Origin of the sequence: Pseudomonas sp. MF4836, assembly GCF_002018875.1 — a bacterium.
Taxonomy (GTDB): Bacteria; Pseudomonadota; Gammaproteobacteria; order Pseudomonadales; family Pseudomonadaceae; genus Aquipseudomonas.
Map to the genome: position 1 here is coordinate 167,279 of NZ_MVOL01000002.1, position 113,901 is coordinate 281,179.

Consider the following 113,901-nt stretch of genomic DNA (forward strand, 5'->3'; position numbering starts at 1 on the left):
GGAGGTGCTGGCGCCGGTGTCGATCTTGGCGCGCAGGCCGGCCACTCCCAAATCGGGAAGCGCCACCCACTCGCGCAAACCCACGACGGTCAAATGGTCAAATGTCTTCAAAATGGTAACCAGCGATTACGCTTTCCAGGCCTCGGGAGGAACCTCGGCCAATGCTTTGAATGCAGGCTTGGCGAACCAGTAGCCCTGCATCAGAAAAATTCCGCAGTCGGCGAGAAAGTCCCGTTCACCGGCACTTTCAATGCCTTCGGCGATGACTGTAATGCTCAATTCCGCACAGATTGTGACAATCCCTCGAACGATGGCCTGCCGGACGCGATCACGGTCGACATCGCGAATCAACGCCATGTCGAGTTTGATCAGGTCAGGTTGGAAATCGGCCAGCAGGTTCAGCCCTGAATAGCCGGAGCCGAAGTCGTCGATGGCGGTCTTGAAGCCGAATTCGCGGTATTCACGCAGAATATTGGTCAAATGGCGATAGTTATCTACGTGCTCACTTTCCAGGGTCTCGAAAATCAGCCGATCCAGCGGGAAGTTATGCTGGCGGGCGGCCTCCAGGGTGCTGCGAATACACAACTCGGGACGGTACACCGCGTTGGGCATGAAGTTGATCGACAGGTGACTCTGCATCCCCAGTTGTGCCGCGCCGGCAATTGCCTGGGTGCGGCAGCGCTGGTCGAATCGATAGCGATTGCTGTCGTTGACCTGGTTCAGCACCGTCAGCGCGCCTTCTCCATGGACCCCGCGTACCAGGGCTTCGTGGGCGAAAATCGAGCGGTCGCGCAGATCGACGATGGGTTGATAGGCGAAGGCAAAGTCAAAGTCCAGCGGCTGGCTTTGTTGGCAACCTTCGCAGCGGGTCTTGGGCGAGGTCAATGATGTGGGGAAATCAGTCACAAGGACTCCTCGCTGTTCAGGTGCAAACCTGGGGTATTTTAGGTGAGACACGGGGTTTATGCGCCCCTGCGATCAAGTAGTACAGTTGCGACATCTTTCAGAGAGGGGAATTCCAGTGGCTCAAAAGCAGGAAGAGGACGACAAGGTCCGTCTCGATAAATGGCTGTGGGCGGCGCGGTTCTTCAAGACTCGCGCTCTGGCCAAGGCGGCGATCGAGAGCGGCAAGGTGCATCACCGGGGGGAGCGTTGCAAGCCCGGTAAGGAGCCGCGAATCGGCGATGAATTTCAGATCCGCGCCGGTTTCGACGAGCGCACCGTGGTGGTTCTGGCGTTATCCATCGTGCGCCGTGGCGCGCCCGAGGCGCAGGCCCTGTACGCGGAAACCGAAGCCAGCATCGCCAAGCGCGAAGGCGCGGCCGCCCTGCGCAAGGCTGGCGCCCTGGGCGTCAGCACCGACGGCAAGCCGAGCAAAAAGCAGCGCCGCGACCTGTTCAAGTTTCACGGCAGCAGCCACGAATGATTGTCCAGCGTTCGCAACAGGGCGAGGGAGCTTGCTCCCTCGCCACTCCACCCGCCTGACGCCGTTACAGCCTCAGCGCAGCCGTACCACGCTCAGCCGCGACAGAAGCGGCATCCGCTCCAGCAGGTTGAACAGCGGCGCGGTCAGGCGCAGCAGCAGGTCCGAGGCCTTGGCCGCATATGGCGTGTAGTAGCCCCAGCCCAGGGCCCAGATCGCCAGCAGCACGCCGCCGATGTAATCGTCCTGCCCCCAATGGGCGCCCGCTACCAGGCGCGGCATCATGAACAGCAGGGCCAGGCCCCAGACCACCACGAACTGCCCCAGGCTGCGGCTGAACAACCCCATGAACATCGCCCAGATCAACAGCACCGAGGCATGATCGCCCGGGAAGCTCTGGCTGGAACGGTCCTTGAGTTCCCAGGTTCTTTCCAGCCCGGGGAAGTACTCGCTCATATGCACCGCGCCGTCGATCACCATCGACGGGCTTTGATGTTGCCAGCCCATGAAGGCGGCGAACTTTGAAAACAGCACGCGAATCACCAGCATCAGCACCAGGATCGAGACAAACCCGAAGAACGCCCGGCGCACGTCGCTGGCCTTGAACACCCAGTCACCGCGAATCAACAGGCTCAGCAGAATCACCCCGACCACCGCATCGAACGGACGCAGGCTGGCCACCGCCCAGATATGCAGCCAGGTCGAGTGCGTCGCCAAGGGGGAATTGAGCAGATGAAACAGCCATTCGTCGAACATCACACAGAGCATTTGCCCGGTCGGCCACAACCAGAAACCCAGCAGGGCCAAAGGGAGTAAATTACACACAGCCAATCTGCCGAGGTTCCACCTTGCTTGGAACAGACCCGGATTGTTCATAAAATGCCTCCAGCAAGCGAAAATACGCGCACCATAAAGGTGCGAAAAAACTGATTTTCGATGCTTGTACACATTTTGTCATCACTTCAGATACCCAGACCTATGACTGATTTGCCGGATACCGACTTCACCCAACGCTTCATCTTCGATGACAGCGACACCCGCGGCGAGCTCGTGGGCCTGGAACTCAGCTATGCCGAAGTCCTTGCCAAACACGCCTATCCCGAGCCTGTTGCACAGTTGCTTGGCGAGCTGATGGCCGCCGCCGCGCTGCTGGTCGGCACCTTGAAGTTCGACGGTTTGCTGATCCTGCAGGCACGCTCCGAGGGCCCGGTTCCGCTGCTGATGATCGAGTGCTCCAGCGACCGTGAAATCCGTGGCCTGGCTCGCTATGACGCGGCGCAGATCGCCCCTGACGCCACCCTGGCCGACCTGATGCCCAACGGCGTCCTGGCGCTGACGGTCGACCCGACCCAGGGCCAGCGCTACCAGGGCATCGTCGACCTGGACGGTGCGACCCTGTCGGAATGCTTCACCAACTATTTCGTGATGTCGCAGCAGGTTGGCACCCGTTTCTGGCTGTACGCCGACGGCCGCCGCGCCCGCGGCCTGCTGCTGCAGCAATTGCCCGCCGACCGCCTGCGTGACCAGGAAGAACGCGACGCCAGCTGGCAGCACATCACCGCCCTGGCCAGCACCCTGACCGCCGACGAGTTGCTCAGCCTGGATAACGAAACCGTGCTGCATCGCCTGTATCACGAAGAGGCCGTGCGCCTGTTCGACGTGCAGTCGCTGCGCTTTCGCTGCAGCTGCTCGCGCGAACGTTCGGGCAATGCACTGGTCAGTCTGGGTCTGGAAGATGCCAAGCAACTGGTCATCGAGCATGGTGGCCGCATCGAGATCGATTGCCAGTTCTGCAATGAACGCTACCTGTTCGATGCCACCGATATCGCTCAATTGTTTGCCGGAGCGGGTGTCGACACGCCGTCAGATACTCGTCACTAAAACGATTCAGCGCAGGTAAATCACCTGGCAAGTGCCGGAATAACGCCGTTCTGACGGGAGGGCCCTACTCTTTTTGGGCTTTTCTGGCATAATCCGGCCCACTTTTTTCGCGGTAGTAGTGCACGACTTTCTACTACAAAACGTTTGGAGCACTCGGCCACTGGCCGACGGGGAACCTCATGACGCAAGCCAATAACGCCGTGTACACCGATCTGAGTGTCGATGATCTGGTCAAAGAAGCCCTGAGTCGCGGTGAAGGCGAGCTTGCCGATACCGGCGCGCTGGTGGTTCGCACCGGTCACCGCACCGGCCGCTCGCCAGTCGATCGTTTCATCGTTGAAGAACCGTCCACCTCGGCTGCCATTGCCTGGGGCCCGATCAACCGCAAGTTCCCGGCCGACAAGTTCGATGCCCTGTGGAACCGCGTCGAGGCATTCAACAACGCGCAGGAACATTTTGTTTCCCATGTTCATGTAGGGGCGTCTGCCGATCACTACCTGGCCGTGAAAATGACCACCCAGACTGCCTGGCAGAACCTGTTCGGTCGTTGCCTGTTCATCAACCCGGCGCAGTACAACCCGGCTGGCCGTGACGAGTGGCAGGTGCTCAACGTTGCCAACTTCGAATGCGTTCCAGAGCGTGACGGCACCAACTCCGATGGTTGCGTGATCCTCAACTTCGCTCAGAAAAAAGTGCTGATTGCCGGCATGCGCTACGCCGGTGAAATGAAGAAAGCCATGTTCTCGGTGCAGAACTTCCTGCTGCCGGCCGCCGACGTGCTGCCAATGCACTGCGCTGCCAACATCGGTGAAGCGGGCGACGTGACCCTGTTCTTCGGTCTGTCCGGCACCGGCAAAACCACTCTGTCCGCCGACGAAAGCCGTTACCTGATCGGTGACGACGAACACGGTTGGGGCGAGGGCGTGGTGTTCAACATCGAAGGTGGTTGCTATGCCAAGTGCATCGACTTGTCCGAGAAGAACGAGCCGGTCATCTGGAAAGCCATCAAGCACGGCGCAGTCCTGGAAAACGTCGTTATCGATGACGCCAAGCACGCCGACTACGCCGATGTCAGCCTGACCCAGAACAGCCGCGCGGCCTATCCGCTGGAGCACGTTGCCAAGCGTTCCGAGAAAAACCTAGGTGGTGAGCCAAACGCGGTGATCTTCCTGACCTGCGACCTGACCGGCGTGCTGCCACCCGTGTCGATCCTCAGCGAAGAGCAAGCTGCCTACCACTTCCTGTCCGGCTACACCGCTCTGGTGGGCTCGACTGAAATGGGTTCGGGCACCGGCATCAAGTCGACCTTCTCCACCTGCTTCGGCGCACCGTTCTTCCCGCGTCCGGCTGGCGAATACGCTGAGCTTTTGATCAAGCGCATCCGTGGCTTCGGCTCCAAGGTCTACCTGGTCAACACCGGCTGGACCGGCGGTGGCTACGGCGTCGGCCAACGCTTCAACATCCCGACCACCCGTGGCGTGATCGCCGCGATCCAGAGCGGCGCGCTGATCGGTGCCGAGACCGAGCACCTGGACACCATCAACCTGGACGTGCCACTGGCCGTTCCAGGCGTCGAAACCGGCCTGCTCAACCCACGCAACACCTGGGCTGACAAAGCCGCCTACGACGAGGCTGCCAAAGCCCTGGCCGGCCTGTTCACCGAGAACTTCAAGAAGTTCGACGTAAGCGACGCGATCAAGGCTGCCGGCCCGAAGCTGTAAGCATCGGTTCAGTGGTTTGAGAAGCCGCCCTTCGGGGCGGCTTTTTTGTGGGCGCAAGGTTTGGGTTCAGTTGCCGCCGCCAGGCTTCGACGCCCAGCAGAACGGCGCTGGAAACGAGGCGCAGATCAACCCTGCAACAGGTCCGGGTTTTGCTCTGGTTCAGTGCTGGCGGCTTTCCAGCGTCTGTGTGTCCCAACGCTGTGCCTTGATGGCTCGGTACAGCATGCCGATGGTCAGCGGCAGTTTGTCGCCCCGGCCCTTGGCCCGGCGCTTGAGGAAAACGTCGAAGCCTTCGGGCTGGAAGTAGCGATAGGCGTCGTAGTCGACGAACTCGATGACGAACAGTTCTTCCAGCGCCAGCATCAGCTGTTCGGCATCCGCTCCGTCGCAACCCAGGTCGAAGTTGATGGCGGTATCGAGGCTGATGGTCTTGCGCTCGGGCAGGCCAAGTTCTTCGTGCAGCAACTGCATGAGCTGGCGCATGGCCGGGTCATCGGGGAAGTGCGGGGCCAGGTGCATGCCTAAGAGTCCTTGTGAGAAGAGCCGGTGGCCCGCTCATGGGCTTCTGACAGGTCCAGCAGCAGGTTGAGGCTGTCGATGGCACAACGGATGTCGTCCCGTTGTTCCTCATCGCCTTCGTCGGCCTCCAGGCTCATGGCCTTCAGCGAGTGGATGCGCTGTCTGACTTCTGCTCTTTCCGCCGCTCCACATTGGGTGGCAAGGGCTCGCCATTTTTCGTCGCTGATGGACTGCATGACGCTGAGCCCTTGCCTGGCTTCGGCGAACAGGTGTTGCAGCTTGCTCATGGGCATTGCTTACCAAGGTTGTGGTGCAGGGGTGTGATCACTGCAGGATTCGGTGAAGGAGGATGATGCCAGACTCGGGAGTAGGAAGTACCTGCCGCTGTGGCAGGAGAGGTTCCTCAAGCAGTGTGCGGATAATCTGTGTATCGTGCGCGCCAAATGGCCGGGGGCTGTCAGCCTATGGCGGTTAATACGTAAAGGGATGTGGGTATGCGCGGGTTTCGCATGGCGTGGTGGTTGTCGCTCTGGCTGGTGGCGTGTTCGGTGCAGGCATTGCCCTGGACGATTGAAGTGGTTGATGGCTTGGATCGCCAGCAGACGCTGGCCGAGGTCCAACTGCAGTTGCTTCCCGCACGGCAGCAGGTCGCTGGCGGGCTGACCGATGGCTCAGGCCGGTTCAGCCTCAACACCGAAATGGCGGACGATTCGAGCACCACCCTGACCCTGAAAAAGCATGGACTCGTGGTGATCGAGGCTCCTTGCCCGTGCAATGGCAAAACCTACGCCATGTTGCCGGTAAAGCAGAACTTCGATGGCCTGCGGATCGTGCTGACCTGGGAGGCCGATGGGCTGGACCTGGATGCGCGCCTGATCTATCCCGGCAAGAACCTGTACTTCGAGACCCTGAAGGGGCCCGACACTTTGCTGGAAGGGGCTGACAAACCGGGTCATGGCCCGGAAGTCATCACCCTGGAAAAAAAGCATGCCGGCGACAGTTACATCTATGCCGTGCATGACTTCACTCACGGCACTACCGCGCGCGCCCACCAGCTTTCCCTGAGTCAGGCCAAGGTGCAGCTGTACCTGGGCAAAACCCTGCTGCGCACCTACAAGGTGCCACGCCAGCGCGTCGGCAATCTGTGGACGGTGTTCCGCATTACCGGTAACAGCGAGCTGCAGGACATCAATCGCCTCGGCGAAGTGCGTGGCGAACCTGCCGACGCCATGAGCGAGGTCGAGGTGTTGCTGGACGACAAGGTCGCGGTGAGCAGCCTGGAGGTTGGAGCGGTGCCTCAGGGCGATGCGAAAACCCTGAATGAACAGGGCGAAGCGACCTACAAGGCCGGTGATGTGCTGCGCTCACGTGACTTCTTTCGCCAGGCCATCGAGCAGGACCCGGCTTACGCCCAGGCGTACAGCAACCTCGGGCTGACCCACCGCAAGCTCGGCGAGCTGTCCAGGGCCCTCGAGGCCGACAACCAGGCCATCGCCCTGGCCAGCGGCGCGACGGCGGCCACTGTACGTGCCAGCGCCTATTACAACTCGGCGTCTATCTATGAGGCCGCCGGACGGTTTGCCGATGCCCTGGCCCTGTATCAGAAGGCCCGTGAGCAGAAAGCCAGTCCGGTGTATGACCAAGCCATTGAACGGGTCAGAAAACTCTGAGCTCCCTGACGGAGTACTACCCACAACGCGCCTACCTTGGCGCGTTGTGTATTTAAAGAGGTTGTTATGGGGTTAAGACGTTTCCTTTTTCTGTCTGCGTTTTTTCTGGTTCCTGGTGTGGCTTGTGCTGCAGGTCCCTCGGTTTTTGCCACCATCGACCGCAGCGGCTGGCCAACTACCCTGAGCAGCGTTAACGGATTTGACACCGCCTCCCGGGCCGAGATTCTGATGTTCGCCAAGGCGCTATTGGCCAGCGAAGCACTGGATGAAAAGGCGCTGCAGCAACAGCTGGGGGTCAAGCGCATCGACCTGGCTGCGGTGAATCGGGTGCGTGAGCGTTTCTGGCAGCGGCTGCTGAACAACTTCCGCCTCGCCAGCCAGCAGTGTGAGGGTGAGGCGTTCTGCCTGAGGGTGCGCAACCTGGGGGAGTTCCGCCAACTGGTGGCCGGCTTCACCGGCCAGAGCAAAGCCACCTATGGTGCCTGGGCTGAGGCGAGCCTGGGTTTTCACCAGCTATACCTGCGTGAGCAACTGCGGCTGGCGGCGTTGTTCCCGATGGTCAGCAGTGAGATTGAACGCTTCTCCGAAGCTGAAATCCTTGGCGATGAACTGGGTGACCGCCAATTTCTGCTGACGTTTGACGATGGTCCGACGGCGCGGAGCGGGTCGACCGACCGCCTGTTGGATGTGGTGCGGGCCGAGGATGTGCATGCTTTTTTCTTCGTGTTGGGCGCGCCATTTCAGAAGCGTCTTGAGCAGTCATCGGCGGACGACATGCGCAATCTTTACAGCGATCAATGCGTTGGCCTACATGGCTGGGAGCACAAATCCCACAGCTCCTGGCGCGATTGGCAGGGCTCGATTACCCGATCGGCAGGCCTGGTCAGTGCCGCCTTGACCGAGGAGTACCAGCCGCTGTTTCGCCCGCCCTATGGCCAGCGTCGCAGCGACAGCGCTGCGTTCTTCAAGGCCCAGGGCGTGCAGTTGATGCTGTGGAACATTGACTCCCAGGACTGGAGCAAGGCCGTTGATAGCCGTGCGGCGAGCCAGCGGGTGCAGACCTTGATGCTGCTGTGGCGCAGCGGCGTGATCCTGTTTCACGACACCCATGACAAAGCCGCCAAGGCCTTGCCAGCGCTGTTCGACACCAATCGGGGCAATGGCGTGCAATGGGTGGATTGCCGCATGGGCCGCTGATTGTCGTCGCTGCCGAGCCTGCAAGGTTGCGCTGACCGGCTTGGGCGCCGGGAGGTGTCAGGTGAATCTTGGTCGTGGCCCAGGGCCAGCGCAGTCTGGCGGCAGCGGTCACGGCGGCGGCCACCGATTTGGCCGTGTGCCTGTATCATCCGGTATCCCTTTCCTCTCGACCTTTTCTCGACCTGCTGACGGGCCACGCTAGGCTTCAAGGCATGTCAGCGGTCAATGGAGTGACAGCTTATGCACAACACCCTCGAACAGGTCTTTGGTTATCCACAGTTTCGCCCGGGCCAGGAGGCGGCGGTCAGTGCGGTGCTGGGCGGGCGTTCGGCGGCGGCGATTTTCCCCACCGGTTCCGGCAAGTCCCTGTGTTATCAACTGCCGGCCCTGCTGCTGCCGCACCTGACCCTGGTGGTTTCGCCGTTGCTGGCGCTGATGCAGGATCAGCTCGCGTTCCTGCAACGCCACGGCATCGCCGCAGCCAGCATCGATTCCGCCCAGAGCCGCGACGACGCCAACGCCGTCATGGCCCGTGCGCGTTCCGGCGAGCTGAAGATTCTGATGATTTCCGTGGAGCGCCTGAAGAACGAGCGCTTCCGGAATTTCCTGCAACAGGTGCCGATCTCGTTGCTGGTGGTGGACGAGGCGCACTGCATCTCCGAATGGGGGCACAACTTCCGCCCGGACTACCTGAAGCTGCCGGACTACCAGCGTCAGTTCAACATCCCCCAGGCCTTGTTGCTGACCGCCACCGCGACCCCCAAGGTGATCGCCGACATGCAGGCCAAGTTCGCCATCGCCCCGCAGGATGTGGTCACCACCGGTTTCTACCGGCCCAACCTCAACCTGCTGGTAGAACCGGTGCGTGGGCAGGACAAACGCCGGCGCCTGGTGCAGTGGATGGGCGAACGCCCCGGGCAGCCGAGCATCGTCTACGTCACCCTGCAGAAAACCGCCGAGCAGATTGCCCAACACCTGAGCCAGCACGGCATCCAGGCCCAGGCGTATCACGCCGGCTTGCCCCATGAGCAGCGGGAGGCGATCCAGCGTCAGTTCATGGGCGGTCAGTCCAATTGCATCGTCGCCACCATCGCCTTCGGCATGGGTATCGACAAGAGCGACATCCGCAATGTGGTGCATTTCGACCTGCCCAAATCCATCGAGAACTACAGCCAGGAAATCGGCCGCGCCGGGCGTGACGGGCAGCCCTCGGATTGCCTGGTGCTGGCCAACCGCGACAGCCTCAATGTGCTGGAGAACTTCGTCTACGGCGACACCCCGGAACTGGATGGCATCCGCTGTGTGCTGGACGAACTCCAGGCCGCAGCGCCGGATGGGCAATGGGAGTTTCTGCTGGGGCCGCTGGCGGATCAGAGCAATATTCGCCAGCTGCCACTCAAGACCCTGTTGGTGCAACTGGAGCTGCGCGGCTTGATTGCGCCGCGTTATGCGTATTTTGCCGAGTACCGCTTCAAGTTCCTGCTGGAGCCGCAAGCCCTGCTGGCGCGTTTTGAGGGCGAACGGCGGGATTTCGTCGAGGCCATCATCCAGACCTCAAGCCGCGCCCGCACCTGGGCCACGGTCAATTTCGATGCGCTGTACCTGCAGCATCAGGCCGAGCGCAGCCGCGTGGTCAAGGCCCTGGATTATTTCCAGGAGCGCGGTTGGGTCGAGCTGGAAAGCAAGCAAATGACCGAGGTCTACAGCCTGCTGCAGACCGACTTCGACGCGGCAGAACTGAGTGCGCAATTGCACGGGTATTTCACCCGGCATGAGGGCGCCGAGATTGCGCGGATCCACGCCATGCTCGATCTGTTCGGCACCGAGCAGTGCCTGGGTTACCGCCTGGCGCAGTACTTTGGCGACGATAACGCGCCGCGTCGTTGCGGGCATTGTTCGGTGTGCCATGGCCAGGTGGCGCGTCTGCCGGCGCCGCCCGACCTGCCTGCGCTTGTGGATAAAAACTTTGCCCAGTTGTGCGAGCCCTTTATCCACAGGCATCAGCAGCACACCGAGCGCGTGCCGGGTGCCGAGCGCCTGACGCGGTTTTTGTGTGGCATCAGTGTGCCGCTGTTCACCAAGCTCAAGGCGCGGGCCATCCCCGGGTTTGCGGCGCTTGAGGATTACCCCTACGCCGAGGTGCGGGACTGGGCCGACAGCCATTTGCGCGCTTGAGGTTCGGGGGATTGCAGCGCTGCTGCATCCATCTGCTGAATGGCGCTCATCACAGGAATAAATTTCAAAAATACCCGGTGCCTGACTATGGTGTGGGCTGTCTTCGCATCGCCAACAAGAGAGCCAATATGAGCCAGACAGCCGTCGATATTCAGCACGCCGCCGTGATTGGCGCGGGCACCATGGGCCGCGGAATCGTAATGTGCCTGGCCAATGCCGGGGTGCGGGTGCAGTGGGTGGACAACAACCCGCAGATGCTGGAGCAGGCGCTGCTGGCCGTGGCCGAGACCTACGCGCACAACGTGCGCCAGGGGCGGATCGAGCAGGCCGAAGCCGACGCGCGTATCGCAAGGGTCAGCGCCGCTGCGGACTATCCGGCGATCCGTGAGGTCGACCTGGTGATCGAGGCGGTCTACGAGAACCTTGAGCTCAAGCAACAGATCTTTCGCCAACTCGATGCCCTGCTCAAGCCCGAAGCGATCCTGGCCAGCAACACGTCGGCCCTGGATATCGACGCCATCGCTGCCGTCACCCAGCGTCCGCAGCAGGTGCTGGGCCTGCACTTCTTCAGCCCGGCGCACATCATGAAGCTGCTCGAAGTGGTGCGCGGCGCGCGGACCGCGCCCGAGGTGCTCGAGGCGGCCCTGGCCCTGGGCCGGCGCATGGGTAAAGTCAGTGTGGTGGCGGGGAATTGTTTCGGTTTTATCGGCAACCGCATGCTCAATACCTACGTGCTGGAGGCGCGCAAGATGCTGCTCGAGGGCGCTTTCCCCTACCAGGTGGATGCGGCCCTGCAAGGCTTCGGTTTCGCCATGGGGCCGTTTCGCATGTACGACGTGGTGGGTATCGACCTGGGCTGGCGGGCCCGGCAACTGGACGGCGTCGGTCAGGATCAACCCGAGGTGCAGGTCGATAATCGTCTGTGCGAGCTGGGGCGCTTCGGCCAAAAGAGCGGGAACGGTTATTACCACTACGAGCCCGGCAGCCGTCAGGCGGAGCACGACCTGGAGGTGGATGCCCTGGTGCAGCAGGTCAGCGAAGGCCTGGGCTATCAGCGCCGGCCGATCGGCCCCGAGGAGATTCTTGAACGGTGCCTGCTGGCCCTGGTCAACGAGGGGGCGAAGATCCTCGAGGAAGGCATTGCCGAGTCGGCCCACGACATCGACCTGGTTTATCTCAATGGCTATGGCTTCCCCAAAGACCAGGGCGGTCCGATGAGCTGGGCCGATCGGCAAGGGCTGGCGGCTGTGCACCAGCGTCTGCTGCGGCTTGAGGCCGAGCTGGGCGAACACTGGCAGCCGGCACGCTTGCTCACTGAGCTGGCGCAAGCCGGTAAAGGGTTTGCCGAACGCTAGGCGCTGTTGATGTTTGCTGGCGGCCTTGTCTCTTTGGGCTGCGCGGCAAATTGTGCGAGGCTGCGCTGCGGGATCTGCCAGGGGAACAACCATTGGCGGCATCCCGCGCGATCAATGGATCGACCTCGCGGGCCAACCCGCACCTATCTGGATTGTGAGAGAGCCTTATGACCGAGCGGATGCCGCAACGCAGCGACTATCGCCACTTTCAGCCGATCATCACCCGTTGGCACGACAACGATGTGTATGGGCATGTGAATAACGTCACCTACTACAGCTTCTTCGACACGGCGGTAAACACCTACCTGATCGAAGAGGGTGGGCTGGATATCCATGACGGTGAAGTGGTGGGGTTTGTGGTGAGTTCCGCCTGCGACTACTTCGCCTCGATCGCCTTTCCCGAGCGTATTGAAATCGGCCTGCGGGTCGGCAAGTTGGGCAACAGTTCGGTGCAGTACGAGTTGGCGGTATTCAAGGCGGGGGAGGAGGATGCCTGTGCTGCCGGGCGCTTTGTGCATGTGTTTGTAGAGCGGGCGTCAAACCGGCCGGTGGCGCTGCCGGCCGGATTACGCGAAGCGTTGGAGCGTCTGGTGCTGGAGCCGATCCGCTAAGTCGCGGTCCAGGGCTCCGGCGAGGTGTGCAGAGCCTGCGTTCGGGCGCAGGCCTGAGCCGCGTTGATCAGTCGCGGTGATGGCGATGTTTGCGGTGGCCATATGCATGGCCGCGACCGCGGTGATCGTCACGGTAGTAGCGGCGGTTGTCGCGGCCACGGTACTCGCGATCGTCGCGCGCACTTTCATTGCCCATGTAGTTGCCCAGCGCGCCGCCGGCACCACCGCCTGCCGCTGCGCCGATCAGGCTGCCGGTGTTGCCACCCATGCTGCGCCCGACCACGTTGCCGCCCGCTGCGCCCAAGGCGCCACCAATGGCTGCCTGGCCACGGCTGCGTTTGTCGGCACCCACCGCACTGCCGCCCGCGCCGCCCAATGCTGCGCCGATGGCCGAGCCGGTATTGCCGCCGATCGACTGACCGACCACCGAGCCCAGAACCCCGCCCAATGCGCCGCCCACACCTGCTTCAGTGGTGCCTCCGGCAGAGGCGAAGCCGCTGACCAGGCCAAGGGACAACAAGAGAATCGAGGAAAACTTCATAGAGGAACCTCAAAGGGATGACGGCGCGATCCTGAGGCTGTGTCTGGAGGCTTACAATCAAAATCCGACGAATAGCACGAGTTGTACACAATCTCGTAAGTTATTGTTTTAGCTCGGGAACTTAAGTCGTTTTGACGGGTCTTTAGCTACTTCGGACAGGCCGCTTTTGCACAAAGGCGGCTTTTTTTTGCGCGCTGGAAAAGCCGGGCGAGAGCCCCGGCCCCATCGTGATGGGGCCGGGGCAGCCATCGATTTACGCCGACTTGGCCAGGATCAACCCGCTGTCACTGGCGGCTTCCAGGCGAATCGCCACGAACTTCGAGGTCGGCGTATGGCTGCCGTCGCCGGTGCTTTCCAGCGGCACCAGCGGGTTGACCTCCGGGTAGTAAGCCGCAGCCTGGCCAGCCGGAATATCGAAGGCCAGCAGGGTGAAGCCCTTGACCCGACGTTCGCGGCCGTCGTCCCAGATCGACACGATGTCGGCCTTCTGCCCCGGCTTGAAGCCCAGGCGGATGATGTCCGCTTCGTTGACGAACAGCACGTCGCGCTGGCCCTTGACCCCGCGATAGCGGTCGTCCAGGCCATAGATCGTGGTGTTGTACTGATCGTGGGAGCGCATGGACTGCATGATCAGGTCCGGTACCTGCCCGGTGGCTCGGGTGCGTTCGTGCACCAGGTCCTTGGGCAGCACGTTGGCGCGGAAGTTGGCGCGACCGGACGCAGTGCTCCAGCGCCGCGCGCCAGCCGAGTTGCCCAGGTAGAAGCCCCCCGGGTTTTGCAGGCGCTGGTTGAAGTCCTTGAAGCCTGGGATGGTGTCGGCGATCAGGTCGCGGATGCGCCCGTAGTCGGCCACCAGCCAGTTCCAGTCCACCGGGCGGCTGCCCAGGGCTGCGGCGGCGATGCCGGCGATGATCCACGGCTCCGAGCGCATCTGTTGCGACAGCGGCTGCAACTGGCCGTTGGAGGCGTGCACCATGCTGAACGAGTCTTCCACAGTCACTGCCTGCGGACCTTCGCTCTGCAGGTCGATGTCGGTACGACCCAGGCACGGCAGGATCAGGGCCTGTTTGCCATGGGCCAGGTGGCTGCGGTTGAGCTTGGTGCTGATCTGCACCGTGAGGTCGCAGTTGCTCAGGGCCTGGAAGGTCCGCGGGCTGTCCGGGGTGGCCTGGGCGAAGTTGCCGCCCAGGGCGATAAAGACCTTCGAGCGGCCTTCGGCCATGGCGTGGATCGCCTCGACCACGTTGTGCCCGTCGCTGCGTGGCACCTTGAACTGGAAGCGTCGCTCCAGGGCGTCGAGAAACGCCACCGGAGGCCGTTCGTTGATGCCCATGGTGCGGTCGCCCTGCACGTTACTGTGGCCGCGCACCGGGCACAGGCCGGCGCCTGGACGCCCGATATTGCCGCGCAGCAGCATCAGGTTGGCGATTTCCTGGATGGTCGCCACGGAATGGCGATGCTGGGTGATGCCCATGGCCCAGCACATGATCACGTTCTTGCCCTTGGCGTACATGCGCGCCGCTTGCTCGATCTCGACCAGGGTCAGGCCGGACTGCTCGACGATCTGCTCCCACGAGGTGTCATCGATCACCCCCAGGTACTCGAGCACGCTGGCGGTGTGTTCATTGAGGAAGTCGTGGTCGAACACCGACGGGCTGCCGGCTTTCTGCGCCTCGCGTTCCCACAGCAGCAGGAACTTGGCCATGCCGCGCACCACTGCCATGTCGCCACCCAGGGCCGGGCGGAAGTAGGCGGTGTTGGTGGGCTTGTCACCGTTGGTGAGCATTTCCAGCGGATGCTGCGGATGCTGGAAGCGTTCCAGGCCACGCTCTTTCAGCGGGTTGACGCACACCACCTGGGCACCGCGCTTCACCGCTTCACGCAGCGGTTCGAGCATGCGCGGGTGGTTGGTGCCGGGGTTCTGGCCCCAGACGAAAATCGCATCCGCATGCTCGAAATCGTCGAAGGTCACCGTGCCTTTGCCGACGCCGACGCTTTGCGCCAGGGCCACGCCGCTGGCTTCGTGGCACATGTTCGAGCAGTCGGGGAAGTTGTTGGTGCCATAGGCGCGCACAAACAGCTGGTACAGGTACGCCGCTTCGTTGCTGGCCCGGCCCGAGGTGTAGAACTCGGCCATGTCCGGGCTCGGCAGCGCCTGCAAATGCTTGCCGATCAAGGCGAACGCGGCTTCCCAGCTGATGGGTTGGTAGCGGTCGCTGGCAGCGTCGTAGCTCAGGGGTTCGGTGAGACGGCCCTGGTATTCGAGCCAGTAGTCGCTCTGTTCCAGCAGCGAGGTAACGCTGTGCTTGGCGAAGAATGCCCCATCCACGCGGCGTTTGGTGGCTTCCCAGTTGACCGCCTTGGCGCCGTTTTCGCAGAACTTGACCATGCCGCTTTCCGGCGAGTCGCCCCAGGCGCAGCCGGGGCAGTCGAAGCCGCCGTTCTGGTTGGTCTTGAGCATCATGCGCAGGTTCTTCAGCGCGTTGTCGCTGGTCAGCCAGGCCTGGGCCACGCTGATCAGCGCGCCCCAGCCGCCTGCTGCGCCTTTGTAAGGCTTGTAGCGCGGGGTTGGGGTCTGGTCGGCTTGGTTGTGGTTGCTCACGCTTGGTTCTCCATCGCGGGGCTATAGACCCGCGGCGCACTTTTCTGCGGCAGGTGGATGAGGTTGAGGTTGTGCCGGCGCGCCCATTGCACGGCCAGGCCGGTGGGAGCCGACAGGCTGACCAGGGTCTGGATGCCCGCGCGCAGGACTTTCTGGATCAGCTCCAGGCTGCAGCGGCTGGTGACAATGGCCACGCCGCCGGCCGTGGGGATGTCCTGGCGGATCAGTGCGCCGATCAGCTTGTCCAGGGCGTTGTGCCGGCCGATGTCTTCCCGGCCCAGCAGCAACTCCCCCTGGTGGTTCATGAACACCGCCGCGTGCACCGCGCCGCAATGCTGGCCCAGGGGCTGGAAGCTGCCGATTCGCTGGCGCAGGCCGTCAAGCCATGCCGCCGGTGGCAAAGGGGCGCCGGGCAATACCTTGAGGTCGGGCAGAGCCTGTTCCACGGCCTCGACACCGCACAGGCCGCAGCCGCTGGTGCCAGCCAACTGACGACGTTGCTGCTTGAGGTTCCAGAACGCGCGGTTGGCGATTTCCACTTGCGCGTACTGCGCCGAGCCCGAACCGCTCAGTTGCAGGTCATAGATCTCGGTCGCGTCGCTGATGATGCCGCTGCCCAGGCTGAAGCCGACGATAAAGTCTTCCAGGTTCGACGGGGTCACGAGCATCACCGCCTGGCTGATGCCGTTGTAGGCGATCGCCAGCGCGACTTCCTCGGCCAGCGCGGTGCTGTCCGATTCGCAGTGTTCAAGGTTGCTGTAGCTGTAGTTCTGACTGGCGGCGGGCGCGGGCGTTTCTAGGGCTGGCGTCGCGCGGGTCGGGCGCTTGGCGGTCATGGGGCAATACCAGCGGAGTATTCAACGCCAAGACTAAGCGCGGCAAAGTGTCACGTCTAATTGCTAGTACTGATGTGTTGATAGATGGCGTCGATCAAGAAGGTTTGGGCGATTTCTGGTAAAGCGCGAAACAGGCCTCGGCCAAGGCTGAGCGTGGCGCGCTGCGACGCATGATCAAACCCAGCCGCGCCAGGGTCTGGGCGCCTTCGATGGGTTGCAGGCGCAAGTGCTCGGTGAGGGTTTCCAGGCCGCCTTCCAACGGCATCACCGCGCAGCAGAAACCGCCATGGACCATTTGCACCAACTGATGAACTGCATCGGTCTGCAACAGCGGTTGCGGGCTGAGGCCTCGGCTGTGGAAGTTGTGGTCGATGGATTGGCGAAAATGCATGCCGCTGGTGAGCATGCCCAGGGGCAGTTCGATCAGCGCCTCCCAGCTCAGGGGCTGCTCGCCGAAACTGAAAAACCGTTGGTCGTAGAGCAAGCCCATGCGGGTCTCGCCCAGGGCCAGGGAATCGAAACGCTCGGTGTCCAGGCGCTCCAGGTAGGACACTCCGAGGTCCAGGCGGTTGCTCGCCAGTTGTTCGAGGATCTGCTCGGAACTCAAGGCCGAAAGCTCGAAACGCAAGTTCGGGTGCTGCTGGTGCAGGGCCTGCATCAAGTGCTGCGGGTCGAAGCTCGACAGCGGCACCACCCCCAGGCGCAGGGTGCCGACCAGGTTGCCGCGACAGGCGGCAGCTTCCGCCTGCAGCCCGTCGTAGGCCGCCAGCACGGTGCGTGCCCAAGCCAGCACCCGTTCACCCGGGGCAGTAAAACCTTCGAAGCGCTGGCCGCGATTGACCAGCGGCAGTTCCAGCTCCTCTTCCAGGCTGCGCAGGCGCATGGACAGGGTCGGCTGGGTGATATGGCAACGGGCGGCGGCCTGGCCGAAATGCCGGGTTTCATCGAGGGCGATGAGGAATTTCAGCTGCTTGATGTCCATCTTCGCTCCAGGGCGCCGGGAAGGTGCCGATTCTAGCCTGCTTGTGCGGCACTGGGTCACTGGTCGTTTTTGAACCTCATTTGCCGTGGCTGGTCTAGTCTTTCGCGTCTGGACCCCATAACCCAAGGAGTGTGCACCATGAGTATTTTTAGCTTTGTGAAAGAAGCAGGCGAAAAGCTTATTGATCTGTTGACGCCGGGTAACGCCAATGCGAGCGAGCAGTTGAAGGAACACATTGCCAAGGTCGGCCTGGGCAATCCGAATGTGCAGGCCAGCGTCGACGGCGACAAGGTCACGGTGACCGGTGAGGTCGCGAGCCAGGAAGAGAAAGAAAAAATCCTGCTGGCCGTGGGCAATATCGCCGGTGTAGGCAGTGTCGACGACCAGATCACCGTAACCGGGCCGGTGGCGGTGGCGGCGGTGTTTGTCACCGTGAAGAAGGGCGACACCCTGAGTGCGATTGCCAAGGTGCAGTACGGCGACGCGAACAAGTACAACAAGATCTTTGAGGCCAACAAGCCGCTGCTGTCCCATCCGGACAAGATCTATCCGGGTCAGGTACTGCGAATTCCCGAGTGATGGTGGGTGCCTGACAGGGCCAGCGCAGTCTGGGGCAGCGGCTACAGTGTCTCGCCGCTGATGCAGGCTGCGCTGGTCCTGACATCCACCACCTGATTCCGGGCCTCGCTAGAGCCCCTCGATCAAGTCTCGATAATCTCCCACCGCCGCGAATTCCGCGGTGTCTTTCGGCCCTTTGCGGCTGTCCGGTTCACGCACTGCCAACAGATGAGCCACACCGAAGTCCCGCGCGCTGCGCAGGATCGGCAGGGTGTCGTCGATAAACAGGCTGCGGCTCGGGTCAAACCCGATATCGGCCTGCAAGGCATCCCAGAACTGCGGGTTTTCCTTGGCGAAACCGTAGTCATGGGAACTGATCAGGCGTTCGAAGTAAGGCGCCAGTTCGATCCGCTCCAGCTTCAGCGACAGCGAGTCGCGGTGGGCGTTGGTGATCAGTACCACACGTTTGCCGGCCTGTTTGATGGCGGCCAGGAAGGTGTCGGCGTCAGGACGCAGGGCGATCAGGTGCGCGGTTTCCAGCTTCAGTTCGCGCACCGGCAGCTTCAGTTCGGCGCTCCAGAAGTCCAGGCAGTACCACTTCAACTGGCCGGCGTTGTTCTCGAACAGGGGCTGCAGCTCCATCTCGGCCATGGCCCGGCTGACTCCGTGCAGCTCGGCGTAGCGCTGGGGCAGGTGCTCCATCCAGAAGTGGTTGTCGTAATGCAGATCGAGCAGGGTGCCGTCCATATCCAGCAGAACGGTGTCGATATCGCGCCAGGGCAGTGAAGGCATGGGAAACGTCTCGAGCGGTAGAAAGATATCCGACACAAACTATCGGGAAAGCCGCGTTATAGTAGCGCGTTCACGCCAAGGAGCCCTTCATGCGCCAGAAACCCACTGTACTCGCCCGCGAGATCGTCGCCACCAGCCGTCTGTTTTGTGTCGAAGAAGTGCAGTTGCGCTTTTCCAATGGCGTGGAACGCACCTATGAACGCCTGGTGGGCAAAGGCGCCGGTTATGGCGCGGTGATGATCGTGGCGATGCTCGACGCCGAGCACGCGGTACTGGTGGAAGAATACTGCGGCGGTACCGACGCTTATGAACTGTCGTTGCCCAAGGGCCTGATCGAGCCGGGCGAGGATGTGCTGGCCGCGGCCGAGCGGGAACTCAAGGAGGAAGCTGGGTATGGCGCACGGCAGTTGGAGCACCTGACCGAGTTGTCCTTGTCGCCCGGTTACATGAGCCAGAAGATCCAGGTGGTGCTGGCCACCGACCTCTACGAAGAAAGCCTGGAAGGCGACGAGCCCGAGCCGATGGGCGTGGACAAGATCAACCTGCGTGAACTCTCTGGCCTGGCCCAGAACCCCAACTTCACCGAAGGCCGTGCCTTGGCGGCGCTGTACCTGGCCCGGGACCTGCTGACCCAGCGCGGAGTGTTTCCGGCATGAGTCAGGCGTCGATGACCTTTCCCCACCCGTTGCTGGCTCCGGTGATCGAGTTGGCCTTGCAGGCTGGCGAGGCAATCCTGCCGTTCTGGCGCGCCGATGTGGCGGTGACGCAAAAAACCGATGACTCACCGGTGACCGCCGCGGACCTGGCTGCGCACCATCTGATCCTGGCCGGCCTGACCGCGCTGGACCCGAGCATCCCGGTATTGTCCGAAGAGGACGCGAACATTCCGCAGGCGGTGCGCGCCGGTTGGCAGCGCTGGTGGCTGGTTGACCCGCTGGATGGCACCAAGGAATTCATTTCCGGCAGCGAAGAGTTCACCGTCAACATCGCCCTCATCGAACAGGGTCGCGTGGTGTTTGGCGTGGTCACGATGCCGACCAACGGTCGCAGCTACTGCGGCGGTGCCGGCCTGGGCGCCTGGCGCGCCGACCGTGGCCAGGCGCCGGTGCCGATCCAGGTGCGCGAAGCACCGGGTGCAGGCCAGGCCTTCACCGTGGTCGCCAGCCGGCGTCATTCCAGCCCGGAGCAGGAGCGCCTGCTGGCCGGGCTCAGCGCCAGCCTGGGCGAACTGCAACTGGCGAATATCGGCAGCTCGCTGAAATTCTGCCTGCTGGCCGAAGGCGCCGCCGATTGTTACCCCCGACTGGCCCCGACCTCGCAATGGGACACTGCCGCCGCCCAGGGCGTGCTTGAGGGTGCCGGTGGTGAAGTGCTGGACTTGAGTGGCGCACCGTTCTGCTACCCGGCGCGTGAATCGCTGCTCAACGAGTTTTTCCTGGCGTTGCCGGCCAAGGCGACCTGGCGCCAGAAGCTGCTGGAGTTGGCGCGCAGCTGATGGTCGCCGTTGCTGCGCTCAGCGGTGCAGCACGTACTGCCCGGTAAAGCGCACCGCGTCGGCATCGCTTCCCTCATTGATGATCCGCGTCTCCAGGCTCAGCCGCGCCCGCCCGTGACGTTCATAGGTGCGCAGGAATTTCGTCCACTGCGCATCGCTGGGCGCGGTGCAGATGGCCGTGGCGTCGCGGGTCACGGGCAGCGGATAACTGATCTGGCCTTCCTGGATCACGATGTGCCCGTCCTCGATCCCTTCTTCCTTGAGCCGCAGGTGCAGCCAGCCCCAGCCCACCAGCACCGCACCGCAATACAGGCTGCCGCCGAACATGGTGCTCTTGTGGTTGACGTTGGCCGCCAGCGGCAGTGACAGGCGCAGTTGCCGCGCCTGCCAGTCGAGCACCTTGAGCCCCATGTCCCGGGTGAGCGGGATGTCGTGATGGAGCACGGATTCCAGGTAACGACTGTCGCTGTTCATGCAGGGGCCCTCTGGCTTGAAAGGTGGGAAGGGGTGGGCGCTGCTCAATCGAGCTCGTCGCTGCCGGTGCTGGCGCCACTGTCGGCGAAGCTCAGGCCGTGTTTGCGCAGCTTGTCGTGCAGGGTCTTGCGCGGGATGCCCAAGGCCTCGGCCAGGCTGCGCACCGAGCTGTGAGCGCGGCTCATTTCGGCGGCGATCAGGCTCTTTTCGAAGTTCTCCACCTGCTCGCTCAACCCGCCTTCGACCAGGGTGGGGGCCGGCTGCGCACTGCCGTCCGGGGCGCTGTTGTCCAGGGCCAGTTCCAGGCCCAGGGCAAAGCGTTCGGCGGCGTTCTGCAGTTCGCGCACGTTGCCCGGCCAGGTGTGGCGCAGCAGCAACGCCCGTTGCCCGGGTTGCAGCTCATGAAGTGGCAGGCCGTGGCGGATGCTGGCTTCGTCGGCGAAATGCTGGAACAGCATCAGCGCATCTTCGCCCCGCTCGCGCAGCGGCGGAATGCGCAGCGGCGCGACGTTGAGCCGGTAGTACAGGTCGGCGCGAAAGCGCCCCTGATCGGCGGCCTGGCGCAAGTCTTCCTTGGTCGCGGCGATGATCCGGATGTCCAGCGGGATCAGCTGATTGCCCCCCAGGCGCTCCACCACCCGCTCCTGCAACATGCGCAGCAGCTTGACCTGTACATCCAGGCTCATGCTTTCGATTTCATCGAGAAACAGCGTGCCGCCATTGGCGAACTCGAACTTGCCGATGCGGCGCTTTTGCGCACCGGTGAAGGCCCCGGGTTCGTGGCCGAACAGTTCGCTTTCCACCACCGATTCCGCCAGGGCCCCGGCATTGATCGCCACGAACGGGCCGTTGCGCCGGTTCGACAGGTCGTGCAGTGCTCGCGCCACCACCTCCTTGCCCGCCCCGGTTTCCCCGAGGATCAGCACGTCGGCCCGGGTCGCCGCCAAGGCGCCGATCTGTTCGCGCAGGCGCAGCATCGGCGCCGAGTGCCCGACCAGGCGCGTGCTCAGTTGCTGGCGATCACTCAGGGCCAGGCGCAGGCTGCGGTTGTCCAGCACCAGCCGGCGCAAGGCCAGGGCGCGGCGCACGCTGTCGAGCAGGGCATCGCTGGCGAACGGTTTTTCCAGGAAGTCATAGGCCCCGGCGCGCATGGCCTGCACTGCCAGCGGCACATCGCCGTGACCGGTAATTAGCAGCACCGGCAGCTCCGGGTCCTGGCCATGGAGTTCGGCCAGCAGCTCCAGGCCATCCATGCCCGGCATGCGGATGTCGCTGACCACCACGCCCGGCCAGTCGCGCTCCAGGCGCGCGGCCAGCCCGCGGGCCTCGGCCAGCGGCAGGATCTGCAGCCCGGCCAGGTCCAGGGTCTGGCTCAAGGCCTGGCGCAGATGGGGATCGTCGTCGATCAACACCACCTGCACCTGGTGGTCGATGGGGGTACTCATACACTGCGGTCCTCGGACGGTTGCAGGCTCACACCCGGTGCGCCGGCGCGCAGTCGCAGGGTGATCAGGGCGCCGCCTTCGCGGTGGTTGGCGAACGACAGCTCACCGCCAAAGGCGCGCATCAGGGTGTCACAGATCGCCAGGCCCAGGCCAAGGCCCTGGGTCCGGGTCTTGGTGGTGTAGAACGGCTCGCCGGCGCGGCCCAGGGCTTCCATGCAAAAGCCCGGGCCATTGTCGCGAATGTACAGATTGACGCCGCTCTCGGTGGATTCGGCACTCAACCACAATTTGCGCGGCGGGCCTTTTTCGGTCAGGGCATCGAGGGCATTGGCCAGCAGGTTGCCCAGTACCTGGCGCAGGCGGGTCTCCCCGGCTTCGACCCACAGCGTGGCGGCCGGCAGGTCGCGAATCAGCTCGACCTCCATCGCTCTGCGGCGCTTGGCCAGCAAGGCCAGGGCATCGTCCAGCGCCGGTTGCAGGGCCACGCTTTCCGGTGCATGGCGGTCGCGGCGGGCAAAGGCTCGCAGGTGGGCGATGATCGAGGCCATGCGCCCGGTCAGCTCGCTGATCAACTTCAGGTTGCCGCGGGCGTCTTCGGTGCGCTGGTGATCGAGCAGCACCTCGGCGTTTTCCGCGTAGCTGCGGATCGCCGCCAGGGGTTGATTGAGCTCGTGGCTGATGCTCGCCGACATGGTACCCAGGGCCGAGAGCTTGCCGGCCTGGACCAGGTCGTCCTGGGCCCGCACCAATTCCTGCTGCGCGGTTTCCCGCTCCAGCACTTCCTGCTTGAGCCGGCGGTTGAGGCCTTCCAGATCACTGGTGCGCTCGGCTACGCGCATTTCCAGCTCGCGGCGCGCCTTGGCCTCGAAGGCAATGCGCTCCAGGTAGTGGCGGCGGCGCTGCATCATCAGCCCCAGCAGCAGCATCAACACCAGCAGCGCAGCACCGCCCACCGCCACCACCGTGCGTACCGGGCGCGCCACCAGGGTCTGCGGAGCGAGGATGCTCACGCTCCAGCCGGTTTCATCGATCTGCACGGTCTGGGTCAGCCAGGCATTGGCGTTGAGCTTCAGGGGCCTGGGTTCGCGAGTCGGGTAGGGCTGGATGGCGCTGATCGCCTGGCGCTCCGCATCGCTCAGGGGCCGGGTGGCACGGAAGCGCCACTCGGGGCGCGAGGTCAGGATCACCACACCGTTGTGGTCGGTCACCAGCAGTTGTTCCGGGGTTTTGCCCCACAGACTTTCGGTGTGGTCGAGATCGACCTTGATCACCAGCACGCCGATGATCCGCTCGCCGTCGTGCACCGCTGCGGCGAAGAAGTAACCACGCTTGGCCGAGGTGGTCCCAAGGCCGAAGAAACGCCCGAGGCGCCCGGCCATGGCTTCGCTGAAATACGGACGGAAGGAAAAATTGCGCCCGACAAAGCTGTCGTGCTTGTCCCAGTTGGAGGCGGCCAGGGTCTTGCCGTTGGTGTCCATCAAGTACATGACTTCGGCGCCGGTCTGGGCACTGATGTTTTTCAGCAGGCGGTTGGCATTGCCTTGGGTGACGCCATCATCCGGGGCATCGAGCACCGAGCGCAGGGCGGGCAGGTCGCCCAGGATCTGCGGCAGCACTTCGTAGCGATGCAGGGTGCCGAGCAGGTTGGCCACGTACAGATCGAGGGTCTGGCGGTTCTGTCCTACCAATTCACTGCGGTAATAGCGCTCGGCCAAATGCTCCAACGGCCACAGCAGCGGCGCCAGGCACAGGGCCAGCAACGCCAGGCTGCGCCAACGGGGTCTGCGGGGGAGGGGTGGAGTCATGAGGGTCGGCGCCTGTGGATACAGGCGCATTATGCCTAGCCCAGCTCGGCAAGACACTCGCGCAATGCAGCTTGCCAGTCGGGCTGGGTCACGCCCCATTCGCGTTCCAGGCGGCTGCAGTCCAGGCGCGAGTTCAGCGGCCGTGGTGCCGGAGTCGGGTAGTCGCTGGAGGGTATCGCCTCCAGTGCGGCGCAGGCCTTGCCTTGGTCCCGCAGGTGCGCGGCGATCGCCTCGGCAAAGCCGAACCACGAGGTGTGGCCTGCAGCGCTCAGGTGATAAGTGCCCCAGGCACCCGCCGTCCCGGCCTGCCAGCGCTCGATCAGCAGGCGGGTGCTGTGGGCGATGGTTCCGGCCCAGGTTGGCGCACCGATCTGATCGGCGACCACCCGCAGCAGGGGTTTTTCCTGCATCAGGCGCTGCATGGTCAGCAGGAAGTTCTTGCCGTGGCTGGAGTAGACCCAGCTGGTGCGCAGGATCAGGTGTTGGCCGCCGACTGCGCCGATCGCACGCTCCCCGGCCAGTTTGCTCTGGCCGTAGACCCCAAGCGGATTGGGCACGTCGTCCTCGGTATAGGGCGTGGCCTTGCCGCCATCGAACACATAATCGGTGGAGTAGTGAATCAGCGGGATGCCCAGGGCCCGGGCCTCTTCGGCGAAGATGCCGGGTGCCGTGGCGTTGATGGCAAAGGCCAGCTCGGGTTCGCTTTGCGCCTGGTCCACCGCGGTGTGGGCGGCAGCGTTGATGATCAGCTGCGGGGCGATGGCCTGGACCTGGCGGCGGATCTGCTCCGGGTGCGCCAGGTCGAGCTGGTCGCGACCGAGTACGATCAGCTCGCCCAAGCCCTTGAGGCGCTGCTGCAGCTCGCGGGACACCTGGCCATGCTGGCCGCTGATAAGGATCTTCATGGGCGTGCTCATGGAAACAGGTCGGCCTCGTTCAGGCGCTTGCCGGCCTGATCCTTGGCCGAGAGGGTCGGCGTGCCCGTGAGTTGCCAGTCGATGGCCAGGTCCGGGTCATCCCAGCGAATGCAGCGCTCGGCGGACGGGGTGTAGTAATCGGTGGTCTTGTAGAGGAACTCGGCGAAGTCGCTGAGGACGACGAAGCCGTGGGCGAAGCCTTCGGGTACCCATAGCTGGCGATGGTTATCGGCGGACAGCCGCACCGCTACCCACTGCCCGAAATGCGCCGAGCTGCGACGGATATCCACCGCCACATCGAGTACTTCACCCACGGTGACGCGCACCAGTTTGCCTTGGGTATTTTCCAGCTGGTAATGCAAGCCGCGCAGTACCCCTTGCTGTGAGCGGGAGTGATTGTCCTGCACGAACTGGGTATCCAGACCGGTGGCTTCCTGGAAGGCCCTGGCATTGAAGCTTTCGTAGAAGAAACCGCGCTCATCGCCAAAGACCTTGGGCTCAAGGATCAATACGCCAGGAAGGTCGGTAGGGATGACGTTCATCGTTCTTCTCCGGCAAGGGTGAAGAGGTATTGGCCGTAGCCGGTCTTGCCGAAGTATTGAGCTCGTTCGAGCAGTAGTGTGCGGTCAATCCAGCCTTGGTTGTAGGCAATTTCTTCGAGGCAGGCGACCTTTAGACCCTGTCGGTGTTCGATGGTCTGCACGTATTGCGACGCCTCGAGCAGGCTATCGTGAGTGCCAGTATCGAGCCAGGCAAACCCCCTGCCGAAACGTTCCACACGAAGATCACCCCGTTGCAGGTACGCATTATTGATGTCGGTAATTTCCAACTCGCCACGGGCCGAGGGTTGGATCGTTTTAGCTATCTGGATGACAGAGTTGTCGTAAAAGTACAGCCCGGTCACTGCGTAACTGGATTTGGGCGTTTCTGGTTTCTCTTCAATCGACAGCGCGTTGCCGTTCTCATCGAAATCGATAACACCAAAACGTTGTGGGTCCTTGACCCAATATCCAAATACGGTAGCTCCCAACGATTTTTCGGCTGCGGCCTGCAGTTTCTCGGTGAAATGCTGACCATGAAAAATGTTGTCACCCAAGATCAGGCACACCGGGTCCTTGCCAATAAACGCTTCGCCAATCAGAAAGGCCTGGGCCAGGCCGTCCGGCGAAGGCTGCTCGGCGTAGCTGAAGCGCACCCCGAACTGGCTGCCATCGCCCAGCAGGTTGCGGTATTGCGGCAGGTCCTGGGGGGTGGAGATCAGCAGGATGTCCTTGATCCCCGCGAGCATCAGCACCGAGATCGGGTAGTAGATCATCGGCTTGTCGTAGACCGGCAGCAGTTGCTTCGACACACCGAGGGTGATCGGGTGCAGGCGCGTGCCCGAGCCGCCTGCTAGAATAATTCCCTTCATCATGCAATCAGATCCTTGGTGTCGGTGAAGCCCAATCGTTGGCCCTGGTAGCTGCCGTCCTGGACGTGCTGGCACCATTCGAGGTTTGCCAGGTACCACTGCACAGTCTTGCGCAGGCCGCTGGCGAAGGTTTCCTCGGGAGCCCAACCCAGCTCGCGTTCGATCTTGCTGGCGTCGATGGCGTAGCGCAGGTCGTGTCCGGGGCGGTCCTGGACGAAGGTGATGAGGTCGGCGAACCGCTTGACCCCGGCCGGTTTGTGCGGCGCCAGCTCTTCGAGCAGGGCGCAGATGCCGCGCACCACGTCGATGTTGGTCTGTTCGTTATGGCCGCCGATGTTGTAGGTCTCGCCGACCACACCTTGGGTCACCACTTCGAACAGGGCGCGGGCGTGGTCTTCGACAAACAGCCAGTCGCGCACTTGCAGGCCGTTGCCGTACACCGGCAGCGGCTTGCCCGCGAGGGCATTGAGGATCACCAGTGGAATCAGCTTTTCCGGGAAGTGGAACGGGCCGTAGTTGTTCGAGCAATTGGTGATCAGCACCGGCAGGCCGTAGGTGCGCTGCCAGGCGCGGACCAAGTGGTCGGACGCAGCCTTGCTGGCGGAGTAGGGCGAGCTGGGGGCATAGGGCGTGGTTTCGGTGAACAGGTCATCGACCCCATGCAGGTCGCCGTAAACCTCATCGGTGGAGATATGGTGAAAACGAAAGGCGCTTTTCTCCGCCACCGGTAGGCCCTGCCAATAGGCGCGGCTGGCTTCCAGCAGGCTGTAGGTGCCGACGATATTGGTCTGGATAAAATCCGACGGGCCGTCAATGGAGCGGTCGACGTGGGATTCAGCAGCCAGGTGCATGATGGCATGGGGCTGGAAGCGTGCCAGGACGGCACTGACGGTGGCCTGGTCGATGATGTCGGCCTTGACGAATTCGTAGCGGCTGTTGCTGACAACACTGTGCAGCGACTCGAGATTGCCGGCGTAGGTCAGTTTGTCCAGGTTGAGCACTTCGTGTTCGGTGTGCTCGATCAAGTGGCGGACCAGCGCCGACCCAATAAAACCGGCTCCGCCGGTAACGAGAATGCGCATGTTGGGTGGCCTGTTTCCTTAAGTCGGTCGTTGATGCAAACGGAAGCAGCATAGCTTGTCGGCATAGCCCATGCGGTGCAAGGGCCATGGGCGGTCCAATTCAATCTTGATAAGGCTTTCAGACAATGCTCAACCCATAGTGGCGCTTGGCTTGTTCACTGACTGTCACACCTGGGGGGTTGCGTAACGTCGGGCGCGGTGGCGATATAAGCGCCTGATAATAATTGCCTGGGGTCGTTGTATGTTGCTCGCCACGTTGATTCACCGTGCCAGCCTGCCAAGTCCGCAGATTAGCGCGCAGCAGGCGCTGGAGTTGCTGGAAACCCACTACGGGCTGCGCGGCACGGTGCAGTCCCTGGGCAGCCAGCAGGACCTCAACTTTCGCGTCGACACCGATCAGGGTCGGTTTGTCCTGAAAATCTGCCATGGCGATTACGCCGCCCTGGAGTTGCAGGCCCAGCACGCCGGGCTGCGGCATCTGGGCCAGCATCCCGAGTGGCGAGTGCCGCGGGTGATCCCGTCCAACAACGGTGCCGACCTGCTTTCGCTGGAAATATCCGGACAAACGGTACATGTGCGCCTGCTCGATTTCATCGAAGGCCATTCCCTGACCCACCTGGATTACCTGGGGCCGCAACTGATGGCTGGCTTTGGCCGGTTGTGCGGACAGATGGACCTGGCCCTGGCCGATTTCCAGCATCCGGGCCTTGAGCGCACCTTGCAGTGGGACCCGCGCCACGCCAGCACTCTGATCAGCCATCTGTTGCCGGTGATTGCCGATGCGCACCAGCGCGGGTTGATTGCAGAGGCTGCCGAGCAGGCTGAGCGTCGCTTGCAGCCGCTGCTCGACGAACTCCCGGTGCAGGCGATCCATATGGACATCACCGATGACAACGTGGTCTGGCAGCGTGATTCGCAACGGCACTGGCAATTACAGGGCGTCATCGATTTTGGCGACTTGATCCGCACCTGGCGCATCACCGACCTTTCGGTCACCTGCGCCGCCCTGCTGCACCATGCTGAAGGCGATCCGTTGCGCATCCTACCGGCAGTTCGGGCCTATCACGCGGTCAACCCGTTGCAGCATGCCGAGTTGCGGGCGCTGTGGCCGCTGATCGTGGCGCGCGCGGCGGTGTTGGTGCTCAGTGGTGAGCAGCAGGTCAGCATCGACCCGGGTAATGCATACAGCCGCGCCAACCTGAGCCATGAATGGGAGATTTTCCGGGTCGCCACGGCCGTGCCCTTCGAGTTGATGGAGGCGGCGATTCTGACGGCGGTTGGCCAGTCCCTGCCGAGCATTGCCAGTGAGGGCTTTGCGCCGCTGTTGCCGAGCCTGGTGGGACGGGAGTTCGCCCTGATCGACCTGGGGGTGCTCAGCCCGCATTTTGAAGCCGGCAACTGGGAACAGCCCGGCATCGATCAGCGGCTGCTGGAAGAGGCAGCCGCCACCCATGGCCTGGCCGCCAGCCGCTATGGCCAGTACCGCTTATCCCGGACCCGCCCTGATAGCGCCGTAGAGCCGGACACCTGCCCGCTGCATGTGCAGTTGCAAGTGCCCAGCGGCACCCCGGTCGAAGCACCTTTTGCCGGTGTACTCAAGGTGGCCGTCGATGGCAGCCTGCGCCTCGACAGCGGGCAATTGAGTGTGCACCTGTGGGGCGTCAGGCCGTCTCTGGACTCGGGTGCGGCGCTGCTCAAGGGGCAGGTGCTGGGGGAGGTGACCCAGGGCTTGCAGGTACAGTTGTGCCGTGGCCTGGAGCTTGACCCGCCGCTGTTTTGCACGCCGGCCCGAGCGGCGGCCTGGCAGGCGTTGTGCCCGTCACCGGCGGCGCTACTGGGGCTGGCCTGTGATGCCGAGCCGGAGCTTGACTCCCAACTGCTGCTGGCACGGCGCGATGCCAGCTTTGCCCGCTCGCAAAAACACTATTACGTAGACCCGCCGCGTATCGAGCGCGGCTGGCGCAACCATCTGATCGATATGCAGGGCCGTTCCTACCTCGACATGCTCAACAACGTGGCGGTGCTGGGCCATGGCCACCCGCGCATGGCCGCTGAAGCGAGCCGCCAGTGGTCGTTGCTCAACACCAATTCGCGCTTTCACTACGCTGCGCTGGCGGAGTTTTCCGAACGCCTGCTGGCCCTGGCGCCGGACTCCATGGACCGGGTATTTCTGGTCAACAGCGGCACCGAGGCCAACGACCTGGCGATTCGCCTGGCCTGGGCCTACAGCGGCGGGCGCGACATGCTCAGTGTGCTTGAGGCCTATCACGGGTGGTCGGTGGCGGCGGACGCGGTGTCGACCTCGATCGCCGATAATCCCAAGGCCCTGAGCAGCCGACCGGACTGGGTGCACCCGGTCACCGCGCCCAATACCTACCGGGGCGAGTTCCGCGGTCAGGACAGCGCGCCGGACTACGTGCGCAGTGTCGAGCACAACCTGGCCAAGCTGGCCGCGCAACAACGGCAGTTGGCCGGTTTTATCTGCGAGCCGGTGTACGGCAATGCCGGCGGGATTTCCCTGCCGCCGGGTTATCTGCAGCAGGTCTATGGCCTGGTGCGGGCCCAGGGCGGTGTGTGCATTGCCGATGAGGTGCAGGTCGGCTACGGCCGCATGGGCTCCTTCTTCTGGGGCTTTGAAGAGCAGGGCGTGGTGCCGGACATCATCACCATGGCCAAGGGCATGGGCAACGGCCAGCCACTGGGGGCGGTGATCACCCGGCGCGAAATTGCCGAAGCGCTGGAGGCTGAGGGCTATTTCTTCTCGTCCTCGGGCGGCAGCCCGGTGAGCTGCCGGATCGGCATGGCGGTGTTGGATGTGATGGAGCAAGAACAGCTCTGGGAAAACGCCCAGGTGGTCGGCGGCCATTTCAAGCAACGCTTGCTGGCGCTGATGGATATTCATCCGTTGGTGGGGGCGGTGCATGGTTCCGGCTTCTATCTGGGGGTGGAGCTGGTGCGCGACCGCGAGACCCTGGAGCCGGCTACCGAAGAAACCACCCTGCTGTGTGAACGCCTGCGGGAGTTGGGCATCTTCATGCAGCCCACCGGTGACTACCTGAATATTCTCAAGATCAAGCCACCGATGGTCACCACTCGCCAAAGCGTGGATTTCTTTGTCGACATGCTATCCAAGGTGCTGGGCGAGGGGCTGTGAATAGGTAAACTTTAATCGATTGTTATCGGCTTTAGATGCGCTTTTTTCAATTTTATGAATTTATATCGCTTTTAAAGTCGATTTTTATCGGATATAAAGTCGGCGTTGCTGAAACGCCCGCGTGTTCGCACGTCGCCTTTTTCTGTCACGGGCCACTGTCACCATTGGCCCAACGCCCGCCAGCCCAGGAGATGCTCCATGAGTCGTATCGTTACCGTCGCCGCTACCCAGATGGCTTGTTCCTGGGATCTGGAAGCCAATATCGAGACCGCTGAAAAGCTGGTCCGCGAAGCCGCAGGCCAAGGCGCGCAGATCATCCTGATCCAGGAGCTGTTCGAGACCCCGTACTTCTGCCAGAAGCCGAATCCGGACTACCTGCAGTTGGCGACGACGGTTGAAGAAAACGTCGCGATCAAGCATTTCCAGAAGGTCGCCAAGGAGCTGCAAGTGGTGTTGCCCATCAGCTTCTTCGAGCTGGCCGGGCGCGCGCGGTTCAACAGCATCGCGATCATCGACGCCGATGGCAGCAACCTCGGGATTTATCGGAAAAGCCATATTCCGGATGGTCCCGGCTACCACGAAAAGTATTACTTCAACCCGGGCGATACCGGTTTCAAGGTGTGGAACACACGCTACGCAAAAATCGGCGTCGGTATCTGCTGGGACCAGTGGTTCCCGGAATGCGCGCGGAGCATGGCGCTGCAAGGGGCGGAAATCCTGTTCTACCCCACCGCCATCGGCAGCGAGCCCCATGACCAAAGCATTTCGTCCCGCGATCATTGGCAGCGCGTGCAGCAAGGTCATGCAGGTGCCAACCTGATGCCGCTGATCGCCAGCAACCGCATCGGCAACGAAGAGCAGGACGGCTACGACATTACCTTCTACGGCTCGTCGTTTATCGCCAATCAATTCGGCGAGAAGGTCCAGGAACTGAACCAGACCGAAGAAGGGGTACTGGTTCAGAGTTTTGACCTCGACCAGCTGGAACACATTCGCAGCGCCTGGGGTTCGTTTCGTGACCGTCGTCCGAACCTGTATGGTGCGATCAAAACACTCGACGGTTCCCTGGAGTCCTAAGCACCATGAGCATTTTGCACAGCACGCCTCGCGCCGACGGCTTTTACATGCCCGCCGAATGGGCAGCGCAGACCCAGACCTGGATGATCTGGCCCGAGCGCCCGGACAACTGGCGCCTGGGCGGCAAGCCGGCGCAGGCCGCGCATGCGGCGGTGGCCCGGGCCATCGCCCGTTTTGAACCGGTGACCGTGGCGGTATCGGCCGGCCAATATGAAAACGCCCGGGCGCGCCTCGACGTCCCCAATATCCGCCTGGTGGAAATGTCCAGCGATGACGCCTGGGTCCGTGATACCGGCCCGACCTTTGTCATCAACAACAGCGGCGAAGTCCGCGGCGTGCACTGGGGGTTCAACTCCTGGGGCGGTTTCGACGGCGGCCTGTATTCGCCGTGGAACCGTGACGAGCAGGTCGCGAGCAAGGTCCTGGAAATCGAACGCTGCCAGCGCTACCGCACTGAAGGTTTTGTGCTCGAAGGCGGCTCGATCCACGTCGATGGCGAAGGCACGGTCATCACCACCGAAGAATGCCTGCTCAACCGCAATCGCAACCCGCACCTGAAGCGCGATGAGATCGAAGCGCTGCTGGGCGAGCACCTGGCGGTGGACAAGGTCATCTGGCTGCCGGATGGCCTGTTCAACGATGAAACCGACGGTCATGTGGATAACTTCTGCTGCTACGTGCGCCCGGGTGAAGTGCTGCTGGCCTGGACCGATGATCCCGAGGACCCGAACTACCCGCGCTGCCAGGCGGCGATGAAAGTGCTGGAAAGCACCCGCGATGCCAAGGGCCGCACCTTCAAGGTGCATAAAATGCCGATCCCGGGACCGCTCTATGCGACCCAGGAAGAGTGCGACGGCGTCGATGCCGTGGAAGGAACCCAGGAGCGCAACCCGTCCGTGCGCCTGGCCGGCTCTTATGTGAACTTCCTGATCGTCAACGGCGGCATCATTGCCCCAAGTTTTGACGATCCCCTGGATGACCAGGCCCGGGAGATCCTCCAGGGGCTGTTCCCGCAGCATGAAGTGGTGATGGTGCCGGGGCGCGAACTGTTACTGGGGGGCGGCAATATCCATTGCCTTACCCAACAGCAGCCTGCACCGCACAAAGGTTGAGTGGGGTTGTAACAGCCCATGTCACCTGAGTACGGGATGGGATGATGAATTTAATCCTGTACTGAGCAGCAAGCCCGCAGCCCTTATGGACTGCGGGCTTTTTTGTATCCGCCAACCCACATTGCCGGCACATTGGCACAGCTCTTGTATCAGTTCAGAGGTGATTCTGAGACCGGTAGAACTGCGATGTTCTGTCATAAACCTTGGATAAGTTAGCCGCTCACGAACCAGGAGAGAGCGCTGGAATGAATATGATCAGCGAGCGGGCATCGCATCCCTTGGCAATGAATAACGAATCGCTTCAGGCTCTGGCCCTGTGGTTGAAATCCAATGGAACGCGCCAGATCAGAGAGCCTGATCCGCGCCGGATGATCACCGAGCGCTACCCTGCCGGCTTGCTCAGCGAGGCAGAACTGCAAGCGTTGTGGGATGTAATGGAAGGATAGTCAGCAACGGATTGATAAAAGCGCTGCCGGGATGGCAGCGCTTTTTTTTGCGTGGATTTTTTAGCGGGGGTTCAGCGTCTTCCGTGGGGGGCTTCAGAAGCTGTAGGTGCCGGTGACCACCAGGCTGCGTGGGTCGCCGAACTGGATCTGCCCGGCACTGGTGGCCGTGGAGTAGTAAGTGCGGTCGCTGATGTTGTTCAGCGAGGCCCGCAGGTTCCAGTCTTTCTGCCGGAAGCCGGCCAGGGCATCCCAACGGCCATAACCGGGCAGCACCACGGTATTGAGGTTGTCGGCGTAGCGATCGCCGACCAGGGTCAGGCCGGTTTCGGCGTACCAGCCCGCTTCTGGTTTCCAGGTGATGAACAGGCTGCCGTTGCGCTTGGCGACGTTGTTGACCCGGTTGCCTTCGTCGCCGTTGTTGCTCTTGACCACGGTCGCGTCCTGCAAGCCGATGCCGCCCCGCAGCGACCAGTTGCCGACGATCTTGCCGCTGGCGGTCAGCTCCACGCCACGTGAGCGTTGCAGGCCGGTGAGCAGGATGATGTTCGGATTGTCGACGCTCCGACTGCGGCGGTTGTACAGCTCCAGTTCATAGACCGCGAGGGTGGTGCTGAAACGGTCGTCGAGCCAGTCGCTCTTGACCCCGACTTCCTTCTGCCGGGTGCGCTCGGGGCTCAGGTCATTGGTGTTGCCGTTGGCGTTGGGGGTAATGCCGATCAAGCCGCCGCCCACCGGAGAAAAGCTCTTGCTCCACGAGGCATAGAACGAGTGGTGCTCCAGAGACGTCCAGACCACCCCCAGGCGCGGGCTGGTGCTGTGGCTGTCGCGGTCGTCCTTGCGGTGGGTGACCTGGTTGTCGGTCTCGATGCTGAAGTTGTCGTAACGCAGGCCGGCGAGCAGTTGCCATTGATCGTTCAGGCGCAATTGATCTTGCACATAGACGGCACGGCTTTCGACTTCGCTCCGGTTGTGGGTGGAAATCACCATTTTCCCGGTGTGCCGCAGGTCGCGGTTCGGGTTGAACGGGTCCAGTGCCGGTACGGCCTGGCCGCCAGCGCCGACTGTGGCCGCGGTGTACAGCTTGGGGTCGCGGGTCTGATTGCCCAGCTCAACGCCGGTCAGCAAGCGGTGCTCGAGACCGAAGGTGTCGAAGGTGCCTTCCAGCTCGGTGTTGTTGTAAAGGTTGCGAGTATTGAGGTCCTGCTGCCAGCGCTGGCGGGTCACGGTCCTGTTGGCAGGGTTATAGGTGGTGACGTAGGTGTTGTCGAAATCGCTGTCGAGCTTGAACACCCCCAGGGTGTTGCGCAGCTGCCAGTTGTCGCTGAGCTCGTAGCTGAGCTTGGAGCGCAGGGATTGGGATTTGTCGTTGATGTAGTCGCGCTTGTCACCATAGGTGGTATCGCGGCTGACATCGGCCGGGCGCCCGTTGATACCGGGAATCCCGCGGTCCGGCGTACGGTCATAACGGCTGTATTCGTATTGCACCAGCCAGTTCAGGTCCGGGGTCAGTTGCCAGCTCATCGACGGTGCGAACAGCTGGCGGTTGCCGCTGACGCCATCGCGGAAACTGTTTCTATCCTCGTTGCCCATGTTCAGGCGCAGGCTGATGTTCTCCGACGGATCGCTGCTGAGGTCGGCGTAGAGGCTGCGCAAATCCTCGCTGCCGCCCCTGAGCTCGACACTGGAGCGACGGCCGAACTGCGGCAGTTTGCTTACGCGGTTGATGATCCCGCCCTGGCTGCCGCGGCCGTAAAGCACGGCGGCAGGGCCCTTGAGCACCTCGATGCGCTCGATGTTGTGCAGGTCGCGCACGTACTGGCTGTCGTCGCGTATACCGTCGAGGTAGAAGTCGTTGCTGGCGTCGAAACCGCGGATGCGCACGCTGTCGAAACGCGTATCGGCGCTGTTGCTGACGTTGGGGATGCCGCTCAGCGCCGTGCCCAGGTCATTGATCCCGTAATCCATGACGTTGGCGGTCTTGATCGAGTCGATGGCCTGGGGCACGTAGCGCAATGGCGTGGCAGTGCGAGTCGCGGTGCTGCTTTCCCTGACCCGGGGATCGTCTTCATCGGCATTGGCTTCGGCGTTGATGGCGGTGACCGGCAGGGTGGTGGCGGCGTAGCTGAACCCGGAAGTCAGCAGGGCGCACAGGCCGATGGAAACGGGCGTGAGACGAGGGTGGGCAGGCATTTAAAGCGCATCCGAAGGGTGGGTGAGTCGAGGGTGCGAATGGTAATGCTTGCTATTTGCTTTCGTTAATTATTCCTGAAAAGTTCCCTTGGGTTTATGTTTCAAATTGTGTCTTTGTCGTAAGGGGCTGGATACACGGGCCGGGAGGCCCCATTCGACCGATTGGCGAAACAGACTGAATGCCATTCCGGGGTTTTTCCGCTACGGGCCTGGGCATAGGCTGCGGCATCGGTTTTTTTCAATCTTTTGCTGGAGCCCGTCATGTCTGCCGCGACCCTTCATTACATCTACGACCCTCTTTGCGGCTGGTGCTACGGCGCCAAGCCTCTGGTACAGGCTGCACAGGCGTTAGTGCCGGTGGTGCTCCATGGCGGCGGCATGATGACCGGCCATAACCGCCAGGCCGTCTCGCCACAGTTGCGCGACTACGTGATGCCCCACGACCGGCGCATTGCCGAGTACACCGGGCAGCCGTTTGGCGAGGCGTATTTTGAAGGCCTGCTGCGCGATCATTCGGCGGTCTTCGATTCGGCGCCGCCCATTGCCGCGGTGCTTGCTGCACAGGCGTTGAGCGGGCAGGGCCTGGCGCTGCTCGGGCGATTGCAGACGGCGCACTACCTTGAAGGCCGGCGCATCGCCGACAAGGATGTACTGCAGGAGCTTGCACAAGAGCTGGGGCTGGACGCCGACAGCTTCGACGCGGCGTTCGAGTTGGCCAGCGCGCAGCAGGTAACAGACCACATCAAGGACAGCCGTGCGTTGCTGGCCCAGGTCGGTGGCCAAGGGTTCCCGACCCTGGTGCTGGAGCTGGGTGGCCAGCGGCGGCTGCTGGATATTGGCCCCTGGCTGGGCAAGCCCGAAGCGTTCGCCACCTGGCTCAACGCGGCGCTGATCGGCGAATCCGCTGTACCCTCTTCCAGCGCCCCGGTCTGTGGCCTGGACGGTTGCACCCCTTGAATGTTCTTCCCCCTGTCGCGGAGTCACCCATGGATAACCTTGCGCTGATCAAAAGCACCTACGAAGGTGCCAATTCCCAGGAAAACGCGAAGAACACGGCCGCCGCCCTGGCCCCCGATGCTCGCTGGACCGAAGCGGCGGGTTTTCCCTATGCCGGCACCTATGTGGGTTTCGAGGCCATTGTCGAGAACGTTTTCAAGCGTCTGGCCACCGAATGGGAGGGGTTCGCCTTCAAGGTCGAGAACTATGTGGCCCAGGGCGGCCAGGTGGTTGCCTACGGTAATTACACCGGCGTCTACAAGGCCACCGGCTTGCCGATAAACGTCCGCGTGGTCCATTTATGGACCCTGAAAGACGGCAAGGTCAGCCACTTCGAGCAGTTCGTCGACAGCCACCCGGTGCAGTTGGCGATGCAAGGGGCTGCTGCTCCTTGATGAAGGGCCGCACATCCGTCGCGGCCTGTCACTCAAGCGCAATGGCCCCTGCGCAAATGAATTCTTAGAAGATTTTTGCCTATTTCCAGAAGATTCTCGAAATTGACACACTGTTCTGGGCGCGGATAGGATTCGCCCCAACGCCTGTGGCCAAGAGCCATAACTTCTTAAAATAATAAAGGCCCGCCACGTTTTCTCGTGGGGCGGGCCTTTTTATTTTCGGGTCGCAAAAGAGCGCTAAGACGCCATCCGGACCGGGTTCCACAGCGCGTAATCAACCCGTAATAAGGAAAATAAAAGAATGTTGAAACAACGGATCTGCCTGATTGCACTGGGGATTTTGGGCGCTACTCAAGCCATGGCTAACGACCAGGCTGAGTCCAAGGGCTTTGTTGAAGACGCCAGCCTGAAAGTGCTGCTGCGTAACGCTTATATCAATCGCGACAAGAAAGACGGTAATCACGATCAGCGCGAGTGGGGCCAAGCGGCTATCGGTACCTTCTCTTCCGGTTTCACCCAGGGCACGGTCGGTGTGGGCGTTGACGCCTTCGGCCTGTACGGCCTGCGTCTGGACCGTGGTAGCCACGCTGGCGGCGCCGGCATCGACTTCTTCAAGCAGAGCGAAAACGGCAACAAGACGCCGGCTGGCGACCTGGCCAAGGCCGGTGGTGCAGTCAAGTTCCGTGTTTCCAACACCACCCTGGCGTACGGCGACCAGATGCCTGAGCTGCCGGTCCTGAACTACGACAGTTCGCGCCTGCTGCCGGAAAGCTACACCGGTACCCTGATCACTTCCAAAGAGATCAAGGGCCTGGTGCTGAACGCCGGTCGTTTCACCGCTGAGTCGCGCAAGAGCGCCGAAGGCCGTGACAGCGGTGGTCTGAAGTCGATCAACGTTTTGGGCGGTGCCTATCAGTTCACCGAACAGTTCAAGGGCGCGCTGTACGCTTCCGACGTCGAAGACGTGCTGAAGAAGCAATACGTGAACCTGAACTACGTGTTCCCGTTGGCCACCTCCCAGTCCCTGACCCTGGACTTCAACGGCTACCGCACCGAGCTGGACAAGTCCTACGCGCAGAAGACCAACGCTGGCGGCGAAGACAACAAGATCTGGAGCCTGGCCGCTGTCTACGCCGTGGGTCCTCACTCGTTCACCCTGGCCCACCAGCGCAGCACCGGTGACAGCAACCTGGGCTACGCCTATGGCGGCTACCAGAAGCAGCAAGGTCGTGTCGGTGACGGTGGTAACACCATCTACCTGGCCAACTCCTACTGGTCCGACTTCAACGCTGAAGACGAGCGCAGCTGGCAGTTGGGCTACGGCCTGGACTTCGGTACGTTCGGCGTGCCTGGCCTGAGCTACAACCTGGCCTACGTGCGTGGTGACAACATCACTTCGACCAACAGCGCTGGCGCGACCACCACTGGTGGTACCGAGCGTGAAATCTTCAACCAGGTCAAGTACGTGGTGCAGAGCGGCCCGGCCAAAGACCTGAGCGTGAAGGTTCGTAGCTCGATCCTGCGCGTGGCGCAGAAATCCAGCGGCTACAACGACAGCGGCAACGAACTGCGTGTGTTCGTCGACTACCCGATCAACGTGTTCTGATTCTGGCGCACACGGGTAACGCAAAAGGCCTCACAGCGATGTGAGGCCTTTTTTTTTGCCTGGGGAATGCCTCCCGGCCTTATGGCTGCTCGGCAAAGGTTTGTAGATAGGCCAGCAGGTTGTCGATTTTTTCTGCATCGCTCAGCCCCCAGAAGATCATCCGCGTGCCGGGCACCACGGCCTTGGGGTCTTCGAGGTAGGCCACCAGTTTGTCGCGGGTCCAGACCACGCCGGAGTTCTTCATGGCCTCCGAATACTGGTAGTCGCTGGCACTGCCCGCCGGGCGTCCGATGATGCCGTTGAGCTGGGGCCCAAAAGAGCTGCGTACCGAAGGCCCGATAGTGTGGCAGCCGCCGCAGATCCGCTTGAACAGCTTGCCGCCGGCCTCGGCATCGCCTTGCGCGTGGGCGAGACTGCCGAGCAGGGCCAGGGTGAACAGTAGGGCCAGGGCTGCGGTTTTCTTCATGGGGGACTCCAGATCGGCAACGGCTTGCGGCAAAAACGCGCGGCTATTTCAGCATGAAAAACCCGTGGCCGGGGTTCGCAGATCAAAGGTCCGGCGCGTGGGGCTTGAGGGATAGGGATTGGCGCCGATCCGAAACTGCTCATAAACTGCCGCGCGACAGTGGTTGGCAGGCAGATTGCCGCGTTCGGTCGAGCGTCGGCATTATCGGTTTTTTCAAGGAGGAGGCAGCGATGGCTCAGGCACGGGTGATTGGCACGTCGATAGCGGCCATCCAGGCGGCAGAGAGCGAGCTGGGGCGGCGTTTGCCCGAGTCTTTTACGCAATGGCTGCTGGTCAATAACGGCCGCTCGCTAGGCGCGCTGACGGTGTTTCCGGTGTTTGATGCGCGGGATCCGCGCAAGACCTGGGACTCCATCGTTCGGCAGTACCAGGAGGGCTGGCTGGTGTGGCTGGACAACGTGGCCGACACCGCGAGCGACTTCTCGGCATTGCTGCCGTTTGCCGAGTTCGGCACCGGGGATTACTACTGTTTCGACTACGCCGTGGCAGGCGCTGGCGGCGAGCCGGTGGTGGTCCTGTGGTCCCACGAAAGCGGCGTGACCCAGCGGGTGGCGGACAGCTTCATGGCGTTTATGCAGCTGTCCGAGCACCGTGTGAGAGGGGTTTGATGATGATCGACACGTCGCCGCAGGACGTGTTTGAAACCGCAGACGGCGAGGTGCGGGTGGTGCTTGAGCAAGGCTCATCCATTCATCTCAAGGCGGCCAGCGCCTACAACGATCCTGTCGAGCTTACGGCCACCCAGGCCCTGGAAATTGCCGATATCCTCCGTCACTTTGCTAGTCGCCTGGGCGCTTGAACAGGCCAACGGATCTCCCCATGAACATGCCCACACAGCTCCAGGCCTATGCCGCGGCCCAGGCCCTGGTCGACGCCCTTGATCGGCGCGACACCGACACCCTTCAGCAGGGCTTCTGCATCAGCGACGCGGTCCTGGAAGAGGTTTACCAAGCCTTGGATGACTCATTCGATCCGGGCTCCCGCTTGTCTCTCGCGCCTGTTGCCCTGGCCTTCGCCGAGCGCGGAGGGCAACGGCGGTTTATCGACCTCTATCAACAGAACGACCAGGCCGTGGCCCTGGACTGCGTGCTGTTCGCCGATGGCCAGCCAAGCGAGACGGCAGTGTATCTGGCGCTGCACCAGGTCGATGGCCAGTGGTTGGCGCACTACAAGTACATCGGTCACTGAGGCCCCCAGGTAGCGGGCGCGCGGGGAGATGGGAAGCGTTCGGTTTAAAGCAATTGCGCTGAGTTCGTATGCAAATCGCCGCACTTGTTGCGTACAAAGGTAGTTGTCGTACAACTGCTTGAGCTATCATGAGCCTTCATCCGTAAACCTGGATACACGCTCTTAATGGACCACCAGAACGTCCAACCCACCGTCCGCCGAAAGCACCGCAGCCTGGCCCAGGAACTGGTCACCGAACTGTCGCGGCGCATTCGTGAAGGTGAGATCGAGCGCGGGGCGAAGCTGCCCACCGAGTCTCAGGTCATGGACGAGCATAAGGTCAGCCGCACCGTGGTCCGCGAGGCCATTTCCCGGTTGCAGGCCGCGGGCCTGGTGGAAACCCGCCACGGTATCGGCACCTTTGTCCGCGATATCCCCAGCCCCAGCGGCTTTTGTATCGACCCCGAGACCATCGTCACCCTGCATGACGTGCTGGCGGTGCTCGAGTTGCGCATCAGCCTGGAAGTGGAGGCGGCAGGCCTGGCCTGTGTGCGGCGTACCGATGAGCAATTGCGCCTGATGCGCGACTCCCTCGATGCCCTGAATTCCCCGGCGGTCAGTGTCGATTACGCGGTGGCGGCGGACTTTCAGTTTCACCAGCAGATCGCCCTGGCTACGGGCAATCGCTACTTCACCGACATCATGTTGCACATGGGGGTCAGCATCATTCCCCGGACCCGCCTGCACTCCAAGCGCCTGGTGAATGATGCCAAGGAGCCCTACCTGGAGCGCTTGAGCCGCGAGCACGAAGACATCTATCAGGCGATTGCCCGACGTGATGCCGACGCCGCACGTGCCGCGATGCGCCTGCACCTGTCCAACAGTCGCGAGCGCATGCGCAAGGCGTACGAAGCCTTCGACGCGGCGGCCGCACTGACTTCCTGAGCGCCGCCGCCAAGGCCTTTCAGCCGAGGTTGTTCAACTGCGCGCCTGGGGCTCGGGCAAGCCTTTGACCCCGGGGTTCAAGGCGAACACGCCACCGGCCAGCGGCTGGTCGCCAAGGTCGATGCCCTGGGGGCGAATCGAGGTCACAAACAAAGTGTCGAGCCCGGCGCCGCCAAAGGCGCACATGGTCGGTTTCTTCACCGGCAGCGGCAGCGAGCGGTCCAGCTTGCCCTCGGGGGTGAAGCGCAGCACCAGGCCGGCATCGATGGCGCAGATCCAGTAGCACCCCTCGGCATCGACCGCCGCGCCGTCTGGCCGGCCGGGGTGGGCGTTCATGTCGACGAAGCTGCGCCGGTTGTGGGGGGTGCCGCTGTCGATGTCGTAGTCGAAGGCCCAGATCTGCTGCACCGTGGGGTGCGAGTCCGACAGGTACAGGGTCTTGCCGTCCGGGCTGAAGGCCAGTCCATTGCCCACCAGCAGGCCGTCCAGTTGTGCGCTCAGTGGCTCGACCAGGCCCGGGGTTTGCCCGTCGTAACGGTACAGCGCCCCCACCGGGTCGGTGCCCATAGCGGGCTGCATGGTGCTGGACCAGAAACGCCCCTGGCGGTCGCAGCGCCCGTCGTTGAAACGCATGTTGGCCCGAGCGTGTTCAACCCCGGCGCGTTTTTCGGCGTGCAGGCGGCCGTCGGCCTGGGGCGTGAGTTGGAAGATGCCGCTTTCCTGGGCCCCGAGCCAGTGGCCCTGGGGGCTGCGGACGATGCAGGCGAGCATCTCGTCGGCCTGCCAGGATTCGGTCTTGCCGTCCGCCTGCCAGCGATGCAGGCGGCCCGCAGGGATATCGACCCAATACAAGGCATTTTCCTGCACGTGCCAGACCGGGCTTTCACCGGTGGCATTGCGGGCATCGACGATGAGTTCGGCGTTCATACCGTGGGCTCCAGAAGGTAGGGGGCGGCGGCGCCCGTGCGCCGCCGCGCAGGGAGAAGGGGCAGTCTCAGTCGCCGAACGGCCCGGCTGCGGTAAACGCGCCGCCCTGGAACAGGCTGTTGGGATCATCGGCCGCAGGCTTGGGCTGCTGCTCGATCTGCGGGCGAAATTTTTCCGAGCTGTCCTGCGGGGCAAACTCCAGGTGCGCGGCGTGACGGTTGTTCCACCACAGGTCGCGGTTGGCGGATACGCCGTAGACCACGCTATGCCCGACATCACTGGCCAGCAGTGCGCGTTCCACCAGGTGGTCGAGGTCCTGGTAACTGAGCCATGTGGACAGCATCCGCAGGTTGCGCGGTTCGGGGAATGACGAACCGATGCGCAGGCTCACGGTTTCGATGCCGTAGCGGTGAAAGTAGAAGGTCGCCAGGTCTTCGCCATAGGACTTGGACAGCGCGTAATAACCGTCCGGGCGGCGCAGGCTGTGGGCGTCGAGTTCTGCGTCCTGCGGGTAGAAGCCGGTGACGTGGTTCGAGCTGGCGAACACCACGCGTTTGATCCCGTGTTTGCGCGCCGCTTCGTAAATATGAAAGGTGCCGCGAATGTTGGCATCGAGAATTTCTTCGAAGGGCCGCTCAACGGAAATCCCGCCGAGGTGGACGATGGCCTCCACGTCCTTGACCAGGGCTTCGACCCCGGCCTTGTCGGCCAGGTTGCAGTTGATCACTTCGTCATGCGCGCCGCGGCTGGGTGCCATGGGGCTGATGTCCGAGGAGCGGACGACGGCGGCGTGGGCCTGCAGGGTTTCCCTGAGTATCTGGCCCAGGCCACCGGCGGCGCCCGTCAGCAGGATGCGGGTGAAGGGTTTGCGCGAAGGGGGCTGTGTGGTCATGGTCGGGTCTTCCATAGAGCTGTGGTTGCGAAGGGGGAGGGGGCGGCCAGGCCTGGTGAACGATGCGCGATCGCCAGGCCGGCTCGACTGTTACATGAAGTTGTACTGGATCCCGAAGCGCCAGCGGGCTTGACGGTCATCACTGGTGGAATTGACTTTGACGTCGCCGATCTCGATGAACGGAACCCACTCCTTGGTGAGTTTGTATTTGACGATCATGTTCTGCTCGTAGTCGCTCTTCTTGTTGTCGTAGCGGATGTAGTCGGTCTTGAAGTAGATGAACTGGTACTCATAGGCCCACTTGCTGGCCGGGGTATAGCCCAGCCAGCCTTCGAAACGGTTGGTGTTCTGGTTGTCCTTGGCGCGATCAGGCAAGTCTTCGTTGATCTGGTCGCGGTCGAGCTTCTTGGCATCGAGCCGGTAGCGCGTGGCGACGTAGAAGGCATCGTTGATCTTGTAGTTGTACTTGAGCCCGAACTTGTAGCTGGTCGAGTCCTTCGAGCTGTCCATCTGGAACGCCGGGGTCAGGGTCGACTGGGGGCTCAGCTTGTAGTTGTAGCTGACGGTGAACTCGTGACCGTTGTTGACCATGTTGTCGTAGGCGACGTCTTCGCGATCGCCGGCCGTGCGGTATTTCATCTCCGCCTCAAACCCCAGACCACTGTCCAGGCGATAGCCGAGCTTGATCCGATCGGCGTGGGCGCTGTCGTCTTCAGTGAACTGGTGGCGGTAGTTGATGTTGGCGGAATCGGCGCTGGCGCAGAAAGGCAGGCTGAGTGTGGCGAGCGTAACGAGGGTACGGAATGTGATGTTCATGGAGTCTTCTTTTATTGTTTTTGTTGGGTTTGTGAACAGTGCGGCTGGCAGCAGAGGTGTTGCGGAGGTCTCATTTCTTGGTGTCGATATACGTTATCGTACGACTATGGGGGTGTCTACGGGTTATGGCCCTGTTTGTAACACCTTGTTACATATATAGCCTGTAGATAGGGCTCTAGAGATCACTATGTTGTCTTTAAGTCATCTTTAAATAGGGGCTTTTGCGGGGCTTACGGGGTAAAATGCGCGGAAATTCGGAGGTTATTTTTCGTCTTTTCAAGTGTTGTACGATGACGTATGATCATTTTCAGCAGGCGACATTCCTGTCATAAATCTAATAAGCAGGCTAAAGACGTCCATGAGAATTACAGCAGTCAACGTCCAGGTTTTTTCCTACCCGACCCGTCGCGCTGTCGACAGTGCGGGCCACGCCCACCCCGGTGATGTCGCCCAGGCCAAGATGGCCCTGCTGCGCATCCAGACCGAAGACGGCAATGAGGGTTATGCCTTCGGCGCCCCTGAATTGATCCGTCCTTATGTGCTCGATGGTTTTGTGCGCAAGGTGCTGATCGGGCAGAACGCCCTCGATCGCGAAAAGATCTGGCACGACCTGGTGCACTGGCAACGCGGCAGCGCCAGCCAACTCACCGACCGTGCCCTGGCCCTGGTGGAACAGGCGCTGTGGGACTGGGCCGGGCGCAAGTTCAACGTACCGGTGCACAAACTCATCGGCGGTTTCCGCGACAAGGTGCCGGCGTACGGCTCGACCATGTGTGGGGATGAATTGCCAGGCGGCCTGGCGACCCCGGAAGACTACGGCCGTTTTGCCGAGACCCTGGTCCAGCGCGGCTACAAGGCGATCAAGCTGCACACCTGGATGCCGCCGGTGTCGTTTGCGCCAAGCCCGCGTATCGACGTCAAGGCCTGCGCCGCCGTGCGTGAAGCGGTCGGCCCGGACATCGCCCTGATGCTCGATGGCTACCACTGGTACAACCGCACCGACGCTCTCTACATTGGTCGCGAATTGCAGAAGCTCGACTTCGCCTGGTTCGAAGAACCGATGATGGAAGACTCCGCCGAGTCCTACGCCTGGTTGGCGGGGCAGCTGGATATTCCGGTACTCGGCCCGGAAACCCTGGCCGGCAAGCACCTGAGCCGTGCCAGCTGGGTGAAGAACGATGTCTGCGACATCCTGCGCGCCGGTGTCGCCGGTGTCGGCGGTATTGCCCCCTGCCTGAAGGTGGCGCACATGGCCGAATCCTTCGGCATGGATTGCGAGATCCACGGCAACGGCGCGGCCAACCTGGCGGTGGTCGGGGCAATCAAGAACTGCACCTGGTACGAGCGTGGCCTGCTGCACCCGTACCTGGACTACGACGAAGTCCCGGCCTACCTCAAGCGTCTGGTCGACCCGATGGACAGCGACGGTTTCGTCCACCTGTCCGACCTGCCGGGCCTGGGTGAAGAGATCGACTTCGAGTTCATCGAAACCAACACGCTCAACAGTTTCTGATGTGTAACGCGGGCTTCCCGGTTCAGGCCGGGTAGCCCGAGAGCCCTGAATAAATATAAGAAAGGCACTCTCACTATGAGCATTCTCCCCTCGCTTTGGGCGCGGGTATTTGCGGCTACTCTGGCGATCTCCACCTTGCCTGTCGCTTATGCCAAGACCCCGGCCGATCAACTGATTGTCGGCATGAGCATGATCAACCTGTTGTCCCTGGACCCTGCCGCCGCCACCGGGCTGGATGTCTCGGAGATCAACGCCAACCTCTACGACATGCTGCTGGTGCAGGATGTGGCCCAGCCTGATCGCCTGGTTCCGGCCCTGGCCGAACGCTGGCAGGTCAGCGACGACCGCAAGACCCTGACCTTCACCCTGCGTCCCGGGGTCAAGTTCCAGTCCGGCAACCCCCTGAGCGCCGAAGACGTCGCCTGGTCCCTGCAGCGGGTACTCAAGCTCAACCTGGCCCTGGCCTCGACCTGGAAGGCCTACGGTTTCAGCGCGGAAAACGTCGAGCAGTACATGCGCGCCACCGACGCCACTACCTTTGTCATCGAGCTGCCACGGCCGACCGACCCGCTCCTGGTGCTCAACACCCTGGCCACCTCGCCCAGCGCGTTTGTCCTCGACCGCAAGAAGGTGCTGGAGCACCAGAAGAACAACGACCTGGGCGCCGCCTGGCTGGTGACCCACGCCGCCGGCAGTGGCGCCTTTGTGCTCAATGACTGGCGCGCCAACGATGTGATCCTCATGAGCCGTTTCGACGGTTACTGGGGTGGACCGGCCAAGCTCAAGCGCATCGTCATGCGCAACATGACCGAGTCCCAGTCTCTGCGCCTGATGATCGAGCGCGGCGACCTGGACATCGCCAAGGGCATGTCGGCACCGGATATCGAAGCCCTGCAAGGCAGTGACAAGGTGCGCACCCAGACCCTGCAGCGCGGCACCCTGTACTACGTCGCCCTGAGCGTGAAGCAGCCGATGTTCGCCGATGCCCGGGTGCGCAAGGCGGTGCGTTCGCTGATCGATTACCAGGGCATCAACCAGACCGTGATGCCGCACTACGGCCTGATCAACCAGCGGCCGTTGCCCCTGGGCCTGGCGGCGCGCCTGCCGGATCCGGGCTACCGGCTGAATGTCGAGGAAGCGAAAAAACTCCTGGCCGAAGCCGGCTACCCCAATGGCTTCAAGACCAGCATCCGGGTGCTGACCGATCCGCCTTTCATCAACATCGCCTCCAACCTGCAATCGACCCTGGCCCAGGCCGGGATCCAGGCCAGCATCATCACCGGCACCGGTAACCAGATCTACGGTGCGATGCGCGAGCGCAACTTCGACATCATCGTCGGCCGTGGCGGCGGCGGTGCTGAGCGGCATCCGCATTCCAGCCTGCGGACCCTGGTGTACAACCCTGACAACCGCGATGAAGCCAAGTTGAGCAACTTCCAGGGCTGGCGCACTTCGTTCTACAGCCCCGAGCTGAACCAACTGATCGAGAGCGCCGAGGTCGAGCCTGACGCCAGCAAACAACTGGCCCAGTACCTGCAGATCCAGGAGCAACTCGACCAGCAGGTGGGCGCCATTCTGCCGGTCTCGCAAATGACCGATACGGTGCTGATCTACGGCGACGTTGCCGACTATCAAGGCCACACGGCCGCGACCACTCGCTACAAAGACGTCTACAAGAATCGCTGAGTGTGGCGCGGGGCCTGGCCCTGCGCCCTTGGTGTACCGGTGACTGTTTTATCAGGAGCTCACTATGTTTGTTTCGACTGCCTCCGTGTTGGGGGCTCGCGCTTCCAATACCGCCCGGCGTGTCAGCACGGTCCTGGTGACCTTGCTCGGCCTGCTGGCGCTGACCTTTATCATTGGTCGGGTCATGCCGCTGGATCCCGTGCTGGCGGTGGTCGGGCCAGACGCCGACAGTTCCACCTACGACCAGGTGTACCGGGCCATGGGCCTGGACAAGCCGATCTGGACCCAGTTCGGGCTGTACCTCAACGACCTGCTCCACGGTGATTTCGGCAACGCCCTGTTGACCGGCCACCCGGTGCTGGAAGACATCAAGCGGGTATTCCCGGCGACCATCGAACTGGCGACCCTGGCGATTCTGTTCGGGGTCCTGATCGGCCTGCCGCTGGGTGTGTGCGCCGCCAGCAACCAGGGGCGCCTGGGGGACCATATCGCCCGGGTCATCACCCTGTTCGGTTACTCCACACCGATTTTCTGGCTGGGCATGATGGGCCTGCTGGTGTTCTACGCCTGGCTCGGGTGGGCCGGCGGCGCCGGACGCATCGACCTGGCCTACGACGGCATGGTGCCGGAAGTGACCGGCCTGCTGCTGATCGACTCGACCCTGGCCCGGGACTGGGACGCCTTTGCCAGCGCCCTGCGCCATATCATCCTGCCGTCGCTGATCCTGGGCCTGAACTCGGTGGCCTACATCAGCCGCATGACCCGCAGTTTCATGCTTGAGCAGTTGTCCCAGGAATACATCATCACCGCCCGGGTCAAGGGGTTGTCCCGCCGCCAGGTGGTCTGGGGCCATGCCTTTCGCAACATCCTCGTGCAACTGCTGACGGTGGTCGCGCTGGCCTACGGCTCGCTGCTCGAAGGCGCGGTGCTGATCGAGACCGTGTTTGCCTGGCCCGGTTTCGGCCAGTACCTGACCAGCAGCCTGATGCTTGGCGACATGAACGCGGTGATGGGCTGTGTGCTGGTGATCGGCCTGATCTTCGTCGCCCTGAACCTGATCAGCGACGCCTTGTACAAGGTGTTCGACCCGCGTACCCGCTGAGCCGTTTTGCCGTTGCGAACCGATAAAAATATAAGAAGAAGGATCCTTGAATGAAAACTGCATTTTCCAAACTGCACCTGGGCCTGCTGGCGGCGGTCCTGGCCCTGGGGCCGATGGCCGTGGTGAACGCCAAGACGCCGAACGACCAACTGATCGTCGGCATGAGCATGGTCAACCTGTTCTCCATCGACCCGGCCAATGCCCCGGGCCTGGATGCCTCGGGGGTCAACGCCAACCTCTACGACACCCTGGTCAAGCGCGACCACGGCAACCCGGAAAAACACCTGCCGCAACTGGCCGAGCGCTGGGACATCAGCGAAGACGGCAAGCAGGTGACGTTCCACCTGCGCCAGGACGTGAAGTTCCACTCCGGCAACCCGTTGACCGCTGAAGACGTGGCCTGGTCGCTGTACCGGGTGATGAAGCTGAACTTCGGCCTGGCCACCACCTGGAAGGCCTACGGCTACAGCGTCGACAATATTCAGTCGCTGATCCGTGCCAGCGATGCCCACACCCTGGTCATCGACCTGCCGCAAGTCATGGACCCACTGTTGCTGATCGACTCCCTGGCGATTTCCCCAAGCGCTGTGGTGGTGGATCGCAAGACTGCCCTGGCCCACGAGAAAAACGGCGACCTGGGCGCCGGCTGGCTGGTGACCAACGAGGCCGGCAGCGGTCCGTTCGTGCTCACCAAGTGGAGTGCCAACGACTCGCTGCTGCTGACCCGTTTCGACGGTTACTGGAATGGCGCGGCCAAGCTCAAGCGCGTGGTGGTGCGGCACATGACCGAGTCCCAATCACTGCGCCTGATGCTTGAGCGCGGCGACCTCGACCTGGCCTATGGCATGGCCGCGCCGGACATCCGCGCCATCGATGGCTCGGAGAAAATCCAGGTCCAGTCCCTGCAGCGCGGCACCATGTATTACGTGGCCATGAGCATGAAACAGCCCGAGTTCGCCAAGCCCAAGGTGCGCGAAGCGGTGCGCAACCTGATCGACTACAAGGGCCTGGACGAGCAGGTGATGCCTTACTACGGCAAGCTCAACCAGCAGCCGATGCAGCTGAGCCTGGAGGCACGCCTGCCGGATCCGGGTTACCACATGGACGTGGCCAAGGCCAAGAAACTGCTGGCCGAAGCCGGTTACCCCGAAGGCTTCAGCACCACCATCCGCACCTTGTCCGAGCCGCCCTTCATCGACATCGCCGCGCGCCTGCAGGCGACCCTGGCCGAAGGCGGGATCAAGGCCAGCATCGTCACCGGCACCGGCAACCAGGTGTATGGCGCGATGCGCGCGCGCAACTTCGACATCATCGTCGCCCGCGGTGCCGAGCGTTACCCGCACCCGTATTTCAGCCTGCGCACCTTTGCCTACAACCCCAACAACAGCGATGACGCCGGCCTGCCCAACTTCCAGGGCTGGCGTGCCTCGTTCTTCAGCCCGGAGCTCAACAGCCTGATCGACAAGGTGGGTATCGAGCGCGACGGTGCCCAGCGCCTGAGCCTGTACCACCAGGCGCAGAAGCTCTACGACCAGCAGGTGGGCCCGATCATGATGATTTCCCAGATGACCGACACCGTGGTCAGCGCTTCCGACGTCAAGGGCTTCGACGGCGATGACGCCGAAGCCACCCGTTACCTGGGTGTCTACAAGCAACGCTGAGTGCCACCCGGGGCGCCTGCGGGCGCATCGGGTGATCCTGATTTCGAACCGAGAACATGCCGATGATTGCCAACATGTCTTCTACCGATTCCACCGCCAAACGCCAGAGCGAGCGGGCCCCCGGGTCCAGCTTCGATGCCTTGTGCAAAAGCGGCCTGCGGGTCCTGCGCCACCTGCTGCGCAACCCCATGACCCTGGCCGGTTTGCTGGTCGCACTGCTGCTGATCGTGGTCGCGGCCTTCGCCCCTTGGATCGCCACCCATGACCCGGTCGCGCAGAACCTGGCCAGCGCCCTGCAGGCACCGGGCGCCGCCCACTGGTTCGGTACCGATGAGTACGGTCGGGATATCTTCAGCCGGCTGGTCTATGGCTCGCGCATCACGCTGTACATCATCACCCTGGTGACTGTGATCGTCGGCCCGATCGGGCTGTTTATCGGCACTGTCTCGGGCTACTACGGCGGCGTGGTGGACACGGTGTTCATGCGCCTGACCGACATCTTCATTTCCTTCCCCAGCCTGGTGCTGGCGCTGGCCTTTATCGCCGCCCTGGGCCCTGGCCTGGAGCATGCGGTGGTGGCGATTGCCCTGACCTCCTGGCCACCGATTGCACGCCTGGCGCGGGCGGAAACCCTGTCCCTGCGCAACGCCGATTTTGTGGTGGCGGTGGAGCTGCAAGGCGCTTCGTCGTCGCGCATCATCCTGCGGCACATCGTGCCGATGTGCATGTCGTCGGTGATCATCCGCCTGACCATGAACATGGCCGGGATCATCCTGACCGCCGCCGCCCTGGGCTTTCTCGGCCTGGGTGCCCAGGCGCCGTCGCCGGAGTGGGGCGCGATGATTTCCACGGGTCGGCGCTACATGCTCGAGTGCTGGTGGCTGGTGGCCGTACCGGGTGCGGCGATCATGCTGGTCAGCCTGGCATTCAACCTGTTGGGCGATGGCCTGCGGGACATCCTCGATCCGCGTAGCGAGTAACCGGAGGCTCCATGTCCGACATCAAACTGAACGTCGAAGGGCTCAATGTGCGCTTCGTCAGTGGCAAGAAAGAAATGCACGCCGTGCGTGATGTGTCCTTCACCCTGGGCCGGGAAAAACTGGCCATTGTCGGCGAGTCCGGCTCGGGTAAATCCACCGTCGGCCGCAGTCTGCTCAAGCTGCACCCGGCGAGCGCCAAAATCACCGCCCAGACCCTGCGCTTTGGCGATGTCGACCTGCTTTCGGCCAGTGAAAAGGCCATGCAGAAGATCCGCGGCCAGCGCATCTCGATGATCATGCAAGACCCCAAATACTCGCTCAACCCGGTGGTCAAGGTCGGCGACCAGATTGCCGAGGCCTACCTGGCCCACCACAAGGCCAGCCGCAGCGACGCTCGCGAGCGGGTGATGGAGATGCTGGAAAAGGTCCATATCCGCGACCCGAAGCGGGTCTACAACCTGTACCCCCATGAAGTCTCCGGCGGCATGGGGCAGCGCATCATGATCGCGATGATGGTCATCACCCGGCCCGAGGTGATCATCGCCGACGAGCCGACCTCGGCCCTCGATGTCTCGGTGCGCCAGCAGGTGCTCAGCGTGCTCGAAGAGCTGGTGGAGCAGCAGGAGCTGGGGCTGATTTTCGTCAGCCACGACCTGAACCTGGTGCGCAATTACTGTGACCGGGTGCTGGTGATGTACGCCGGGCGCGTGGTCGAGTCCCTGGCGGCCTGCGACCTGCAGTACGCCGAGCATCCCTATACCCGTGGCCTGCTGGCTGCCCTGCCGAGCATGGACAACCGCCGCGAGCGCCTGCCGGTGCTGCAGCGCGATCCGCTCTGGCTGACTTCTTGAGGAACCGACCATGCCCATGATCCAAGCCCATTCGCTGAACCTCAGTTTTGGCGCCGGCCCGGCCCTCAACCAGGTGCTGCATGACGTCAACCTCAGCGTCGCCGATGGCGAATCCTTCGGCCTGGTGGGGGAGTCCGGCTCGGGCAAGACCACCGTCCTGCGCTGCCTGGCCGGGCAGTACCGGCACTGGAGCGGCGAGCTGAGCATTGCCGGCGCGCCGTTGCAGCACAAGATCCCCAAGGAGCACTTTCGCAAGGTGCAGATGGTGTTCCAGGATCCCTACGGTTCCCTGCACCCGCGCCACACCATCGACACCGCGTTGCGTGAGCCGCTGATCATCCACGGCATCGCCGACAAGGACGACCGGATCAACGAAATTCTGCTCAAGGTCGGCCTCAACGAGAGTTTTCGCTATCGCTATCCGCACCAGTTGTCCGGTGGCCAGCGCCAGCGCGTGGCGATTGCCCGGGCGCTGATTCTCGAACCCCGGGTGCTGTTGCTGGATGAGCCGACCTCGGCCCTGGATGTGTCGGTGCAGGCAGAGATCCTCAACCTGCTGGCGGACCTGCGTCAGCGCGAGAAACTCACTTACCTGATGGTGACCCACGACCTGGGGGTGGTGACCCACCTGTGTGATCGGGTGGCGGTGATGCAGCAGGGCAAGATCGTCGAACTGCTCGACAGCCAGGCCCTGAGCCAGGACCTGGCAAGCCATGCCTATACGCGGATGCTGGTGCAGGCCAGTCGCGATTTCAGCCGCGAATCCGAACGGCAACTCGCCGGTTGAGGAGGGCGCTGGCAGCGGTATTGTTATCGTACAACTATAAAAGGGCTCTGCTCCGCTATCCCATGGGTTTTTCGGGGTAAGGCCCTTTATCTATAGGGTTTTTACTTGCGGTTACATAGCCAGGACGTTTTTGTCGTGGTCCTTTTCAAATTTTAGTTGTACGATGACGTACCTCTTAAGGTATTTCATTCACTTTCCGGCTCGAGGTTTGCGAACCATGACTCCACAAGAACTAAAATCCGTCCTGTCTTCCGGCTTGCTGTCGTTCCCCATCACTGACTTCGACGCGAAAGGCGACTTCCGCGCCGACACCTACGCCCGCCGCCTGGAGTGGCTGGCCCCGTACGGTGCCAGTGCTCTGTTCGCCGCGGGCGGCACCGGTGAGTTCTTCTCCCTGGAACCCACCGAGTACACCCAGATCATCAAAACCGCAGTCGACACCTGCAGAGGCCAGGTGCCGATCCTCGCCGGCGCCGGCGGCCCGACTCGTCAAGCCATCGCCTATGCCCAGGAAGCCGAGCGCCTGGGCGCGGCCGGCATCCTGCTGATGCCGCACTACCTCACCGAAGCCAGCCAGAAGGGCCTGGTGGCTCACGTTGAGCAGGTCTGCAACTCGGTGGACTTCGGTGTCGTGGTCTACAACCGCAACCTGTGCCGGCTCAACGCCGAAAGCCTGGAAATCCTCGCAGAGCGTTGCCCGAACCTGATCGGTTTCAAGGACGGCATCGGCGAAGTCGAGTCGATGGTCTCGATCCGCCGCCGCCTGGGCGAGCGCCTGACCTACCTTGGCGGCCTGCCGACCGCAGAGGTCTATGCCGCGGCCTACAAGGCCCTGGGCGTGCCGGTGTATTCCTCGGCGGTGTTCAACTTCATCCCGAAAACCGCCATGGACTTCTACAAGGCGGTGGCCGCTGACGACCACCAAACCGTGGGCCGCCTGATCGATGATTTCTTCCTGCCGTACCTGGCCATTCGCAACCGTTGCGAAGGCTATGGCGTGAGCATCGTCAAGGCCGGCGCACGCCTGGTCGGGCATGACGCGGGCCCGGTGCGCGCACCGCTGACCGACCTGCTGCCGGACGAAGTGGAGCAACTGGGCGCGCTGATCCAGAAACTCGGCGCCCAGTAAGGCGGTTGCCTGCGGCGCTGTCGGGGCGCCGCAGGACCTCGATCAAGCACCGGGTGGGCCGGGTACAACGCAACAGGGACGCGTTATGAAGCTGCATCATCGACTCACGCTTATGGTCATCTGCACCGTGCTCGGCCTGCTGTTGATTGCCGGGTTCGGCTTGAGCGCCCTGCGCTCGAACATGCTGGAAAACAAACGCAGCGAAATCTACACCGTGCTCAATCTGGCCGCGCAGCAAGTGGCGTATTACCAGGAGCAGGAACAACGCGGCATCCTCAGCCGCGACGCCGCGCAGGCCAAGGCCATCGAAGCCCTGTCTAGCCTGCGCGATGGCAAGAAGACCTACCTCTGGGCCCGCACCGTGGACGCCCTGGGCCTGGTCCATCCCAACCCCGAGGTGATCGGCAAGGTCGACGTCGGCGTGACTCTGGCCGACGGTAGAACCAAGTGGCAGGGCTATCTGGACGGTTTGAAAAACACTCGGTTCGCCTACTTCGACGACCTGGCCAAATACCCGGGCGCCGAACAAGCGGTGCCAAAAATCAACGGCATCACCCAAATCGACGGCTGGAACTGGCTGGTGGGTTTCGGCATTTTTGTCGACGACATCGATGCCGCATTCTGGCGCCTGGCCTGGCAGTTTCTCGGGGTCGGCCTATTGGTGGTGCTGGTGACCACGGCGTTGGCCTTGAGCATGTCCCGAGGCATTTATCGCAGCCTTGGCGGCGAGCCGACCTATGCCACCGAGGTGGCGCGGGCGATCGCGGCCGGTGACCTGAGCCGCGCGGTCACCGGGCGCTTCGGCCCGCAGAGCCTGCTGGCGGCGGTGGCGACCATGCAGACCAGTCTGCGGGAAATGATCGTCGGCATCCACAACGGCTCCGGCCTGCTGGGCGAAGCGGCCAGTGGCCTGACCGGGCAGATGCGCCAGATCGACAGCGCCTCCCAGCAGACCTCGGAAGCCACCACCGCCACGGCGGCGGCCATCGAGCAGATGTCGGTCACCATCGATCATATTTCTTCGAGTGCCCGCGAGACCGAAGCCAACTCCGCGCGTTCGGCGCAACTGGCGGCCGATGGCGAGCAACTGGTGCACCAGGCGGCGGGGGCGATCCAGCAAGTGTCGGCCCAGGTCGAGGACGCCTCGGTGCGCATCGCCGGGCTGGTCAAGCGCACCCATGAGATCGACGGCATCGCCAGCGCCATCAGCGACATCGCCAGCCAGACCAACCTGCTGGCGCTGAATGCCGCCATCGAGGCGGCGCGGGCCGGAGAGCAGGGCCGGGGCTTTGCGGTGGTGGCCGATGAAGTGCGGCACCTGGCCCAGCGCACCGCGCTGGCGACCCAGGACATCACCCGCATGATCAATTCGATCCAGGTCGACACCGGCTCGGTGGTCGAGGGCATGACCGCCGTCACGCCCCAGGTGGCGATTGGCGTGGCCCTGGCCGAGCAGGCCGCCAACGCTCTGCGCGAGATCAATCGCGGGGCCTCGCTGACCCTGGTCCAGGTGCGCGAAGTGGCCAGCTCCACCGCCGAACAAAGCCAGGCCAGCGCCAGCGTGGCGCAGAACATCGAGAGCATCGCCAACCGCGTCGAAGACTCGGCGGCGTCGGTGCGTGCGGCCCACGGCAACGTGCATTCCCTGGAACGCCTGGCGGATGAACTGCGCGAATCCGTGGCGCGCTTTCGGCTTTGACACCCCTGACCCCTGAAAGGAGATCCGCCATGCCCCATTGCATCATCGATTGCCCGGTTGCCCTGGCCCAGCGCGTCGGCGAACAGACCCTACTGGCCGCCGTGCATGACGCCCTCGATGCCTTCGGCGTATTCAAGCCGGGGGACATCAAGGTGCGCCTCAACGGCTGCAGCCATTACCGCTGCGGCGCAACCCAGGACGACTTCGTGCACGTGGCGCTGTACCTGTTCGCCGGGCGCAGCGCCGAGCAACAACGCAGCCTCGCCTCGGCGACCTTGGCCGCCCTGGTAGCCTTGCTGCCCGAGGTCGAGGCGCTGTCCATGGATGTGAGGGAAATGCCGCGCGAGACGTTCGTCAACCGCAGCCAATACCTCGAAGAAGCCGGGCGCTCGGCCTGAACCCAACGGTTCAGCCACCCCGGCGTGATGACTGGCAAAAACAAGGAAAACAACATGCCGTATCAAAACCCTGCTGTCGCTCTGCCCAAACGCCCCCTGGCACGCGCTGTCGTCGCTGCCCTCACGCTGGGCTGCAGCCTGCCGCTGTGGGCCCTGCAAGCACCGAGCAAGGTGCAAGTGCCGACCCTGGCCTTTGATGACCAGCAGATCATCCTGGTCTGGGAAAAGCCCGCGGACCACGCCGCGATCAAGGATTACCGGGTCTACGTCAATGGCACCCTGCTGGGCAGCGCCAATGGCAACAACGACAGCGTATCGCCGGCCAAGCCCTACATCGACCGCTTCTACGAGCAGGACCCGGCCAACTTCCACTACCGCATCGCCATCCACAGCTTCACCGCCCAGGGCCTGAAGCCCGACACCCAGTACCGTTTCACCGTGCGTTCGGTCGACGGCCATGGCAAGGAGTCCGCCGACAGCCCGGCCGTGGTGCAGCGCACCAGCCAAGTCCCGGCCCTGTTCGATGTCAAAAAATACGGCGCCAAGGGCGATGGCAGCAGCCTCGACACCCTGGCAATCCAGAACGCCATCGACGCCTGCACGGCCGGCTGCAAAGTGCTGCTGCCCAAGGGCACCTACAAAAGCGGCGCGCTCTACCTCAAGAGCAACATGACCCTGGAAATCGCCGAGGGCGCGACCCTGCTTGGCTCCGAGCGTGCCGAAGACTATCCGCTGGCGGGTTACATCCAGTATCCGTACTCGACCACCGTGCGCCCGGCCTCGCTGATCAATGCCTTGCCGCGTGATCCGAAACAGCACCAGACCTTCGAAAACATCCGCATCGTCGGCAAGGGCACCATCGACGGCAACGGCTGGAAGCGCCAGGCCGACGTCAAGGACGAACTGGGCCGGCCGCTGCCGTTCTACCTGCCCAGCGACAACACCCGCTACATGCAGGACGGCATCCTGGCCAAGGCCCAGGTCGAGCAAGCCGTGGCCCGGGGCCTGAACGTCAAGGACGCCTACGGCCAGATGCGCTCGTCGCTGATCACCCTGCGCAACGTGAAGAATGTGTTCTACGGCGGCTTCACCGTGCTCAACCCGGCGTACCACGGGATCATGAACCTGGAAACCGAAAACGTGGTCATGGCCAACACCACCCACAAGACCTACGACGCCAATAACGGCGACGGCATCGAATTCGCCAACAGCAAGGGGGCGATGGTGTTCAACAACTTCTTCGACACCGGCGATGACTGCGTCAACTTCGCCGCCGGCACCGGGGCCGAAGCGGTGAAGCAAAAGCCCCAGGAAGATGCGTGGATCTTCAACAACTTCTTCCGCAAGGGCCACGGCATGGTGGTCGCCGGCAGCCATACCGGTGCCTGGATCCAGAACATCCTGGCTGAAGACAACGTCTCCGACGGCACCGATGCCGGCCTGCGCATGAAGAGCACCAACTTCATGGACGGTGGTGCGCGCAACGTGGTCTTCCGCGATTCGGCGATCCGCAACACGGTCAAGCAAGCCTTTATCTTCACCCTCGACTACAACGACCCCAACGCCAAACTCGACTACACCAAATCCACCGTGCCCGGGCAGTTCAAAGACATTCGGGTCAGCGACGTCAGCGTCGAGAACGCCAAACTGGCCGCCATCGAAGTCAAGGGTGAAGGCAAGAACAACGCCTACCACCAAGGCCTGACCTTCGAGCGCGTACGCTTCAGCGGCACTGCCAAAGCCAAGATCGACGGCCTCAAGGACTCCCGCTTCGACACCCTGCGCTTCACCCAGACCGGTGGCGCCAACCCTTGGCAAATCAGCGACAGCCCGGGCTTGACCTTCAAGGATGTGGAGCCTGCGCCGTTGTAGGGCTCAAATCACCCACCCATAAAAAACCGCCTGTGAAGGCGGTTTTTTGTGCTGCTACTTCAGTGAAAAGCCACGTGGCAATTGGTCCGAACGGTCGTGTGCATGTTTTCAGGATCTAGTAGGATTAAATCCTATTCCATCCGGAAGCCTCATCATGCGCACCACTCAACAATTTAGTATCACGCTGCCCAGCCAGATGGCCGATGTGGTCAAGGCCAAGGTGGCCTCAGGTGAATATGCCACTGAAAGCGAAGTGATTCGGGACGGCCTGCGGGCGCTGCTGGCTCGCGACCGCGCCTTGGATAACTGGTTGGTTGGCCAGGTTGGTCCGGCTTATGACGCTTTGAAAGCTGACCCTGAAAGTGCACTCAGCGTTGAGCAAGTACGCGCTCGTTTACTGGCCGAGCATCAGGCCACCCTTGCTAAACCGTAATGACCTACACCGTGCAGTTCGCCCCGCAGTCCCTGGAGCAGTTGGCAGCACTCTATGGTTACCTTGCCGCCGAGGCTTCGCCGCAGATTGCCCTGCGCTACACCGACGCTATCGTTAGCCACTGTGAAAAATTACGTACGTTCCCGCGGCGAGGAAACTTGCGCGAGGATATACGCCCAGGCCTGCGTATCACCCACTACCGCAAGCGGGCAGTGATTGCCTTTACGGTGGATGAGGAGAAGGTTTTCATCCTGGGGATTTTTTATGGTGGGCAAGACTTCGAGACGGCGTTGCAAGGGAATGTGGATGAATAGAGCAGCCTGCAAGATTAAGCCCCGCAACGACTACCCACTACTGCCTTGACCCAGAAACAAGAGCTTGGATAGCCGATTTGTGATGCGGCCAGGCAATGCTCCACCCACTGCCTGGCCCATCGCGGCCCTTAGAAATCCCAGCGGGTAGTGACCATCACATTGCGCGGGTCGCCGTAGTAGGCCGAGGTGTAGAAGCCGATGTTGGTGTAGTACACCTTGTCGAACAGGTTGTTGACGTTGAGGGTCGCCGACAGGTTTTCCGTGAGCTGGTAGCGGGCCATCAGGTCCACCAGCCAGTACGGGTCCTGGGTGAACTCTTCGGAGCGTCGCTTGCCGCTGTTGTAGAGCGTCTGCCAGCCAGCGCTCTGCCAGCGTGCGCCGCCACCGAGGGTGAGTTTGTCCAGGCTGCCCTTGAGCTTGTAGCTGGTGTAGAAGCTGACCTGGTCTTCCGGCTCCCAGGTCGAGACTTTTTCGTTCTCGGCGTCGCGGGCGATCTTGTGGGTGTAGCCCGCCTGCAACTGCCAACCGGGGCTGAGTTCGCCGGAGATTTCCGCTTCATAGCCTTTGGTCTTGGTCTCGGTGCCCACATAGGCGCGGTCGTTGCCCGGAATCGAGTTGAACAGCGTGTCGGCCAGCGGTCGATTTTTTTCATGCACTTCGAAATAGGCGAGGCTGGTATTCAGGCGGCCGTCGAAGAACTCGCCCTTGAGACCAAATTCATAGTTTTTGCCTTCGTTGGGCTCCAGCATCTTGCCGTTACGGTCCTCGTATTCGGTATGGGGCTGGAAGATCTCGGTGTAGCTGGCATAGGTGGAGAAGTTGTCGTTGAGGTCGTACACCAGGCCGGCATAGGGGATCACCTTGCCGCTTTCCTGGCTGTCACGGGTGCCGGTGACCTGGTAGTTGGCGATCCGCGCGCCGAGCAACAGGTGCAGCTCATCCATCAGGCTGAAGCGCCCGGTGATGTATGAGCCGGTCTGGCGTGTGGTCAGGTCATTGATCTTGGTCGGCTGGTTCCACAGGGGTTCGATGGCTTCGCCGTGCCATTGGTAGAAGTCGTAGGCGTTGTCGATGAAGGTCGGCCTGCCGTAATCCTTGCCCTTCCACTTGGAAATGGACAGCGACTGGCCTACCACCAACTGGTGCTCGCGGCCGAGCAATTCGAAGGGCCCCGAGGCATAGACATCCAGGCTGTCGGCGGTGGTTTCGCCGGTGTACTTCTGCGCCCAGATCGAACTTTCGGTGGCGCTGTCCTGGGAAATGTAGCCCAGAGGCGAGTCGTAGCCGTTGATCTGATGGTTGTACTGGCCCTTGGTCACCCAGCCGTTGGCAAAGCTGTGTTCGAGGGTGGCGAAGGCGGTGCGGCTGTATTGGGCCCATGAGCTCCATTTCGGGCCGTTGTTGAATGAGCGCGGCAGGTCCAGGCGATTGCCAACGGCATCGTAGACGGTGCGGGAGCCGGTCCAGCTGGAGCCTTTCGGATCGCTGTCCTGATAGTCGGCGCCCAGGGTCAGCAGGGTGTCTTCGTCCAGGTCGACTTCGAGGATGCCGTAGTACACGCCGGTCTTGCGTGAGTAGTGGTCGAGGAAGGATTTCTTGTCCTGGTAGGCCGCCACTGCCCGGCCGCGTACGTTACCGGTTTCGGTCAAGGGGCCGCTGACGTCGATCTGGGTGCGGTAGTTGTCCCAGGTGCCGGCACCGAGTTCGATGTTGCCCTGGAACTCGGCGGTCGGCTTCTTGCGAATCAGGTTGATGGTGCCGCCGGCGCCACCCGCGCCGGTGAGCAAGCCGGTGGCGCCCTTGAGCACTTCGACGCGGTCATAAATGGCCATGTCGGTGAGGGTCTGGCCCGCCGAGTACTGGGTGTCACGCAGGGTTGGAATGCCATCGTACTGAAAGTTGACGATGGAGAAACCGCGGGAATAGTAGTTGGTGCGCTCGGAGTCGTAGGTCGAGACGGTGATGCCCGGGGTGTGGCGCATCACGTCATCAATGGCATTGAGCCCGAAATCATCCATGACCTGGCGGGTCACCACCGAAATCGATTGCGGGGTTTCCCGTGGGGTCAACACCAGGCGCGTGGCGGTGGCGATGGTGCCCGGGGTGTAGGACCCGGTGCCTTCGGTCACGGTGCCCAACTGGTTGGCGATAACCTCGGTGGAGCCCAGCTCCAGAGCGCCCTCGGTCTTGATCGCGACCAGCACATAGCCGCCGTTGCTCTGCCGTTGGGCCTGCAATCCGCTGTTGGCAAGCAGGCGCTGCAGACCGTCGTCGACGCTGTACGAGCCTTTGAGGCCGGCGGTGTTGAGGTGGCGGGCCTGTTCGGTGTCGAAGGAAATGGTCACCCCTGCCTGCACGCCAAATTGAGTCAGGGCCTCACCCAGCGGGCCGGCGGCGATCTGGTACCCCGCCTGGCTCTGGGCCAGGGCGGGAACAGGCGTCAGCGCCAGTCCGGACAGGCTCGCGAAGCTCAGGCCAAAGAGGGCCAGGCGCACTGCGCGAGGCAGCGAGGTCCGGGCGTAGAGGGGAAACTGGGACATTAAATGATCCTTCCGTTGTCATGGCAGAAAGGCGCTGTAATCGCGGCTTGTGTCATGGACGGATGAGAATCGAAATCAGCAAGGTCGACCGCCGGATATTTTCAAATGGCTCTCAGGCCGGCTCGATACTGGCCCAGTAACGGGTCAGGTAGCGCACTTTTACCGGCAGGGTCTTGCTCAGGTTTTGCAGCACGGTATCGGTGTCGTCGAAGCGGAAGGCTCCGGAAATGCGCAGGCCCTGAACCGATGCCGCGCAGCGCAATACGCCCGGGCGATACCGGCCCAGCTCCTGGATAAAATCCCCCAGGCGCCAGTCGTTCACGCTCAGCATGCCCTGGACCCAGGCGGTGGAGGCCGGGGGTAAAAGGCCAGGCGCCTGGACGTGATCACGATCGAACGTGACCTGCTGCCCGGCCTCCAGGCGCAGAGCGCGCTCGACATGCTGACGCGGCCCCACTTCCACCGCCGCCTGCAATACGCCGACTCGCGTCTGCTCGTCCAGTTGGCGCACGCTGAACTGGGTGCCAAGTGCGCGGATGCGGCCTTCAGCGGTCTGCACGATAAAGGGCCGTTGGGCGGGGTCCTTGGCGGTCTGCACCAGGATTTCACCACGGTGCAGCTGGATCAACCGCTGCTCTGGGTCGAAGCGGATATCGATTGCAGTGTCGGCGTTCAGCTCCAGTTGCGAGCCATCGTCCAGGAGCAGCGAACGACGCTCACCCAGGCCGGTGCGTTGCTGAGCGAGCATCGAGCGATACGGCACCTGTTCGACTGCCAGCCAGTTGCACCCGCCGACGGCCAGCAACATGCCGAGCATTTTCAACACGTCCCGGCGCTGCGCCCCGGCCGCACCAAGGCTGGAGAGCGCTGCCTGCCTGGGCATCATCGACCATTGCTGTTGCAGTGTTTCGACGCGCGCCCAAGCCGCCGCGTGCTGCGGGCTGGATTGCAACCAGAGCTGCCAGGCCCGGGTTCGCGCCTCGTTGACCGTGCCGTCATTGAGCTGCACATACCAGGTGGCGGCGGCTTCAAGGGTCTTGAGGTCCGGGGCAGCAGGCATCAGTTCTCGACCAGCAGCAGGCAGCGGGTCATGGCGCGAATCAGGTGATTCTTGACCGTGGTCACCGACACCCCAAAACGCTCAGCGGCGGCAATGTAGGTCAGCCCCTCAAGCTGCACCGCGAGGAAAATCTCCCGGGTGCGGGTGCCCAGTTCATCGAGCAGGCTATCGACCGCCACCAGCATCTCGATGATCGACAGGCGAACCTCCGGCGACACGTCAACCGGCTCCGGCCTCTGGGCCAGTGCGTACAGATACGCCTGCTCAATGGTGCGGCGACGGGACTTGTCGATCAGCAGCGAACGGGCAATGGCGCTGAGGTAACTGCGCGGCTCGCGGATCGGCGCGTCGTTGCGGGCCGTCATCACCCGCAGGAAGGTGTCCTGCGCCAGGTCCGAAGCATCGGCAGCATTGCCCAGCCGTACGCGCAGCCAGCTTTTCAGCCAACTGTTGTGTTCGCTGTACAGCCGATGAAGAGCTGAATGATCAAGCGCCGACATGAGGGTTTCACCAGTGCGTAAATGGTAATCGCTCGCATTGTCGTGATGGGAGGGTATTTATGCAAGGGGGCGTTCGGGCAGCCGACGATGGGTGGACCAACGCCAGCTCAGGGCACGTGGCGGCGACGTGCCCGGCGCTCATCATGTGAAGGCGGTGTTGGCGGGTTGCGGTGGCGTTCGAAAAAGCGCGGTTGCGGCTTTTGCCGTGAGTCAGGACTGGCGATCAATATCGCGCCGCAGAACGACCGCGGTGGTGATGTCCTCAACGGACTCGTGACTGGCTACGGCATCCCTGACTCGATTCAGGTCATCGATGGTGCGTGATTCGACCTCAATCACCAGGTCGAGCTGGCCACTGACCGAAGAAATGCGCCGCACCTGGGAGTTCTGCGCCAACAGGTCCAGCAGGCCCATGGCAGGGGTGCGTTTGAGACTCACAAGGAGGATGGCGCGAATCACATTGGCATCGATTTCGCCGATATCCGCTCGGTAGCCTCTGATCACGCCATTGCGTTCAAGGTTGATCACCCGCTCGCTGGTAGCGCTTCTTGAAAGCCCGATTCTGGCTGCCAGAGCCTTCAGCGCAATGCGCGCCTCTTTGGACAGAATTTCGAGTATTTCGCGATCTTTCGTGTCCAGGTCGCGCATGAGAACTCCCCCCGTTGTGCTACCGAATTTGTGCCGGTCGATTCCGACAATATGCAGGCCAAAGCCGACCGCATACTTACTGTCCTCCCCTATTTCGCATGCCAAGCTATCTGAAAAAAATGGCTTGGAAAACAATTACTATGACGAACCTTTCCCACCCCGCCCCTCAGTTCTCGATGAGGGATGCCGAAGCGCTGGCTGAACAGCTTTACAACGTTACTGCTACGGCATCGCCTCTGGACGGTGAGCGAGACCGCAACTATCGGTTGAAGACAGGCAGCGATGCGGGGTGGATTCTGAAAGTCGTCAATTCGACCGAGCCACGGGTTGAAAGCGAACTGCAGACGGCCATTCTCAGTCATCTCGCCAGTAACAGCCCCGAGCTTGCGGTGCCCTTGCTCAAGAAAAGCCTCACAGGGGATTTCCTGGCCTCGGCAGTGGCACCCTCTGGCGAAACCCATGCGGTGCGCCTGGTCAGTTGGTTGCACGGAACACCGCTGGCCGAGGTCACGCGCACGTTCGAGCTGATGCGCAGCCTGGGTCGATCGTTCGGTGATATGGATCGGGCCCTTCAGGGTTTCATGCACCCGGGCGCGATACGTTATCTCGACTGGGACTTGCGTCACGCCGCACGGTCCAGATCACGCCTGCATTTCGTGGAAGACCCTGGCAGAAGGGCGATTCTGGAACGCTTCATTGACCGGTTCGAAAACACCGTTCAACCCAGGCTTTCGCGATTGCGCACCCAGGTCATTCACAACGATGGCAATGACTGGAATGTCCTCGTCGATCCCCAGGACCATCAGACAGTCTCCGGCATCATCGATTTTGGCGATGCGGTCCATACGGTGCTCATTGCCGAAGTAGCCATCACCTGCGCCTACTCCATTCTCGACATGGAAGATCCGATCGGCGCGGCCGCCGCGCTCACTGCCGGCTTCCATGAGACGTATCCGCTTCAGGCGCAGGAGCTGGACGTCCTCTTCACCCTCATTGCCATGCGCCTGGTCACAAGCGTCACCTTGTCGGCCTCACGCTACGACCGGACCCAAGACAATCCCTACCTTGCCATCAGCGAAGCGCCGGCCTGGCGCCTGCTGGAAAAAATGGACCGCATGAACCCGCGACTGGCAACGGCGATCCTGCGCAAGGCCTGCGGGTTTGACGCGATCGAAGGTGCTGGGGCGGTTCGCCGCTGGGTGGCCGAAAACAGGCAGTCATTCGCGGATATCGTGCGCCCATCGGCGGCGACCCTGAACAAGGTGATTGTTCCGTTCGCAGATGCCTCCCACGTGATGACCATCGCTTCAGCCGAGCAGCGCCCAGCAGAGGCCACCCAGTGGTGGAATGATTTCTCTGCCGAGCACAAGGTGCCGCTGGGTATCGGGCCATGGGGCGAAGAGCGGACCATCTACACCGACACGGCGTTTGAATCGCGATTCATCGAAGGTCAGCGGCGGATCATTCACGTCGGTGTCGACTTGATCATGCCGGCTGGAACGCCTCTGTATACCCCCGTCGCCGGCGTGGTGCAAAGCGTCGAGGTCGAGCTTGAGCCGCTTGGCTACGGCGGTTTGATCATGCTCGAACACGCGCCTGAAGGCTGTCCGCCGTTCCTGACCTTGTGGGGGCACATGGCGCACGAAGCCATGGCGCGGCTGAAGCCCGGGGACCGTCTTGAGGCCGGCGCGCTGGTTGGATACATGGGGGCGGATACGGAGAATGGCGGCTGGATCCCCCATGTGCATTTCCAGATGTCCACCGACACCCAGCTCAAGGCGAGCGAGTTCATCGGCGTAGGCGAGCGGGCTTACCTTGACGTATGGGCCGACGTTTTTCCCGATGCATCGGTTCTGGCCGGGATTCCTCCGGAAACCTACAGCCAGGAGGGGCGGACCAAGGCCGAAATCGTGGCGAAGCGTAAGGAATTGTTGCTTCCCAACTTGTCGATTTCCTATTCAGACCCGATCAAATTCGTGCGCGGCGATGGGGTCTGGTTGATCGACAACTTTGGCCGGGCGTATCTGGATTGCTTCAACAATGTCTGCCATCTCGGCCACTCTCATCCCGATGTGGTGCAGGCGCTTTCGCGTCAGGCTGCGCAACTGAATACCAACACGCGTTACCTCCACGACACCATTGTGGAGTACGCCGAGCGGCTCACCGCGACCCTGCCTGAAGGCTTGGCAGTCGCCTCCTTCGGGTGTTCCGGAAGTGAAGCAAACAGCCTCATGCTGCGCATGGCGCGCAATCACACGGGCCGCAACGACGCCATCGTGCTGGACTGGGCTTACCACGGCACCACACAGGAGCTGATTGATCTCAGCCCCTACAAATATAAACGCAAAGCCGGTAAAGGCCGTGCAGAGCATGTGTTTGAGGCGACCGTCCCGGACACCTACCGTGGCGTCGAACACTGGCCGTTCGAGGAGCTTGGCAAGCGTTTCGCTGAAAGTGTGGCGCAGCAGATCGAGACCATGCGCAAGCAGGGCAGGTCCCCGGCGTTCTTTCTGGCAGAGTCCATTCCCAGTGTCGCCGGGCAACTGTTCTTCCCGGAAAACTACTTGAAAGAAGTCTATGCAATGGTTCGTGCAGAAGGCGGTCTTTGCCTGGCTGACGAAGTCCAGGTTGGCTTTGGTCGAGTGGGCAGCCACTGGTGGGCCTTTGAAACCCAAGGCGTCGTGCCCGATGCAGTGTCCATGGGCAAACCCATTGGCAATGGGCACCCCATGTCGGCGGTGGTCACCACGCGCGAGATTGCAGACAGCTTCAACAACGGCATGGAGTACTTCAATACCTTTGCCGGCAGCCCGGTTTCATGTGCCGTAGGGCTCAGCGTGCTCGATGTGATTGAGCGCGATAACTTGAAACTCAACGCCCTGACAGTTGGCAATTATTTGCTCGATGGCTTTCGCAAACTGCAACAGCGATACGACGCCATTGGCGACGTACGCGGCCTGGGCCTGTTCCTGGGGATTGAGCTTGTCACGGACCGCAAAAGCAAATTTCCAGCCACGCAACTGGCCAGGAAAGTAGCCGATGGTGCCCGGGAGCGAGGCATTTTGATCGGCACTGAAGGCCCCCATGACAATGTGCTGAAAATGCGCCCATCGATGATTTTCAGTCAAAAAAATGCGGACTTTTTGCTTGAGGTCCTGGACGAAAGCTTCAAGGCTGCGCTCCAGTAAGTCGTGGCGCCGGTGGGCGTGTGGCAAGAGGCGGAGGTGGAATGGCCTGCTGGGTTTTGTCGCACGCTGTCCGCGCTTTGGCGCAGCACGCAAGACAAGCGCCGTGCCTGGCCGGCATAGTGTCGGCCAACTCCGGCAATGTGTCCGGCAGGCTGACACCTTGCCTGGTGCTTTCCACAATTGCCTATGCAAAGCTTTTCCTGAAGGCTGGGTGAAGAGCCCCAAAAAAATAAATAATAATTCTTCAGAGGTGCCATCCAATGCTAACCAGAACGCTCAAGGGTCTGATTGTCGCATCCACCGTGGCGGCCGCAGCGCTACTTTCCTTCACCGCTGCTCAGGCGGACGACTTGAAGTCGATCCAGGAATCCAAAGAGATTCGCATTGCAATGAGCGGTCAATATTCCCCCTTCAGCTTTGCCAACGAGCAGAACCAGATTGTCGGATTCGACGCCTCCATCAGTGAGGCCCTGGCTGAGCGGATGGGCGTGAAAGTGACGATCATCACCACCCCGTTCGACGGAATAATTGCCGGCCTCCTGGCAAAAAAATACGACGCCATCATCGCCTCCATGACCATCACCCCGGAACGCCTGAGGGCAGTGGATTTCGCGGGGCCCTACTACCACGCCGGCCGCACGATCGTGGTGAAGGAGGATTCGGCGATCCAAAGCCTGGATGATCTGAAAGATGTAACTGTTGGCGTCACGCTGGGGGACGCTCACGACAAATGGGCCAGGGCACGCGGCAACCTGAAGGTGAGAACCTATAAAGGCCTTCCGGAAATGCTGGTCGACCTGGAAGCCGGGCGTATCAACGCGCTGGTGATGGACAGCGTTCCAGTGCTGGTCGCGGTCAAGGAAACAGGGCAGAAAGTGCGCATCATCACGCCTCCGGAAAGCGATGGCGGCATTGAAGGCATGGGCATTGCGCTACGCAAAAATAACCCCGAGCTCAAGGCGACGGTGCAGAAGGCGCTTGACGAGATGCTCGCCGATGGCAGCTACGAAAAGATCTCGATGAAGTGGATTGGCAAAGATATCCGCTGATTCATCTTCAGTCTGGCCCGGTTTATTCGCGGGTCAGTCAACCTGACTTTTCCGAGCGTTCCCATGGATCTGACACTCATACAGCGCACACTCCCATTCTTTCTGGAAGCGGCCTGGACTACGGTGCAAATCTCCGTACTTGCACTTCTATTGGGGTTCCTGATCGCAATTGTGCTGGTGGCCATGAGGTTGTCCGGCGTTTTCATAGCTCGATGCCTGGCAAGAGTCTACATAAGCATCTTTCGCGGGACGCCCTGCCTGGTTCAGCTGTTCATCATCTACTTTGGCGGACCCCAAATCGGACTCGAATTGGAGCCGTTTTCGGCGGGGGTGATCGGCCTGGGCCTGAACATCGCGGCGTACATGGCGGAATCGATTCGTGGTGCCATCGTCAACGTCGATCCGGGTCAGGTAGAAGCTGCGCGTTCAATCGGCTTCGGCAAAGGCCAGACCTTATGGCTGGTCACCTTGCCTCAAACGGCAAAGTTGATGATAAGGCCGCTGGGCGTAAATGCGGTCGCGCTTATAAAAGGCTCCGCATTAGTGTCAACCATATCCGTGGTTGAACTCTCCTATACCGCGCAGCGCTTTATCAGCTCAACCTACAAACCTTTTGAAATTTTTGCGGTGTCGGCAGTTCTTTATATTGCGATGGTCTACACGGTCAGATTGATTGTTGACTACCTCGATAATCGCTTCGCGGCAAGGTGAGACTCTTCAATGCAAAGCCTCGATCTAAGCATAGTTGCACCCTACTCTGAACTGCTGGCGACAGGCTTGTGGTGGACCGTTGTATTGTTTCTAAGCTCCAGCGTGTTAAGCCTGATGTTGGGAGTGGTGTTTGCACTTATCGTTCTTTATGCGCCCAAGGTCGCTGCTCTTCCGGTGCGTTTTATCACCTGGCTGCTGATGGGCACGCCGCTCCTTCTACAGCTGTACGTGATTTATTACGGCCTGGTACAAGTGGGGATTGATATCCCGGCCCTGGTGGCAGGCATCATTGGCCTGAGCCTGCACTTCGCTGTCTACAATGCCGACGTGATTCGTGCCGGGGTCATGTCCGTGGACCCTGGCCAGATTGAAGGCGCCAGGTCCATTGGCCTCAGCCGCGGTCAGACCCAGCGTTACGTGATTGTGCCGCAAGCACTTCGCAGCACCATTGCGCCCCTTGGAAACAACCTGATCGTGCTGTTAAAGGACACCTCCCTGGTGTCCATCATCGGTATTGCAGAGTTGGTCTATAGCGCTCAGCGTGCAGTCAGCGAGACATACAGCCCCTTTGAGTTTTATCTGACCGTTGGGGTTATTTATTATGCGGTCAATCTTGTTCTGGAAGCCGGTCTGCACCTTCTCGAAAATAAGGTAGAGATGTCACGATGATCACAGAAAAGTCCATGATTGAGGTTAAAGGCGCTCGCAAGTCCTATGGCGCCATTGAAGTTCTCAAAGGCATCGATCTTTCCGTCTCTCGCGGACAAATCATCGCCATTATCGGCCCCAGTGGCTCGGGCAAAAGCACACTGTTACGTTCAATCAATCAACTTGAAGTACTGAACGACGGTGAGATTTGGCTAGAGGGTGAACAGGTCAATCGCCCCTTGAAAGGCCGCGCGTTTGAACAGCATATCAATGCGGTGCGTCAGCAAATGGGCATGGTGTTTCAACACTTCAATCTGTTTCCGCATCTGACCGTGTATGAAAACATTGCCCTGGGTCCGATAAAGCTCAAAGGGTTTAGTAAAAAAGCATCGCGTGAGTTGGCGATGGAGTACTTGTCAAAAGTTGGACTGGCCAACAAGTTCGATGAGTACCCCTCTCGGCTATCGGGTGGGCAGAAGCAGCGCGTTGCCATTGCACGGGCACTGGCGATGCAACCCAAAGTCATGCTGTTCGATGAGGCCACATCGGCGCTGGATCCCGAGCTTGTCGAAGAGGTCAACTTGGTCATGAAGCAACTTGCTGCAGAGCACATGACCATGTTGATCGTCACCCATGAAATGCGCTTTGCCGGCGAAGTGGCAGACCGGATCATCTTTATGGACGGTGGCGTAGTGGTGGAGGAGGGCGCGCCGGGAGAGATCCTGAAAAACCCTGTTCACGAACGAACCCGGTCGTTCTTGAAAAAGCATCTGCACGATAGATAAGTCGCGCCGGATACAAGGGGTGTGGCGTATCGATCGGGCAATTGAAGCAGAAGCCGTGGGCAGCGCCGCCAGGTCCCTGCCTTCCCGGGACTGCCCGGCGTTCGCCATCCGCAGGATGCCAACCAGAATCGATCATTCACGGCGTAGAGCTCTTGCTGTCCCGCCATGGTGTCCGATCAGGTTGCACGGTCAGAGCCAGAAGAACCGCCAGTAACTCCATTAGCGACACGCAGTCGAGAGCCGGGGAGCGAACGGGGAAATTTTTGACTTTCAGGGGCGGCAAAACAAAAAAGGCCCACCTTTCGGTGAGCCTTTTTCGTTGTTCTGTATGGTGCGGCACCAGACGTACGGTATGTTTCGGGGGAGGCTAGATTTTCTGCGGATCTGGAAGTCAGTAGAAGATTCGGTATACCCCAACTAGTAACTATAAACAAATCAGCTAGTTATGGTGCTTAGTGGAATCGAATCGGGGATTTATAAAGTATAAGTACGCTGTCGGCTGTACCTAAATCAGGGAGCCCTGCAGATTCGAAGGTCTCCCACGCACTGCCGTCATAGTATGAAACGCAGGCATTAATGAGCGCCGAAAAATCGTTACTGGGGGCGCGGTTGCGCCTGCATCATGTCGGGTTATCAGGCCCTGTCACTGAATTGGCAGCGACGGAAGGAGGTTTGCACCTGAGGTATAAATCATTATGCCTGTCAAAAAAACGTTTTTCGAAGAACTTTTTTGACCGATCCAGGAAGCAACCCACCGACTGATTTTCTGGGCAGTAGGCTGGCTTTTGAAATCAGCTAATGTCAACTTTTCGAAAGGTCAAAGATATCCGCCTACCTCGAAGTTGTTTTCCCTCAGTTTTCCGCTGTGGAATTTCGTGCGTCCAGTCGTACCTTGAGGATCCGTTCATGCATGCAGCGCTTCGACGCGGTAATAGCATTTCATATTTCTCGTTGCGGCGACGGAATATCATTGACCAAGTTTCATTTAGGCTTATGGTTACGATAGTTCCTCTAAAACAACCTGGACAATCTACGTGTTTGCTGATGCCTTGTCCTTCGATATATTCGTTGACAATTACCTGATCAGGTTTTTCAGAAACTAATCCGTGATCTACTAGGCGGGATGCCAAATTATCTGCCCACTCTGGCAAAGGCCCTAGATAAGAAGAAGGTTGGATAGAGCGCGAGCGATAATCGTATTTCCATCCATAATGCTGGACGCGTCGACGGAGGTCTCCTAGCCAATCGCTACTGTCAACGAGATTGATAAGTTTTTGTTCCTCATCTGTGCTGATAAATTCAGGAGTAAGACTTAAGCCCTCTGGGTTGCTATGGTTAGTTGATACTTCAGCTTGGATCTCTCGTGGAGGATCTGTTAGCCTTTCTGAAATGGAGCTTGAAGCAATCCAATTTTTGAAGCGCAAAACATCCAATGCGCGAGTTGCTTTAACATGTCCGATATCAATCAGTACTTTGCCTCTAGCGCTTACAGTCTTATTTTCAGAATTCACCGTCAGCCTGCCGCTACCACTGTAGGCGATGGTCAAATCTGTGATATCTACATAGGAGCGCAGGGCTTCGGGATATTGTCTTTCTGCGATGTCCTGAGCTATCTGTAATACATTTGAATTCTCATAATCGGCAGAAAACCAAAGACCTCGACTGCTGAGGGGGCGATCAATAATCACATCCTCACCAATCTTCAACCGTACGTTTGTCTGCTTGATATCTAGTTCTAGGGGAGATGATGTCGCACCCCATGATGGAAAATTCTTCGGTTTTTTTTCCGAGCGTTGCCATATTTGTAAGGCTGCAAGTCTAGAGGCAGCGAGGCCGCCGCGAAAACGGATGTCTAGATTACGATAGCCTACAATCAATCCGCTGAGGATCGCGGCGGACCACCAAACAGCTGGTGGAATACTACGTAGATCGTTTTTCCAAGTGATAAATTGTTCAGGCTTAGGGCGTAACAGTACTAGTTGTAGAGCCAACCCTAGTGGATCTCGTTGCGATAGTGCTGAGTCGATGACACCGCGGTCGTCTAAAATCGCAGCGGTATCCAAAAGTAAGGAGTCTAAAGATTCTGGATCTACACCAAAAGTACGCGCTTTATCACATATTGACTCTAGGAGTTCGCTAGATTGCCAAGATTCCCGAATATTGCATTGCATGAAGACCTCAAGCATTGCACGCCAGAGCAGAGTATCTCGTGAGTCGCTTTCGCTGATCATCGTGAAGCACACCCAAGGAGCTTTTTCGAGCCAAGGCGCCCAAGGCATTGGTGTGGATTTCGTTTCGCCGAACCACTCGCTGGCCTTTACAAGCCACGGGGTGATCTTTGGAACTGCCCACAGAGCCATTGCGGCGGCGCCACGCAGAGCGTTCCAATACTCAGGAGGTTGCAGTGGGTATTTCGGGGTCTTTTCCTTCAGATCTCGTGGGTGTAATCCGGAGTGCTCTTCTATAAATATTTCTTGTTCCGGCAGTGCTAAGTTTGCAAAGCCTTGCGCCATACCTTGTAGGCGCACCTTCTGATCCTGCGAAGTAACCGAGAAGTGAGTAATTGCAAAAAGCGGAACTGGGCCAGGCCAAACCAGTTGTTTATCCTTAGGTTTTAGAGTGCCTAAGGCTGCATTGACCCATTCACTCTTACGCCAGATCATGACTTTCGCGTCGCTGGGCAGCTTTTGAGGATCGACCCAGGCAAGCACCTCTATTCGATCATCAGCTATAGGTGTCTGCACTGGTTGGTCTATACCAACTCGGACCCAAACTAAATCTCTTCTTATGGGCCACCACTCCTCAGCCAGCAAGCTAAGCCAAGCCCGATGGTCCATTGAGAAAGCAAGCCTCATAGGCGCAGCAGGTGTCGTTTCTGCCGAGTGCGGCTCACTTTCGAACTGCAAGGGTAAGGTCAAGCTGGGCTGCGATGGTTGGGTCATCGTGAGAGTAGAGTCGAGTCAGGAAGGCTTGAGAGTTGGGCTGTTGTCAGCGGCGTCGGTTCATTCAATAGTATCAACGAGTCACGGGCCCTTGCGCAAAGCATATACATGCGACGGCATTGATCTTTGTCAACGCTAGGTAGGGAGCGCGAAAGATCCTGCAGGTAGACGCTGTCGAACTCTAGGCCGATAGCGGACTCGCCAGTCAATACTGTGATTCCTGCCTTCATTGGGTGGATATTCTGTTCAGATCCCTTTGGCATTCGATGGGTGTAAAGATCTACTCGGGTCTCAGGCGGCAGCGCGGATTTCAGCATCTGATGCACCGCTTGCGCTTTCGACACTGGATAGACGATAACGCCAATTGAGCCGCCCCGGTTGGTCAAGCGATTTGCAATAGAAGAAATTGCGTCATTCCATTGTGTAAATGTTACAAGGCGTGGCATATCTCCGCTACGTGGCCTTTGTACCACGGCAGGTGGGAGAGTGCTTGATCTGTGAAAGTGTTCGGCCAACGCAGCTATTTCTCGAGTGTTCCGGTGGTTGGCTGATAGTCGGATCGGATCGGGCATAGGAGCAGCGAGAATATCCTCGATAGAAGCTCTTTGGCTGTCGGTGGTTTGGTCCTCATCTGCGAACACACTTACAGTTTTTGCACCATAACGTACAGCCCATGCGAAGAATCCAGCGGGTAGGTTCTGACCTTCATCAATCACCAAATGATCCCACTGTGGTTCAATATTGGCCCGTTCGTAGTTGGATAGCAGCGTAGCCCAATCGTATATGAATGGCCGAGGCTCGGGTGCGAAACAGCCAATTCTTTGTGAGTGGTCGCTGCTAATAAAGGAGTGCATGGTGGTTACGTTTAGGACTTGATTCCCAAGCTGTGAACCCAGAGAAGCTAGCAATCGATTTTTTGTGATGAGCAGGCACGAATGTCCTAGCGAACGTAACAACTGCATCCGGAGTACTGCCAGAGAAGTTTTACCAGACCCTGGTGGTCCCAAGACAAACAATGGGGTCTCGGGATCAGCATCGTAGATATCCAATTGCTCATGAATAAGGTCATCTAGCAACGGAAGTTTCATAGGGCTCTGTCTCGTCGAATACTAAAATTCGCAGGCTTGAAGAAAAGAGCGTAGTGGACATCCGTGGGCGTTTTGACTGTTTCTGTGAACCTGTCGATATGGTCGATCACTAAATTAAACCCTGCTTCGATGAGAAGTTTTTTAAACTCTGGAAACTTAGCTCTGGCTTCTGCGCGGGCACTATTAGTGTATAGCACTGCGGCAGGTCCCAAACTTGCCCTGGTGTGAGCGTTAACCATGTCTCGTACCAAATTTTCAATGTTGAGATTTGGGCTCGCTAGCAAATAAGATGCGACGAACAGAGTAAGGCTTCCTCGGATCGGGCCGAAATTTACCTGATTCAAATCTTGCAGGAATTGGTACTTCGTACGATCGTGCAACCCGCCATGAGCCCGAGTGGCGTTAGCTAATCGCAGTCCAAGATCTCTCATCGATTGGTAGTGGTCCACGCCGTAGTAATCAAATACGTCGTTTTTGCCTAGCGTTGCCGCTAGAGCTAGCCCAGCTGTGAAAGGGCCACAGCCGAGATCGATCATCAGAGGGTCGCCATAGCTCTGCCCTGGTTGAAATAGCTGACGGAAAGCGTGTTTCAATTCGTCTAAGTGTCTAACTTGATTATACTTTGCATAGAGTAACGCCCTATCAGCGCCGCTGAGGTGTCCGATTGGTGCGTCAAAATCCGCTTGTCCACCCTCTATGACGTCGGTAAAAACAGTCTGTCTTGGCCAACCTAAAAATGTTGTTGGAGTGGTTCGGTCGTCAGAAGAAATTTGATCGTTAATTTCAACGTTCAGCACCGTTTGCAGCCATGGCATAAGCATCCCTCTAAGCTCTGCTGTCGACCATTCGGCATGAAAGAGTCGGAGTAGAACAGTCCATTTATTGGGTTCAAGCTGGTGATGCCAAAGTGCCATGAATTGCTTGGCGACGTCAATGTCAGCTTGTCATTTGTCTTGCACCGAAGGCGGGGGAGGGGATTTTGAAAAAAGAGGAGGGGTTTTTCTATTTTGAGCGAAATTCGAGCGTTTGAAAAAAGGTGCAGAGGTGAGAGGTGGATTGCCGAACACATGATCAGGAGCGTTAGGGTGATAGGTTGCCCTCAGAAACAACAAAACTCTCACATTTCTGCGAGAGCCATGACGGCGATCCCATGCCTTGGATGAGTAGCAAAGTCTGAGGGTAATGCGGGGACATAAGGAAGGGCAATGTAGGAAACTGCCGTAGAAGCGATTATCTAGGCGGATTCTTGAGCGTTCAATTTTGGTCGGATTTAACGTAGCAGCGTGCAACAGGGGTGTTTTCATCCATCAATATTCGAGTGTTTTGGGAGAACCGACTTTTTCAACACAATCGACCCATAGCGGACTGTTGAGGATAAGGCCGTCTGTTCATCTTTTTGGATAATTTTCTGCGGTTCGTATCCGCGTAAAAACCAGCAGTTAGCTGGGGTCTACCGATCAGCTCTCTGGCAATCATCTCAGACTTCATCGTGATGAGACGCGTCATTACTACGACTTGGCGAGAACTTTCAACGTCCCATACCAATGCCGTACTCAGACTCTCTCCAGGGCATGAGTCAAACACCTCCTGTCTCCCAGCATTGCTCAGAGGCGAGTAGACGCCTATTAAAACTAGATACTGCCGGTTCGAGACAATCTAACCTGAATATCAATCGACGCTCCATCAGTTAGGGTTTCGTCGTTTGATGTAAAATCAGATCTGCCAAAAGCTACCATTCGGTAGCTTTTGGCAGCGAAGAATTTATTTCTTCGAAGACTTGCTAGGTTTCAAATCGGGGTTGTTGCCTGGTGTGTCTTTGTTGTCGCGGCGACGCTTATCAACTTCGCCGGTAGATTTAGCAATTGGCTTAGGGCCTGGTTTAAGCGCCATGGTATTTCTCCTGCATAATGATGTTGATGTTGGGTCTTGCAAAATCATGGTATTTGTTTTGGCGTGCACTTTCCATAGATGCGAGAAGTTTAATTATTTTTGTGCAAAAAGTGCACTGGCACTATATCTCAGCAAGCCAGATCGTCGTGTGTTTGCACGACGCAATCTTAGAAAAATATATAATCACCCATGGCGAAATCTCGCTACCAAGCTCGTAATCACCCGAGGTTGGTCATGTTACACAATTGAGTGAATTTCAGAAAGTTTGCTCAGTATATGCAATTATCATGACCTGAACGACCTGCTGCCTTTTAATTTCCAAACAAAATTGCCACCGGTACGGAATGTAGTTCCTGTGAATTGCTTGCCAGCAATCCAATCTGGCTTCGGCTGTGAATGCACTCTGCAAACTCAGCGCCCACAGCCATCGGGAAGTATTTGTGCTCGCTAAGAATGTCAGAAGGCTGACCCCAACCAATGGCACATAGGAAATGGGAGTATGTATCTGGATACAGGGTTGCAATCGAGGTCATCATCGTGGGTTCGATGATCTCACCGCTGTCTATCGTGAGCCAGGCATGCAAATTTAGTCCTGCTGAACCGGGCTTGTGCATTTCCTCGATAGTGATGCCCCGCTTGCTCCAGTTACGCAGGTCCTCCCAAGTGGGAGAGAACAGTGCTCGATCTTCCTTCCAGATCTGGCCTAAGGTCACCCATACCTTGCGCCCAAGCTTCTGTTCGAGGTGAGGTGCGAGGTAATGGGACCATTTGAGGCACTGGAAAGCTGATTTCCTCAGATCTTTGACCCCAGCCGCCAGCAGCGCTGGTTCGAGAAAGTTTCCCTCAGGTTCAAGCGTCTCATAAGGCTTCCAATCCGGCCTTTCTACAGATAACCCACAAGACTCAGTGAAGCGAATGGCGTTAACGAAGTTCGTCTGGTAGTCGCCAAAATCTTCGCCTGCTTTAGGTATCGCGGGTGGGCGGTACAGTAAATTGCGAATCGACTTGATCATGAATAAGTTTCCGAAACTGCGCTGTGGGCTACGGCAAAATAACTACCTATTAATGACAGCTGCATATGCTGCCCAATCAATGGCCGGAACCGTGCCAAGCGACTGAAGACGTGAGAGCAGTCGGAATAGGAAGTAGATCAGCGAGCCCTCGGATCCAACTATCTTGAGTTTCTCATCGAAACTATCGAACGCCCCGTCATCCAGCGCGCAGCCACAATCCAATCGCTCTAATTCATCAGTCGGCAGGTGCTTCAGGAAATGCTCTCCTAAGCCATCAGCCCAGCTTGATTTGGGGGCGACAATGCCGGCAAGGATGGGGAACAGAGGCTTAGCGGCATAGGTTCCGCCAGCGTGGGCAATCGGAACTGAGGTTCGGTGGAGCTTGCGCACCGACGCCGCTTTGTTACCTGCGTATTCCATGTAGCTTTTATCGAAATGTGGCTTGGATTCGAAAATCGCGTACACGGCTTCGACCGGGATATAACGGTGGTTCTGCTGGTCGAGCAGAGTCGGTGTGAAGTGACGGTCGAAGATCACGATATCAATTTGGTCACTTCGGTTGCCCAGGCTGTCGATCACCAGGCCGGTTGCTACTTGGTAGCGATTCGGCAGGTAGGCCCTAAACACCTCAATCCAATGATCCTCGACCACTGTGCCGTGCGTTCCTGCGTGCGAGATGGATTGGGCCGCTCGCTTCAGCTTCAAGGCCAGCTCCGCCTGGACATCTACAAAAGCATCTTTCATCCAGGCGGTATCGGCGATGCGTTCCTTTTTAGTAGCCATGGTTGTTCACTCGCAGGGCACGGTTGATCGGCGGGTGGTTGGGTTAGGGTTGATGATCCTGAAAAGCTGGTGTCGGCTTCATTTCCGTAGCCACTCGGACTGCTCGCCCCGCATTGATGGCCTGGGACGGGTACGCATCCAAAACTATCGACGGGATCAGGCGCTGTGTGAGGTCCGAGAAAGTAAAGCCTGGGATGTTGCCTTCCATAGGTCCCGTTACTCTCACCAGTTCGTCGAATGCAATGTCTGGAATACCCAGGCGCGCAAGGCGTCTTGTAAGCACACTGCGACGTTGTGCATCGTTTGGCCGGCCAAATGACAGCACTTCGGCAGCGCGGCGTTTGACCGCAGGATCGAGTGCGCTGAGCCGATTGGTACACATGATCACGGCGGCAGGGAGTTGAGCGTTGGCGATTCGATCAATGCCCCGGATGAAAGCATTCACCCCGGCACGGTCCTCGTGGTGCATTTGCGCATTTTCCCGAGACTGGGCCAAAGCATCTGCCTCATCGATGAGCAGGATCACAGCTCCTCGTGCGCGCCCATCACTCGACTTGAGCTTTTTGGCCTCTTCGATCGTGTAATCAAAAGCCGCCGATATCAGCTGAGTCATTTCACCGACTCGGCCTTGGCCACGGGTCGAAAGGCTCAATGGGAAAAGTGTAATATTGATTTTTTCCTGGCGTGCCACAGCATCGCCGATCGTCTCGGCCAGTTCGGTTTTGCCACTGCCCACGTCGCCAGCTAGGACGACCAGAGGTGGGCGGCGCAACACCGTCTCAAGCAGATCCTCGGAACCGGGATGGAATTTCTTCGCCCAGTCGGTGAGGCCAGCGGAGTTAACCAGCAGGCCGAGAATTTTGGTCAGCCGCACTTTCTGGTCGTCAAGGCCCACCAGCTTGGCAAGTCTGGCCTGGGGTTCAAAGTCAGGATAGTTCACGCGGTATTCGAAAAGATCATCCAGTGCGGGCTTGCTCATCAGTAACTCCTCACAGTCGAACGATTAAGGGCGCGGCCCCCAGATGAGTACGAACGGTCAGACGTCATGTAGCCACTTACTCCCGGCTCAGGTGCGCCGTTACGGCTAAATGGCAAATCCTTCTCGACAGCGTCGCGATCACTCTGCGACGCAAGATCCCAGGCAGCGTTGTAGGTCAGGTAGCTCGCAAATCTGGCCCCAGAAACATCTGCATTTGGGCTAATACGTCCAGGCGAATCATCTGCGCCGTCTACCGAAAGGTCTGACGCTGTGTATCTGAGGGTGGGCTCGATCCAGTTTCCGTCACGCTTGAAACCGTAGGTCACGGTACCGAGGTAGCCTGCCTTCAAGAGCTTGGTCACTTCCTGTTCGAAGTCCAGGATCCGTTGGGTGCTGGGTTGGCCATACAGGCGTTGAAGGCGCATCAGATCAGCTGCCACCTTCGAGGCCATGTGTTTGGCGTGAGTGAGTGTGAAAGTTTGGGTTTCCGCTACCACATAGCTGTAGGACGACATGCTGCTGCCTCAAACCTGGAAGGTTGATCCGAAGACTTGCTGCCAATAACCAACAGTGAGCTGCTTGTTCGGCGCGAAAAGCGCCGCATCGATCGCATCACCTGCATCCAGCGCGGCCTCGATGATCGCGTCTACGTTCTGCTTCGTATAAAGCCGAGCGACATTATTGGTAGGGTTAACGGGGTCGATGATCTGCAAGGGGTCGGTGAACTTGCCGACCTGTGATGCCGAATAGTTGTCTGTGAAGAAGATTTTCTCGCGCAACTCGGAGCGGGCGATGTAGGTGAAGAAGCTCTGAAGAGCTTCGGGGTAGTCAGAGAAATCGACCCCGTCATCACACAGCTTCGACATGATCATCTCGATCATGAATGACTTGAAGCGAAACCCATCCCGCTCTCGCTTCATCAGCGCTGCCCAGTACTTCACGAGCCTCACGACTTGCGCGTAGTGGGTCGGCTGAGCACGTTTACGGGCTTTCGCGAACTCCAGATGCAGTGGAATGCTTGTTTCCAGGAATGAGCCGTCTTCCTGGCTGATCAGGTTGCCCCGCCACTCGGGAAGACCGCTGTAGAGAACAGGGACGATATCAACATCCAGACCCGACCCACGAAACGACACGGTCACGGAGTAGGTTTGGGGTACGACTTGCTCTGGGCTGAAATTTGGAAAGGCTTTGCGCAACTTTTCGGCCAGGTAATCGATCAAAGCCTTTGTGTCGTGTGGCGCCTCTGATCCGCTTATGTAAACCGCCACATCGATGTCGCTGAGGGACCGCAGGGAGGTGCCTTTCGCTAGGCTGCCGGAAACGAGCATTCGCCGCAGTGAAAAGTCAGGATGGTCAGAGAGGTAGCGCTCCAGTTTTTCCTGTAAGCGCCCTGCCTGCTCGCGGTATGCAGTAGCTTTCTCTTTGGGCAGGTTCACTTTTTCTTCAGCGAACCGTGCGATGTCACGATGGTTGACGTGCTCTCTGGACATGCCATTCCCCCTGGGGATGCGTATCAAACGGAACCAGAACGATCACGCCAAGCAGCGCACATCGCTAGCTCAAACCAAAAGTTCGGGATAGCGAACTTTCTACTTACGCTACTCCGAAATTCGGTAAAGTCAAACCCTTTGTTCGGAATAGTGGTACAATTTTTTGGCAACCAATAGAAAGGAGCGAGATCGTGACGACCCGTCTCGGTGAGAAGCTCCGCGAGCTGCGCAAGCAGCGCGGGCTTACCTTGGAGAAGCTGTCAGACATGGCAGGTCTGAGTAAAAGCTACCTTTGGGAACTGGAAAACCGTGAATCCCAACGCCCATCAGCTGAGAAGCTAACCGCCTTGGCTGACGTACTGGGCGTAGCTACCCAGTACTTTTTCGAGGAAGACGTAAGAGCCCCTGAGGAACGCCATCTGGACGACGCGTTTTTTCGTGGGTACAAGAATCTTGAGCCGGATGCCAAGGAGCATCTTCGGAAGATTTTGGAAACCTTCAAAAAGGGAAGTTAATGGCCGACAAGCAGGTATGGACGCCTCAGAAAGCTGCCAATCGGCTGTCCAAAATCATGGAGGTGGTTGGTGGCGTGCATGGCGGTAGATTCCCAGTGGATGTGCCGATGCTGGCCAAAGAAGCGGCCAACATTTTTGGCTGGTCGGACCCAATCACTGAAGTCACTCCCGTTGACATCAAGAGCTTTGATGGCGCGCTGTTTCCGGACGATGAGCGGAAGAAATGGATGCTGCTGTACAACAGCGCAATGGCGTCACCAGGTCGGATCCGTTTCACACAGGCTCATGAGTTAGGCCACTACATCCTGCATCGTCAGGAGCGGTCGGCCTTTCAGTGCAGTAGCGATGACATGCTTGAGTGGGAAGACAAAACCATTGAGGCGCAAGCAGACCTCTTCGCCTCGTTCCTACTCATGCCGCTGGATGACTTTAGGGCTCAGGTCACTACCAACGTTGACCTGGATCTGCTCGGCCACTGTGCTGAGCGTTATGGCGTTTCTCTTACAGCCGCTGTTCTGAAGTGGCTCAACTACACAGAAGAAAACGCGGTGTTGATTCTGTCCCGCGACGGTTTCATGCAGTGGGCGTTTCCGAGTAGGCCAGCAAAGCGAGCAGGAGTGTTCTTCGCTACACGCAAGCAAACCATCGAGGTTCCAGCTGGCTCAATTGCCGTTGCAGCGGGAGTCAAGCACGAGCGTCGAGGAGTCGAATTGCCAGCCAAGATCTGGTTTCCACACGCTGAAGCTGGTACCGCTGTCCGAGAGATGAAGATCTCATCTGATCAGTATGACTACGTCTTATCTCTGCTTATTCTGCCACGATCAGCCACTGTCTGGCGTCCCGACGTGGATAGGTTCAAGCCCTGGGAGAATAAGCGCCCAAGAGGCTGATCCGGTTCTCAAGGGCATAGGCTGGAGATGTCTACGGTGCCGGGGGCAGTCCACTATGAGGCTCACAAAATAACGCAGTAACTGAAGCCTTATTTTGCACTGGCGATCTATAAGCGTCCATCCAAACTCCCGGGCTTGTTGACGCTTGGGGTGTCCGATGCTGGCGCTAGCTACTCTCCACGAGTGGCAGCTATGGGTCGATTGTGTTGAAAAAGTCGGTTCTCCCAAAACACTCGAATATTGATGGATGAAAACACCCCTGTTGCACGCTGCTACGTTAAATCCGAGCCTTGAACCTTCTGCTAAAAACTCAGATTTCAATCTCAGACGCGTACTTTTCTGGTGTGGAATTCGAAGCCGACTTTTTCAACAGAATCGGTCAGTTGCGGTCGGTCGTGATTATCAAAGTCAGACCTTCTTAGCACTTGAAGACCCATGCTCTTTCTAAACGACGAGCCAGCAGCCGCACGGTCAGCAGGTAGTAGTACCGAGTCGCCGCGCATTGCCCAGCTAGTCGGTGCTCAAGAAACCAAGTCAAATGCTTTCTTCGCCAAGCCCAAGGTGTCTCGAGCTGCCACCGTTCAGATATCTCAGCTTGGATGAGCTTTGCTTGCCGTAAATGGCGCTGCCGGGTTGCGTACGAACCCGTCAGAACCGCAGCCAAGAACAGTTCCATATCGAATGGCTTGCTCATACGCTCCCTCCAATGTAGGCCCCGACCACATCGATCCGTCCATGCCCCAGTTCAAAGCTGATTTGCCTACGAGCCTCGCGGTCGAGGTGCTGATCTAACTGGCAGCATTCACCGCCGTTGATTGGCGCGCGATGTTGGGTGATTTGCTCGTAACGCTCACATGCGTATGCCGCTCGTAGCTCATGGAAGCCTTTGAGGTTGTGTGCATGCAGGATGTCCCGTGCTGGGCGGATGATTTCCTGCAGAATATTCAGATAGCTTTCGTCTGGCGCAATCAGGTTGCGGCTACTCGCAGGCGACACCTGCCGTGCAAACCCAAGTGCGTCTTGAACATGGTGGTCCACCGTAATCCATCGTGGCGCTGAGGCGCCAGCTCGGCCGCCTTTGGTGCCATCCTGAATGTTGATCCTGCCTAGGTCGTTAGCCTCACGGCTCAGCCGTGGCAAGTCGGCTAGGATGGCCTCACGCAAGCGCATGCCGGTGGCTCGCGCCAACAGAACGATTGCAGCGGCCCGTAGCTGATGATCGCGGCAAAGCACATCGACAATCTGCTTAACCTGTTTGCGGTCTTGGCCCTGCGGTACTGAGTGTCGAACTCCGCTGCGCTGCATATCCAACGCCTTGCTCGGACTTGGCAGTTTCACATGCTGATCACCGCGAAGCGCTGCCATGGTCCTGTTAACGCTGGATAGGCGGTTTTGCGCGGTGCTGACGGCGAGATAGCCGCGCCTAACAATGTCGCGCAGATACGCCGCGTAGTCGGCCAATACCTTTCGATCAATCTGCCGTGCATCATTGATACCGGGCCCCTGTTCGGAGCGGCACCACTTCACGAATGCCTGCCACCGATCACTGTGCGCCTTGACTGTGCCGTAGTGGCCGCCGCCGAACATGTCTTTTAGCGCCTGCGGCCCTGCGTAGCTCAATTGTCTGCCGTAACCGAAATTGCGGCCATCGCGTCTACCCACTAATGCCATGTCGGTCACCTCCGCTTCCGATCTCTGCTCCTCGCCCCATGTCATCCCGCCAAGAATGCTGAGTGTTATCAGGGATCAAGGCCCCTGCGACCTGTGGGGAATGTCCGCTACGTGGGACTGGCGGCTCCTTACGTCCGGGAGCAAGGGCATCTCATGATCTGGCCTCCTGAACACCGTTACCGGTGGGCGGGTGGAGGCTGCATTGGCTGACGAGGCCAATGCCGCGAGATCCTGAGTCGGGTGTAGGCATTGAAGCGATGAGCGGGGCAAACCTGACTGTCAGTCAGGTGCAGTCCACTCCGTGGGCTGCGGCACCATCATCTGCATCGCTGTTGCTGGTGACTTTTCGGTGTTTGTCACGCCGATTGTCACGAAGGGGAATGCCGCAAAGCCTTGTACGAGCTGGGCTGCAGCAGCGGTAGGAGCGCCCGTCTCTTTCCAGAAGAAAGAGACGGGCGCAGGTTGGCGCAGTGAAATGGCCAAGCGGAAAGGTTGCTGCAGGGCAGCTGGGAAGGGGGATGTATTTGCCGCAATGGCAACGATCTGAAGTAGGCATCCATCACTCGGTGAGTGACCGTGCGAGCCGCCGGACGCTAATCGCACTTTGGGAGAACCACCACTGTGTGGCGTAGCCTTAAAGGTTCTGGCTACCTGGGTTGCTGTCAACGACAGCGCTTTGCCCGATCTTTTCTACGCCTGTGGATAATTCGGGTCAAGGCTCGAATTGTCGGGGTTTCTGCGGCTGTGGATGAAATTATCCACCGGTGGAAATCTATGGTTTTCCACAGAAAATTTGCGTGGGCTTTAGATTTTTTAAATGAGGTCCATCCAAGCAGGGCGGCTTTGCAGCCCCGCTTGGATGGACCCGCGTGGAAGGGCGGACTGTGGTGATCTCATTGGCTTACCCACGTTTGGATGCGCCACGGCTATTTTGTAGGGCTGTAATGTTGTCGCCGACCGGGTGAGCGAATTCGTGGGGAGTCACATGCCCGTGGCGGTTGGCGTCGATGTAGTTGCTCCACCACGCCATGATCAGCCGGCGCTGCTCCAGAAATTCAGCTTTGTGGATATACGCGGCGCGCACACGGTTGCGTTCCTTGTGGCTCATTTGTCTTTCGATGGCTGCGTCGGTCCATAACCCGGACTCAAGCAGGGCGCTACAGGCCATGGTCCTGAAGCCATGGCCGCACACGTCCTTGCTGGTGTCATAGCCGACGTTGCGGAGCATGGTGTTCACCGTGTTCTCGGACATGGGCTTCCAGTACTTGTGGTCGCCCGGTAGCACCAACTCTGAAAAGCGACTGAGGCTGCGCAGGCGCTCCAGTATTTCGATGACCTGCGGCGAGAGCGGAACCATTTGAATGTCGCCGTTCATTTTGGTCCCGCGTGTGGAGTTGCGTACCCCTTCAATCGGTGCGCGCGTATCGGGGATTTCCCACATGGCGCGTTGAAGGTCGAACTCACTCCATCGAGCGAAACGCAGTTCGCTGGAGCGGACGAATACATGCAACGTCAACAGAACGGCGAGGCGCGTCAGCTCGCGGCCGCTGTAGTTGTCGATACGGTGTAGCAGTTCGGGCAGGCGGTTGAGGGAGAGGGCCGGGCGATGGATTGTGCGCGGCGCGTGAATCGAGCCTGCCAGGTCCAGTGCAGGATTCATGGTGATCTGCCGAGCCCTTTTGGCCCCGCGCATGATGGTGGATAAGTAGTTCTGTACCCTTAACGCCACATCCATGGTGCCGCGTTCCTTGATGCGCTGGGTGATCTCTAGCAGGTCGTGGGTATCGAGTTCGGCGATGGGCCGTTGGCCGATCAGCGGGAAGACGTGGGTGCGCAGTCGGCTCATTACGGTTTTTGCGTGGCCTTCGGTCCAGCGACGGGACATGTCGGCGTGCCACTCCAGAGCAACGGTTTCGAAAAGCAGTGCCGCCCGCTGGGCTACGATCTTGGCCTTCTTCTTTTCTTCCATTGGGTCGAGATTGTCGAGCAGCAATGCCTTGGCTTCGTCTCGCTTACGCCGTGCGACGGAAAGGGTAACGATGGGGTAATTGCCGATGATGAGCGTACCTTCCTTGCCGTTGGGCTTGGTGTACTTCAAGCGCCAGGTCTTCACGCCATTGGGTTTGACGAAAAGGTACATGCCGCCACCGTCGAACAGTTTGTAGGCTCGCTCGCGGGTTTTGGCCGTGCGGCATTGCAGGTCGCTGAGGGGGATCGCTAGACGTGGCATAGGGGTACGCGCTCCTGACCGGAAAATCGCAGTACCCCTAACATACCCTCGGGGAAGGGGGATTTTGTTGGATCCCGACAGAGGGTCCTGGAACGAAAAAACCCGCCAAAGGGCGGGTTTTCGGGGCTTCCAGAGCATTCGGTGGAACGCAATGGAGCCAATGTGGTGCCGGCACCAGGAGTCGAACCCGGGACCTACTGATTACAAGTCAGTTGCTCTACCAACTGAGCTATACCGGCGTGTTAGGGCGACGATTATAGCGATTGGCGGGCGTCTGTAAACCCCTGAAAACTGACTATTTTTGCGCAGGCCTCTGGTGCGCGGTTGGCGCTTGGTTGGGAAGCCGTTGGCGCGAGTGTGTCCGGTGTGGCTGAGGGTGTGTCCAAGGTGGCGTGTTTGCGTTTTGTCCCCGTTTATCAGGAATAGCCCCAATGGTCATGGATCTCAGGAAAAACCTCGTTTTCGTCGCGTTGGCTTTGCTCGGTGGGTGCAGTGTGAAACCAGTGCAGCCTTATGCCGAGCCCCCCCAGGGGGCTCAGACGGCGCAGTTGCGGGTGATCACCAATGGTGAGGTGCGTGGCGCCGATTACGCCGGGTGTGTCGGCGAAACCCGAGGCTTGGCCAAGGCCGGGCGCTTTGGCGAGGATTTGCAGCCGAGCATCAATTATCCACAGGCGCCGCTGGTGCCGGGCAAGCAGGACATGGCGCCGCGATATGCGCCGAAGATGCAGCAGTACCTGGGGGCGAGTCGCATGGCCGAGGGGTTGTATACCGAGATCGTTGCCGAGTACCGGGTGCCGGCTGGCACGCCTTTCCTGCTGGAAAGCATGGGGCTGGCGGCGGGCAGCTATGGCAGTACTTACCTGACGTGCCCGGCGGCGAAGAAGGTGGTGCAGTTTGAGCCGGGTCGCAGTTATGAGGTTTATGTGGGCTTGAACAACGCCCCGGGTGCCGACGGCAAGCTGGCGGCGATCTGTGTGTTTGGGGTTTACGAACTGCTGCCTCTTGGTCAGTCGCAGAAGTCGCTGCCGCTGCCGATTGTGGCCACTCCGGCGGTCGAGACGCGCTGCCCGAGCCGTTGAGACGCCGCACCACTGATGCTCTGTCGGTGGTACGGCGGCACTGGCCACCAAGCCACCCCAGAGCCCGTCCAGCGACGGGCTCTGTCCTTTCATCTCGTCACTTTCAGGCCTCCCACCCTGCGCCGCTGACGGCGGTTTGCACCAGGGGATGCAGTTGCGCCCCCTGGTGTTCGGTTTGCCAGGCCAGCAGGTCTTTGCGCATGCCGGGGGTCCAGAACATTTTCAGGTGGTTGCGCACGCTGAGCATGGCTTGCTGCTGGTCCGGCTCGTTGGCGAAGTACTGGGCGATCTGGTTGGCCATTTTGATCAGGTTGGCGGTGCTCATCGGCGGACCTCCGCGGCAGCGCCGCCTTTGCGTGCCTGGCGACGTTCGCTGAGCAGGCGCTGCTGTTCGTCACTGAACGCCTGGTAGCGTTTCTGCCATTCGGAAGGGTGGTAGACGCGGCTGACTTCCACCGCCGTGACCTTGTACTCCGGGCAGTTGGTGGCCCAGTCGGAGTTGTCGGTGGTGATCACGTTGGCCCCGGATTCGGGGAAGTGGAAGGTGGTGTACACCACGCCCGCCGCCACCCGTTCGGTGACCCGGGCCCGAAGTACGGTCTGCCCGGCGCGGCTGCCGATGCCGACCCAGTCGCCTTCGTTGATGCCCCGGCTTTCGGCGTCGGTGGGGTGGATTTCCAGGCGGTCTTCATCGTGCCAGGCGACGTTGTCGGTGCGGCGAGTCTGGGCGCCGACGTTGTACTGGCTGAGGATGCGTCCGGTGGTCAGCAGCAGTGGGTAGCGGCCGTTGACCTTCTCTTCAGTGGGCACGTAGCCGGTCAGCATGAAGCGCCCCTTGCCGCGCACGAACTGGTCGATGTGCATGGTCGGGGTGCCGTCCGGCGCGTCCTGGTTGCATGGCCATTGCAGGCTGCCGTGGCGGTCCAGTTCGGCGTAGCTGACGTTGGTGAAGGTTGGGGTCAGGCTGGCGATTTCATCCATGATTTCTGATGGGTGCTGATAGTGCATGGGGTAGCCCAGGGCGTTGGCCAGGGCCACGGTGCCTTCCCAGTCGGCCTTGCCGCCCAGGGGCTCCATGACTTTGCGCACCCGCGAGATGCGTCGTTCGGCATTGGTGAAGGTGCCGTCTTTTTCCAGGAACGAGCTGCCCGGCAGGAACACGTGGGCGAACTTGGCGGTTTCGTTGAGGAAGATGTCCTGCACCACCACGCACTCCATGGCCGATAGCGCCGCCGTCACGTGCTGGGTGTTGGGGTCGCTCTGGGCGATGTCCTCGCCCTGGCAGTACAGGCCCTTGAAGCTGCCGCCCAGGGCCGCTTCGAACATGTTGGGGATGCGCAGGCCCGGGTCCGGTTGCAGGCTGACGTTCCACGCCTGCTCGAACTGCGCCCGCACCAGGTCGTTGGAAATATGCCGGTAGCCTGGCAGCTCGTGGGGGAACGAGCCCATGTCGCATGAGCCCTGGACGTTGTTCTGCCCACGCAGCGGGTTGACCCCCACGCCTTCGCGGCCGATGTTGCCGGTGGCCATGGCCAGGTTGGCGATGCCCATTACCGCGGTGCTGCCCTGGCTGTGCTCGGTGATGCCCAGGCCGTAGTAGATCGCCGCGTTGCCACCGGTGGCGTAAAGCCGCGCGGCGGCGCGGATGTCGGCGGCGGGTACGCCGCAGATCAGGCCCAGGACCTCCGGCGAGTTCTCGGGGCGGCTGACAAACTCGCTCCAGCGCACGAAATCCGCAGCCTCGCAGCGGGCATTGATAAAGTCCTGCTGGAGCAGGCCCTCGGTGACGATCACGTGGGCCAGGGCATTGAGCATGGCGACGTTGGTGCCGGGGCGCAGGGCCAGGTGCAGCTCGGCGCGGGCGTGCACCGAGTCCACCAGGTCGATGCGCCGCGGGTCGATCACGATCAACCTGGCCCCTTCGCGCAGGCGACGTTTGAGCTGGGAGGCGAACACCGGGTGCGCATCGCTGGGGTTGGCGCCCATCACCAGGATCACATCGGCCTGCATCACCGAGTCGAAGCTCTGGGTCCCGGCGGATTCACCCAGGGTTTGCTTGAGGCCGTAGCCGGTGGGCGAGTGGCAGACCCGGGCGCAGGTGTCGACGTTGTTGTTGCCGAAGGCGGCGCGCACCAGCTTCTGTACCAGATAGGTTTCTTCGTTGGTGCAGCGGCTGGAGGTGATGCCGCCGATCGAGTCGCGGCCGTAGGTCTGTTGCAGCCGGCGGAATTCGCTGGCGGCGTAGGTCACGGCTTCATCCCAACTGACTTCCTGCCACGGGTCGCTGATGTGCTTGCGGATCATCGGCTTGGTGATGCGATCCGGGTGGGTCGCATAGCCCCAGGCGAAGCGCCCTTTGACGCAGGAGTGGCCGTGGTTGGCGTGGCCGTTTTTGTCCGGGACCATGCGCACCAGTTGGTCGCCCTTCATCTCGGCGCGGAATGAGCAGCCGACCCCGCAATAGGCGCAGGTGGTGATGACGCTGCGCTCGGGCTGGCCCAGTTCGACCACGCTTTTTTCCATCAGGGTCGCGGTCGGGCACGCCTGTACACAGGCGCCGCAGGAAACGCATTCGGACTCCAGGAAGTTGTCGCCACCGGCGGCGGCCACCCGCGACTCGAAGCCGCGCCCGGTGATGGTCAGGGCGAAGGTGCCCTGGGTTTCCTCGCAGGCGCGCACGCAACGGTTGCAGACGATGCACTTGCTGGGGTCGTAGTCGAAGTAGGGGTTGGAGGTGTCCTTTTTATCACTCAGGTGGTTCTCGCCTTCATAGCCGTAACGCACCTCGCGCAGGCCGACCTGGCCGGCCACGGTTTGCAGTTCGCAGTTGCCGTTGGCCGAGCAGGTCAGGCAGTCCAGTGGGTGGTCGGAGATGTACAACTCCATCACGTTGCGGCGCAGGGTGGCGAGCTTCGGTGTTTGCGTGTGCACGCTCATGCCTTCGCTGACCGGGGTGGTGCAGGAGGCCGGGTAGCCGCGCATGCCGTCGATTTCCACCAGGCACATGCGGCACGAGCCGAAGGCTTCCAGGCTGTCGGTGGCGCACAGTTTGGGAATGCTGGTGCCCAGCAGCGCGGCGGCGCGCATCACCGAGGTGCCTTGGGGCACGCTGATGCTGCGCCCGTCGATGTTCAGGGTGACCTGCACCTGGCTCTCGCGGGCCGGGGTGCCAAGATCCATGTCTTTGGCAGGGTCGAATTGGATGATCATTGCTCAGCCTCCGCGGCATGCAGACCGAAGTCGGCGGGGAAGTGCTTGAGGGCGCTGGCGACCGGGTAGGAGGTCATGCCCCCGAGGGCGCACAGCGAGCCATATTGCAGGGTGTCGCACAGGTCTTTGAGGATGATGGCCTGCTGTTCGCGATGGTCCTGGTCGGGCGCCGCCAGCAGGCGGTCGATGACCTCCATGCCGCGGGTCGAACCGATCCGGCATGGGGTGCATTTACCGCAGGATTCCTCGGCGCAGAATTGCAGGGCGAAGCGCGCCATGTGCGCCATGTCCAGGCTGTCATCGGCGACCACCACGCCGCCGTGGCCAAGCATCGCGCCCATGGCGGCGAAGGCTTCGTAATCCAGTGGCGTGTCGAATTGCGACGGTGGCACCCAGGCGCCAAGCGGGCCGCCGACCTGGGCCGCTTTCAACGGACGGCCGCTGGCGGTGCCGCCGCCGTAGTCTTCCACCAGCTCGCGCAGGGTCAGGCCGAAGGCGCGTTCCACCAGGCCGCCGTGGCGCACATTGCCCGCCAGCTGGAAGGGCATGGTGCCCAGGGAGCGTCCCATGCCGTAGTCGCGATAGAACTGTGCACCCTTGGCCAGGATCAGCGGCACCGAGGCCAGGGTCAGCACGTTGTGCACCAGGGTCGGCAGGCCGAACAGCCCTTGCAGGGCCGGGATCGGCGGCTTGGCGCGGACGATCCCGCGCTTGCCTTCCAGGGAGTCCAGCAGCGCGGTTTCTTCGCCGCAGATATAGGCCCCGGCGCCGACCCGCACTTCCATATCGAACGCCTGGCCGCTGCCGCCGACATTGGCCCCGAGATAACCGTTGCGGCGCGCGATCTCCAGCGCTTCGCGCAGGGTGGCCACGGCCTGCGGGTACTCCGAGCGCACGTAGATATAGCCGTAGCTGGCGCCGACGCTGATGCCGGCGATTGCCATGCCTTCGATCAGCAGGAACGGGTCGCCCTCCATCAGCATGCGGTCGGCGAAGGTGCCGGAGTCGCCTTCGTCGGCGTTGCACACGATGTACTTTTGCGCCGCCTGGGTGCCGCGCACGGTGCGCCATTTGATCCCCGCCGGAAACGCCGCGCCGCCCCGGCCACGCAGGCCGGAATCGAACACCGCGGTGGCGGTCTGTTCGCCGCCCAGGGTCACGGCCCGGGCCAGACCCTCAAAGCCGCCGTGGGCTCGGTAGTCATCCAGGGACAGCGGGCGGGTGATGCCGGCGCGGGCAAACAGCAGGCGTTGCTGGCTGTGCAGATACGGCAGTTGTTCCACCAGACCCAGGGCCAGTGGATGAGCGCTGGCGTCGCCTTGCAGGGCGTCAAGCAGGGAGGGGACATCGGCGGCGGTCAGCGGGCCGAAGCCGATGCGCCCCTCGGGGGTGTCGACTTCCAGCATGGGCTCAAGCCAGTACAGCCCGCGCGAGCTGGTGCGATGCAGGTCCAGCGGCCAGTGGCGTTGCTCGGCCTGGGTCTCCAGGGCGCTGGCCACCGCATCGGCGCCGACCGCGCGGGCCAGGGAGTCACAGGGCAGGTACAGGCGGTTCATGGCGCATCCTCCCGACAGCCGTCGAGCAGCGCATCGAGGCGCTCGGTGTTCAGGCGCGCGTGAACCTGGCCATCCAGTTCCAGGGCGGGCGAGCAGGCACAGGCGCCCAGGCAATACACCGGGCGCAGGCTGATGCTGCCATCGGCGCTGCTGCCGTGGTCGTCCAGTTGCAGGCGCTCGCGCAGGTGCGCCGCCAGTTGCTCGGCGCCGCGGCTCTGGCATGACTCGGCCCGGCACAGGCGCAGGATATGGCGCGCCGGCGGTGCGGTGCGAAAGTCGTGGTAGAAGCTGATTACCCCGCGAATCTCGGCCTGACTCTGGTTCAGGGCGTGGGCAATTTCGGGGATGGCGGCATCGGGGATGTAGCCGATGCCCTCCTGAATTTCATGAAGGATCGGCAACAGTGCGCCGGGGGAGCCCTGGTGGCGCTCCAGCAGGCTGTTGACCATAGGCAGGTGCAACATCTCATCAGGCATACAGCATTCCTCACGGTCACGGACACGCCCAAAGGCTGTCGGCTGTCCGAAAGTGTCGGCTGCGGCAGTCACGCCACGTCACGGTATCGCGGCATGTTCAGGCCGTTGGCCAGGCACCCTGAGCGGGCATCTTGTTGTACCCGGCGCGGTCTTTGCCGCACCTGTTCAGGGCATAAAGGGCAGCTTGCCACGCCGCCTCCGATTCAATGGCTCGGAAGCGACATGTTCAGTTCCATGCACGACTGCCTATTGAGTCTAGAAGAGTCGATGCAACCTGACGGGCCGCGGGCTGAATATCGGACAAAAGATACGTGTCCAGGTATGACCCCGATCAGTTGTAGGCGTAATAGTCAGTGGCGCCGCCCAAAGAGGAGGGTGGGCACTGTGGCGAGGGAGCTTGCTCCCGCTCGGGCGCGCAGCGGCGGTAGAGCCCGCGGTTCGTCGGTTGGAACCGGGACTCAGCCATTGGGCTGGCGTTGCCAGCCAGCGGGAGCAAGCGCCCTCGCCACAAAAAAGGGGGGTTAGGAACGGGCGCGGCGCTGGGCGGCGTACTGCAAGGCCAGGCGGGCCAGCAGCACCAGCAGGGTGACGCCGATCAGCAGCACCGAAATCGCCGCCACGCTGGGGTCGACGTTATCGCGCAGGCCGCCCCAGATCCGTCGCGGCAAGGTGTTGACGTCGACGCTGGTGATAAACAGGGTCACCGCCACTTCTTCCCAGGACAGGGCAAAGCTCAGCAGCGCGGTGGAAAAAATCCCCAGTTTGAGGTTCGGCAGCATCACCAGGAAGGTGGTCTGCATCAGGCTGGCCCCGAGGTTGCGCGAGGCCAGTTCGATGCGCCGGTCGATCTGGCTCAGGGCCACCAGCATGGTCACCACGCCATAGGGCACCACCATCACCACATGGGCGATCACCACCCCGGGCAGGGTGTCGTAGCCCAGGCCTGGGGCGATGCGGCTGAGGTTGGTTTCCATGAAGTACAGGACCAGCGCCGAGATCACCGGCGGAATGGCCATGGGCAGCAGCACCAGGCCGATCAGCAAGGTCGCCAGGCGTGAGCGCAGGTACCAGATACCGAGGCTGAAACTCACCGCCAGCAGGGTCGCGATCAGGCTGGTGGCGGTGGCGATCGCCAGGCTCTGGCCGATGCTCGACAGCCAGTCGGGGTTGCTCAGCAGCGCTTCGTAGTGACGCAGCGACCAGTTGCCGTCGGGCATCGACAGGTAGCGCTTGGCGGTGAAGGACACCGGGATCACCGTCAGCAACGGAAACAGCATGAAGGCCATGGCGACCACGGCCAGCAGCCGGGTACTCGGGGCAGTGCGATGTGTATTCATAAAGTCCTCAGCTCACCAGTCGGTTGACGCGGGTGATGCGCAGCAGCAGCCAGATCAGCGCGCTGACCAGGGCCAGCAGCACCAGGCTGAGCGCCGCGCCCAGGCCCCAGTTGCTGGTCTGGAACATTTGCAGGAACACGTATTCGGCAATCATCACGGTCTGCCCGCCACCGAGCAGCACCGGGGTGATGAAAAAGCCCAGGCAGAACACAAAGACCATGATGAAGGCCCCCAGCAGCCCGGGCAGGGTCTGCGGCAACAGCACCTGCCAGAAGGTGCGCAAGGCGCTGGCGCCGAGCCCGCGCGAAGCCAGCAGCACGCGCTGGTCGAGCTGGCGCATGCTCGACAGCAGTGGAAACAACGCATAGGGAATCATGAAGTGGAGCATGCCGATTACCACCCCCAGTTCGTTGCGGGTCAGTTGCAGCGGGTGATCCACCAGCCCCAGGGCCATCAGGCTGTCGTTGACCACACCGTTGCTGCGCAGGGCGATCAGCCAGCCAAAGGCCCGCACCAGCACCGAGATCCAGAACGGGATAAACACGCAGATTTCCACCACCCGCTGCCAGAACGGCGGGCTGAACACCCAGCAATAGGCCAGCAGGTAGCCAATCAGCAGCGCCAGCACGCTGACCGTCAGGCATAGGCGCAAGGTGCGCCAGAGCATGTCGTGGATCGCCGGGTCGGTGGCGATGCGCTGGTACTGGTCGAGGCCGGGTTCGGGCAGGGTGAAGCTCCAGCCGACCACGCCGAAAAACGGCAGCAGGTAAAACACCACCAGCAGCAGCGGCAGGGGGAACAGCAGCAGGTTGCGTTCCAGGCGAGCGGTTCGGGTTGCACTCATGGTCGACGGCTCACTTGGACAGGTGGGTCAGGTACTGTTCCAGGGTGCTGGCGTAGTGGTCGGCGTACCACTGGGTGTCGAGGAAGATCTGCTTCTTCAGGTTCTCCTCGGAGGCGCAGTTGCGCTCGCGCTGCTCGGCGCTCATCAACTGCTGGGTGGCCGGGTTGGACGGGCCGTTGCCCAGGCTTTCGAACAGTGTGAGCTGGCCTGCCGGCTGCAACGCGTGCTGGATGAACTGCATGGCCGCCGGCCGCCCGGCTGGGTTGTCCTTGAGCACGCCCCAACTGCTGGCGTTGATAAAGGCGTTGTCGAAGCTCCACTTGATGCGGTTTTCGCTGTCCTCGGCGAGCAGGGTGGCGCGGGTGTGCCAGATGGCGCCGACCGAGGCTTCGCCCTCGATCATCAACTGCTGGCTTTCCGCACCCGACCCCCAGAACGACAGGACGTGGGGCTTGAGTTCGTCGATTTTGCGCAACGCCCGGGGCACGTCCAGCGGGTACAGCTGATGCGCCGCTACGCCATCGGCCAGCAGCGCCGCTTCGAGCATGCCGTTCATCCATTTGTAGAGGGTGCGCTTGCCGGGAAATTTTTCCACGTTCCAGAAATCGGCCCAGTTCTTCGGTCCGTTGTCGCCGAATTTCTGGCTGTCCCAGGCAATCACGTAGCTGAACAGATAACCGGCGATCCCGTGTTCGTGGGACAGCTCCGGGGCCACCAGGTCGCGCTGCACCACGCTGTAGTCCAGGGGTTGCAGGACCTGGTCACGGCCCAGGGTCATGGCGCTGTAACTGTCGACATCGACCACGTCCCAGCTGGGGCGGCCGCTGGCCAGTTGCGAGCGGATGGCGCCCTCGGTCGGCCCGGCGCCGTCGATGCGCACCGCGATCCCGGTGTTGCGGGTGAAGCTGTCGGTCCAGGCCTTGCGAAACGCATCCAGCGCATCGCCGCCCCAGTTGACCACCACCAGCGGCTTGTCCGCTGCCCAACTGATGCCGCTGCGCATGGCCAGCGGCAGGGCCGCGAGCAACCCCATGGCCTGGATGAAACTGCGGCGGTCGATCTGCCCGGTGCGGGCTTTGTCGATCAGGATCTGAATGCTGTCGCGCTGATGGTCCTGGCTCATGGGGCAAGTCCTCGCTGGGCCGGCACCCTTCAGCGGGCGCGGCCGATTGTTGTTATGGGGAGAGCTGTGATGGTGCGGCGCTGGGCGAAACCCGCCCTGGTTCAGGCGTCCAGCAGGAACCCGTGCTGCACCGGCCAACTGAGCCACACCGGGGTGCCGCTGGGCAGCCGCGCGCCCGGGTGGTCGCCCGGCACCGACAGGTTGATCGGTGCCTGGTCCGCGCTGACGTTGAGCGCCAGGTGGGTGCTGGCGCCCTGGTACACCCGGTCGCCCAGATAGGCGGGTAGCACGTTGCCGCTGCCGGCTTCGGGGCGCTGGGTGTGCAGGGTCATGTGCTCGGGGCGCACGGCCAGCAACTGCGCCTGACTGCCCAGGGGCTGGGGCGCGGCGGCGTGCAGTTGGCTGTCGCCGCAGCGACCGCTGGCCTGGCTGCCATGGCGTGCCACGTCCTGCAGCGGGAAGAGGTTCATCTTGCCCAGGAACTCGGCGACGAAGCGGCTGTTGGGCCGGTCATAGATGACTTGCGGGGTATCGACCTGGGCCAGGCGGCCCTGGTTGAAAATGGCGATCCGCGTCGACAGTGCCAGGGCTTCGCCCTGGTCGTGGGTGACGAATACGAAGCTGGTGCCGACCTGGCGGTGGATGCGCTGCAACTCGGTTTGCAGCTGTTCGCGCAGGTTTTTGTCGAGGGCCGACAGGGGTTCGTCGAGCAGCAGCATGTCCGGTTCGAACACCAGGGCGCGGGCGATGGCGACGCGCTGTTGTTGGCCGCCGGAAAGCTCCGAGGGTTTCTTGTCGAGGTGGGCGCCGAGGCCGACCACTTCAATGATGTGCTTGACCCGGCGCTGGCGCTCCTCGGCCTTGACCCCGCGAATGCGCAGCGGATAGGCGACGTTGTCGGCCACGCTCATGTGCGGGAACAGCGCATAACCCTGGAACACCATGCCGTAGTTGCGCTTCTCGGCCGGCCGCTGGCTGATGTCCACGCCATGCTCCAGCAGCTTGCCGGCGCTGGGGCTGAGAAAGCCGGCGAGGATCATCAGCAGGGTGGTTTTGCCCGAGCCGGAAGGTCCGAGCAGGGTCAGGAATTCGCCTTGGCGAACATCCAGGTTGATCGCATCAAGGGCGGTGAATTTGCCGTAGTACTGGCTGATGCCTTGGGCGCTGAGCTGAATAGAGGGATTGCTGGACACGACGGAGTTCTCCCTTTGGCCTGTCTGGCATCTGAGGTTTTTGTTGTGGGCTCAGGCAGGCGTAGGCCCATTATTGTCAAAAGGATTGCTACATCAATGGAATATTTTTCGCCGCATTGGTGAGGAATATCGAACAAAAAAGGAGGCGCGAGGGGGCTTGCACCGGTGCCTCGCCGCCGCTGTTCAAAGCTGCTAAAAGCCGGTCGAAGGCCCTGGCTCAAAGCTGCTGCGGGGACCTTGAATGGCTGGCCTTATGCCCTTGGGCCGCTGGGCTTATGCACAATCGACGGCTGCCGCGAGCCCCGTCTGCGGAATTTTGTGAAGCCGTTCTCATTAGCTCGCAACTGGCTGTTTTTCCGATATTTTATTGTATGAACAAAAAATGACCAGCGCTGAGGATGGCCCCTGGGCCATGGTTTTACAGGCGTCGTGGATATTCCATCAACAGAGTTATCCACAGGCTGTGGCGGTTCAGGCGCGCTCGGCAAGCAGCATCATATTGCGGGGCGTCAGCGGCGCCTGGCAGAACAGGCCCAGGCGTACCTGGTAGCCCTGTTCCTGCAGAAACAGTCCGCGATCCAGCACCAGCCACAGTTCCAGTGGCCGCCGAAACAAACCTCGGAGCAATTCCAGGTTGCGCACCTGGGCCAGGCGCTGCCAGCCGGCGGCTTCCAGGGCCGGCCAGTCCGGGTTGCCGGTGATGGCCAAACCCTTGAGCGCCGCCAGGTCGCGGCAATACTCGGCGAAGGGTTTGTCCAGCCAACTGCTGGGCAGCGACGGGGTGGGCAGGTACTTGTCGCTGGCGCGCAGGCGGCGTTGCAGCAGGTCGAACCCCAGGCGCCGGGCCATGGAGGTATCACGCTGGCGCCGGACCCGGGCGCCGGCGGTCACGGTTTCACTCATGGGCAGGGCCAGGTCGTCGAGGGACAGGCGCAATGCCGACCCCTGGGCGCTGGTCGACAGCGGCACGTAGTGTGGGGTCTGGATACGGTTGTAGCAGCACGGGGCAATCGCCAGTTGCCGGCAACCGGCGCTGCTGGCCAGTTGCATCAGGCGTACATGCAGATCGCCGCAGGCATGCAGCGCCACCGGGGTGTGTTCGGGTTTGAGGCGCGAGGTCGCGTCGGCGGCCAATACATCCTGCTGCACATGGGTGGCGCTCAGCTGATGGTGCTGGCTCAGTTGCTGGCCGCTGGCGATCAGCGCCGGGTCGTACTCCAGGCAGGTCAGCTGTTGCCCCGGTTGCAGCAGGCGCCGGCCCAGGTGGCCCTTGCCCGCGCACCAGTCCAGCCAGTGGCTGGGCGTTGCAGAAAACTGCAGGCGGCTGGCAAAGGCTTCCAGTTGCTGCCATTTGCGTCCGGGCACGTCCACGTTCAGGCGTTGCCGGGCCGGCGGCACCGGGTGTTCGGGCAGCTCGCCCAGGTCACTCAGGGCCAGGGCCTCGCCAGCCAGGGCCGGGAAGGGCGCCGGCGCATCCAGGGTCTGCAGGTGGGTATGGCTGGCCTCGGCGTCGTCCAGGGAGCGCCCGCGCAGCCAGTGCGCCAGCTCGGGATACCGGGCTTCCCAAGGCAGGTGCAGGTGCGTGAACGGACGGGGACGCCACAGCGCCTGGTGCGCCAGCAGAAAACGCTCCAGGGCCTGGAAGCGGGGCTGCAGTTCGGGGCCGTGCAGGGCGGTGGGCATGGGCGGCTCGGCGAAGTGGGGCGGGGTATGCGCCCGCTCTGCCGATAGCGATCAGCAGAGCGGGTGGCGCTTCAGCGACCCTGGCAGGCGTCGACCCGCAGCCAGCGTTCCAGTTGGCGGAATGCCTGGACCAGCATGAACGACATCAACAGGTAGAACACCCCGGCGGTGAAGAACATATCCACCGTCAGGTAGTTGCGGGCAATGATGGTGCGCGCCATACCGGTCAGTTCCAACAGGGTCACGGTACTGGCCAGGGAACTGGCCTTGAGCATCAGGATCACTTCGTTGCTGTAGGCCGGCAGGCCGATGCGTGCGGCACGGGGCAGGATGATATAGAACAGCGCCTTGGGCTTGGACATGCCCAGGGCCCGCGCGGCTTCGATCTCGCCGGGCGGAATGGCCTGGATCGCGCCGCGCAGGATCTCGGCAATATAGGCCGCGGTGTGCAGGGTCATGGTGGCGGTGGCACACCAGAACGGGTCACGCAGGTACGGCCACATGAAGCTCTCGCGCACCGCATCGAACTGCGCCAGGCCGTAATACACCAGAAACAGCTGCACCAGCAGCGGCGTGCCGCGAAAGAAAAAGATGTAGGCATAAGGCAGGGCGCGCACGTACCACAGCTTGGACGAGCGGGCGATGCCCAGGGGGATGGCCAGCAGCAGGCCGAGAATCACGGCGATGCCCACCAGCTCCAGGGTCAGCGTCGCGCCCTGGATGAACTTCGGCAGCCATTTGTAGATGACTTCCCATTCCATTACGTCGTCCTCACAAAGCCGCGGGCGGCGCGTTTTTCCAGGAAGTGCATGCCGGTCATGGCCAGCACGGTCAGGCCCAGGTACATGAAGGCCGCGACCATGAAGAAGGTGAACGGGTGCTTGGCGAAGGTCACGGCGTTCTGCGCGTGGCGCATGATTTCTTCAAGGCCGATCACCGACACCAGCGCGGTGTCCTTCATCAGGATCATGAACAGGTTGCCCAGGCCCGGCAGGGCGATGCGCCACATCTGCGGCAGGATCAGCCGGGTGAAAATCCGAAACTTTGAAAGGCCCAGGGCGGTGCCCGCCTCGCGGTGACCCTTGGGGATGGCCAGGATCGCGCCGCGGAACACTTCCGTGGCATAGGCACCAAAGCACAGGCCGAGGGCGATGACCCCGGCGAGAAACGGGCTGAGGGCCAGATCGGGGTTGCCGAAATACTCACCCAGCGCGCTCATCATATTCACCGTGCCGTAGTACATCAGCAGCACCCACAGCAGTTCCGGGACGCCGCGCACGATGGTCGAATAGGTTTCGCCAAGCCAGCGCAGCGGCTTGTACGGGGAAGTCTTGGCCAAGGCGCCGAGCAGACCGAGTACCAGCCCCAGGCACAACGCCGAGAGGGCCAGCTTGACGGTCATCAGCGCGCCGGCGGCGAGCGCCGGGCCGAATCCGTAGAGATCGATATTCATGGGTTCTGGATGGCTTTGCTAAGGACCGGCGCCCAGGGGGCGAGCGCCGGTCAGGCAAGTCAGTATCAATAGATGCTGAACGGGAAGTACTTGTCGTTGATCTTCTTGTACGTGCCGTCGGCCACGATTTCCTTCAGGGCGGCGTTCAGCTTCTCGCGCAGTGGATCTTTCTTGCGCACGGCAATCCCGATCTTGTCGCTTTCTTCAACCGGGTCGCCCTTGAACTCGTAAGGCTTGCCGGCATCGCTCTTGAGCCACTCGTAGTTGACGTACTTGTCGGCCAGGATCGCGTCCAGGCGGCCGGAGGTCAGGTCCAGGTAGGCGTTTTCCTGGGTGTCATAGAGCTTGATGGTGATGTCGTCGCCCAGGTTGTCTTCCAGCCAGGTGCCGGCCAGGGTCGCCCGTTGTGCGCCGATGATCTTGCCCTTGAGCGAGGCCTTGTCGGTCTTGAACTCGGTTTTGGCTTTAGGGGCGATGAACTGCAGTTTGTTCGAGTAGTACGGGTCGGTGAAATCCACCGCCTGCTTGCGCTCGTCGGTGATCGACAGCGAGGAGATCAGAAAGTCGAACTTCTTGGCGTTCAAGGCCGGAATGATGCCGTCCCAGTCGGAGGTGACCACGGTGCATTCGACTTTCATCTTGGCGCACAGGGCATCGCCGATGTCTTTGTCGAAGCCGACGACCTGGCCGCTCGCATCTTTATTGTTGAACGGCGGGTAGGCGGCTTCGATCCCCATTTTCAGGGTCTCGGCGGCAGCCGTGGCGCTGAAGGCCAGGGTGACGGCAGCGGCCAGGAGGATTTTTTTATAGCTCTGCATGCGTGTAGCTCCGTTAGCGGTTGCTGGACATGAATTGTTTGCAGCGCGCCGAAAGCGGGTTATCGAAGACCTGCTGTGGCGATCCTTGCTCTTCTACCAGACCCTGGTGCAGGAATACCACTTCACTGGAAACCTGGCGGGCAAAGCCCATCTCATGGGTCACCAGCAGCATGGTACGGCCTTCTTCGGCCAGGGCGCGGATCACGGCCAGCACTTCCTGGACCATTTCCGGGTCCAGGGCCGAGGTCGGTTCATCGAACAGAATGACCTTGGGCGCCATGGCCAGGGTGCGGGCAATGGCCGCGCGTTGCTGCTGGCCACCGGAGAGCTGGGACGGGTAGGCGTGGCGCTTGTCGCCGATGCCGACCTTGGCCAGCAGCGCCTCGGCCACTTCGATGGCTTCGGCCTTGCTCTGGCCGAGGACCCGGCGCGGAGCCTCGATAATGTTGTCGAGCACGCTCATGTGCGGCCAGAGGTTGAAGTTCTGGAACACGAAACCGATTTCGCTGCGCAGGCGGTTGATCTGCTTGCCGTCGGCGGCAACCAGTTCGCCATTTTTGGCGGGCTTGAGCTTGAGTTCTTCACCGGCGACCAGGATCTGGCCCTGGTGCGGGTTTTCCAGCAGGTTGATGCAGCGCAGGAAGGTGGACTTGCCAGAACCGGAGGAGCCCAGGATCGAGATCACGTCGCCGTCGCGTGCGGTCAGCGAGACGCCCTTGAGCACCTCCAGCGAGCCGTAGCGTTTGTGCAAGTTGCGGATTTCAAGCGCGGGCGTGGCCTCAGCCATGTGCGGTCCTCATTGGGTTCATTGCGCTCCTGCTGTTGGCCGCCTTCCTGGCGAGGCGCCAAGCTAGCATAGGGTTTCAATCACAGCCAACAGCGCCACGGGGGGTAAACAGAAGGTGTGCGGCAGGTTGTCGCATCAGCACAGCAGACTGTCGCGCCATCAACAACCGAACGCCTGTTTGAACCCGGTTCGTGGTGGGCGTCGCGTAAAAAAAGGCGCGATGGTGCCAGCTTTGGCCGGGTGTTGGAAGCGTCAAGGGGCCAAAGGTCATGGATCCGCACCTTAATTGAGCGCAACGCCGTTTTGGGGTGTGTTTCTGGTGCGCCGTTTCGTCCTACAAAGTGGGTCTCTCGGTAACGCTGTGGCTAATTGCTATCAAACTCAATGACTTGCGATGACCCGCCGGTCGGGCTTGCAGCCCGCGCCGTTGGGGATCCTGTAACATTTTGGCGCAATTCTTGCGTAAGAAATAAACAACGCCCTGTTGGATTCTTTTTACGAGAAGGAATGCAGACCGGGCGCAGTGAATCTATTTTCGTTGCAAAGGTGCTTTAAATGAGCGGTACGCAACTCTCCAATGACCTCGAACAGGGGCTCAAACCGCGGCATGTCACCATGCTGTCGATTGCCGGCGTCATCGGCGCCGGGCTGTTTGTCGGCTCCGGCCATGCCATCGCCGAAGCCGGCCCCGCCGTGCTCCTGGCCTATGCCGCCGCCGGTACCCTGGTGGTGCTGGTCATGCGCATGCTGGCCGAGATGGCCGTGGCCTCACCGGATACCGGTTCCTTTTCGACCTACGCCGACCGCGCCATCGGGCACTGGGCCGGTTTCACCATCGGCTGGTTGTACTGGTGGTTCTGGGTGTTGGTGATTCCGCTGGAAGCCAACGCCGCCGCGACCATCCTCCATGCCTGGTTCCCCGACATCGCGATCTGGGTCTTTACCCTGGTCATCACCCTGTTGCTGACCGCGACCAACCTGTTCAGCGTGAAGAACTATGGCGAGTTCGAGTTCTGGTTCGCCCTGATCAAGGTCGTGGCCATCATCGGCTTCGTGATCCTGGGCCTGCTGGCGATCTTCGGCTGGTTGCCGGGCAGCCAAGTCAGTGGCGTGTCCCACCTGTTTGACACTCAGGGCTTCCTGCCCAACGGCATGGGCGCAGTGTTGGCGGCGATGCTGACCACCATGTTCTCCTTCATGGGCACCGAGATCGTCACCATCGCGGCCGCCGAGTCGAAGAACCCGGGGCAGCAGATCTCCAAGGCCACCAACTCGGTGATCTGGCGGATCGGCCTGTTCTACCTGGTGTCGATCTTTATCGTCGTGGCCCTGGTGCCGTGGAACGATCCGGCCCTGGCCAAGGTGGGTTCCTACCAGACCGTGCTCGACCGCATGGGCATCCCCAACGCCAAGCTGATCGTCGACCTGGTGGTCCTGGTCGCCGTGACCAGCTGCCTGAACTCGGCGCTCTACACCGCCTCGCGCATGCTCTTCTCCCTGGGCAAGCGTGGCGATGCACCGGCCGTGGCCAAGCGCACCAATAAAAGCGGCACCCCGTACTGGGCCGTATTGCTGTCGACGGCAGCAGCGTTCCTCGCGGTATTTGCCAACTACGTGGCGCCGGCGGCGGTGTTCGATTTCCTGCTGGCCAGCTCCGGCGCCATCGCCCTGCTGGTGTACCTGGTGATTGCCGTGTCGCAACTGCGCATGCGCCAGAAACGCATGGCCGCGGGCGAGAAAATCGCCTTCCGCATGTGGCTGTTCCCGGGCCTGACCTACGCGGTGATCGTGTTCATCATCGGCGTCCTGGCGATCATGCTGTTCCAGGAAGAGCATCGTGTGGAGATCCTCGCCACCGGCCTGCTGAGCCTGCTGGTGATTGCCGCGGGCCTGCTGGTAGCGCGGCGCCGTCGGATCGAGCGCGCTGCTCCGCCGGTGCTGAGCTGACGGCTGAGCCCACTACCCGCTGAAAAGGCCGCGCTCAGAAATGACCGCGGCCTTTTTCATCTCCGAGCGCAGCCTTGCGCGTTCTAGCCGGTGGTTTGGCAGACAGTCGCTTTACCCACGCAGGAGGCCTGTTGATAATCCCTCGCTCGGTCAGCTTGGGATAGGGCGATGAAGCAACTGGATATGGATTCTGCCGAATGGGAAATGCTCGACCTTGAATGGCATCAAGGGTTTGCCTTCGTGGAGGGGGCGCTGCTGGTGGAGGAGAGGGCCCGGGATGTCTACCTCATGCTCCATGAGGGGCAGACAGCGGCTGAGCAGGCGCGTCAGGCGGCGGCCGAGCAATTCCCGGTTTCACCCCTGGTGGCGGGTGAACCCCTCTGGCGGCACCGTATCCACCGGCATCTGCTACGTGATGCCCGGGCGGACTACTATGCCTTGCCCCGCTACGTCGAGCGTTACGGCTATCACCCTTTGCAAGCCTTGCCGGTGCGGGTGGGCCGTGGCTTGCAGAGCCTGGGCCATGACCATTGGCGCGATCACGACCGCGCCTACTTCTGTCACGACTACGGGCTCGCGGTGATCGAAGGCGCGCAGCATGAGCGCCTGGCGCTTCTGCATCCGGTGCCAGAGAACTGGCCTTCGGGCGCGGTGCTGTTCAGTGACGGGCTCAAGGTCTTCCTCGGCGCCCGGGCGATCGCCAGCGCTGAGCAGCAGGTCCGCGGCACCAACCATCCGGCTTATCAAGTGATCGGCGGCCAGGTCTGCCGGGGCGGCGCTGTGCTGCACCAGAAGGACGGTTCGCCGTTGCCGATTGCCAATCCGCACGGCTTTCAGATGCTGGCCTGGCGCTGGGGCACGGACGGGCACTCGGTGATCGTCCAGGCGCAGCAGGGCTCTAGCGTTGCCTACGAGTATTTCTACCGCATCGATAATGTCGACCTGGCGACGTTCAGCGTGCTCAACGAGCGCTATGCCAAGGACGCACGGCGGGCCTACTACCTGACCGGAAAAACCCTGCGTTATGTCGGCGACTTTCGCCTGCTGAACCGCGTTGAGTCGGTGTTCGACGCCGGTGGTCGAGTCTTGAGCCAGAGTGAAAAGGCGGACCCGTACATTGCCGTGGATGACCAGTTCGTCTACTGCAATGGCTCCCGTCTGCGGGGTGCCGATGGTCCGAGCTTTCGCCACCTGGGATTCGACTACTACGCTGACCGGCATCGTGCCTACAGGCGCAGCAAACCGCTGGATGTGGATGTAGATAGCTTTGTGGTGACCCAGCCGGATCGCGGCGAGTGCAACTATTCGCCCGTGCTGGTGGGGGACAAGCACGGCCCGCTCGGTTCGGATGGGCTGATCGATGACGCCATGCTGCAAGCGTGGTCCGCGTTCTTCGAGGCTCATCCGCAGTTGCAGGGCTACTGGTGGCACCGCCTGCAGGCGCCATCCGCGTCAACCACCCAAGCCCTGCGTTCCATCGGCTTGGGGTTTGAGCTGGGGCACCAGGTGCACTTTCAGGGTCGCGCCATCAATGGTCTGGATGCCGCCAGTTTCAAATTGCTGGGCACACACCTGTGCGGTGACGCTAACGGCTTGTACCTGATCCCCTTTCATCGTGCCGAAACCAAGGTGCCGGAGCGATTTTCTTCAGCCTCCGCCGATCATTACCGTGACCTGGGTGGGCCCTATCTGACAGATGGGCAGAGGGTTTTTTGCCACCGGATCTTTTATCAGGTGCCTGAGCCGCTGGCTAAAGCGGATCAGGCCAGCTTCGAGTCCTGCGGGCATGGCTGGGCCAGGGATAAGGGCGCGGTGTACTACTACAGCGAAAGAAAAAGGAACCTCGACCCGGCCCACACGCGCTTCATGGGCAGTTACGCCTTCACCGCGACGCAGATGTTTTCCGCAGGCAAGGCGCTGGAGGTGGAATTCAGCCCGGAAGAAGTGAAGGTTCCCCATCCGGATTTCTTGCAGTTGGGCACGCGCAAGCTGTTTTGTGGCCGGCGCCCGGTGAGTGCCAAACGCATCGACCTGGCCAGTCTGGAGTTTCTCGCGGACCGCTATGCCCGGGACAAGCAGCGTTTTTTCGAGTACGACGGCTACGCGGCGCTCAGTGAAATCAGTGCCGAGCAGTATCGCCAGGCAACGCTGAAGGCCTCGGCCGGGGACGCTGAAAATTTGGCTGTTTGAGCGGCAAAAGGGCTGCTGTCAGCATTGATGGTGGTCTTTTTTATCGGATAGGTGACTTGTTGCATGGTGTTTCATGGACAGCCCGCTGGCGAAATAGTAGCCTGCGCGCTCTTCGATAAGAGCTCTTGCGTGCCAGCGTGAGAGGAGCTATGGAATAGCGCTGTATTGCAAGGGATTGAATGCTTGTCGGGGACCTGAATCCGTCTTCTGCCTCTCTCCCTTGATCCCTGCGTACTTGCCATGGCTCCTGAGTGTCAGCGCCTGCCTTCGGCATGCCCGGCAGTCCCGGCTCGAAGAATGAGCATTCAGGGTTCAATGGTGATCGCCCGGCCATTGGTCCCCTAAAAAAGGGCGGCAAGGAGACGCGCATGGCGTTCACTAAAATCATCTTCAAAAACCCGAACACCGGAGCCATCAAGGAAGCGCCAGTTGGTTTCTCCTGGACCGTGTTCTTCTTCGGCTTCATCCCGGCACTGTTCCGCGCCGACTGGAAATGGGCAGCCATCATGTTCCTGCTGGCCATGTTCACGTTCGGCCTGAGCAACCTGGTGTTCATGTTCATCTACAACAAGCTGTACCTCAAAGACCTGATCGGCTCCGGCTTCAAGGCCCAGTCCATCGCCAGCGGCGACCTGAGCTACGCCAGCGCCAACATCGGTATGGAAATCCCGAAGCTGGAAGCGGCATAAGCCACGGGCTTTTAGCCAGACCAAAAAAACGGGCGCCTCCAGTCATGGAAGCGCCCGTTTTTTTTAGGCCTCAGACAGGCTACTGGGCGGCGTCCAGCAGGGCCTGGGAGGCGGCTACGTAGTCGGCCTGGAAGGCCGGTGACTCGATCCAGGCCAGGGCGGCGGCCTCATCGGCTTCAGTGGACCACTGGCGGTACTCGATCAGCGCCGCGAGGATGAAATCGGTGGCGCCGTCTTCGCCTTCCTGCTCGAACACCAGTTCCAGCAGCGGGTCCTGCAAAAAGGCGCTGCACAGGGCCAGTTGGCTGGTCTGCTCGGCGTCGCGCATTTTCTTGAACAGTTCGGTCAGGTCCACCGACTCGAAGTCCAGGCGGTCATCGTTGGGGTCCAGTTCCACCGCGCTGCTGGCGCCGGCGCGCTGGCTGCGGTTCTGCTTGGCCTTGGCTTTGGCCCGGGTGGCACGTTTGTGTTGTTTGTTTGCAGATGCCATGGGCTTCTTACCTGGTGACAAAAGGGGGGAGCGGCGGCTGGAGCCGACAATCAGGCGACACAGGATGCCAGTAAATCAGCGGGCCGGCACCCTTGTCCCCGGGCCCGGGTCAATCGAGCCAGCGTCCCGGCGCGTCGGCGGGCAGCTCGGCGTGCTGCAACCAGGCCAGGGCCAGCGGCCACAACCGGGCCTGGTAGTGGCTGCGAAAAAACGCGAAATGCCCGACCTGCTGTTCGCCGATGTCTTTGGGTGTGAGACGCCGATGGTGACAATCGCCGGCCTCGAAATACGCCAGCAGGCGCTCGATGGCCGGCACCGTGCCGTAGGGGTCATCGCTGATGCTGATGGCCAGGCTCTGCGCCGTGACCCGCGCAAAGGGCAGCCCTCCCGTCGTCTCCAGCAGCGCCCGCCCGCTGGGCCGACCCTGGTAGCGAGCGCTGGGGGTGGCCCAGTCGCGCACCACGCCGGAGGGGGTGTCTTCCAGCCAACCCAGGCGCTTGCCGGGGAAGTAACCGCAGACGGCGGTGAGCAGCGGCATCGCCAGGTGCCATTTGAGCAGCATGCGCCAGCGGGTTGCAGCGGCGTAGTCGCGCCAGTAGGCGAACTGCGCGCCAACCGTCACCACGCGCCGGATCAGCGCGCTCGACGCCGCCAGCCCCACCGCGCAGCCGCCGAAGCTGTGGCCGACCACATCGATCGGCTGCCCGGGGAACTCGCGCTGTGCACGTTGCAGCATGGCCTCGAAATCCAGCGCGCCCCAATCCGACCACGACGCCTTGAACCCGCGCAACGAGGCCGGGCGCGACTCGCCGATGCCCCGGTAGTCATAGACGATCACATCCAGGCCGTGGGCGAACAGGTAATCGGCGAAGCGAAAGTAATGTCGACAACGCACCGAGGTCGCGGCGTTGATGATCACCACCGGGCGCTGCGGCTCGTGGCGCGCATGGCGCCAGGTAAAGCCACCGAGGCGCACGCCGTCTGCGGCCCGTTCATGGAAGGCTTCGCCACCGGGGCTGGCGGTCTGCCGGGCGATGGGCTCGGGCAAGGGGGACTGCACGGTCATGGCAGGTGTTCCTGGTTGGGGCTGGGTCCGCTGCGGGCCGTCGAAAGGGCGAGTGGCAGCGTTCGGCTCTTTTTAGTGCGCCCATTAATAACCGGGCCGCCCTGCCTCGGGCAACTTTACTCGCCCCCGGCCGATCACGATAATCGGCGCCTCTATCACCTCGGAACGCCGCACATGGAATTGCTGGAAAGGGATCTTGCCGATTGGGAACCATTGGAGCTTGAGTGGCATCAGGGCTTTGCATTTCTGGAGGGTGAGCTGCTGGGTGATGCCCAGGTTCGTGACACCTACACCCTGATCAGCCCCCAGGGCAAGGCGCCCAAAACGGTGGTCGAAGAAGCCATCGCCCAACAGTGTTGGCCGACGCCGCTGATCCCCGGGCAGCCGGTTTGGCGCCATCGCCGCCAGCCCCATCTGCTGGCCGATGCCCGCTGGGTTTTCTACCGGTTGCCGGCATACGACGGACGCCGCGGCTTTCAGGTGTTGCAGGCCTTGCCGTTCCAGTTCCGCGAGCCGCTGCACAGCCTGGGTAATCGCTATTGGCGCGACCGTCTGACCCTCTACTACTTTCACGACTACACCGCGCATGCGGTGCAGGGCGTGCGGCATGCCGAGTTTGCCCTGCTGGAGCAGGACCTGCCTGAAGGCGCCGTGGCGTCGCCGCTGTACAGCGATGGGGTCAACCTCTTCCTCAGTGGCAGTCGTGTAGCCAGTGCTGGCGATCAGGTACGAGCGACCAACAGCGCGGGCTATCGGTTGGTCAATGGCCAGGTCTGCTGTGGTTTCAAGCCCTTGCATCAGAAGGACGGCAGCCTGTTGCCGATTGCCAATCCGGAGGGTTTTCATCGGGTCAATGGCCGCTGGTTCAGCGATGGCCAGTCGATCATCGTCCAGGCGCAGCAGGGTTCGAGTGCGAGCTACGAATACTTCTACAGCATCGATGACGTCGACCTCGAAAGCTTCACCGTGCTCAACGAGCGCTACGCCAAGGACGCCCGGCGCGCCTATTACATCACCGGCAGAACCATCCGCAACGTCGGCGAGTTCCGCCTGGTGAAGGAGCAGTACCCGCAGTTCGACGCCAGCGGGCGACTGGTGGCGAGCACGGAAAGCGACGACCGCTATTTTGCCGTGGACGAGCAACATGTCTACGCTGCCGGCACCCGATTGCGCGGCGCTCACGGCCCGAGTTTTCGCTCCCTGGGCTTCAACCATTACTGCGATCAGCAGCGGGCCTATCTGGGCAAGCAGCCGCTGGAGCTGGAGGTGGATAGCCTGGTGGTGGCCAAGCTGTACCGCGGCGAGGACGAATACGCACCGGTGCTGGTGGGCGACCGGCATGGCCCGCTGAACTCTGGCGGAGTGCTTAATAACGCGATGTTCGAACAGTGGGCGCCGTACTTTGCCGCGCACCCCGAGCGACAGGATTACTGGTGGCACCGCATGCAGGCGCAACGTGAACAGCCTGAAGCAGAGGAGGACCCGGCCAACCTGCGGGATATCGGCCAGGGCTTCAGCCTGGGGCGCAGTGTCTACTTCCAGGGGAATAAGATCGAAGGCCTGGACGCGGCCAGCTTCAGATTGTTCAACGAAATCCTGTGCGGCGATGTCAATGGCCTGTACCGCGTTGACTTCTATTCGAAGGCCAACATGACCGCCGAGCGTTTTTCGGCCCAGCCTGTAGAGTGTTTCCGGTTCCTGGATGAGGCGTACATCACCGATGGCAAGGCTGTGTTCAAGTACTGGAATCACTACCACCTGCCGGAACTGCTGCGCAAAGCCGATCTCGCCACCTTCGAAACCTTCAGCCACGGCTGGGCCAGGGACGCGTCGGCGGTGTACTGCTACGGCGAAATAAAAAAACACCTCAACCCGGCGACCACGCGCTTTTTGGGCAGCTATGCCTTCAGCCCCGAACTGATGTCGTGGGCCGGCAAACCGCTGGATGTGGAATTCACCATGGACGAAGTGTCGGTGCCGCACCCGGAGTTTCTGCAACTGGGGACCCGCAAACTCTTCTGCGGCCGCCGCCCGCAGAGCGCCAAGCGTATCGACCTGCCGACCCTGGAGTTTCTCGACGGCAAATTTGCCCGGGACAAACGAACGTTCTATCGCTACGAGCGCGACCTGGGCCTGACTGAAACCAGCGAAGACGAGTACCGGCAAGCCTTGGCCAAGGCCGGCGAAACGTCGAAATAATCACTCACCAAAGGACTGCACACATGGACGCGACAAACACGCTGCAACCCCAGGAATGCCAGGGCATGGACGATATCCGCCGGGAAATCGACCGCCTGGATCAGAGTGTCATCCAGCTACTGGGCCAGCGCTTTCAGTACGTGCTGGCGGCCTCGAAGTTCAAGACTTCGGCCACCTCGGTGCGCGCTCCGGAACGCTTCAAGGCGATGCTTGCCACCCGCCGCGAATGGGCCCAGGCCGAGGGCCTGAGCCCGGACGCCATCGAGAAAATGTACAGCGACCTGGTCACACATTTTATCGAGCAGGAGCTGCAGCATTGGCAGGCGGCGCAGCCTGCGGTTTGAGTCGATCAGCTTAGGCGCACGCTGTGGCTAGAAGCCCACCGCTCCGCTCCCCGGTAGTTGTCTGCGAGCCCTTCAGGGGCTCGACAGAGCACGCAATAGGGGGTGGAGCGGTGGGCTTTTGCGTTCCCTAAGCAGACTTTCAGAAGTCTGCGATAAATTAAGAATGGTCTTATGTGCACGTGCGGAGCATGGGCCTAGCATCCTCACGCCTCAAAGAACGCGTGCATGCGCCGCCGGTCGGGAGCCATGCAACGGTTAATTGACGCCAGAATGATGGCCATTTAACATCGCCGCGCTTTCTGCATGGACTGCAGTGCCTTATCAAAGGATTGAACATGTACGGACCCTCCCTCGCGAACCGCTTGCGCGTCGCGTTTGTGTGCCTGCTCTGGTTTTCTGCTGGACCGGATGCGGCCTTGGCCGCGACCAATCCGGGCGATCAGGAGCTGATCCGCGACCGCCAGAACCGCTTGCTGGAAGAGCAGCAACGGCGCCTTGAAGAACTCAGGGAGCTGCCGGGTAAAACGCCAACACCCGATGCGCCCGAGGTCGTTGGCGACCCTCGTTGTTTTGCCATTCGCCAGGTCGATTTGCAGGGCGCCGAGCAGTTGTCCGCCGCCCAGCAGGCGCGCTTGCTGGCGCCCTATAACGGCCAGTGCCTGGGCATGGCGCAGCTCAACCAGTTGCTTCAGGTCATCACCGATCACTACCTCCAACAGGGCTTTGTGACCAGTCGTGCCTACCTGCCGCCGCAGCATCTGGGCAGCGGCATTTTGCGGGTGCAGGTGGTGGAAGGCCGCCTGGAACAGGTGAACCTGGCCCCGGGCAGCCAGCTGTCCCAACGGGAAATAGCCATGGCCTTTCCCGGGCACGAAGGCCAGCTCCTGAATCTGCGGCAGGTCGAACAATTGCTCGACCAACTCAACCGGCTGCCTTCCAACCGCGCCACCATGGAGCTGATGCCTGGCGAGGCGGTGGGTGGCAGCCAGGTGCTGCTGAGCAACCAGCCGCAACAGCCTTGGCGTGCCGCGTTGGCCCGGCATAACAACGGCCAGAAAAGCACCGGTGAACAACAGTGGAACCTTGGGTTGGGCTGGGACAGCCCGCTCGGGCTCGCGGACCAGTTGAACCTGCGACGCAGCGAGGATGCCGTCAGCGATCACCAGCGCCGTTCCGCCAGCAACTCTCTCAATTACAACCTGCCCTGGGGCTGGTGGAACTTCAGCTACAGCTACAGCGACAGTGAATACCGTACCCGTGGCCAAGGTGCCGGTTTCGATTTCAAGTACAGCGGTGAAAGCCAGACCCATCAAGGACTCGTCGAGCGCGTGATTCACCGTGACGCCCAAGGCAAGACGGCTTTGAGCGCCGGCCTCAGTCATCTGCGAACGGTCAGCTATATCGAAGACAGCCCGCTGCGCAACGGCACCCAGCGCATCACCGAAGCCCAGTTCGGCTTTAGCCATGGTCGGGTGTTGGGCAGCGCCTTCGGCAACCTGGAATTGGGCATGCAGCAAGGCCTCGGCGCCCTGGATGCGATGTCCGACAAGCACGCCGCAAGCACCACGCCAACCGCCCGCTACCGCAAATACACGGCGACCTTGAGTTACCTGCAGCCGTTCAAGTTGTGGGGTGAGGACTGGGCGTTCAGCAGCCTGGCCACCGGTCAGCGCAGTGAAGACCTGCTCTACAACAGCCAGCGCATCAGCCTCACCGGGCAGTCGGCGGTGCGTGGCTACAAAGAGCAATTTCTCTCGGGCGACAGTGGCGGCTACTGGCGCAACGACCTGCGCTGGACCCGCCAGGTCGATAGCACCTGGCTGCGACCGTGGGTTCAGCAATACGGGCTCGGTGTGGCCTACGACCAGGGCGTTGTTCGCCACGACGCCCACAGTGCCGGGCAAAACGGTCGGGTGTCGAGCAATGCCCTGGAGCTCTTTGGCCGGGGTCAGCACATGGGCGCCAGCCTGACGTTTGCCCACTCGCTCAAGCGCCCCACGGCGCTCAGCGAAAGCGAGGCGCCGATCTACTTTCGCCTTGAATTTTTTCTTTGAATGATGTGCCAAGGATTACGTGATATGGACGTTACGCAACAGGCCACCGCGACCTGCAGACCTGCGACCCGACTGCACACTCTCGAGGGTTTTCGAGGCTTGGCCAGGCGCGGCCTGGCGCTGATTCTGGCCAACGCGATGGTCTGGCAACCCTTGCTGGTCCAGGCCGAGGGCATTGCCATCAATGGCGGCGGTGGCAGCCTTGGTGCGGCGGCCAACGGCGTCCCGGTCATCAACATTGCCCAGCCCAACAGCAATGGCCTGTCGCATAACACGTTCGAGCACTACAACGTCGGTAGCCAGGGCCTGATCCTCAACAACGCGATCGACCGGACCCAGAGCACCCAGTTGGGCGGAATCATCCTCGGCAACAGCCACCTTCAAGGTCAATCCGCGACCACCATCCTCAACGAGGTCACCAGCAACAACCGCACGCAGCTCAAGGGCTACACCGAAGTGGCCGGGCAGGCCGCACGGGTGATCATCGCCAACCCTTACGGCATTACGTGCGACGGTTGCGGCTTCATCAACACCCCCCAGGCCACACTGACCACGGGCAAGTCGGTCGTCGACCAGGGCCGCCTGGACCGTTTCACGGTCGATGGCGGGGATATCGCCATCGAGGGTGCCGGCGCCAATGCCAGCAACCTCAACCAGTTCGACCTGATCACGCGTTCGGCCAAGATCAACGCCAAGCTCCATGCAAAAAAACTCAACGTCATCGCCGGGCGCAACGAGGTGGACGCCAGCAGCCTGGCCGTCACGGCCCTGGCGCCAGGCGGCTCCCCGGCGCCGCAGTTGGCCATCGACAGCAGTGCCTTGGGCGGCATGTATGCCGGGGCGATCAAGTTGGTGGGTACCGAGCAAGGAGTTGGCGTCAAACTCTCGGGGGAAATGGCCGCCAGCGCCGGCGATATCCAGATTGATGTTGACGGTAACCTGACCATGGCCACCACCGCCGCCACGGCGGCGCTGAGCGTCAAGGCCCAGAGCCTGCGGGCCGACGAGGCGTTGTATGCCGGCGGCGACCTGGACATCAACACCCGCGACGAACTGTTCAGCCACAAGAGCATCGCCGCTGGCGGCAAGGTAATGCTGGCCAGTAACGGGCAACTGACCAACCTCGGCGCCATCGAGGCCGGGGTCAATACCGACAACAGCCGCAATTCGCGCGGCGATGTGCAGATCACCGCGCAGCACCTGCGCAACGCCGGACAGGTCATCGCCACGCGCCAGCTCGATATCGACACCGAGCAGACACTGGACAACCGCGACGGCAAGCTGATCGGTGCCCAGGTCCAGCTCAGTGCCACCCGCCTCGACAACCGCAATGGCCTGATCGGCGCCAGTACCGGCGAGACCAAAGTGAGCGCCCGCGAGCAACTGGACAACCGTGGCGGCACGCTGCAAGCCGAAAGCAAGCTGCGCCTGGACGGTGGGGCCATGCTCAACCGCAACGGCGTGATGCTCGGCAAGCAGGTCACCCTGGACGCCAAGAGTCTGGACAACAGTGAGCAGGGCCACATCGTGGCCGAGGCCGGTCGCCTGAGTGCGACGGTGGAGCAGGCGCTCGACAATCAACAGGGGCGCCTGCAAGCCTCGGCCGGGGACATGGAGCTCTCGGCGGCCAGCCTCGACAACCGTGGTGGCGTGATGGTTGGCGAGCACGTCCAGGTCACCGCCACCCAGGGCGGCCTGGACAACCAGGGCGGCCAAGTGCTCGGCAGCGGCCTGCAGGTCCAGGCCAAGACAGCGATTGATAACCGCGACGGCGGCCAACTGCTGGCGGGCAGCAACGGGTTGAAACTGGGCAGTGCGTACTTGCACAACCAGCAGGGCCAGGTCATTGCCGGGGGCAGTCATGCGCAGCTCGAGCTGGAGCACCTGGACAATCGGCAGGGCAGTATCAGCGCCAGCAGCCTGAGCCTGACCGCCGACGAAGCCGACAACCGCGCAGGCCACCTCGCCAGCCTGGACGGCCATTTGCAACTGAGCGTGGCGCGACTGAACAACCAGGGCGGATTGATCGAGGCCAGCCAGCACTTGCTGATCCAGGGGCAGCGTCTGGACAACAGTGCCGGCGGTCGGCTGATTGCCTACCTGGGTGAGCTGAGTCGTATCCAGCTCGGCGGCGAACTGGACAACCGCAGCGGACGCATCGCTATTGGCAGCCGCGACTTTGGCCTGCAAGCCGGGACCCTGCACAACGTTGGCGGGCAGATCGAACACGCGGGCAGCGGCTCGTTCGGCCTGCGTTCGGCCAGCCTGTTCGGTGCCCAGGGCCGGGTGATCGGCCAGGGCAGTGGCGCCTGGAATATCGCCCAGGTCGATGGCGCCGGTGTCTGGCACCTCAACGGCGCACTGGATGTCAGTGGCCTGAACAGCATCTCCCTGATGGCCGGCGACCGTATCGCCAGTGCCGGCAACCTCAGCCTGGCAGCCGTCAGCCTGAACAACGCCGGCGAGCTGCTGAGCGATGGCGACCTGGTCCTGACGTTGTCCGGTGACCTTAACAACCAGGGCTTGATCTCGACCCAGAAAGCGTTGCGTATCGACGCCGCCAACCTGACCCAG

General features: G+C 61.2%; 103 protein-coding genes and 1 tRNA gene (2 of these 104 only partly in view). 50 read left to right on the forward strand and 54 right to left on the reverse strand.

Going from position 1 to position 113,901, the window contains the following annotated elements; all coding sequences use genetic code 11:
• Together rimB and rimA are read right to left on the reverse strand one after the other, a co-directional pair.
• Positions 1-111: the 5' portion of a retropepsin-like aspartic endopeptidase RimB gene (gene rimB / locus MF4836_RS04150; RefSeq protein WP_078469284.1), read on the reverse strand. It extends 372 nt beyond the left edge of the window; the window shows 111 of its 483 coding nt (coding positions 1-111); the start codon lies at positions 109-111; the stop codon falls past the left edge of the window.
• A 15-nt stretch (positions 112-126) separates the two neighbouring features.
• Complete coding sequence (gene rimA, locus MF4836_RS04155) at positions 127-906, reverse strand: S6 modification regulatory phosphodiesterase RimA (protein WP_078469285.1); 780 nt, start codon at positions 904-906, stop codon at positions 127-129.
• A 115-nt stretch (positions 907-1,021) separates the two neighbouring features.
• Here rimA and MF4836_RS04160 point away from each other — a divergent pair, with 115 nt between their 5' ends.
• On the forward strand, positions 1,022-1,426 hold the full coding sequence (locus MF4836_RS04160) for an RNA-binding S4 domain-containing protein (RefSeq protein ID WP_020299814.1): 405 nt from the start codon (positions 1,022-1,024) through the stop codon (positions 1,424-1,426).
• 72 nt (positions 1,427-1,498) lie between these two features.
• Here the strand turns inward: MF4836_RS04160 and MF4836_RS04165 are convergent, their stop codons facing one another.
• Positions 1,499-2,299 carry a phosphatase PAP2 family protein gene (locus MF4836_RS04165; protein ID WP_078469286.1) on the reverse strand — a complete coding sequence of 267 codons (801 nt, stop codon included), beginning with the start codon at positions 2,297-2,299 and terminating at the stop codon, positions 1,499-1,501.
• Between the two features lie 102 nt (positions 2,300-2,401).
• Between MF4836_RS04165 and hslO the strand changes: the two genes are divergently transcribed.
• Both hslO and MF4836_RS04175 read left to right on the forward strand, forming a co-directional pair.
• Positions 2,402-3,304 carry an Hsp33 family molecular chaperone HslO gene (gene hslO / locus MF4836_RS04170; protein ID WP_078469287.1) on the forward strand — a complete coding sequence of 301 codons (903 nt, stop codon included), beginning with the start codon at positions 2,402-2,404 and terminating at the stop codon, positions 3,302-3,304.
• Positions 3,305-3,483: 179 nt separating this feature from the next.
• Positions 3,484-5,025 carry a phosphoenolpyruvate carboxykinase gene (locus MF4836_RS04175; RefSeq protein WP_020299817.1) on the forward strand — a complete coding sequence of 514 codons (1,542 nt, stop codon included), beginning with the start codon at positions 3,484-3,486 and terminating at the stop codon, positions 5,023-5,025.
• A gap of 159 nt (positions 5,026-5,184) precedes the next feature.
• Here MF4836_RS04175 and MF4836_RS04180 read toward each other — a convergent pair whose 3' ends face one another.
• Together MF4836_RS04180 and MF4836_RS04185 are read right to left on the reverse strand one after the other, a co-directional pair.
• A complete protein-coding gene (locus MF4836_RS04180) occupies positions 5,185-5,544 on the reverse strand; it encodes a DUF1493 family protein (RefSeq protein ID WP_078469288.1) in 360 nt (119 codons plus the stop codon).
• Between the two features lie 2 nt (positions 5,545-5,546).
• Positions 5,547-5,831, reverse strand: coding sequence for a hypothetical protein (locus MF4836_RS04185; protein WP_078469289.1), 285 nt, complete (start codon positions 5,829-5,831; stop codon positions 5,547-5,549).
• Between the two features lie 207 nt (positions 5,832-6,038).
• Here MF4836_RS04185 and MF4836_RS04190 point away from each other — a divergent pair, with 207 nt between their 5' ends.
• From MF4836_RS04190 to MF4836_RS04210, 5 genes are all read left to right on the forward strand, one after another.
• Positions 6,039-7,214, forward strand: coding sequence for a tetratricopeptide repeat protein (locus tag MF4836_RS04190; protein WP_078469290.1), 1,176 nt, complete (start codon positions 6,039-6,041; stop codon positions 7,212-7,214).
• 66 nt (positions 7,215-7,280) lie between these two features.
• Positions 7,281-8,411 (forward strand): polysaccharide deacetylase family protein, encoded by a 1,131-nt coding sequence (locus MF4836_RS04195; RefSeq protein ID WP_078469291.1) that lies wholly within the window; start codon positions 7,281-7,283, stop codon positions 8,409-8,411.
• Positions 8,412-8,651: 240 nt separating this feature from the next.
• A complete protein-coding gene (locus MF4836_RS04200) occupies positions 8,652-10,586 on the forward strand; it encodes a RecQ family ATP-dependent DNA helicase (protein ID WP_078469292.1) in 1,935 nt (644 codons plus the stop codon).
• 128 nt (positions 10,587-10,714) lie between these two features.
• A complete protein-coding gene (locus MF4836_RS04205) occupies positions 10,715-11,941 on the forward strand; it encodes a 3-hydroxyacyl-CoA dehydrogenase (RefSeq protein ID WP_078469293.1) in 1,227 nt (408 codons plus the stop codon).
• A gap of 167 nt (positions 11,942-12,108) precedes the next feature.
• Entirely contained in the window at positions 12,109-12,552 is a 444-nt protein-coding gene (locus MF4836_RS04210) for an acyl-CoA thioesterase (RefSeq protein ID WP_078469294.1), read from the forward strand.
• 67 nt (positions 12,553-12,619) lie between these two features.
• Here the strand turns inward: MF4836_RS04210 and MF4836_RS04215 are convergent, their stop codons facing one another.
• The 4 genes from MF4836_RS04215 to MF4836_RS04230 form a co-directional block, all read right to left on the reverse strand.
• Positions 12,620-13,093, reverse strand: coding sequence for a YMGG-like glycine zipper-containing protein (locus MF4836_RS04215; protein ID WP_020299825.1), 474 nt, complete (start codon positions 13,091-13,093; stop codon positions 12,620-12,622).
• Positions 13,094-13,346: 253 nt separating this feature from the next.
• Positions 13,347-15,695: an FdhF/YdeP family oxidoreductase gene (locus MF4836_RS04220; protein WP_078469295.1), complete on the reverse strand. Its 2,349-nt coding sequence runs from the start codon at positions 15,693-15,695 to the stop codon at positions 13,347-13,349.
• The gene (gene fdhD / locus MF4836_RS04225) at positions 15,692-16,531 is read right to left on the reverse strand and encodes a formate dehydrogenase accessory sulfurtransferase FdhD (protein ID WP_078469296.1); all 840 of its coding nucleotides are present in this window, start codon (positions 16,529-16,531) and stop codon (positions 15,692-15,694) included. Before fdhD ends, MF4836_RS04220 begins: the two co-directional genes overlap by 4 nt.
• Before the next feature lie 94 nt (positions 16,532-16,625).
• A complete protein-coding gene (locus tag MF4836_RS04230; protein ID WP_078469297.1) occupies positions 16,626-17,513 on the reverse strand; it encodes a LysR family transcriptional regulator in 888 nt (295 codons plus the stop codon).
• A gap of 138 nt (positions 17,514-17,651) precedes the next feature.
• On the opposite strand from MF4836_RS04230, the gene lysM reads away from it, so the two are divergent.
• Positions 17,652-18,092: a peptidoglycan-binding protein LysM gene (gene lysM / locus MF4836_RS04235; RefSeq protein ID WP_020299829.1), complete on the forward strand. Its 441-nt coding sequence runs from the start codon at positions 17,652-17,654 to the stop codon at positions 18,090-18,092.
• Positions 18,093-18,200: 108 nt separating this feature from the next.
• On the opposite strand, the gene yrfG is transcribed toward lysM, so the two are convergent.
• Positions 18,201-18,863: a GMP/IMP nucleotidase gene (yrfG, locus tag MF4836_RS04240; RefSeq protein ID WP_020299830.1), complete on the reverse strand. Its 663-nt coding sequence runs from the start codon at positions 18,861-18,863 to the stop codon at positions 18,201-18,203.
• Between the two features lie 89 nt (positions 18,864-18,952).
• On the opposite strand from yrfG, the gene nudE reads away from it, so the two are divergent.
• Positions 18,953-19,519, forward strand: coding sequence for an ADP compounds hydrolase NudE (nudE, locus tag MF4836_RS04245; RefSeq protein ID WP_020299831.1), 567 nt, complete (start codon positions 18,953-18,955; stop codon positions 19,517-19,519).
• Positions 19,520-19,530: 11 nt separating this feature from the next.
• Complete coding sequence (gene cysQ / locus MF4836_RS04250) at positions 19,531-20,358, forward strand: 3'(2'),5'-bisphosphate nucleotidase CysQ (RefSeq protein WP_078469298.1); 828 nt, start codon at positions 19,531-19,533, stop codon at positions 20,356-20,358.
• Positions 20,359-20,376: 18 nt separating this feature from the next.
• Here cysQ and MF4836_RS04255 read toward each other — a convergent pair whose 3' ends face one another.
• The 7 genes from MF4836_RS04255 to rfbB are packed head-to-tail and all read right to left on the reverse strand — an operon-like array spanning position 20,377 to position 27,492.
• A complete protein-coding gene (locus MF4836_RS04255) occupies positions 20,377-20,832 on the reverse strand; it encodes a thioesterase domain-containing protein (RefSeq protein ID WP_078469299.1) in 456 nt (151 codons plus the stop codon).
• A 44-nt stretch (positions 20,833-20,876) separates the two neighbouring features.
• Positions 20,877-22,277 (reverse strand): sigma-54-dependent transcriptional regulator, encoded by a 1,401-nt coding sequence (locus MF4836_RS04260; RefSeq protein ID WP_078469300.1) that lies wholly within the window; start codon positions 22,275-22,277, stop codon positions 20,877-20,879.
• Complete coding sequence (locus MF4836_RS04265; RefSeq protein WP_078469301.1) at positions 22,274-24,082, reverse strand: sensor histidine kinase; 1,809 nt, start codon at positions 24,080-24,082, stop codon at positions 22,274-22,276. The genes MF4836_RS04260 and MF4836_RS04265 overlap by 4 nt, the downstream gene beginning before the upstream one ends.
• Positions 24,083-24,117: 35 nt before the next feature.
• Entirely contained in the window at positions 24,118-24,999 is an 882-nt protein-coding gene (rfbD, locus tag MF4836_RS04270) for a dTDP-4-dehydrorhamnose reductase (RefSeq protein ID WP_078469302.1), read from the reverse strand.
• The gene (gene rfbC, locus MF4836_RS04275; RefSeq protein WP_078469303.1) at positions 24,996-25,541 is read right to left on the reverse strand and encodes a dTDP-4-dehydrorhamnose 3,5-epimerase; all 546 of its coding nucleotides are present in this window, start codon (positions 25,539-25,541) and stop codon (positions 24,996-24,998) included. Before rfbC ends, rfbD begins: the two co-directional genes overlap by 4 nt.
• A complete protein-coding gene (gene rfbA, locus MF4836_RS04280) occupies positions 25,538-26,413 on the reverse strand; it encodes a glucose-1-phosphate thymidylyltransferase RfbA (RefSeq protein ID WP_078469304.1) in 876 nt (291 codons plus the stop codon). Before rfbA ends, rfbC begins: the two co-directional genes overlap by 4 nt.
• Entirely contained in the window at positions 26,410-27,492 is a 1,083-nt protein-coding gene (gene rfbB / locus MF4836_RS04285) for a dTDP-glucose 4,6-dehydratase (protein ID WP_078469305.1), read from the reverse strand. Before rfbB ends, rfbA begins: the two co-directional genes overlap by 4 nt.
• Positions 27,493-27,733: 241 nt before the next feature.
• On the opposite strand from rfbB, the gene MF4836_RS04290 reads away from it, so the two are divergent.
• The 4 genes from MF4836_RS04290 (at position 27,734) to MF4836_RS04305 (ending at position 33,281) form a co-directional block, all read left to right on the forward strand.
• On the forward strand, positions 27,734-30,646 hold the full coding sequence (locus MF4836_RS04290) for an aminotransferase (protein WP_078469306.1): 2,913 nt from the start codon (positions 27,734-27,736) through the stop codon (positions 30,644-30,646).
• 198 nt (positions 30,647-30,844) lie between these two features.
• Positions 30,845-31,723, forward strand: a complete 879-nt coding sequence (gene aguB, locus MF4836_RS04295; RefSeq protein ID WP_078469307.1) for an N-carbamoylputrescine amidase — start codon at positions 30,845-30,847, stop codon at positions 31,721-31,723.
• A 5-nt stretch (positions 31,724-31,728) separates the two neighbouring features.
• Positions 31,729-32,835, forward strand: a complete 1,107-nt coding sequence (gene aguA, locus MF4836_RS04300; protein ID WP_078469308.1) for an agmatine deiminase — start codon at positions 31,729-31,731, stop codon at positions 32,833-32,835.
• 245 nt (positions 32,836-33,080) lie between these two features.
• Positions 33,081-33,281 (forward strand): hypothetical protein, encoded by a 201-nt coding sequence (locus MF4836_RS04305; RefSeq protein WP_020299843.1) that lies wholly within the window; start codon positions 33,081-33,083, stop codon positions 33,279-33,281.
• A 93-nt stretch (positions 33,282-33,374) separates the two neighbouring features.
• Here MF4836_RS04305 and MF4836_RS04310 read toward each other — a convergent pair whose 3' ends face one another.
• Complete coding sequence (locus tag MF4836_RS04310) at positions 33,375-35,471, reverse strand: TonB-dependent receptor (protein WP_078469309.1); 2,097 nt, start codon at positions 35,469-35,471, stop codon at positions 33,375-33,377.
• Positions 35,472-35,732: 261 nt separating this feature from the next.
• Between MF4836_RS04310 and MF4836_RS04315 the strand changes: the two genes are divergently transcribed.
• The 3 genes from MF4836_RS04315 (at position 35,733) to MF4836_RS04325 (ending at position 38,468) form a co-directional block, all read left to right on the forward strand.
• Entirely contained in the window at positions 35,733-36,428 is a 696-nt protein-coding gene (locus MF4836_RS04315; RefSeq protein ID WP_078469310.1) for a DsbA family protein, read from the forward strand.
• Between the two features lie 29 nt (positions 36,429-36,457).
• Positions 36,458-36,862 (forward strand): nuclear transport factor 2 family protein, encoded by a 405-nt coding sequence (locus MF4836_RS04320; protein ID WP_078469311.1) that lies wholly within the window; start codon positions 36,458-36,460, stop codon positions 36,860-36,862.
• Positions 36,863-37,163: 301 nt separating this feature from the next.
• Positions 37,164-38,468 (forward strand): OprD family porin, encoded by a 1,305-nt coding sequence (locus MF4836_RS04325; RefSeq protein ID WP_078469312.1) that lies wholly within the window; start codon positions 37,164-37,166, stop codon positions 38,466-38,468.
• 79 nt (positions 38,469-38,547) lie between these two features.
• Here MF4836_RS04325 and MF4836_RS04330 read toward each other — a convergent pair whose 3' ends face one another.
• Positions 38,548-38,934, reverse strand: a complete 387-nt coding sequence (locus MF4836_RS04330; protein WP_078469313.1) for a c-type cytochrome — start codon at positions 38,932-38,934, stop codon at positions 38,548-38,550.
• 230 nt (positions 38,935-39,164) lie between these two features.
• Here MF4836_RS04330 and MF4836_RS04335 point away from each other — a divergent pair, with 230 nt between their 5' ends.
• The 4 genes from MF4836_RS04335 to MF4836_RS04350 all read left to right on the forward strand — a co-directional run bounded on the left by MF4836_RS04335 (position 39,165) and on the right by MF4836_RS04350 (position 41,106).
• Positions 39,165-39,602 (forward strand): SMI1/KNR4 family protein, encoded by a 438-nt coding sequence (locus tag MF4836_RS04335; RefSeq protein ID WP_078469314.1) that lies wholly within the window; start codon positions 39,165-39,167, stop codon positions 39,600-39,602.
• Positions 39,602-39,793, forward strand: coding sequence for a hypothetical protein (locus tag MF4836_RS04340; RefSeq protein WP_238596124.1), 192 nt, complete (start codon positions 39,602-39,604; stop codon positions 39,791-39,793). Before MF4836_RS04335 ends, MF4836_RS04340 begins: the two co-directional genes overlap by 1 nt.
• Before the next feature lie 20 nt (positions 39,794-39,813).
• A complete protein-coding gene (locus tag MF4836_RS04345) occupies positions 39,814-40,182 on the forward strand; it encodes a hypothetical protein (RefSeq protein ID WP_078469315.1) in 369 nt (122 codons plus the stop codon).
• 165 nt (positions 40,183-40,347) lie between these two features.
• Positions 40,348-41,106: a FadR/GntR family transcriptional regulator gene (locus MF4836_RS04350; RefSeq protein WP_078469316.1), complete on the forward strand. Its 759-nt coding sequence runs from the start codon at positions 40,348-40,350 to the stop codon at positions 41,104-41,106.
• A 33-nt stretch (positions 41,107-41,139) separates the two neighbouring features.
• Here the strand turns inward: MF4836_RS04350 and MF4836_RS04355 are convergent, their stop codons facing one another.
• The 3 genes from MF4836_RS04355 to MF4836_RS04365 form a co-directional block, all read right to left on the reverse strand.
• Positions 41,140-42,033: an SMP-30/gluconolactonase/LRE family protein gene (locus MF4836_RS04355; protein ID WP_078469317.1), complete on the reverse strand. Its 894-nt coding sequence runs from the start codon at positions 42,031-42,033 to the stop codon at positions 41,140-41,142.
• A gap of 67 nt (positions 42,034-42,100) precedes the next feature.
• A complete protein-coding gene (locus MF4836_RS04360; protein ID WP_078469318.1) occupies positions 42,101-42,925 on the reverse strand; it encodes an NAD-dependent epimerase/dehydratase family protein in 825 nt (274 codons plus the stop codon).
• A gap of 90 nt (positions 42,926-43,015) precedes the next feature.
• Positions 43,016-43,741, reverse strand: a complete 726-nt coding sequence (locus MF4836_RS04365) for an oligogalacturonate-specific porin KdgM family protein (protein ID WP_078469319.1) — start codon at positions 43,739-43,741, stop codon at positions 43,016-43,018.
• A gap of 358 nt (positions 43,742-44,099) precedes the next feature.
• Between MF4836_RS04365 and MF4836_RS04370 the strand changes: the two genes are divergently transcribed.
• The 13 genes from MF4836_RS04370 to MF4836_RS04430 all read left to right on the forward strand — a co-directional run bounded on the left by MF4836_RS04370 (position 44,100) and on the right by MF4836_RS04430 (position 58,166).
• Positions 44,100-45,254, forward strand: a complete 1,155-nt coding sequence (locus MF4836_RS04370) for a mandelate racemase family protein (protein ID WP_078469320.1) — start codon at positions 44,100-44,102, stop codon at positions 45,252-45,254.
• 75 nt (positions 45,255-45,329) lie between these two features.
• The gene (locus tag MF4836_RS04375) at positions 45,330-46,940 is read left to right on the forward strand and encodes an ABC transporter substrate-binding protein (RefSeq protein ID WP_078469321.1); all 1,611 of its coding nucleotides are present in this window, start codon (positions 45,330-45,332) and stop codon (positions 46,938-46,940) included.
• A 64-nt stretch (positions 46,941-47,004) separates the two neighbouring features.
• Positions 47,005-48,042, forward strand: a complete 1,038-nt coding sequence (locus MF4836_RS04380; protein ID WP_078469322.1) for an ABC transporter permease — start codon at positions 47,005-47,007, stop codon at positions 48,040-48,042.
• A gap of 50 nt (positions 48,043-48,092) precedes the next feature.
• Positions 48,093-49,703 carry an ABC transporter substrate-binding protein gene (locus tag MF4836_RS04385; protein ID WP_078469323.1) on the forward strand — a complete coding sequence of 537 codons (1,611 nt, stop codon included), beginning with the start codon at positions 48,093-48,095 and terminating at the stop codon, positions 49,701-49,703.
• Between the two features lie 62 nt (positions 49,704-49,765).
• Positions 49,766-50,683 (forward strand): ABC transporter permease, encoded by a 918-nt coding sequence (locus MF4836_RS04390; protein WP_020299860.1) that lies wholly within the window; start codon positions 49,766-49,768, stop codon positions 50,681-50,683.
• 11 nt (positions 50,684-50,694) lie between these two features.
• Positions 50,695-51,534 (forward strand): ABC transporter ATP-binding protein, encoded by an 840-nt coding sequence (locus MF4836_RS04395; RefSeq protein ID WP_078469324.1) that lies wholly within the window; start codon positions 50,695-50,697, stop codon positions 51,532-51,534.
• 10 nt (positions 51,535-51,544) lie between these two features.
• Positions 51,545-52,321, forward strand: a complete 777-nt coding sequence (locus MF4836_RS04400) for an ABC transporter ATP-binding protein (protein ID WP_043230485.1) — start codon at positions 51,545-51,547, stop codon at positions 52,319-52,321.
• Between the two features lie 217 nt (positions 52,322-52,538).
• Positions 52,539-53,450, forward strand: a complete 912-nt coding sequence (gene kdgD, locus MF4836_RS04405) for a 5-dehydro-4-deoxyglucarate dehydratase (RefSeq protein ID WP_078469325.1) — start codon at positions 52,539-52,541, stop codon at positions 53,448-53,450.
• A gap of 85 nt (positions 53,451-53,535) precedes the next feature.
• The gene (locus MF4836_RS04410) at positions 53,536-55,149 is read left to right on the forward strand and encodes a methyl-accepting chemotaxis protein (protein WP_238596125.1); all 1,614 of its coding nucleotides are present in this window, start codon (positions 53,536-53,538) and stop codon (positions 55,147-55,149) included.
• 29 nt (positions 55,150-55,178) lie between these two features.
• Entirely contained in the window at positions 55,179-55,547 is a 369-nt protein-coding gene (locus tag MF4836_RS04415; RefSeq protein WP_078469327.1) for a 5-carboxymethyl-2-hydroxymuconate Delta-isomerase, read from the forward strand.
• A gap of 54 nt (positions 55,548-55,601) precedes the next feature.
• Positions 55,602-57,419, forward strand: coding sequence for a glycosyl hydrolase family 28 protein (locus MF4836_RS04420; RefSeq protein WP_078469687.1), 1,818 nt, complete (start codon positions 55,602-55,604; stop codon positions 57,417-57,419).
• Positions 57,420-57,573: 154 nt separating this feature from the next.
• On the forward strand, positions 57,574-57,852 hold the full coding sequence (locus MF4836_RS04425) for a ribbon-helix-helix domain-containing protein (protein ID WP_078469328.1): 279 nt from the start codon (positions 57,574-57,576) through the stop codon (positions 57,850-57,852).
• Positions 57,852-58,166, forward strand: a complete 315-nt coding sequence (locus tag MF4836_RS04430) for a type II toxin-antitoxin system RelE/ParE family toxin (protein ID WP_078469329.1) — start codon at positions 57,852-57,854, stop codon at positions 58,164-58,166. The genes MF4836_RS04425 and MF4836_RS04430 overlap by 1 nt, the downstream gene beginning before the upstream one ends.
• A 128-nt stretch (positions 58,167-58,294) precedes the next feature.
• Here the strand turns inward: MF4836_RS04430 and MF4836_RS04435 are convergent, their stop codons facing one another.
• The 4 genes from MF4836_RS04435 to MF4836_RS04450 all read right to left on the reverse strand — a co-directional run bounded on the left by MF4836_RS04435 (position 58,295) and on the right by MF4836_RS04450 (position 62,914).
• A complete protein-coding gene (locus MF4836_RS04435) occupies positions 58,295-60,706 on the reverse strand; it encodes a TonB-dependent siderophore receptor (protein WP_078469330.1) in 2,412 nt (803 codons plus the stop codon).
• A 112-nt stretch (positions 60,707-60,818) separates the two neighbouring features.
• A complete protein-coding gene (locus tag MF4836_RS04440) occupies positions 60,819-61,766 on the reverse strand; it encodes a FecR domain-containing protein (protein ID WP_078469331.1) in 948 nt (315 codons plus the stop codon).
• The gene (locus tag MF4836_RS04445; RefSeq protein WP_078469332.1) at positions 61,766-62,266 is read right to left on the reverse strand and encodes a sigma-70 family RNA polymerase sigma factor; all 501 of its coding nucleotides are present in this window, start codon (positions 62,264-62,266) and stop codon (positions 61,766-61,768) included. The genes MF4836_RS04440 and MF4836_RS04445 overlap by 1 nt, the downstream gene beginning before the upstream one ends.
• 210 nt (positions 62,267-62,476) lie before the next feature.
• Positions 62,477-62,914: an Lrp/AsnC family transcriptional regulator gene (locus MF4836_RS04450; protein WP_020299869.1), complete on the reverse strand. Its 438-nt coding sequence runs from the start codon at positions 62,912-62,914 to the stop codon at positions 62,477-62,479.
• 140 nt (positions 62,915-63,054) lie between these two features.
• Here MF4836_RS04450 and MF4836_RS04455 point away from each other — a divergent pair, with 140 nt between their 5' ends.
• The 5 genes from MF4836_RS04455 (at position 63,055) to MF4836_RS04475 (ending at position 69,295) form a co-directional block, all read left to right on the forward strand.
• Positions 63,055-66,102, forward strand: a complete 3,048-nt coding sequence (locus tag MF4836_RS04455) for an aminotransferase class III-fold pyridoxal phosphate-dependent enzyme (protein ID WP_078469333.1) — start codon at positions 63,055-63,057, stop codon at positions 66,100-66,102.
• Positions 66,103-66,362: 260 nt separating this feature from the next.
• On the forward strand, positions 66,363-67,151 hold the full coding sequence (locus MF4836_RS04460; protein ID WP_078469334.1) for an ABC transporter substrate-binding protein: 789 nt from the start codon (positions 66,363-66,365) through the stop codon (positions 67,149-67,151).
• Between the two features lie 63 nt (positions 67,152-67,214).
• Positions 67,215-67,862: an amino acid ABC transporter permease gene (locus MF4836_RS04465; protein ID WP_078469335.1), complete on the forward strand. Its 648-nt coding sequence runs from the start codon at positions 67,215-67,217 to the stop codon at positions 67,860-67,862.
• Between the two features lie 9 nt (positions 67,863-67,871).
• Positions 67,872-68,531: an amino acid ABC transporter permease gene (locus tag MF4836_RS04470; RefSeq protein WP_078469336.1), complete on the forward strand. Its 660-nt coding sequence runs from the start codon at positions 67,872-67,874 to the stop codon at positions 68,529-68,531.
• The gene (locus MF4836_RS04475) at positions 68,528-69,295 is read left to right on the forward strand and encodes an amino acid ABC transporter ATP-binding protein (RefSeq protein ID WP_078469337.1); all 768 of its coding nucleotides are present in this window, start codon (positions 68,528-68,530) and stop codon (positions 69,293-69,295) included. The genes MF4836_RS04470 and MF4836_RS04475 overlap by 4 nt, the downstream gene beginning before the upstream one ends.
• Positions 69,296-70,086: 791 nt before the next feature.
• Here MF4836_RS04475 and MF4836_RS04480 read toward each other — a convergent pair.
• From MF4836_RS04480 to MF4836_RS04520, 9 genes are all read right to left on the reverse strand, one after another.
• Entirely contained in the window at positions 70,087-72,201 is a 2,115-nt protein-coding gene (locus MF4836_RS04480) for an alpha-ketoglutarate-dependent dioxygenase AlkB (protein WP_202971955.1), read from the reverse strand.
• 32 nt (positions 72,202-72,233) lie between these two features.
• Complete coding sequence (locus MF4836_RS04485) at positions 72,234-73,325, reverse strand: AAA family ATPase (protein WP_078469338.1); 1,092 nt, start codon at positions 73,323-73,325, stop codon at positions 72,234-72,236.
• Complete coding sequence (locus MF4836_RS04490; RefSeq protein WP_153050188.1) at positions 73,322-74,140, reverse strand: hypothetical protein; 819 nt, start codon at positions 74,138-74,140, stop codon at positions 73,322-73,324. Before MF4836_RS04490 ends, MF4836_RS04485 begins: the two co-directional genes overlap by 4 nt.
• A gap of 946 nt (positions 74,141-75,086) precedes the next feature.
• Entirely contained in the window at positions 75,087-75,215 is a 129-nt protein-coding gene (locus tag MF4836_RS35945) for a hypothetical protein (RefSeq protein WP_274522631.1), read from the reverse strand.
• 311 nt (positions 75,216-75,526) lie between these two features.
• Positions 75,527-76,228 carry a hypothetical protein gene (locus tag MF4836_RS04500; protein WP_078469340.1) on the reverse strand — a complete coding sequence of 234 codons (702 nt, stop codon included), beginning with the start codon at positions 76,226-76,228 and terminating at the stop codon, positions 75,527-75,529.
• A gap of 42 nt (positions 76,229-76,270) precedes the next feature.
• The gene (locus MF4836_RS04505) at positions 76,271-77,011 is read right to left on the reverse strand and encodes a DUF6602 domain-containing protein (RefSeq protein WP_078469341.1); all 741 of its coding nucleotides are present in this window, start codon (positions 77,009-77,011) and stop codon (positions 76,271-76,273) included.
• A gap of 43 nt (positions 77,012-77,054) precedes the next feature.
• Positions 77,055-77,990 carry an AAA family ATPase gene (locus MF4836_RS04510; RefSeq protein ID WP_202971956.1) on the reverse strand — a complete coding sequence of 312 codons (936 nt, stop codon included), beginning with the start codon at positions 77,988-77,990 and terminating at the stop codon, positions 77,055-77,057.
• Positions 77,990-78,505, reverse strand: a complete 516-nt coding sequence (locus MF4836_RS04515) for an HORMA-1 domain-containing protein (RefSeq protein ID WP_078469343.1) — start codon at positions 78,503-78,505, stop codon at positions 77,990-77,992. The genes MF4836_RS04510 and MF4836_RS04515 overlap by 1 nt, the downstream gene beginning before the upstream one ends.
• 9 nt (positions 78,506-78,514) lie before the next feature.
• The gene (locus MF4836_RS04520; RefSeq protein WP_078469344.1) at positions 78,515-79,480 is read right to left on the reverse strand and encodes a CBASS oligonucleotide cyclase; all 966 of its coding nucleotides are present in this window, start codon (positions 79,478-79,480) and stop codon (positions 78,515-78,517) included.
• 191 nt (positions 79,481-79,671) lie between these two features.
• On the opposite strand from MF4836_RS04520, the gene MF4836_RS04525 reads away from it, so the two are divergent.
• Complete coding sequence (locus MF4836_RS04525; protein ID WP_078469345.1) at positions 79,672-79,995, forward strand: helix-turn-helix domain-containing protein; 324 nt, start codon at positions 79,672-79,674, stop codon at positions 79,993-79,995.
• On the forward strand, positions 79,995-80,885 hold the full coding sequence (locus tag MF4836_RS04530; RefSeq protein WP_078469346.1) for an ImmA/IrrE family metallo-endopeptidase: 891 nt from the start codon (positions 79,995-79,997) through the stop codon (positions 80,883-80,885). The genes MF4836_RS04525 and MF4836_RS04530 overlap by 1 nt, the downstream gene beginning before the upstream one ends.
• A 418-nt stretch (positions 80,886-81,303) precedes the next feature.
• Here the strand turns inward: MF4836_RS04530 and MF4836_RS04535 are convergent, their stop codons facing one another.
• From MF4836_RS04535 to MF4836_RS04555, 4 genes are all read right to left on the reverse strand, one after another.
• Complete coding sequence (locus MF4836_RS04535) at positions 81,304-81,579, reverse strand: hypothetical protein (protein ID WP_078469347.1); 276 nt, start codon at positions 81,577-81,579, stop codon at positions 81,304-81,306.
• Entirely contained in the window at positions 81,576-82,556 is a 981-nt protein-coding gene (locus MF4836_RS04540; protein ID WP_078469689.1) for an integrase domain-containing protein, read from the reverse strand. Before MF4836_RS04540 ends, MF4836_RS04535 begins: the two co-directional genes overlap by 4 nt.
• 901 nt (positions 82,557-83,457) lie before the next feature.
• Entirely contained in the window at positions 83,458-84,786 is a 1,329-nt protein-coding gene (locus MF4836_RS04550) for a tyrosine-type recombinase/integrase (RefSeq protein ID WP_078469348.1), read from the reverse strand.
• A gap of 163 nt (positions 84,787-84,949) precedes the next feature.
• Positions 84,950-85,025 (reverse strand) — tRNA-Thr (locus MF4836_RS04555).
• A 255-nt stretch (positions 85,026-85,280) separates the two neighbouring features.
• On the opposite strand from MF4836_RS04555, the gene MF4836_RS04560 reads away from it, so the two are divergent.
• A complete protein-coding gene (locus tag MF4836_RS04560; protein WP_238596126.1) occupies positions 85,281-85,868 on the forward strand; it encodes an amidase in 588 nt (195 codons plus the stop codon).
• A 103-nt stretch (positions 85,869-85,971) separates the two neighbouring features.
• On the opposite strand, the gene MF4836_RS04565 is transcribed toward MF4836_RS04560, so the two are convergent.
• The 13 genes from MF4836_RS04565 to MF4836_RS04625 all read right to left on the reverse strand — a co-directional run bounded on the left by MF4836_RS04565 (position 85,972) and on the right by MF4836_RS04625 (position 100,348).
• Entirely contained in the window at positions 85,972-86,193 is a 222-nt protein-coding gene (locus MF4836_RS04565; RefSeq protein ID WP_020299883.1) for a formate dehydrogenase subunit delta, read from the reverse strand.
• Positions 86,190-89,078, reverse strand: coding sequence for a formate dehydrogenase subunit alpha (gene fdhF, locus MF4836_RS04570; protein ID WP_078469349.1), 2,889 nt, complete (start codon positions 89,076-89,078; stop codon positions 86,190-86,192). Before fdhF ends, MF4836_RS04565 begins: the two co-directional genes overlap by 4 nt.
• Positions 89,075-90,634 carry a formate dehydrogenase beta subunit gene (locus MF4836_RS04575; RefSeq protein ID WP_078469350.1) on the reverse strand — a complete coding sequence of 520 codons (1,560 nt, stop codon included), beginning with the start codon at positions 90,632-90,634 and terminating at the stop codon, positions 89,075-89,077. The genes fdhF and MF4836_RS04575 overlap by 4 nt, the downstream gene beginning before the upstream one ends.
• Positions 90,631-91,110: a formate dehydrogenase subunit gamma gene (locus tag MF4836_RS04580; RefSeq protein WP_078469351.1), complete on the reverse strand. Its 480-nt coding sequence runs from the start codon at positions 91,108-91,110 to the stop codon at positions 90,631-90,633. The genes MF4836_RS04575 and MF4836_RS04580 overlap by 4 nt, the downstream gene beginning before the upstream one ends.
• Before the next feature lie 521 nt (positions 91,111-91,631).
• Complete coding sequence (locus MF4836_RS04585; protein ID WP_078469352.1) at positions 91,632-92,447, reverse strand: ABC transporter permease; 816 nt, start codon at positions 92,445-92,447, stop codon at positions 91,632-91,634.
• Positions 92,448-92,454: 7 nt separating this feature from the next.
• The gene (locus MF4836_RS04590) at positions 92,455-93,291 is read right to left on the reverse strand and encodes an ABC transporter permease (protein WP_078469353.1); all 837 of its coding nucleotides are present in this window, start codon (positions 93,289-93,291) and stop codon (positions 92,455-92,457) included.
• Positions 93,292-93,301: 10 nt separating this feature from the next.
• Complete coding sequence (locus MF4836_RS04595; RefSeq protein ID WP_078469354.1) at positions 93,302-94,414, reverse strand: ABC transporter substrate-binding protein; 1,113 nt, start codon at positions 94,412-94,414, stop codon at positions 93,302-93,304.
• A 101-nt stretch (positions 94,415-94,515) separates the two neighbouring features.
• Positions 94,516-95,607 (reverse strand): ABC transporter ATP-binding protein, encoded by a 1,092-nt coding sequence (locus MF4836_RS04600; protein ID WP_078469355.1) that lies wholly within the window; start codon positions 95,605-95,607, stop codon positions 94,516-94,518.
• 471 nt (positions 95,608-96,078) lie between these two features.
• Positions 96,079-97,290 carry a methyltransferase gene (locus MF4836_RS04605; RefSeq protein WP_078469356.1) on the reverse strand — a complete coding sequence of 404 codons (1,212 nt, stop codon included), beginning with the start codon at positions 97,288-97,290 and terminating at the stop codon, positions 96,079-96,081.
• 71 nt (positions 97,291-97,361) lie between these two features.
• Positions 97,362-98,051 (reverse strand): ABC transporter permease, encoded by a 690-nt coding sequence (locus MF4836_RS04610; protein ID WP_078469357.1) that lies wholly within the window; start codon positions 98,049-98,051, stop codon positions 97,362-97,364.
• Positions 98,051-98,743 carry an ABC transporter permease gene (locus tag MF4836_RS04615; protein ID WP_078469358.1) on the reverse strand — a complete coding sequence of 231 codons (693 nt, stop codon included), beginning with the start codon at positions 98,741-98,743 and terminating at the stop codon, positions 98,051-98,053. Before MF4836_RS04615 ends, MF4836_RS04610 begins: the two co-directional genes overlap by 1 nt.
• 65 nt (positions 98,744-98,808) lie before the next feature.
• Positions 98,809-99,561: an ABC transporter substrate-binding protein gene (locus tag MF4836_RS04620; protein WP_020299576.1), complete on the reverse strand. Its 753-nt coding sequence runs from the start codon at positions 99,559-99,561 to the stop codon at positions 98,809-98,811.
• Positions 99,562-99,574: 13 nt separating this feature from the next.
• Positions 99,575-100,348, reverse strand: coding sequence for an ABC transporter ATP-binding protein (locus tag MF4836_RS04625; RefSeq protein WP_020299575.1), 774 nt, complete (start codon positions 100,346-100,348; stop codon positions 99,575-99,577).
• Between the two features lie 555 nt (positions 100,349-100,903).
• Between MF4836_RS04625 and gabP the strand changes: the two genes are divergently transcribed.
• From gabP to MF4836_RS04640, 3 genes are all read left to right on the forward strand, one after another.
• Positions 100,904-102,295, forward strand: coding sequence for a GABA permease (gene gabP, locus MF4836_RS04630; RefSeq protein WP_078469359.1), 1,392 nt, complete (start codon positions 100,904-100,906; stop codon positions 102,293-102,295).
• 168 nt (positions 102,296-102,463) lie between these two features.
• A complete protein-coding gene (locus tag MF4836_RS04635; protein ID WP_078469360.1) occupies positions 102,464-104,485 on the forward strand; it encodes a DKNYY domain-containing protein in 2,022 nt (673 codons plus the stop codon).
• 368 nt (positions 104,486-104,853) lie between these two features.
• The gene (locus tag MF4836_RS04640; protein ID WP_020299573.1) at positions 104,854-105,174 is read left to right on the forward strand and encodes a hypothetical protein; all 321 of its coding nucleotides are present in this window, start codon (positions 104,854-104,856) and stop codon (positions 105,172-105,174) included.
• A 79-nt stretch (positions 105,175-105,253) separates the two neighbouring features.
• On the opposite strand, the gene MF4836_RS04645 is transcribed toward MF4836_RS04640, so the two are convergent.
• Together MF4836_RS04645 and MF4836_RS04650 are read right to left on the reverse strand one after the other, a co-directional pair.
• Positions 105,254-105,664: a hypothetical protein gene (locus MF4836_RS04645; protein ID WP_078469361.1), complete on the reverse strand. Its 411-nt coding sequence runs from the start codon at positions 105,662-105,664 to the stop codon at positions 105,254-105,256.
• A 109-nt stretch (positions 105,665-105,773) separates the two neighbouring features.
• Entirely contained in the window at positions 105,774-106,730 is a 957-nt protein-coding gene (locus MF4836_RS04650; RefSeq protein ID WP_078469362.1) for an alpha/beta hydrolase family protein, read from the reverse strand.
• Between the two features lie 174 nt (positions 106,731-106,904).
• Here MF4836_RS04650 and MF4836_RS04655 point away from each other — a divergent pair, with 174 nt between their 5' ends.
• The 4 genes from MF4836_RS04655 to MF4836_RS04670 all read left to right on the forward strand — a co-directional run.
• The gene (locus tag MF4836_RS04655; RefSeq protein ID WP_078469363.1) at positions 106,905-108,929 is read left to right on the forward strand and encodes a DKNYY domain-containing protein; all 2,025 of its coding nucleotides are present in this window, start codon (positions 106,905-106,907) and stop codon (positions 108,927-108,929) included.
• A 23-nt stretch (positions 108,930-108,952) separates the two neighbouring features.
• Positions 108,953-109,273: an isochorismate lyase gene (locus tag MF4836_RS04660; RefSeq protein ID WP_078469364.1), complete on the forward strand. Its 321-nt coding sequence runs from the start codon at positions 108,953-108,955 to the stop codon at positions 109,271-109,273.
• 335 nt (positions 109,274-109,608) lie between these two features.
• Positions 109,609-111,327 carry a ShlB/FhaC/HecB family hemolysin secretion/activation protein gene (locus MF4836_RS04665; protein WP_078469365.1) on the forward strand — a complete coding sequence of 573 codons (1,719 nt, stop codon included), beginning with the start codon at positions 109,609-109,611 and terminating at the stop codon, positions 111,325-111,327.
• Between the two features lie 24 nt (positions 111,328-111,351).
• Positions 111,352-113,901, forward strand: the 5' portion of a protein-coding gene (locus tag MF4836_RS04670; protein WP_161955731.1) for a two-partner secretion domain-containing protein. 4,527 nt of this gene lie beyond the right edge of the window; the window shows 2,550 of its 7,077 coding nt (coding positions 1-2,550); it begins with the start codon at positions 111,352-111,354; its stop codon lies off the right edge, out of view.

Coding starts and splice junctions, on each gene's coding strand:
- MF4836_RS04365 (WP_078469319.1), bottom strand. CDS start 43,741: ATGAACATCACATTCCGTACCCTCGTTACGCTCGCCACACTCAGCCTG.
- MF4836_RS04320 (WP_078469311.1), top strand. CDS start 36,458: ATGGATAACCTTGCGCTGATCAAAAGCACCTACGAAGGTGCCAATTCC.
- hslO (WP_078469287.1), top strand. CDS start 2,402: ATGACTGATTTGCCGGATACCGACTTCACCCAACGCTTCATCTTCGAT.
- MF4836_RS04180 (WP_078469288.1), bottom strand. CDS start 5,544: ATGCACCTGGCCCCGCACTTCCCCGATGACCCGGCCATGCGCCAGCTC.
- MF4836_RS04230 (WP_078469297.1), bottom strand. CDS start 17,513: ATGGACATCAAGCAGCTGAAATTCCTCATCGCCCTCGATGAAACCCGG.
- MF4836_RS04510 (WP_202971956.1), bottom strand. CDS start 77,990: ATGAGCAAGCCCGCACTGGATGATCTTTTCGAATACCGCGTGAACTAT.
- MF4836_RS04530 (WP_078469346.1), top strand. CDS start 79,995: ATGGCCGACAAGCAGGTATGGACGCCTCAGAAAGCTGCCAATCGGCTG.
- MF4836_RS04175 (WP_020299817.1), top strand. CDS start 3,484: ATGACGCAAGCCAATAACGCCGTGTACACCGATCTGAGTGTCGATGAT.
- fdhF (WP_078469349.1), bottom strand. CDS start 89,078: ATGATCATCCAATTCGACCCTGCCAAAGACATGGATCTTGGCACCCCG.
- MF4836_RS04455 (WP_078469333.1), top strand. CDS start 63,055: ATGACGAACCTTTCCCACCCCGCCCCTCAGTTCTCGATGAGGGATGCC.
- MF4836_RS04540 (WP_078469689.1), bottom strand. CDS start 82,556: ATGGCATTAGTGGGTAGACGCGATGGCCGCAATTTCGGTTACGGCAGA.
- MF4836_RS04595 (WP_078469354.1), bottom strand. CDS start 94,414: ATGAGCCAGGACCATCAGCGCGACAGCATTCAGATCCTGATCGACAAA.
- MF4836_RS04500 (WP_078469340.1), bottom strand. CDS start 76,228: ATGATCAAGTCGATTCGCAATTTACTGTACCGCCCACCCGCGATACCT.
- MF4836_RS04565 (WP_020299883.1), bottom strand. CDS start 86,193: ATGAGCACCGCCAACCTGATCAAAATGGCCAACCAGATCGCCCAGTAC.
- MF4836_RS04410 (WP_238596125.1), top strand. CDS start 53,536: ATGAAGCTGCATCATCGACTCACGCTTATGGTCATCTGCACCGTGCTC.
- aguB (WP_078469307.1), top strand. CDS start 30,845: ATGAGTCGTATCGTTACCGTCGCCGCTACCCAGATGGCTTGTTCCTGG.
- MF4836_RS04650 (WP_078469362.1), bottom strand. CDS start 106,730: ATGACCGTGCAGTCCCCCTTGCCCGAGCCCATCGCCCGGCAGACCGCC.
- MF4836_RS04490 (WP_153050188.1), bottom strand. CDS start 74,140: ATGCCATGGCTGCAAACGGTGCTGAACGTTGAAATTAACGATCAAATT.
- MF4836_RS04435 (WP_078469330.1), bottom strand. CDS start 60,706: ATGTCCCAGTTTCCCCTCTACGCCCGGACCTCGCTGCCTCGCGCAGTG.
- MF4836_RS35945 (WP_274522631.1), bottom strand. CDS start 75,215: ATGGCGCTTAAACCAGGCCCTAAGCCAATTGCTAAATCTACCGGCGAA.
- MF4836_RS04355 (WP_078469317.1), bottom strand. CDS start 42,033: ATGAACGCCGAACTCATCGTCGATGCCCGCAATGCCACCGGTGAAAGC.
- MF4836_RS04330 (WP_078469313.1), bottom strand. CDS start 38,934: ATGAAGAAAACCGCAGCCCTGGCCCTACTGTTCACCCTGGCCCTGCTC.
- MF4836_RS04465 (WP_078469335.1), top strand. CDS start 67,215: ATGGATCTGACACTCATACAGCGCACACTCCCATTCTTTCTGGAAGCG.
- MF4836_RS04415 (WP_078469327.1), top strand. CDS start 55,179: ATGCCCCATTGCATCATCGATTGCCCGGTTGCCCTGGCCCAGCGCGTC.
- MF4836_RS04255 (WP_078469299.1), bottom strand. CDS start 20,832: ATGAACAGCGACAGTCGTTACCTGGAATCCGTGCTCCATCACGACATC.
- MF4836_RS04400 (WP_043230485.1), top strand. CDS start 51,545: ATGCCCATGATCCAAGCCCATTCGCTGAACCTCAGTTTTGGCGCCGGC.
- MF4836_RS04385 (WP_078469323.1), top strand. CDS start 48,093: ATGAAAACTGCATTTTCCAAACTGCACCTGGGCCTGCTGGCGGCGGTC.
- MF4836_RS04325 (WP_078469312.1), top strand. CDS start 37,164: ATGTTGAAACAACGGATCTGCCTGATTGCACTGGGGATTTTGGGCGCT.
- gabP (WP_078469359.1), top strand. CDS start 100,904: ATGAGCGGTACGCAACTCTCCAATGACCTCGAACAGGGGCTCAAACCG.
- aguA (WP_078469308.1), top strand. CDS start 31,729: ATGAGCATTTTGCACAGCACGCCTCGCGCCGACGGCTTTTACATGCCC.
- MF4836_RS04660 (WP_078469364.1), top strand. CDS start 108,953: ATGGACGCGACAAACACGCTGCAACCCCAGGAATGCCAGGGCATGGAC.
- MF4836_RS04195 (WP_078469291.1), top strand. CDS start 7,281: ATGGGGTTAAGACGTTTCCTTTTTCTGTCTGCGTTTTTTCTGGTTCCT.
- MF4836_RS04335 (WP_078469314.1), top strand. CDS start 39,165: ATGGCTCAGGCACGGGTGATTGGCACGTCGATAGCGGCCATCCAGGCG.
- MF4836_RS04425 (WP_078469328.1), top strand. CDS start 57,574: ATGCGCACCACTCAACAATTTAGTATCACGCTGCCCAGCCAGATGGCC.
- MF4836_RS04390 (WP_020299860.1), top strand. CDS start 49,766: ATGATTGCCAACATGTCTTCTACCGATTCCACCGCCAAACGCCAGAGC.
- MF4836_RS04395 (WP_078469324.1), top strand. CDS start 50,695: ATGTCCGACATCAAACTGAACGTCGAAGGGCTCAATGTGCGCTTCGTC.
- MF4836_RS04185 (WP_078469289.1), bottom strand. CDS start 5,831: ATGAGCAAGCTGCAACACCTGTTCGCCGAAGCCAGGCAAGGGCTCAGC.
- MF4836_RS04260 (WP_078469300.1), bottom strand. CDS start 22,277: ATGAGTACCCCCATCGACCACCAGGTGCAGGTGGTGTTGATCGACGAC.
- MF4836_RS04535 (WP_078469347.1), bottom strand. CDS start 81,579: ATGAGCAAGCCATTCGATATGGAACTGTTCTTGGCTGCGGTTCTGACG.
- MF4836_RS04165 (WP_078469286.1), bottom strand. CDS start 2,299: ATGAACAATCCGGGTCTGTTCCAAGCAAGGTGGAACCTCGGCAGATTG.
- MF4836_RS04210 (WP_078469294.1), top strand. CDS start 12,109: ATGACCGAGCGGATGCCGCAACGCAGCGACTATCGCCACTTTCAGCCG.
- MF4836_RS04430 (WP_078469329.1), top strand. CDS start 57,852: ATGACCTACACCGTGCAGTTCGCCCCGCAGTCCCTGGAGCAGTTGGCA.
- MF4836_RS04290 (WP_078469306.1), top strand. CDS start 27,734: ATGTTGCTCGCCACGTTGATTCACCGTGCCAGCCTGCCAAGTCCGCAG.
- MF4836_RS04505 (WP_078469341.1), bottom strand. CDS start 77,011: ATGGCTACTAAAAAGGAACGCATCGCCGATACCGCCTGGATGAAAGAT.
- MF4836_RS04345 (WP_078469315.1), top strand. CDS start 39,814: ATGAACATGCCCACACAGCTCCAGGCCTATGCCGCGGCCCAGGCCCTG.
- kdgD (WP_078469325.1), top strand. CDS start 52,539: ATGACTCCACAAGAACTAAAATCCGTCCTGTCTTCCGGCTTGCTGTCG.
- yrfG (WP_020299830.1), bottom strand. CDS start 18,863: ATGCCTTCACTGCCCTGGCGCGATATCGACACCGTTCTGCTGGATATG.
- rfbA (WP_078469304.1), bottom strand. CDS start 26,413: ATGATGAAGGGAATTATTCTAGCAGGCGGCTCGGGCACGCGCCTGCAC.
- MF4836_RS04655 (WP_078469363.1), top strand. CDS start 106,905: ATGGAATTGCTGGAAAGGGATCTTGCCGATTGGGAACCATTGGAGCTT.
- MF4836_RS04445 (WP_078469332.1), bottom strand. CDS start 62,266: ATGTCGGCGCTTGATCATTCAGCTCTTCATCGGCTGTACAGCGAACAC.
- MF4836_RS04460 (WP_078469334.1), top strand. CDS start 66,363: ATGCTAACCAGAACGCTCAAGGGTCTGATTGTCGCATCCACCGTGGCG.
- MF4836_RS04485 (WP_078469338.1), bottom strand. CDS start 73,325: ATGAAACTTCCGTTGCTAGATGACCTTATTCATGAGCAATTGGATATC.
- MF4836_RS04625 (WP_020299575.1), bottom strand. CDS start 100,348: ATGGCTGAGGCCACGCCCGCGCTTGAAATCCGCAACTTGCACAAACGC.
- MF4836_RS04215 (WP_020299825.1), bottom strand. CDS start 13,093: ATGAAGTTTTCCTCGATTCTCTTGTTGTCCCTTGGCCTGGTCAGCGGC.
- rfbB (WP_078469305.1), bottom strand. CDS start 27,492: ATGCGCATTCTCGTTACCGGCGGAGCCGGTTTTATTGGGTCGGCGCTG.
- MF4836_RS04590 (WP_078469353.1), bottom strand. CDS start 93,291: ATGAGTGCAACCCGAACCGCTCGCCTGGAACGCAACCTGCTGCTGTTC.
- MF4836_RS04310 (WP_078469309.1), bottom strand. CDS start 35,471: ATGCCTGCCCACCCTCGTCTCACGCCCGTTTCCATCGGCCTGTGCGCC.
- rfbD (WP_078469302.1), bottom strand. CDS start 24,999: ATGAGCACGCCCATGAAGATCCTTATCAGCGGCCAGCATGGCCAGGTG.
- MF4836_RS04315 (WP_078469310.1), top strand. CDS start 35,733: ATGTCTGCCGCGACCCTTCATTACATCTACGACCCTCTTTGCGGCTGG.
- MF4836_RS04340 (WP_238596124.1), top strand. CDS start 39,602: ATGATGATCGACACGTCGCCGCAGGACGTGTTTGAAACCGCAGACGGC.
- MF4836_RS04305 (WP_020299843.1), top strand. CDS start 33,081: ATGAATATGATCAGCGAGCGGGCATCGCATCCCTTGGCAATGAATAAC.
- MF4836_RS04520 (WP_078469344.1), bottom strand. CDS start 79,480: ATGTCCAGAGAGCACGTCAACCATCGTGACATCGCACGGTTCGCTGAA.
- fdhD (WP_078469296.1), bottom strand. CDS start 16,531: ATGACCGCCAAGCGCCCGACCCGCGCGACGCCAGCCCTAGAAACGCCC.
- MF4836_RS04585 (WP_078469352.1), bottom strand. CDS start 92,447: ATGAATACACATCGCACTGCCCCGAGTACCCGGCTGCTGGCCGTGGTC.
- MF4836_RS04350 (WP_078469316.1), top strand. CDS start 40,348: ATGGACCACCAGAACGTCCAACCCACCGTCCGCCGAAAGCACCGCAGC.
- MF4836_RS04550 (WP_078469348.1), bottom strand. CDS start 84,786: ATGCCACGTCTAGCGATCCCCCTCAGCGACCTGCAATGCCGCACGGCC.
- MF4836_RS04575 (WP_078469350.1), bottom strand. CDS start 90,634: ATGAACCGCCTGTACCTGCCCTGTGACTCCCTGGCCCGCGCGGTCGGC.
- MF4836_RS04665 (WP_078469365.1), top strand. CDS start 109,609: ATGTACGGACCCTCCCTCGCGAACCGCTTGCGCGTCGCGTTTGTGTGC.
- nudE (WP_020299831.1), top strand. CDS start 18,953: ATGCGCCAGAAACCCACTGTACTCGCCCGCGAGATCGTCGCCACCAGC.
- MF4836_RS04475 (WP_078469337.1), top strand. CDS start 68,528: ATGATCACAGAAAAGTCCATGATTGAGGTTAAAGGCGCTCGCAAGTCC.
- MF4836_RS04420 (WP_078469687.1), top strand. CDS start 55,602: ATGCCGTATCAAAACCCTGCTGTCGCTCTGCCCAAACGCCCCCTGGCA.
- MF4836_RS04580 (WP_078469351.1), bottom strand. CDS start 91,110: ATGCCTGATGAGATGTTGCACCTGCCTATGGTCAACAGCCTGCTGGAG.
- MF4836_RS04450 (WP_020299869.1), bottom strand. CDS start 62,914: ATGCGCGACCTGGACACGAAAGATCGCGAAATACTCGAAATTCTGTCC.
- MF4836_RS04360 (WP_078469318.1), bottom strand. CDS start 42,925: ATGACCACACAGCCCCCTTCGCGCAAACCCTTCACCCGCATCCTGCTG.
- MF4836_RS04640 (WP_020299573.1), top strand. CDS start 104,854: ATGGCGTTCACTAAAATCATCTTCAAAAACCCGAACACCGGAGCCATC.
- MF4836_RS04190 (WP_078469290.1), top strand. CDS start 6,039: ATGCGCGGGTTTCGCATGGCGTGGTGGTTGTCGCTCTGGCTGGTGGCG.
- MF4836_RS04200 (WP_078469292.1), top strand. CDS start 8,652: ATGCACAACACCCTCGAACAGGTCTTTGGTTATCCACAGTTTCGCCCG.
- MF4836_RS04605 (WP_078469356.1), bottom strand. CDS start 97,290: ATGCCCACCGCCCTGCACGGCCCCGAACTGCAGCCCCGCTTCCAGGCC.
- MF4836_RS04515 (WP_078469343.1), bottom strand. CDS start 78,505: ATGTCGTCCTACAGCTATGTGGTAGCGGAAACCCAAACTTTCACACTC.
- cysQ (WP_078469298.1), top strand. CDS start 19,531: ATGACCTTTCCCCACCCGTTGCTGGCTCCGGTGATCGAGTTGGCCTTG.
- MF4836_RS04375 (WP_078469321.1), top strand. CDS start 45,330: ATGAGCATTCTCCCCTCGCTTTGGGCGCGGGTATTTGCGGCTACTCTG.
- MF4836_RS04440 (WP_078469331.1), bottom strand. CDS start 61,766: ATGCCTGCTGCCCCGGACCTCAAGACCCTTGAAGCCGCCGCCACCTGG.
- MF4836_RS04615 (WP_078469358.1), bottom strand. CDS start 98,743: ATGAATATCGATCTCTACGGATTCGGCCCGGCGCTCGCCGCCGGCGCG.
- rfbC (WP_078469303.1), bottom strand. CDS start 25,541: ATGAACGTCATCCCTACCGACCTTCCTGGCGTATTGATCCTTGAGCCC.
- MF4836_RS04380 (WP_078469322.1), top strand. CDS start 47,005: ATGTTTGTTTCGACTGCCTCCGTGTTGGGGGCTCGCGCTTCCAATACC.
- MF4836_RS04370 (WP_078469320.1), top strand. CDS start 44,100: ATGAGAATTACAGCAGTCAACGTCCAGGTTTTTTCCTACCCGACCCGT.
- MF4836_RS04645 (WP_078469361.1), bottom strand. CDS start 105,664: ATGGCATCTGCAAACAAACAACACAAACGTGCCACCCGGGCCAAAGCC.
- MF4836_RS04265 (WP_078469301.1), bottom strand. CDS start 24,082: ATGACTCCACCCCTCCCCCGCAGACCCCGTTGGCGCAGCCTGGCGTTG.
- MF4836_RS04620 (WP_020299576.1), bottom strand. CDS start 99,561: ATGCAGAGCTATAAAAAAATCCTCCTGGCCGCTGCCGTCACCCTGGCC.
- MF4836_RS04635 (WP_078469360.1), top strand. CDS start 102,464: ATGAAGCAACTGGATATGGATTCTGCCGAATGGGAAATGCTCGACCTT.
- MF4836_RS04470 (WP_078469336.1), top strand. CDS start 67,872: ATGCAAAGCCTCGATCTAAGCATAGTTGCACCCTACTCTGAACTGCTG.
- MF4836_RS04205 (WP_078469293.1), top strand. CDS start 10,715: ATGAGCCAGACAGCCGTCGATATTCAGCACGCCGCCGTGATTGGCGCG.
- MF4836_RS04610 (WP_078469357.1), bottom strand. CDS start 98,051: ATGGAATGGGAAGTCATCTACAAATGGCTGCCGAAGTTCATCCAGGGC.
- lysM (WP_020299829.1), top strand. CDS start 17,652: ATGAGTATTTTTAGCTTTGTGAAAGAAGCAGGCGAAAAGCTTATTGAT.